Source organism: Mucilaginibacter gracilis, assembly GCF_003633615.1.
Lineage (GTDB): Bacteria > Bacteroidota > Bacteroidia > Sphingobacteriales > Sphingobacteriaceae > Mucilaginibacter > Mucilaginibacter gracilis.
The window spans coordinates 3,113,728-3,229,070 of record NZ_RBKU01000001.1 but is presented as its reverse complement, the minus strand read 5'-3'; the positions used below and the strand labels follow the sequence as shown (position 1 = coordinate 3,229,070).

Annotated in this window: 117 protein-coding genes (2 of these 117 only partly in view); 41 read left to right on the top strand and 76 right to left on the bottom strand. The window is 39.0% G+C overall.

Annotated features, from left to right (window positions below; genetic code table 11):
* The 12 genes from BDD43_RS13925 to BDD43_RS13870 form a co-directional block, all read right to left on the bottom strand.
* Nucleotides 1-345 carry the 5' portion of a phage holin family protein gene (locus tag BDD43_RS13925; RefSeq protein ID WP_121198250.1) on the bottom strand. It extends 132 nt beyond the left edge of the window, so 345 of the gene's 477 nt are visible here — the first part of the coding sequence; its start codon is at nucleotides 343-345; its stop codon lies beyond the left edge, outside the window.
* Nucleotides 326-796, bottom strand: coding sequence for a lysozyme (locus BDD43_RS13920; RefSeq protein ID WP_121198249.1), 471 nt, complete (start codon nucleotides 794-796; stop codon nucleotides 326-328). Before BDD43_RS13920 ends, BDD43_RS13925 begins: the two co-directional genes overlap by 20 nt.
* Nucleotides 797-926: 130 nt before the next feature.
* Nucleotides 927-1,688: a hypothetical protein gene (locus BDD43_RS13915; protein WP_121198248.1), complete on the bottom strand. Its 762-nt coding sequence runs from the start codon at nucleotides 1,686-1,688 to the stop codon at nucleotides 927-929.
* A 29-nt stretch (nucleotides 1,689-1,717) separates the two neighbouring features.
* Nucleotides 1,718-3,676: an SGNH/GDSL hydrolase family protein gene (locus tag BDD43_RS13910; RefSeq protein WP_121198247.1), complete on the bottom strand. Its 1,959-nt coding sequence runs from the start codon at nucleotides 3,674-3,676 to the stop codon at nucleotides 1,718-1,720.
* Nucleotides 3,677-3,712: 36 nt separating this feature from the next.
* Entirely contained in the window at nucleotides 3,713-4,156 is a 444-nt protein-coding gene (locus BDD43_RS13905; protein WP_121198246.1) for a hypothetical protein, read from the bottom strand.
* The gene (locus BDD43_RS13900) at nucleotides 4,156-4,737 is read right to left on the bottom strand and encodes a DUF6712 family protein (RefSeq protein ID WP_121198245.1); all 582 of its coding nucleotides are present in this window, start codon (nucleotides 4,735-4,737) and stop codon (nucleotides 4,156-4,158) included. Before BDD43_RS13900 ends, BDD43_RS13905 begins: the two co-directional genes overlap by 1 nt.
* On the bottom strand, nucleotides 4,730-6,670 hold the full coding sequence (locus tag BDD43_RS13895; RefSeq protein ID WP_121198244.1) for a phage portal protein: 1,941 nt from the start codon (nucleotides 6,668-6,670) through the stop codon (nucleotides 4,730-4,732). Before BDD43_RS13895 ends, BDD43_RS13900 begins: the two co-directional genes overlap by 8 nt.
* A gap of 2 nt (nucleotides 6,671-6,672) precedes the next feature.
* Nucleotides 6,673-7,053, bottom strand: coding sequence for a hypothetical protein (locus BDD43_RS13890; protein WP_121198243.1), 381 nt, complete (start codon nucleotides 7,051-7,053; stop codon nucleotides 6,673-6,675).
* A gap of 123 nt (nucleotides 7,054-7,176) precedes the next feature.
* On the bottom strand, nucleotides 7,177-7,725 hold the full coding sequence (locus BDD43_RS13885; protein ID WP_121198242.1) for a hypothetical protein: 549 nt from the start codon (nucleotides 7,723-7,725) through the stop codon (nucleotides 7,177-7,179).
* Between the two features lie 69 nt (nucleotides 7,726-7,794).
* Nucleotides 7,795-8,688 (bottom strand): hypothetical protein, encoded by an 894-nt coding sequence (locus BDD43_RS13880; RefSeq protein ID WP_121198241.1) that lies wholly within the window; start codon nucleotides 8,686-8,688, stop codon nucleotides 7,795-7,797.
* A 16-nt stretch (nucleotides 8,689-8,704) separates the two neighbouring features.
* Nucleotides 8,705-9,334 carry a hypothetical protein gene (locus BDD43_RS13875; RefSeq protein WP_121198240.1) on the bottom strand — a complete coding sequence of 210 codons (630 nt, stop codon included), beginning with the start codon at nucleotides 9,332-9,334 and terminating at the stop codon, nucleotides 8,705-8,707.
* 34 nt (nucleotides 9,335-9,368) lie between these two features.
* Nucleotides 9,369-9,992 (bottom strand): XkdF-like putative serine protease domain-containing protein, encoded by a 624-nt coding sequence (locus BDD43_RS13870; RefSeq protein ID WP_121198239.1) that lies wholly within the window; start codon nucleotides 9,990-9,992, stop codon nucleotides 9,369-9,371.
* 140 nt (nucleotides 9,993-10,132) lie between these two features.
* Here BDD43_RS13870 and BDD43_RS13865 point away from each other — a divergent pair, with 140 nt between their 5' ends.
* Nucleotides 10,133-10,624 carry a hypothetical protein gene (locus BDD43_RS13865; protein WP_121198238.1) on the top strand — a complete coding sequence of 164 codons (492 nt, stop codon included), beginning with the start codon at nucleotides 10,133-10,135 and terminating at the stop codon, nucleotides 10,622-10,624.
* Nucleotides 10,625-11,009: 385 nt separating this feature from the next.
* On the opposite strand, the gene BDD43_RS13855 is transcribed toward BDD43_RS13865, so the two are convergent.
* A complete protein-coding gene (locus tag BDD43_RS13855) occupies nucleotides 11,010-13,643 on the bottom strand; it encodes a hypothetical protein (RefSeq protein WP_121198236.1) in 2,634 nt (877 codons plus the stop codon).
* A gap of 39 nt (nucleotides 13,644-13,682) precedes the next feature.
* Nucleotides 13,683-16,733, bottom strand: a complete 3,051-nt coding sequence (locus BDD43_RS13850) for a DUF5977 domain-containing protein (protein ID WP_147425638.1) — start codon at nucleotides 16,731-16,733, stop codon at nucleotides 13,683-13,685.
* Nucleotides 16,734-16,815: 82 nt separating this feature from the next.
* Here BDD43_RS13850 and BDD43_RS13845 point away from each other — a divergent pair, with 82 nt between their 5' ends.
* A complete protein-coding gene (locus tag BDD43_RS13845; RefSeq protein ID WP_121198234.1) occupies nucleotides 16,816-17,355 on the top strand; it encodes a hypothetical protein in 540 nt (179 codons plus the stop codon).
* A 39-nt stretch (nucleotides 17,356-17,394) separates the two neighbouring features.
* Here the strand turns inward: BDD43_RS13845 and BDD43_RS13840 are convergent, their stop codons facing one another.
* Nucleotides 17,395-17,958 carry a hypothetical protein gene (locus BDD43_RS13840; RefSeq protein ID WP_121198233.1) on the bottom strand — a complete coding sequence of 188 codons (564 nt, stop codon included), beginning with the start codon at nucleotides 17,956-17,958 and terminating at the stop codon, nucleotides 17,395-17,397.
* A 34-nt stretch (nucleotides 17,959-17,992) separates the two neighbouring features.
* Nucleotides 17,993-19,237 carry a hypothetical protein gene (locus BDD43_RS13835; RefSeq protein WP_121198232.1) on the bottom strand — a complete coding sequence of 415 codons (1,245 nt, stop codon included), beginning with the start codon at nucleotides 19,235-19,237 and terminating at the stop codon, nucleotides 17,993-17,995.
* Nucleotides 19,238-19,336: 99 nt separating this feature from the next.
* Here BDD43_RS13835 and BDD43_RS13830 point away from each other — a divergent pair, with 99 nt between their 5' ends.
* Nucleotides 19,337-20,218 carry a hypothetical protein gene (locus BDD43_RS13830; protein WP_121198231.1) on the top strand — a complete coding sequence of 294 codons (882 nt, stop codon included), beginning with the start codon at nucleotides 19,337-19,339 and terminating at the stop codon, nucleotides 20,216-20,218.
* A gap of 5 nt (nucleotides 20,219-20,223) precedes the next feature.
* On the opposite strand, the gene BDD43_RS13825 is transcribed toward BDD43_RS13830, so the two are convergent.
* The 4 genes from BDD43_RS13825 to BDD43_RS13810 all read right to left on the bottom strand — a co-directional run bounded on the left by BDD43_RS13825 (nucleotide 20,224) and on the right by BDD43_RS13810 (nucleotide 23,272).
* The gene (locus tag BDD43_RS13825) at nucleotides 20,224-20,841 is read right to left on the bottom strand and encodes a hypothetical protein (protein ID WP_121198230.1); all 618 of its coding nucleotides are present in this window, start codon (nucleotides 20,839-20,841) and stop codon (nucleotides 20,224-20,226) included.
* Nucleotides 20,842-21,035: 194 nt separating this feature from the next.
* Entirely contained in the window at nucleotides 21,036-21,665 is a 630-nt protein-coding gene (locus BDD43_RS13820) for a hypothetical protein (protein ID WP_147425637.1), read from the bottom strand.
* Nucleotides 21,666-21,676: 11 nt separating this feature from the next.
* A complete protein-coding gene (locus BDD43_RS13815; protein ID WP_162847071.1) occupies nucleotides 21,677-22,861 on the bottom strand; it encodes a terminase large subunit domain-containing protein in 1,185 nt (394 codons plus the stop codon).
* Between the two features lie 78 nt (nucleotides 22,862-22,939).
* A complete protein-coding gene (locus BDD43_RS13810; protein WP_121198227.1) occupies nucleotides 22,940-23,272 on the bottom strand; it encodes a DUF5681 domain-containing protein in 333 nt (110 codons plus the stop codon).
* 44 nt (nucleotides 23,273-23,316) lie between these two features.
* Between BDD43_RS13810 and BDD43_RS13805 the strand changes: the two genes are divergently transcribed.
* Genes BDD43_RS13805 through BDD43_RS13795 form a run of 3 tightly spaced genes read left to right on the top strand, consistent with a single transcriptional unit; the run spans nucleotide 23,317 to nucleotide 25,014 of the window.
* Nucleotides 23,317-23,841 carry a hypothetical protein gene (locus BDD43_RS13805; RefSeq protein ID WP_147425636.1) on the top strand — a complete coding sequence of 175 codons (525 nt, stop codon included), beginning with the start codon at nucleotides 23,317-23,319 and terminating at the stop codon, nucleotides 23,839-23,841.
* 60 nt (nucleotides 23,842-23,901) lie between these two features.
* Nucleotides 23,902-24,678: a class I SAM-dependent methyltransferase gene (locus BDD43_RS13800; protein WP_121198225.1), complete on the top strand. Its 777-nt coding sequence runs from the start codon at nucleotides 23,902-23,904 to the stop codon at nucleotides 24,676-24,678.
* A gap of 15 nt (nucleotides 24,679-24,693) precedes the next feature.
* Nucleotides 24,694-25,014 (top strand): hypothetical protein, encoded by a 321-nt coding sequence (locus tag BDD43_RS13795; protein WP_121198224.1) that lies wholly within the window; start codon nucleotides 24,694-24,696, stop codon nucleotides 25,012-25,014.
* Between the two features lie 2 nt (nucleotides 25,015-25,016).
* Here BDD43_RS13795 and BDD43_RS13790 read toward each other — a convergent pair whose 3' ends face one another.
* The 5 genes from BDD43_RS13790 to BDD43_RS30050 all read right to left on the bottom strand — a co-directional run bounded on the left by BDD43_RS13790 (nucleotide 25,017) and on the right by BDD43_RS30050 (nucleotide 27,340).
* Complete coding sequence (locus BDD43_RS13790; RefSeq protein WP_121198223.1) at nucleotides 25,017-25,226, bottom strand: hypothetical protein; 210 nt, start codon at nucleotides 25,224-25,226, stop codon at nucleotides 25,017-25,019.
* Nucleotides 25,217-25,471, bottom strand: a complete 255-nt coding sequence (locus BDD43_RS13785) for a hypothetical protein (protein WP_121198222.1) — start codon at nucleotides 25,469-25,471, stop codon at nucleotides 25,217-25,219. The genes BDD43_RS13790 and BDD43_RS13785 overlap by 10 nt, the downstream gene beginning before the upstream one ends.
* Nucleotides 25,471-26,238 carry a hypothetical protein gene (locus BDD43_RS13780; protein ID WP_121198221.1) on the bottom strand — a complete coding sequence of 256 codons (768 nt, stop codon included), beginning with the start codon at nucleotides 26,236-26,238 and terminating at the stop codon, nucleotides 25,471-25,473. The genes BDD43_RS13785 and BDD43_RS13780 overlap by 1 nt, the downstream gene beginning before the upstream one ends.
* A 488-nt stretch (nucleotides 26,239-26,726) precedes the next feature.
* On the bottom strand, nucleotides 26,727-27,176 hold the full coding sequence (locus tag BDD43_RS13765) for a hypothetical protein (protein ID WP_121198218.1): 450 nt from the start codon (nucleotides 27,174-27,176) through the stop codon (nucleotides 26,727-26,729).
* The gene (locus BDD43_RS30050; protein WP_162847070.1) at nucleotides 27,176-27,340 is read right to left on the bottom strand and encodes a hypothetical protein; all 165 of its coding nucleotides are present in this window, start codon (nucleotides 27,338-27,340) and stop codon (nucleotides 27,176-27,178) included. Before BDD43_RS30050 ends, BDD43_RS13765 begins: the two co-directional genes overlap by 1 nt.
* Before the next feature lie 93 nt (nucleotides 27,341-27,433).
* On the opposite strand from BDD43_RS30050, the gene BDD43_RS13760 reads away from it, so the two are divergent.
* Entirely contained in the window at nucleotides 27,434-27,958 is a 525-nt protein-coding gene (locus BDD43_RS13760) for a hypothetical protein (protein ID WP_121198217.1), read from the top strand.
* 214 nt (nucleotides 27,959-28,172) lie between these two features.
* Here the strand turns inward: BDD43_RS13760 and BDD43_RS13755 are convergent, their stop codons facing one another.
* Nucleotides 28,173-29,036 carry a hypothetical protein gene (locus tag BDD43_RS13755; protein WP_121198216.1) on the bottom strand — a complete coding sequence of 288 codons (864 nt, stop codon included), beginning with the start codon at nucleotides 29,034-29,036 and terminating at the stop codon, nucleotides 28,173-28,175.
* Nucleotides 29,037-30,535: 1,499 nt separating this feature from the next.
* Between BDD43_RS13755 and BDD43_RS13750 the strand changes: the two genes are divergently transcribed.
* From BDD43_RS13750 to BDD43_RS13740, 3 genes are all read left to right on the top strand, one after another.
* The gene (locus tag BDD43_RS13750) at nucleotides 30,536-30,820 is read left to right on the top strand and encodes a hypothetical protein (RefSeq protein WP_121198215.1); all 285 of its coding nucleotides are present in this window, start codon (nucleotides 30,536-30,538) and stop codon (nucleotides 30,818-30,820) included.
* A 61-nt stretch (nucleotides 30,821-30,881) separates the two neighbouring features.
* Nucleotides 30,882-31,223, top strand: coding sequence for a hypothetical protein (locus BDD43_RS13745; protein WP_121198214.1), 342 nt, complete (start codon nucleotides 30,882-30,884; stop codon nucleotides 31,221-31,223).
* Nucleotides 31,224-31,673: 450 nt separating this feature from the next.
* Nucleotides 31,674-32,102, top strand: a complete 429-nt coding sequence (locus BDD43_RS13740; RefSeq protein ID WP_147425635.1) for a hypothetical protein — start codon at nucleotides 31,674-31,676, stop codon at nucleotides 32,100-32,102.
* Between the two features lie 374 nt (nucleotides 32,103-32,476).
* Here the strand turns inward: BDD43_RS13740 and BDD43_RS13735 are convergent, their stop codons facing one another.
* Nucleotides 32,477-32,914: a hypothetical protein gene (locus BDD43_RS13735; protein ID WP_121198212.1), complete on the bottom strand. Its 438-nt coding sequence runs from the start codon at nucleotides 32,912-32,914 to the stop codon at nucleotides 32,477-32,479.
* Nucleotides 32,915-33,010: 96 nt separating this feature from the next.
* On the opposite strand from BDD43_RS13735, the gene BDD43_RS13730 reads away from it, so the two are divergent.
* On the top strand, nucleotides 33,011-33,238 hold the full coding sequence (locus BDD43_RS13730; protein ID WP_121198211.1) for a hypothetical protein: 228 nt from the start codon (nucleotides 33,011-33,013) through the stop codon (nucleotides 33,236-33,238).
* A 65-nt stretch (nucleotides 33,239-33,303) separates the two neighbouring features.
* Here the strand turns inward: BDD43_RS13730 and BDD43_RS13725 are convergent, their stop codons facing one another.
* Nucleotides 33,304-33,510, bottom strand: a complete 207-nt coding sequence (locus tag BDD43_RS13725) for a hypothetical protein (RefSeq protein WP_121198210.1) — start codon at nucleotides 33,508-33,510, stop codon at nucleotides 33,304-33,306.
* Nucleotides 33,511-33,688: 178 nt separating this feature from the next.
* Here BDD43_RS13725 and BDD43_RS13720 point away from each other — a divergent pair, with 178 nt between their 5' ends.
* A complete protein-coding gene (locus BDD43_RS13720; RefSeq protein WP_121198209.1) occupies nucleotides 33,689-33,874 on the top strand; it encodes a hypothetical protein in 186 nt (61 codons plus the stop codon).
* Here the strand turns inward: BDD43_RS13720 and holA are convergent, their stop codons facing one another.
* On the bottom strand, nucleotides 33,875-34,897 hold the full coding sequence (gene holA, locus BDD43_RS13715) for a DNA polymerase III subunit delta (RefSeq protein WP_121198208.1): 1,023 nt from the start codon (nucleotides 34,895-34,897) through the stop codon (nucleotides 33,875-33,877).
* Between the two features lie 115 nt (nucleotides 34,898-35,012).
* Between holA and BDD43_RS13710 the strand changes: the two genes are divergently transcribed.
* A complete protein-coding gene (locus BDD43_RS13710; protein ID WP_121198207.1) occupies nucleotides 35,013-35,465 on the top strand; it encodes a type I restriction enzyme HsdR N-terminal domain-containing protein in 453 nt (150 codons plus the stop codon).
* Here BDD43_RS13710 and BDD43_RS13705 read toward each other — a convergent pair.
* Together BDD43_RS13705 and BDD43_RS13700 are read right to left on the bottom strand one after the other, a co-directional pair.
* The gene (locus BDD43_RS13705; RefSeq protein WP_121198206.1) at nucleotides 35,462-37,291 is read right to left on the bottom strand and encodes an ATP-binding protein; all 1,830 of its coding nucleotides are present in this window, start codon (nucleotides 37,289-37,291) and stop codon (nucleotides 35,462-35,464) included. The two genes, BDD43_RS13710 and BDD43_RS13705, sit on opposite strands and share 4 nt — an antisense overlap.
* A 131-nt stretch (nucleotides 37,292-37,422) precedes the next feature.
* Nucleotides 37,423-40,083: a valine--tRNA ligase gene (locus tag BDD43_RS13700; RefSeq protein ID WP_121198205.1), complete on the bottom strand. Its 2,661-nt coding sequence runs from the start codon at nucleotides 40,081-40,083 to the stop codon at nucleotides 37,423-37,425.
* A gap of 332 nt (nucleotides 40,084-40,415) precedes the next feature.
* Here BDD43_RS13700 and BDD43_RS13695 point away from each other — a divergent pair, with 332 nt between their 5' ends.
* The 7 genes from BDD43_RS13695 to BDD43_RS13665 all read left to right on the top strand — a co-directional run bounded on the left by BDD43_RS13695 (nucleotide 40,416) and on the right by BDD43_RS13665 (nucleotide 48,197).
* On the top strand, nucleotides 40,416-42,485 hold the full coding sequence (locus BDD43_RS13695) for a M13 family metallopeptidase (RefSeq protein ID WP_121198204.1): 2,070 nt from the start codon (nucleotides 40,416-40,418) through the stop codon (nucleotides 42,483-42,485).
* A gap of 202 nt (nucleotides 42,486-42,687) precedes the next feature.
* Nucleotides 42,688-44,022: an MBL fold metallo-hydrolase gene (locus BDD43_RS13690; protein ID WP_121198203.1), complete on the top strand. Its 1,335-nt coding sequence runs from the start codon at nucleotides 42,688-42,690 to the stop codon at nucleotides 44,020-44,022.
* An 85-nt stretch (nucleotides 44,023-44,107) separates the two neighbouring features.
* Nucleotides 44,108-44,806 (top strand): tRNA (5-methylaminomethyl-2-thiouridine)(34)-methyltransferase MnmD, encoded by a 699-nt coding sequence (mnmD, locus tag BDD43_RS13685; RefSeq protein WP_246001571.1) that lies wholly within the window; start codon nucleotides 44,108-44,110, stop codon nucleotides 44,804-44,806.
* A 94-nt stretch (nucleotides 44,807-44,900) separates the two neighbouring features.
* Nucleotides 44,901-45,704 (top strand): nucleoside triphosphate pyrophosphohydrolase, encoded by an 804-nt coding sequence (gene mazG / locus BDD43_RS13680; protein WP_121198202.1) that lies wholly within the window; start codon nucleotides 44,901-44,903, stop codon nucleotides 45,702-45,704.
* 58 nt (nucleotides 45,705-45,762) lie between these two features.
* Complete coding sequence (locus BDD43_RS13675; RefSeq protein WP_121198201.1) at nucleotides 45,763-46,188, top strand: hypothetical protein; 426 nt, start codon at nucleotides 45,763-45,765, stop codon at nucleotides 46,186-46,188.
* Between the two features lie 22 nt (nucleotides 46,189-46,210).
* Entirely contained in the window at nucleotides 46,211-46,771 is a 561-nt protein-coding gene (locus tag BDD43_RS13670; protein WP_121198200.1) for an RNA polymerase sigma factor, read from the top strand.
* Nucleotides 46,755-48,197, top strand: a complete 1,443-nt coding sequence (locus BDD43_RS13665) for a hypothetical protein (protein ID WP_121198199.1) — start codon at nucleotides 46,755-46,757, stop codon at nucleotides 48,195-48,197. Before BDD43_RS13670 ends, BDD43_RS13665 begins: the two co-directional genes overlap by 17 nt.
* Before the next feature lie 12 nt (nucleotides 48,198-48,209).
* On the opposite strand, the gene BDD43_RS13660 is transcribed toward BDD43_RS13665, so the two are convergent.
* Nucleotides 48,210-49,430 carry an ABC transporter permease gene (locus BDD43_RS13660; protein ID WP_121201978.1) on the bottom strand — a complete coding sequence of 407 codons (1,221 nt, stop codon included), beginning with the start codon at nucleotides 49,428-49,430 and terminating at the stop codon, nucleotides 48,210-48,212.
* A gap of 163 nt (nucleotides 49,431-49,593) precedes the next feature.
* Here BDD43_RS13660 and BDD43_RS13655 point away from each other — a divergent pair, with 163 nt between their 5' ends.
* Both BDD43_RS13655 and fmt read left to right on the top strand, forming a co-directional pair.
* Nucleotides 49,594-50,763: an exo-beta-N-acetylmuramidase NamZ family protein gene (locus BDD43_RS13655; protein ID WP_121198198.1), complete on the top strand. Its 1,170-nt coding sequence runs from the start codon at nucleotides 49,594-49,596 to the stop codon at nucleotides 50,761-50,763.
* Nucleotides 50,764-50,836: 73 nt separating this feature from the next.
* The gene (gene fmt / locus BDD43_RS13650; protein ID WP_121198197.1) at nucleotides 50,837-51,754 is read left to right on the top strand and encodes a methionyl-tRNA formyltransferase; all 918 of its coding nucleotides are present in this window, start codon (nucleotides 50,837-50,839) and stop codon (nucleotides 51,752-51,754) included.
* Here fmt and BDD43_RS13645 read toward each other — a convergent pair.
* Entirely contained in the window at nucleotides 51,749-52,369 is a 621-nt protein-coding gene (locus BDD43_RS13645; RefSeq protein ID WP_121198196.1) for a hypothetical protein, read from the bottom strand. The two genes, fmt and BDD43_RS13645, sit on opposite strands and share 6 nt — an antisense overlap.
* Nucleotides 52,370-52,518: 149 nt before the next feature.
* Between BDD43_RS13645 and BDD43_RS13640 the strand changes: the two genes are divergently transcribed.
* Nucleotides 52,519-53,313, top strand: coding sequence for a DUF3050 domain-containing protein (locus tag BDD43_RS13640; protein ID WP_121198195.1), 795 nt, complete (start codon nucleotides 52,519-52,521; stop codon nucleotides 53,311-53,313).
* An 83-nt stretch (nucleotides 53,314-53,396) separates the two neighbouring features.
* Here the strand turns inward: BDD43_RS13640 and BDD43_RS13635 are convergent, their stop codons facing one another.
* Both BDD43_RS13635 and BDD43_RS13630 read right to left on the bottom strand, forming a co-directional pair.
* Nucleotides 53,397-54,233: an aminotransferase class IV gene (locus tag BDD43_RS13635; protein WP_121198194.1), complete on the bottom strand. Its 837-nt coding sequence runs from the start codon at nucleotides 54,231-54,233 to the stop codon at nucleotides 53,397-53,399.
* A 123-nt stretch (nucleotides 54,234-54,356) separates the two neighbouring features.
* A complete protein-coding gene (locus BDD43_RS13630; protein ID WP_121198193.1) occupies nucleotides 54,357-55,400 on the bottom strand; it encodes an RluA family pseudouridine synthase in 1,044 nt (347 codons plus the stop codon).
* Nucleotides 55,401-55,486: 86 nt separating this feature from the next.
* Here BDD43_RS13630 and BDD43_RS13625 point away from each other — a divergent pair, with 86 nt between their 5' ends.
* The 4 genes from BDD43_RS13625 (at nucleotide 55,487) to BDD43_RS13610 (ending at nucleotide 59,652) form a co-directional block, all read left to right on the top strand.
* A complete protein-coding gene (locus BDD43_RS13625; protein ID WP_121198192.1) occupies nucleotides 55,487-56,563 on the top strand; it encodes a DUF6588 family protein in 1,077 nt (358 codons plus the stop codon).
* A gap of 11 nt (nucleotides 56,564-56,574) precedes the next feature.
* A complete protein-coding gene (locus BDD43_RS13620; protein ID WP_121198191.1) occupies nucleotides 56,575-57,459 on the top strand; it encodes a 1-aminocyclopropane-1-carboxylate deaminase/D-cysteine desulfhydrase in 885 nt (294 codons plus the stop codon).
* A gap of 189 nt (nucleotides 57,460-57,648) precedes the next feature.
* Nucleotides 57,649-58,974, top strand: coding sequence for an L-lysine 6-transaminase (gene lat, locus BDD43_RS13615; protein WP_121198190.1), 1,326 nt, complete (start codon nucleotides 57,649-57,651; stop codon nucleotides 58,972-58,974).
* Between the two features lie 219 nt (nucleotides 58,975-59,193).
* Entirely contained in the window at nucleotides 59,194-59,652 is a 459-nt protein-coding gene (locus tag BDD43_RS13610) for a hypothetical protein (protein WP_121198189.1), read from the top strand.
* 110 nt (nucleotides 59,653-59,762) lie between these two features.
* Here the strand turns inward: BDD43_RS13610 and BDD43_RS13605 are convergent, their stop codons facing one another.
* The 5 genes from BDD43_RS13605 to BDD43_RS13585 form a co-directional block, all read right to left on the bottom strand.
* Nucleotides 59,763-61,127: an acyl-CoA dehydrogenase family protein gene (locus BDD43_RS13605; RefSeq protein ID WP_121198188.1), complete on the bottom strand. Its 1,365-nt coding sequence runs from the start codon at nucleotides 61,125-61,127 to the stop codon at nucleotides 59,763-59,765.
* 205 nt (nucleotides 61,128-61,332) lie between these two features.
* The gene (locus tag BDD43_RS13600; RefSeq protein WP_121198187.1) at nucleotides 61,333-62,004 is read right to left on the bottom strand and encodes a DUF6624 domain-containing protein; all 672 of its coding nucleotides are present in this window, start codon (nucleotides 62,002-62,004) and stop codon (nucleotides 61,333-61,335) included.
* A gap of 199 nt (nucleotides 62,005-62,203) precedes the next feature.
* The gene (gene bshB1 / locus BDD43_RS13595) at nucleotides 62,204-62,926 is read right to left on the bottom strand and encodes a bacillithiol biosynthesis deacetylase BshB1 (RefSeq protein ID WP_121198186.1); all 723 of its coding nucleotides are present in this window, start codon (nucleotides 62,924-62,926) and stop codon (nucleotides 62,204-62,206) included.
* Between the two features lies 1 nt (nucleotide 62,927).
* Complete coding sequence (locus tag BDD43_RS13590; RefSeq protein ID WP_121198185.1) at nucleotides 62,928-63,431, bottom strand: glutathione peroxidase; 504 nt, start codon at nucleotides 63,429-63,431, stop codon at nucleotides 62,928-62,930.
* Complete coding sequence (locus BDD43_RS13585) at nucleotides 63,432-64,046, bottom strand: DUF4294 domain-containing protein (protein WP_121198184.1); 615 nt, start codon at nucleotides 64,044-64,046, stop codon at nucleotides 63,432-63,434.
* 304 nt (nucleotides 64,047-64,350) lie between these two features.
* On the opposite strand from BDD43_RS13585, the gene BDD43_RS13580 reads away from it, so the two are divergent.
* The 4 genes from BDD43_RS13580 (at nucleotide 64,351) to BDD43_RS13565 (ending at nucleotide 69,996) form a co-directional block, all read left to right on the top strand.
* Nucleotides 64,351-66,573, top strand: coding sequence for a RelA/SpoT family protein (locus tag BDD43_RS13580; protein ID WP_121198183.1), 2,223 nt, complete (start codon nucleotides 64,351-64,353; stop codon nucleotides 66,571-66,573).
* Nucleotides 66,574-66,747: 174 nt separating this feature from the next.
* On the top strand, nucleotides 66,748-67,215 hold the full coding sequence (locus BDD43_RS13575) for a Fur family transcriptional regulator (RefSeq protein WP_121198182.1): 468 nt from the start codon (nucleotides 66,748-66,750) through the stop codon (nucleotides 67,213-67,215).
* 148 nt (nucleotides 67,216-67,363) lie between these two features.
* Nucleotides 67,364-68,641: an adenylosuccinate synthase gene (locus BDD43_RS13570; RefSeq protein ID WP_121198181.1), complete on the top strand. Its 1,278-nt coding sequence runs from the start codon at nucleotides 67,364-67,366 to the stop codon at nucleotides 68,639-68,641.
* Nucleotides 68,642-68,730: 89 nt separating this feature from the next.
* The gene (locus BDD43_RS13565; RefSeq protein WP_121198180.1) at nucleotides 68,731-69,996 is read left to right on the top strand and encodes an anthranilate synthase component I family protein; all 1,266 of its coding nucleotides are present in this window, start codon (nucleotides 68,731-68,733) and stop codon (nucleotides 69,994-69,996) included.
* On the opposite strand, the gene BDD43_RS13560 is transcribed toward BDD43_RS13565, so the two are convergent.
* The 4 genes from BDD43_RS13560 to BDD43_RS13545 form a co-directional block, all read right to left on the bottom strand.
* The gene (locus tag BDD43_RS13560; protein WP_121198179.1) at nucleotides 69,968-70,711 is read right to left on the bottom strand and encodes a YqjF family protein; all 744 of its coding nucleotides are present in this window, start codon (nucleotides 70,709-70,711) and stop codon (nucleotides 69,968-69,970) included. The genes BDD43_RS13565 and BDD43_RS13560 overlap by 29 nt on opposite strands.
* 184 nt (nucleotides 70,712-70,895) lie before the next feature.
* Nucleotides 70,896-71,543, bottom strand: coding sequence for a glycerol-3-phosphate 1-O-acyltransferase PlsY (plsY, locus tag BDD43_RS13555; protein WP_121198178.1), 648 nt, complete (start codon nucleotides 71,541-71,543; stop codon nucleotides 70,896-70,898).
* A 45-nt stretch (nucleotides 71,544-71,588) separates the two neighbouring features.
* Nucleotides 71,589-72,437, bottom strand: coding sequence for a carboxylating nicotinate-nucleotide diphosphorylase (gene nadC / locus BDD43_RS13550; protein WP_121198177.1), 849 nt, complete (start codon nucleotides 72,435-72,437; stop codon nucleotides 71,589-71,591).
* A gap of 43 nt (nucleotides 72,438-72,480) precedes the next feature.
* Entirely contained in the window at nucleotides 72,481-72,873 is a 393-nt protein-coding gene (locus BDD43_RS13545) for a DUF4783 domain-containing protein (RefSeq protein WP_121198176.1), read from the bottom strand.
* A gap of 116 nt (nucleotides 72,874-72,989) precedes the next feature.
* On the opposite strand from BDD43_RS13545, the gene gpmI reads away from it, so the two are divergent.
* Nucleotides 72,990-74,516: a 2,3-bisphosphoglycerate-independent phosphoglycerate mutase gene (gene gpmI, locus BDD43_RS13540; protein ID WP_121198175.1), complete on the top strand. Its 1,527-nt coding sequence runs from the start codon at nucleotides 72,990-72,992 to the stop codon at nucleotides 74,514-74,516.
* Nucleotides 74,503-75,039, top strand: a complete 537-nt coding sequence (locus BDD43_RS13535; RefSeq protein ID WP_121198174.1) for a hypothetical protein — start codon at nucleotides 74,503-74,505, stop codon at nucleotides 75,037-75,039. Before gpmI ends, BDD43_RS13535 begins: the two co-directional genes overlap by 14 nt.
* Before the next feature lie 11 nt (nucleotides 75,040-75,050).
* Here the strand turns inward: BDD43_RS13535 and BDD43_RS13530 are convergent, their stop codons facing one another.
* Nucleotides 75,051-75,680 (bottom strand): tetratricopeptide repeat protein, encoded by a 630-nt coding sequence (locus BDD43_RS13530; protein ID WP_121198173.1) that lies wholly within the window; start codon nucleotides 75,678-75,680, stop codon nucleotides 75,051-75,053.
* Between the two features lie 233 nt (nucleotides 75,681-75,913).
* On the opposite strand from BDD43_RS13530, the gene lon reads away from it, so the two are divergent.
* Together lon and BDD43_RS13520 are read left to right on the top strand one after the other, a co-directional pair.
* Nucleotides 75,914-78,388 (top strand): endopeptidase La, encoded by a 2,475-nt coding sequence (lon, locus tag BDD43_RS13525; protein WP_121198172.1) that lies wholly within the window; start codon nucleotides 75,914-75,916, stop codon nucleotides 78,386-78,388.
* An 83-nt stretch (nucleotides 78,389-78,471) separates the two neighbouring features.
* Complete coding sequence (locus BDD43_RS13520; protein WP_121198171.1) at nucleotides 78,472-79,437, top strand: lipid A deacylase LpxR family protein; 966 nt, start codon at nucleotides 78,472-78,474, stop codon at nucleotides 79,435-79,437.
* Between the two features lie 152 nt (nucleotides 79,438-79,589).
* Here the strand turns inward: BDD43_RS13520 and arfB are convergent, their stop codons facing one another.
* Nucleotides 79,590-80,003, bottom strand: a complete 414-nt coding sequence (arfB, locus tag BDD43_RS13515) for an alternative ribosome rescue aminoacyl-tRNA hydrolase ArfB (RefSeq protein WP_121198170.1) — start codon at nucleotides 80,001-80,003, stop codon at nucleotides 79,590-79,592.
* Between the two features lie 27 nt (nucleotides 80,004-80,030).
* Here arfB and cmk point away from each other — a divergent pair, with 27 nt between their 5' ends.
* On the top strand, nucleotides 80,031-80,708 hold the full coding sequence (gene cmk, locus BDD43_RS13510; protein ID WP_121198169.1) for a (d)CMP kinase: 678 nt from the start codon (nucleotides 80,031-80,033) through the stop codon (nucleotides 80,706-80,708).
* An 18-nt stretch (nucleotides 80,709-80,726) separates the two neighbouring features.
* Entirely contained in the window at nucleotides 80,727-81,590 is an 864-nt protein-coding gene (locus BDD43_RS13505; protein ID WP_121198168.1) for a toxin-antitoxin system YwqK family antitoxin, read from the top strand.
* Here BDD43_RS13505 and BDD43_RS13500 read toward each other — a convergent pair.
* The 6 genes from BDD43_RS13500 to BDD43_RS13475 form a co-directional block, all read right to left on the bottom strand.
* Nucleotides 81,571-81,867, bottom strand: a complete 297-nt coding sequence (locus tag BDD43_RS13500) for a Dabb family protein (RefSeq protein WP_121198167.1) — start codon at nucleotides 81,865-81,867, stop codon at nucleotides 81,571-81,573. The two genes, BDD43_RS13505 and BDD43_RS13500, sit on opposite strands and share 20 nt — an antisense overlap.
* Before the next feature lie 135 nt (nucleotides 81,868-82,002).
* The gene (gene eutC, locus BDD43_RS13495) at nucleotides 82,003-82,773 is read right to left on the bottom strand and encodes an ethanolamine ammonia-lyase subunit EutC (RefSeq protein WP_121198166.1); all 771 of its coding nucleotides are present in this window, start codon (nucleotides 82,771-82,773) and stop codon (nucleotides 82,003-82,005) included.
* The gene (locus BDD43_RS13490) at nucleotides 82,761-84,149 is read right to left on the bottom strand and encodes an ethanolamine ammonia-lyase subunit EutB (protein WP_121198165.1); all 1,389 of its coding nucleotides are present in this window, start codon (nucleotides 84,147-84,149) and stop codon (nucleotides 82,761-82,763) included. The genes eutC and BDD43_RS13490 overlap by 13 nt, the downstream gene beginning before the upstream one ends.
* A 6-nt stretch (nucleotides 84,150-84,155) precedes the next feature.
* The gene (eat, locus tag BDD43_RS13485) at nucleotides 84,156-85,505 is read right to left on the bottom strand and encodes an ethanolamine permease (RefSeq protein WP_121198164.1); all 1,350 of its coding nucleotides are present in this window, start codon (nucleotides 85,503-85,505) and stop codon (nucleotides 84,156-84,158) included.
* Nucleotides 85,506-85,801: 296 nt separating this feature from the next.
* A complete protein-coding gene (locus BDD43_RS13480; protein ID WP_211339675.1) occupies nucleotides 85,802-86,248 on the bottom strand; it encodes a deoxycytidylate deaminase in 447 nt (148 codons plus the stop codon).
* A 36-nt stretch (nucleotides 86,249-86,284) separates the two neighbouring features.
* Nucleotides 86,285-87,757: an MFS transporter gene (locus BDD43_RS13475; protein WP_121198162.1), complete on the bottom strand. Its 1,473-nt coding sequence runs from the start codon at nucleotides 87,755-87,757 to the stop codon at nucleotides 86,285-86,287.
* Nucleotides 87,758-87,921: 164 nt separating this feature from the next.
* Between BDD43_RS13475 and BDD43_RS13470 the strand changes: the two genes are divergently transcribed.
* Nucleotides 87,922-88,563, top strand: coding sequence for a LysE family translocator (locus BDD43_RS13470; RefSeq protein ID WP_121198161.1), 642 nt, complete (start codon nucleotides 87,922-87,924; stop codon nucleotides 88,561-88,563).
* Nucleotides 88,564-88,677: 114 nt separating this feature from the next.
* On the opposite strand, the gene BDD43_RS13465 is transcribed toward BDD43_RS13470, so the two are convergent.
* Entirely contained in the window at nucleotides 88,678-90,585 is a 1,908-nt protein-coding gene (locus tag BDD43_RS13465; protein ID WP_121198160.1) for a class II glutamine amidotransferase, read from the bottom strand.
* Nucleotides 90,586-90,752: 167 nt separating this feature from the next.
* Here BDD43_RS13465 and BDD43_RS29705 point away from each other — a divergent pair, with 167 nt between their 5' ends.
* The gene (locus BDD43_RS29705) at nucleotides 90,753-90,965 is read left to right on the top strand and encodes a hypothetical protein (RefSeq protein ID WP_147425634.1); all 213 of its coding nucleotides are present in this window, start codon (nucleotides 90,753-90,755) and stop codon (nucleotides 90,963-90,965) included.
* 141 nt (nucleotides 90,966-91,106) lie between these two features.
* On the opposite strand, the gene BDD43_RS13460 is transcribed toward BDD43_RS29705, so the two are convergent.
* From BDD43_RS13460 to BDD43_RS13395, 14 genes are all read right to left on the bottom strand, one after another.
* Nucleotides 91,107-92,624, bottom strand: coding sequence for an NADH-quinone oxidoreductase subunit N (locus BDD43_RS13460; protein ID WP_121198159.1), 1,518 nt, complete (start codon nucleotides 92,622-92,624; stop codon nucleotides 91,107-91,109).
* 1 nt (nucleotide 92,625) lies between these two features.
* A complete protein-coding gene (locus tag BDD43_RS13455; RefSeq protein ID WP_121198158.1) occupies nucleotides 92,626-94,218 on the bottom strand; it encodes a complex I subunit 4 family protein in 1,593 nt (530 codons plus the stop codon).
* A 3-nt stretch (nucleotides 94,219-94,221) separates the two neighbouring features.
* Nucleotides 94,222-96,240, bottom strand: a complete 2,019-nt coding sequence (nuoL, locus tag BDD43_RS13450; RefSeq protein ID WP_121198157.1) for an NADH-quinone oxidoreductase subunit L — start codon at nucleotides 96,238-96,240, stop codon at nucleotides 94,222-94,224.
* Between the two features lie 222 nt (nucleotides 96,241-96,462).
* The gene (locus BDD43_RS13445) at nucleotides 96,463-96,765 is read right to left on the bottom strand and encodes a hypothetical protein (RefSeq protein ID WP_121198156.1); all 303 of its coding nucleotides are present in this window, start codon (nucleotides 96,763-96,765) and stop codon (nucleotides 96,463-96,465) included.
* A complete protein-coding gene (nuoK, locus tag BDD43_RS13440; protein ID WP_121198155.1) occupies nucleotides 96,762-97,067 on the bottom strand; it encodes an NADH-quinone oxidoreductase subunit NuoK in 306 nt (101 codons plus the stop codon). Before nuoK ends, BDD43_RS13445 begins: the two co-directional genes overlap by 4 nt.
* Complete coding sequence (locus tag BDD43_RS13435) at nucleotides 97,064-97,615, bottom strand: NADH-quinone oxidoreductase subunit J family protein (RefSeq protein WP_121198154.1); 552 nt, start codon at nucleotides 97,613-97,615, stop codon at nucleotides 97,064-97,066. The genes nuoK and BDD43_RS13435 overlap by 4 nt, the downstream gene beginning before the upstream one ends.
* Nucleotides 97,612-98,295: a NuoI/complex I 23 kDa subunit family protein gene (locus BDD43_RS13430; protein ID WP_246001569.1), complete on the bottom strand. Its 684-nt coding sequence runs from the start codon at nucleotides 98,293-98,295 to the stop codon at nucleotides 97,612-97,614. The genes BDD43_RS13435 and BDD43_RS13430 overlap by 4 nt, the downstream gene beginning before the upstream one ends.
* Nucleotides 98,253-99,323 (bottom strand): NADH-quinone oxidoreductase subunit NuoH, encoded by a 1,071-nt coding sequence (gene nuoH / locus BDD43_RS13425; protein WP_162847069.1) that lies wholly within the window; start codon nucleotides 99,321-99,323, stop codon nucleotides 98,253-98,255. The genes BDD43_RS13430 and nuoH overlap by 43 nt, the downstream gene beginning before the upstream one ends.
* A 128-nt stretch (nucleotides 99,324-99,451) precedes the next feature.
* Entirely contained in the window at nucleotides 99,452-100,282 is an 831-nt protein-coding gene (gene murI, locus BDD43_RS13420) for a glutamate racemase (protein WP_121198151.1), read from the bottom strand.
* Between the two features lie 85 nt (nucleotides 100,283-100,367).
* Nucleotides 100,368-100,883 carry an OmpH family outer membrane protein gene (locus BDD43_RS13415; protein ID WP_121198150.1) on the bottom strand — a complete coding sequence of 172 codons (516 nt, stop codon included), beginning with the start codon at nucleotides 100,881-100,883 and terminating at the stop codon, nucleotides 100,368-100,370.
* A 124-nt stretch (nucleotides 100,884-101,007) separates the two neighbouring features.
* Nucleotides 101,008-101,523 (bottom strand): OmpH family outer membrane protein, encoded by a 516-nt coding sequence (locus BDD43_RS13410; RefSeq protein ID WP_121198149.1) that lies wholly within the window; start codon nucleotides 101,521-101,523, stop codon nucleotides 101,008-101,010.
* A gap of 120 nt (nucleotides 101,524-101,643) precedes the next feature.
* Nucleotides 101,644-102,174: an OmpH family outer membrane protein gene (locus BDD43_RS13405; RefSeq protein WP_121198148.1), complete on the bottom strand. Its 531-nt coding sequence runs from the start codon at nucleotides 102,172-102,174 to the stop codon at nucleotides 101,644-101,646.
* Between the two features lie 107 nt (nucleotides 102,175-102,281).
* On the bottom strand, nucleotides 102,282-104,834 hold the full coding sequence (bamA, locus tag BDD43_RS13400) for an outer membrane protein assembly factor BamA (RefSeq protein WP_121198147.1): 2,553 nt from the start codon (nucleotides 104,832-104,834) through the stop codon (nucleotides 102,282-102,284).
* A gap of 62 nt (nucleotides 104,835-104,896) precedes the next feature.
* Nucleotides 104,897-105,637, bottom strand: a complete 741-nt coding sequence (locus BDD43_RS13395; protein WP_121198146.1) for an isoprenyl transferase — start codon at nucleotides 105,635-105,637, stop codon at nucleotides 104,897-104,899.
* Nucleotides 105,638-105,994: 357 nt separating this feature from the next.
* On the opposite strand from BDD43_RS13395, the gene BDD43_RS13390 reads away from it, so the two are divergent.
* Nucleotides 105,995-106,393, top strand: a complete 399-nt coding sequence (locus BDD43_RS13390) for a hypothetical protein (RefSeq protein ID WP_121198145.1) — start codon at nucleotides 105,995-105,997, stop codon at nucleotides 106,391-106,393.
* Nucleotides 106,394-106,424: 31 nt separating this feature from the next.
* Here the strand turns inward: BDD43_RS13390 and porG are convergent, their stop codons facing one another.
* The 9 genes from porG to BDD43_RS13345 all read right to left on the bottom strand — a co-directional run bounded on the left by porG (nucleotide 106,425) and on the right by BDD43_RS13345 (nucleotide 113,382).
* The gene (gene porG / locus BDD43_RS13385; protein WP_162847068.1) at nucleotides 106,425-107,219 is read right to left on the bottom strand and encodes a type IX secretion system protein PorG; all 795 of its coding nucleotides are present in this window, start codon (nucleotides 107,217-107,219) and stop codon (nucleotides 106,425-106,427) included.
* A gap of 18 nt (nucleotides 107,220-107,237) precedes the next feature.
* Nucleotides 107,238-108,119: an NAD kinase gene (locus BDD43_RS13380; RefSeq protein ID WP_121198143.1), complete on the bottom strand. Its 882-nt coding sequence runs from the start codon at nucleotides 108,117-108,119 to the stop codon at nucleotides 107,238-107,240.
* A 9-nt stretch (nucleotides 108,120-108,128) separates the two neighbouring features.
* Nucleotides 108,129-108,791, bottom strand: a complete 663-nt coding sequence (locus tag BDD43_RS13375; protein WP_121198142.1) for a CBS domain-containing protein — start codon at nucleotides 108,789-108,791, stop codon at nucleotides 108,129-108,131.
* 4 nt (nucleotides 108,792-108,795) lie between these two features.
* Nucleotides 108,796-109,554 carry an alpha/beta fold hydrolase gene (locus BDD43_RS13370; RefSeq protein WP_121198141.1) on the bottom strand — a complete coding sequence of 253 codons (759 nt, stop codon included), beginning with the start codon at nucleotides 109,552-109,554 and terminating at the stop codon, nucleotides 108,796-108,798.
* Nucleotides 109,555-109,675: 121 nt separating this feature from the next.
* Nucleotides 109,676-110,125 (bottom strand): GatB/YqeY domain-containing protein, encoded by a 450-nt coding sequence (locus tag BDD43_RS13365; RefSeq protein WP_121198140.1) that lies wholly within the window; start codon nucleotides 110,123-110,125, stop codon nucleotides 109,676-109,678.
* 287 nt (nucleotides 110,126-110,412) lie between these two features.
* Entirely contained in the window at nucleotides 110,413-111,171 is a 759-nt protein-coding gene (locus BDD43_RS13360) for an SDR family NAD(P)-dependent oxidoreductase (protein ID WP_121198139.1), read from the bottom strand.
* Nucleotides 111,172-111,224: 53 nt separating this feature from the next.
* Nucleotides 111,225-111,959: a type IX secretion/gliding motility protein PorT/SprT gene (gene porT / locus BDD43_RS13355; RefSeq protein WP_121198138.1), complete on the bottom strand. Its 735-nt coding sequence runs from the start codon at nucleotides 111,957-111,959 to the stop codon at nucleotides 111,225-111,227.
* A complete protein-coding gene (ubiE, locus tag BDD43_RS13350; protein ID WP_121198137.1) occupies nucleotides 111,956-112,687 on the bottom strand; it encodes a bifunctional demethylmenaquinone methyltransferase/2-methoxy-6-polyprenyl-1,4-benzoquinol methylase UbiE in 732 nt (243 codons plus the stop codon). The genes porT and ubiE overlap by 4 nt, the downstream gene beginning before the upstream one ends.
* A gap of 200 nt (nucleotides 112,688-112,887) precedes the next feature.
* Nucleotides 112,888-113,382 (bottom strand): VOC family protein, encoded by a 495-nt coding sequence (locus BDD43_RS13345; protein ID WP_121198136.1) that lies wholly within the window; start codon nucleotides 113,380-113,382, stop codon nucleotides 112,888-112,890.
* A gap of 173 nt (nucleotides 113,383-113,555) precedes the next feature.
* Between BDD43_RS13345 and BDD43_RS13340 the strand changes: the two genes are divergently transcribed.
* On the top strand, nucleotides 113,556-115,343 hold the 5' portion of the coding sequence (locus tag BDD43_RS13340) for a TonB-dependent receptor (protein ID WP_121198135.1). It continues 999 nt past the right edge of the window; the window shows 1,788 of its 2,787 coding nt (coding positions 1-1,788); its start codon is at nucleotides 113,556-113,558; its stop codon lies off the right edge, out of view.

Below are 115,343 nucleotides of genomic sequence, written 5' to 3'. Positions count from 1 at the left end.
TATCAAAATGATGTAACCGCCCACCAATCGGGCAAGGTATAAGGCGGTAGCACTAAAAAGCGTTATATCAACCTGAAACGCAATAAATACAGCTATGGAGTAGAAAACAAATTTGATGACGCTATCCCTCATTCTTTTTGAGGTAACAGCCTCTTTGATTTTAACGGCTTTGGTTATTCCGGTAATTAAATCGCATACCAAAAGGATATAAATAGTATATAATAGCGGGTGTACTGGTGTTAAAAAAACCAGAAAAAGCATAGCATATTTACCAGCGAAAGACCATAAGCCATTCAAAAAATTAGTGAGATAGTTCATTTTATATTTAGTGGTTAGGGTTTTCATTGTTAATCGCTTTAAAAAATAAATCAGCTTCCATTTTTCTACGTTTGGTTAATACATCATTGGCTATACCTTGTACTTTATTCCATTTGGCAAAGTCCAATCTTATTTCGGTTTCAGAAGCCTTACTATTGATTGCAGTTAATAATGATGAATGTTCAACACCTCCGGTACCAACATTAAATGCAAAAGATACCAGCGCATTAAATTGATTTTGATTGATAGGTACTTTAACAGCTTTGGTAACAGCCTTTTCAAAATCAGCCACAACCAAATCAAATAGCTGATAACATTCCTGCATTGTACGGCTATCCCCAATTTTAACTTTTGAACCATCACTATAATATGTGCAGCCTACACAAATGGTAGGTACACCACCAGAATCTTTATATGCTTTTAACCTGATACCTTCCTGATTGAAAATAAATTTCTTCCCGTTTTCGTCTAACTTCATCTATCCGGGGAATAGGATATTTGAATAAAAAAGCCATCAGGATTTACCCCAATGGCTTGTCATAGTTAGAACTTTAGTTATTATTAACCATACTTTGCTACACAGCTAAACTCAGTTAAGCAGCTATTTATTAGCTATACTTAGACACGTTGTTGTTATAGTCTAACAACACTTGTGCAGCAGCATTTTTACCTGATACCAATAGATTTTCACCATAAATACGGTAGGTATAACCTTTGAAATACGGCAACCTGCATAAGCCTAAGTTATCGGCGGCAACTAAGCCAACTGATGGTACAGCCGTTGCTACAGCCACCCCATTTATAAATAGCGTCAACAAGGTATTAGTAATATTAACAGCCATTTGTACGGGTACATTTACAGGTAACGTGTAACTAAAATAAGTCACGTTAGAACCGAAACGAATTGATAAGATGTTACCAGCAGCTTCAAAAGACCATTGCGCATTATTGTAGGTGTTACCTGAGTTTGTGGCTTTTCTAAAAAATACGGTTGAACCTGTATCATAACCAGTAGGTAACTTTATCCAATCAATGATTAAAGCATTGGGCGAAGCATCGGCACCAATACTATAGTTTGCACCCAATTCAATTGATGATGAACCAGCACCGCCAGTATAGCCCGGCATATAAATACCGCCGCCACCATAGGTTAAGCCGCCATTGGTACCACTAATTGTAGCACCGGATAAACCGTCAATCAAATTGACAAAAGTATCAGTAATGACGGGATTTGCCTGTTTAGGCCAACACCAACTGTTACTGAAATCGAATAAGAACTTAGAACCGCTATTTACAATAGCATCTCTGTATAATTTTGGAAGTGTAGCATCAGTAAATGCAACTCCGGGTAATTTGTGTATTAAACTCATTTTATTTGTGTTTTATATTTTTTTGAAGATTACCAATTTTTAAATAATAAGAAATCTTTTATTGCTTGCGCTACTATGCCATATCCGGCTGTATTCAAATGGACTGCATCACTTCTTAATGAAGTTGGAACTATATCGTTGGTGTGGTCAATTACATCCTGTGCTTGACTTGAATCATAGCTTCTTATCAATAATTGCCTTACATCAATAAAATTATCAGGATAGGCATCTCTAAGAGCTTGATTAGTCTGTATGATATAATTGTAACCTGTACCGCCCGAACTTCCGGCATTAGCACCAAGTACAGACATCACTAAAAACCTTTTATTAACAGCTTTGGTAAATGCTACCATTGCTGCGGTATTGGTTAAAGTATCGGTAACACCACTACTTGACCGGGGGTCGTTTTGTCCTGCCCAAAAAATCAAAGTATTGTTTTGTTGTGCCGTACCATCAGGGATAAAATATACCTGATTTTCTGTTGCTATATTTGAACCGTTTAGTGTTCTGGTAAAAGTGTATGTTCCATCACTTAAACGTGCCAATGTGCCTTTGATACGGAATAATGAACCCGTTATAGTTCTATTAATCTGCATTATATTAGCGTTGGCGGGTGTTACCACGGTAGCACCAGAAGCATTGATTGTATTTGCTGTAATGGTACAAAGTACATTGATACCGCCTTGCCTGAATGCAATTTGGGGCGAAGTATCACCACCTACACCGTTATTATAAATATTTCTACCATCAGCAAGTAAAGCGGCTAATTGAGTAGCATAAGCAACACCACCAGCACCTTGTGTTAAGCTATCACCCCAACAAGAAATATCCCTTGCTGATGTTAAAGCGGCTAACTGAGCTGATATGTTACTGTTCAATAATGATGTTAAATCTTGTCCGCTAACTAAAACGTGCCCTGCCTGATTGATACCTAACGGAATTTTTAAATTGCTATCAACGATACCCCACTGGTACCCGGATTCAGGTTGCCAAGCGAAATCATTACTTTCAATTGCTGTAATACGTGAATTGTAAGTTGATAGTGTAGAGCTAAGACTTTGACCTTTTAAAATCAAATTACCCGCCAAATCAATACCCATCGCAACTTTTAAATTAGTATCGCAAACACCCCACACATAACCACTTTCATTTTGCCAAGCGAAATCATAATTTTCAAGTGTAGAAATGGAGGTATCTAAATCGGGATGCTTCGGCGTACCAACCTTACCAGCTTTATCAATTGTAAAAGCCAAATTATTGTTACTGTCTACAACTGCATAAGCGTATGCGCTACTATCATAGCCTAATGGTCTGATTGCATCAGTTTCTGCTTTGGTATAAAAAGATAAACGTGGTGTCCATTTGGTGCTTACTCCGGGTACATCTGTTGATGTGGTTGCCGATAGGGCTACCCAATCCATCCCGTTATAATTTACCTGCGTGCCATAGGTATAGGTAGATGCTGACCAACTGGTAATTGGGGTTTGAATAACCTGTGATTGAGAAATTGACCAAGCCGTACCGTTCCAACTGATAACCGCAATTGAATTTGAATTAACAACAACGTTGCCGAAGTTGGTATAAGTACCTGCTTGTGATGCTATCCAAAAAACAGCAGTTGAACCAGTAACAGGTGTATCTGTAGGTACAGCAGTGCCTTTAAAGTTGGCATTACCGAATGCTACAATTTGTGATGTTTTTAACGGAGTCATATAGGCCGTATCATCACTACCCGCTAAAGCTTGCGCACCTGTAGCTTTTGATAGTATATCTAATTTTGTGGCTAATGATGCAGCTAAGGAATCATTATCAGAAGCAGCACCGCCCAAAGTTTTGAAAGTAACTGCACTTAAACTTTCAATTGTAGTTTTTGTAAGGTTTGCCAAATCGGTAAAAGTATTACCAACCGTAGAACCTAATATAGATTTCGGTGCAGTTTGACTTGTTATATTGTGGGTTACACCGCTTAAAAAATTTGAAATATCCATTTACCTGTTTTGCAGGTAATAGGGTATTAAGTATAATTAAATTAACGGTATGGCATCAGGGTTCATTTCCCTTGTTTGACGGATTGAGGCTATAAAAACAATACCGGATTGTCTATCCCCGGCAACCTCGCTAAAGTTTTGCATATCAACCGAATTGTAGTCAAGATAGAAATCAAAGAAATCATCATCACCAAAACAGGTTATAAAATCATCGGCTATTCTTTGGCAATCGCTCCAAATTTCATCACATAATTGAAAATTGTTCGCATCTTCAATATCGGCAATCATAATTTTAAATCGGTTTATTATCTCTTTACCTATAATGGAGGTATTGCCTACTGGTTGTATCTGTACAACCCTATACTTAATATCAGGATATGCAGCAAAATCAAAATCATCAGTATAGTAAACACTGCCAACCATATAATGACTTTTAAAGAAATCAACAATAATTGTTTTTAACTGGTTCAGGCTTTTCATTAATAACCCCTTCTTATATATCCCCTGTACAGTCCGGTTTTTGATGCTAAACTTTCAAAGAAATCTTCAACATTAATCTGATTATCGGGAATGAACCAACCAGTACTGTCACCAGTCGTATCAATTATATCACTTACATCTTCTTTTAAGTCAACTGCTAAGTGATTAACCAATCTGAGTTTATAATTATCAAATTTGGTATCGTAATTATTTTTGACATACTCCAATTCTGTACTCTGCAAAGAAGCTACGCTACTGTCCGTTAACCTGTTTATACCTTTATTGGTAATCTTATAGTGGAGTGGAATAAAACCATAAGATAGCGTACCGTATATTAAAAACGGTTTGATATAATCCGTTAACAGTTCCAAATTAGTTTCACTAATGGTATAACCTGAAATGGTTGAGGCTGATAATACTTCATTAGCAATTGATTGATATAAGTCTTTACCCAATATTGGCTTTAGTTCAAATTCCTGTACCTCCCAAATTGTATTGGATAAAATTTTAGAATCTACGTGTGCTTCAATTACGCTGTTATCTTTTAATTGCTGTTCTGATAAAAATAAAACCTTACTCACTGTCTACCTCTCCCTCTTTATTTAAAATTACACTCACAGCGTCCCAATTATGCCTACAATAAGGTGTTGTTACATTGCTATTGGGATTGTGGTAAAACCCGCCTCTATAGTCAAAAATTGAATAGCCAAAGGCCGCGCTCATTAGTTCTATATCTTCTCTGGTATAGTAATTATCAAGCTTCATCAGTTTAGCACAAAATGGTCTGTTCTTATCATCCATCGGCCCCGAATACTCATACCTTACTTCAACCCTTTTGATGTTTTCCAAACTATTTTCGTTTGGTTTAACTGTTATCTTACCATCGGTAGTTTCGTGGTTAACAACCCCGGAATCCTTTAAATCTTTTACGATGGTGCGTATTTCTTCGGCTGTAACTGTTATACCTAATTCCTTGCGGATAATCGCTTTAATCTGTGATGCTGTTTGATTTCTGATACCGTGGGTTAAAATATAATCCGCTATATCCTTATTATCATCAAAAGCTAATTCAATTGCTTTAACATCGCTAAAATTTTGAATAGAATAACTTAATTTCTTTAAAGTGGTAAACTCTGATTTACCCTTTCCCAAATGTTTAACCTTGTCAAAATCAGCATCATTCAAGTGGTGGTAAACCACATCAGAAAACTTGTTATTGGTTGAACTTACATTAGCTGGCTTAATTGCTATCGGGGCTACTGGTGAACCTGTGGGTGTTACATCAGGTATTTGTCCGGTAATGGTCGGTTCAGCCGTTGGTACAGGTTTTACCTCATCAACAAGCCTGTTACCATTTTCTATTTCCGGTAAACCTGCTTCTTTTCTTATCTCATTGATAGTATAAACCTTTTCCTTTAACTGGTCTGATAAAGTAGAAGCGAACAACGAACCGTTATCTTTAAATTCCATTGTCTCCATCCCGGCATCAGCAAATAATTTATTTAAAGCTGTTTCTAATTCATTTCTTCTACCTACTACATATAAGTTCTTAAAAATTTCATAAGCTTGTTCTAACTCAGTGGTGTTGCCTAACTGGCCTTCGGTTTTCATACCGAATAAAGCAGGGCTAACCACACTGTGAGCAAACATTATATCATCAAGTGTATCCTTTTTAAGCTGTTCGTATTGCTTGTAAAAATCAGGGCTTGTTAAATTTTTAACATCGGGTGCCGTTGAACCTTCGTTTTGAAAACCAACTATCATTTTTTGCCCATTTGAACCGGAATAAGCATCTTTAATTTTCCTATCCATTGTAGACTTAATTTCGGGCGTTGGTGTACCGCCGAAATAGGTAATGATAGTACTTACCGAAAAGCTATTTTTGATGTTGTTGATGTTGAATTTTCTGATTTCAATATCGGTTTCAATAGATTTTATGGCCGCGTTGTATTCGGGTACGGCATAAACATTATTGACTGATGGTGTATAAGCAGCATTGAAAAACAATTTATTTTTATAATCCTCATTTTTACCAGCCTTCCATACATCATAAGTAATCAGGTTATTATATTCAAAGAACCAATCATTTGAATACCAAAATTTAGATTTATCCCTATTTGCTCTTACTTTATGCGCCGGGATGTGATTCCATTGTATAGCCTTACCCAACTTGTTATAAACAACTTCTACAGTCCAATAATTGAATATGAGATAATCGTTTACTATTTTACCTATAAGTTGTTCAAATGTATCTGTAGGGTTAGGTTTAAAATCAACTTTAGTACCTGACTTGAAATAAAGCCCATCGCCAATTACATAATCTTTTTTGCTATTGATAACACCTTTATGAACGGGCGAACCATTGTATAATTCTAATAGAAAATTGGGATAAAGATTATCTAATCCATAGATAACAAATTGCCTATCGTTATGAGATTGCAATTGTTCTATAGGTAAGGGTGTGATATGTTGGCTAAAGTTATAAACTTCGGTATGTGTTGTATTACCTGTCATTATTATTTGTTAAAAACAATGAAGTCCGAATTACCAGCTTCATTAAATATTATTGTGTTATTCTGCATCCCTGCTCCTAAAACATTGGCAGTACCAGTTTCAATTAAATTGGAATCCTGTATGGAGATAAAATAGATTTCATAGGAATAGAAACCAGTTTCTAAAGTTGATATAGTAGTGGTATCAATTCTATAATGGTCGTACCTCTGTTGATTGATACTTATATTATTGGCAAGCGGTATTTCAAATACTTTATGGCTAAAAACATTTGTTAAAACCATTATATAAGTTGGATTTTCAACACCTATAAATTGAGTTGGTAAGTCGCTGGTAAGCGTTACTATTATATCCAGTTCAGGCTTGTTTAAATCAATCAGAATCATCTATTATCTTTGGGAGGTAATAGGATTAAGTAAATAAATAAAGAGGTTTACAACGCTTAGAATTAAGCAATAAAAAAGCCCTTAGATTTCTCTAAAGGGCTTACATTAACTAAGTTTTATAACTTATAATTTATCAACAATTGAAGCAATTAATGCAGGGTCTACAGTTTTTGTAAATCCGTCTTCAAATCCCATAACTTTAATTAGATAACCTACAAAGTCACCGTTTTTAGTTCCTGAATCTTCAGTAGCCTCACTAAATTCCATAGTTCCGTTCAATCCCGTTACAACATAGTTACCAGAACGTAATTTTATCAATAATGCAACTGGTGCATAAGATAATGAATCAACAAATTGCTTTGCTGTATCTGTGATATTACTAATTGAAAAACCAACTTCTATTGAATTATCAAAAGCACCTGTACTGGCATCACGCTTTGCAGTTCCTTTAAAAGAAGCATTTTCACGTAGTAAACCAATTGAAGTAAAGGTTGCACCTGATGCTAAACCAATTGCATTTATTTGAGTTGTACCTGATGCAGTTGTGTAAACTTCTGTTGAACCAGTTACGGTAGCTAAATCAGAATAAGCAATTGCCCATAATTTTTGTACACCACCGCTATAGCCTTTTCCAGCTTGTTTAGTATATGCTTTTACACTATTTAATCCCATTTATATTTTCCTCTCTATGATGAATAAAAGGGCTGAATATTTACAGCCCCCGCTCATCATCTTTTATTATTATACAGTACCTAAAGTAATTTCTGATTGATAGATTGCAGCTACACCTAAAGCATAGTAAAAATCTACATAGATATTTTTAGTCTCGATAGAATAGTTCATAGAAGCTTTATCTTCTTCACCTAATAAATCAGTTCCTAAAACTAAACTTCTTAATCTTGTTGCAACAACTTTACGTGTACCAACTAAGCCGTTAACTACAGCAAATTTTGCAGGTGTACCATAAACTGATACATCATCAACCGGACGGAAAATGTTTTTATTTGATAATGCAACTATATACTCTGCGTAAACATCAGCACCGATTACAATTCTAAAATCCGATTGTGTACGAACTTTGGCAGGTACTGATAAGTATAAGTTTTGAATCTTCTCTACCAGTGTAGCACCAGTTGGAGTAGTTGCAGTTGAACCAGACATTTGAATTAAGTAACCGTTGAATTGGTTTAGGTTAGTAGTACCAGTTATTGATACATTACCTTGCCAAATCAAAAATTCATTAGCTTCTGCAATCTTGTTAGCTCTATCAGTCATTATATCGTTCGCAAAAAGCAATTGAGTATATTCTTGACCTTTAGATAAAAATTGCGACATCCATTTGTTTTCCAATGGTTTCTGGCAAAAATTGGTCTCATCTTTTAACGGTTTCACGGTTATAAATGATTGACTGAAAGTAGTTGCACCTTGTGGGTTACGTTCGCAAGAAGCAGATGCATCTTGTAAAACAATGTCATTGTGTAATTGCTGTATGGCAGTTGTGCCTTTTATGCCTACCATAATGGTACCTGCATCCTTTAATAGTTTGGCAGTATCGGCTTCGTAGATTGACTCTACTAAAAATTTTCTTGAATTTTGGTCTACGTAATTTGGTAAACTTGAAATGTTAAAACTCATCTTCTCTTATCTCTCTTTATTTCATCAATGAAGCCAAGGCTTCTAATTTTGAAGCTTTATCATTTTTGGCCTCAATAGTGTTATTTACTTTTGAAAATTCTGCGGGGGTTTCTGCCAATACTCCAATTGCTTTATTAAGCTTTTGAATCTCATCAGTAACTGCACTCATTTCTTGTTTTGTTGGCATTGTAGGCATTACACCCTGTATCGTTTTGATGATACCTTCCAGTTCATTGATTTTATCTATCAAAGTTTGGATTGCCAACGTTGGATTTTCCGCTTCCGGGGCTACTTCTTTGGTTTCATCTTCAACTTCGGGTGCTACGGTAGCTAAATCTTCATCGGTTGAATCTTCATCATCTCCCAAATCTTCTTCCGATTTACCATCAGCTATAACCTTATCAATTTTCCCATCTTTTGCAGTGAATGATACGCCATTTGAAAGGTTGTATTCTCCATCTGGTGCTGGTTCAGAACCTGTTGAAGTAGAAATTTCCACAGCAGCACCTTTTACCAATTCCCCATAATTCACCATTGTATCTCCATCCTTTACACGCACAGCTTCAAAATCACTGGTACCTGAAATAAGATTTTCAATAGCTTTGGTTGCTTTAAAAATTGATTCTATTGCTTTTCGTCTATTCATAATTTCTCTTATAAATAGTGAATAGGCTATTGGCTTAAATAAATTTCTTTGCGGTTACTTTTTCCAATACTTTATTGAAATCGTTTAGGGCTTTGGTTAGCTCTAAATCATCATCAGCCGGGGTTATATCTTCAACTGATATATCTGTAGGCAACATTGAAAATATACCTTCTACTGAAAAACCTTTTACTTTACCTTCTTTTACCTGTTTCCACAATTCGGCGTTATCTATCTTAACTCCTATAATCCAAGTACCATCAGGCAATTCCCCTAATTGGTTTGGCGCGGATACGCCCATAGTTTCATCAGTTATGTACGATTGAAATATATAAGAATCTAAACAGGGTTGTTTAGCGTTATGGTCGATATTTAGGGACTGAATCAGCCCTTTTTTAAAGAAGATTTGTTGTATCTTTTGGATAGTATCTTTGGAAAAAATACAATAGTAATCCCCTTTGGGGCTTGTCCTGAATATCGGTTTATCAGGGGTCATAGCAGCACCGATAAGGATTTGCTTATCCTCATTCATAGCAAACTTTTCAACTTTGTTAAAAGCTAAAAAATCTGATTCAATGGCGGGGTTTTCAACTAAAGCGATAGCCGAAACAAAAGCATCGGTTGCTTCATCTACAGTAAGTTCAATTAATGGTAATTTCATCCTATGGAGGTAATAGGATGATTGAATATAATTATAATACTCACTAATATAAACTATAACTGCATTCCACGTGTTGATAAATAAAGCACATATAAAATATATGGTTGTTTTATCTTTACAAAGTTTTAATCTTTAATTAAATGCAGTTGAAATTTATACTTTTTACGTTATGCTTTTTAAAGCTAACTTTGGCTAACGCACAGAATATATATAATAACCAGATAGGAGAAGTTAAGGAGCTTAATATATACAGTAAAGATGCCAAAATAAACATCGGGAAAGTTATAATTAACAAAACCGAAAAGGTTAAAATAACACTATTGAGTTCATATCAAATAAAAGAAACTACAGGTACATTTATAACAGCCTTTTGTATTGGTAATAATGACTCGAATACGATGTTTTCATTAAAATTAAAGTTAGTTTTTAGCGCACCCGTAGATTCAGTTGATGTAAAGGGGTTACAAGTATATCTCGGTAACTTTCCAGAATTACAAGAAGACAAATTATCATTTTATTTCAGTAGCCCCTCAATACAGGCCTCATATTACAATAAATCACAATTGATTTTCATCATTAAAAGCAAGTATAAAATAGAAACTACAATTACTGGTATTGACTTTATACAATAAATTAATGTTGAATTAAAGTTTGAACATCCCTTATTTTATTATTGAAAATTTTATTGCCTTTTATATAAACAGTATCGTATTTCACTATCGTATTGTATTTAATAATGGTATCGTGTTGTATTTTATATATAGGTTTTTTATCTAAATCCCCGTCGTGTAAATTTCGCCAAGGCTTGTAAGTAAATAATGAGGAGAATAAATAAATTATTATTACTGTCCGTACGTATGGCGTAAGGTTTTTAACATATTTGGTTTTAGAAGAAAAAAAATTAAAAATAGTCAATAATGATATTCCTGTAATAGAGCATATACAAGAAATTAAATTTACAAAATCAAAAAACGTCATTTCTCATATTTTAAAGGCAGCAAGATACATTTTTTCAACTTAAATAGTTGATTGCCTGTTTAAGTAATTGGTTTTGTTTTGTGCCTCTGTTACGTCCCTGTCAACAACATAAGCTTTAACTACCGTTTGGTTATTGCTTTTAGGCTGATTCAATACGTTAACATCCTGAATACCTTGTTTAGCACTTGAAAGTATAGTACTATTAATTGTAGGTGGCGAATAACTAACCCCGCCCGTGCTACTACCTGCACCAGAAGCCGGTACATTAACCGCCAATATCTTTTTAATCTGCTCAAAACCTACCAAACCTGTGGCTACAGCCTGTACTATGGCATATCCGGGTATCGGTACACCAGCAAAAGCAGCTAATTGACCTGCAATAGCACTATAAGTTGAAATTGTGGCAGCAGCAACTGCTAAGGCTTTTCCAGCAATGGTATTTTGACCAATAATATCTGATGCAGCGTTGGCAGCGTTACCTATAGCATTATAAAGGGTTAGTTTGGCCTCTTTTTCAGACTGCGCTAAAGCAATACGGGCCTGTGTACCTTCTTCTTCTAAATCACCTACATTTTTTTCAAATTCAGCTTTTAAAGATTTTAGCTTTTGATAATTGCCTTCGGCCAATAACTGTTCTTTGTTATAATTAGCCTGTAAAGCCAATAGTTTAGCATTTCTGATAGCTTCGTCTTTAGCAAAAGAGGTCTTTAAGCTGTCTTTAGCACCTTTTCTATTGCCATTTTCAGTACCTAATACATTGTTATTGGCATCATCAGCACTATTTGAAGCAGATTCTTCCCTATCGGTTTTTGTTAATTGATAATTGCGGTCTTGTTCAATTAAACCCTTTTCTCTTTCATTAGCTTTTTTTAGGGCTTCATCAGCAACTTTGTTAATTTCTTTGCGCTTTTTATCAAACTCACTTAAACTTTCTTCATCAACCTTATCAAGATAGGCCTGTACTTCATCACTGTATTTTTTATTGATACGGGCTTTTTCTATCACAAAAGCTTCATCCAGTTTTGAATAGTCCTGATGATATTTTTTGGCTATAGCTACCAGTTTATCATATTTAAATTGAGCATCAGAAATTTCAATGTCACGTTGCGACCTAATACCTCCCAAAATAACTTTGTTAGCATCATCTATCCCGGCTTTAAGTTTGTTAAGTTCTTCTTTCTTTAAAGCGTCTGCTTTTTGTTGTGCAGCTTTATTAGCCTTATCAATGGCATCCTGACGTTCTTTGATAGCCTGATTTTGTAATACTTTTATTGCAGATTCACCATCGAGTTTAGATTTTTCATAGTCCTTAGCATCCTTATCAAGTAAACTATTTTTAAGTTGTTGGTTCTTTATCTCTAAATCAGTGGTTTTTAGGCCTAACGCACCGCGTTCTTTGATAATGCGCTCATTAGCATCAATTTCTTTTTGAACCCTAACCTTTCTTTCTTCTTCTGCCTGTTCTTTAGCCTTCTCACTTGCGCCTTCTTTATAATTGGCAACAATATCCATCCCTTGTGTTAAATCGTTCAGGGCATCTTTAAAATTGCCTTGTATCAAATCAATAAAGGCTTTTATTGGAGAAATTAAATATTGAAGTATAGCATTACCAACCCCGGTAATCACCTGCATCATTTCTTTAAAAAACCCTGTACCTTCTTTTAAGGATGGAAATAATTTATCAATATACTTTTTAAGATTATCCCAATTGCTGATTAAAGCAGCTATCAAACTGATAATTATACCAATCCCTAAAGCCCAAAGTGAAGCTTTTAACGTTACAGCACCTACCGAAGCTCCAGCCTCTGCTACCGTTACGGCCTCTGTAGAAGCAGCTAATTCAACATCGGTTTCAATTTGTGCTTTTGAGGTTGTCAATACCGCTTCTTGTAATGGTGCAAGCTCTGCCAATGCAGCAGCTTTAGCTTTAGCAGCTACCAAATAGGCAGCTTCCACTTCGGTTAATTCAGAGGTTGCCGAAATATCGGCCTCTTTAAAAGCTATAAGTGCAGCTTCTGCCTCCGCGCTTGCTGCATCAGCTTTTAATTGTGCAACAGATAGGGCTTCTTGTGCTGTTATTTGTTCTGCGGTTGCAGCAGTGTTAGCTTCTTGTGCTGCCGTTAATGTTGCTTGCGCTGTTGCTACGTCTTGTGCAGATGTACGGGTTAAACCCATAACTGCCAACAAAGCTTTGTAACCTACAGACATTTCCCTTACTGAGTTAAGGGCGTGTGAAAGAAGCATAACCGACTGCAATTTTTGCATAATGATTTCTGCCTTTTCACTTCTACCTGTAAATAAACCCATAGCCCCGGCTGCACCGCTTAAAGCACCACCGATACCTTTTGCTATAGAAGATAGTCCGGCCAACTTATTAGCAGGGTTCCAAGCATTTACCGTTTCTTTAAATTCAACCGCTTTTTGCTTTAACTCTCCTAAACGGGCTGCACCTTCTCTAAAAGCTTGTGAATTTCGCCCTTGTTGTTGCTCAATCTTCTGCAACTCATTGGTTAATTGCCTAATCTGAATTTTATATGATTGTACCGAACTGGTGCCCAAATCCTGTTTAGCAACCGCATTAACCTTTTGCCCAAGAGCCGTTAAACTCTGTTCGGCCTCACTTGTATTTAACCCAACGTTTAATAAAATCCTATCTTCGCTATTATCAGCCATTACCCAAATTGTTTAGGAGGTAATAGGCTGATAACAGTTTTAGTGTCCCGGCTTACCGTTTACTGAACTGCAACTTTCTATCAACAGGACTATACCACCGGATACTTGATAGGCAGCGTATTTATCACTATACCAACCATCGGGGCCAAAAGTTAACGTACTGGTATTTGTATAAATGTGAGTGCCCAAGCCCATAGACATACTACTGATATAAAATACCTGATTACTCTCCGGTACTGAAACAGCCCTTGAACAAGCATAATATTCATTGTCGCTGTATGATAAACTTATTGGATTATAAGTCGATGTTGACCCTGTAGAACCGCATACACCAGAAGAAATAATTGTTGAAGTATAATCGGTTTGATAATATTTACTACCATCACTGTAATAACCAAATACAGCCCTTAAAGTATGGCCGGAAACCGTATTGAATATGGTTGCACCGCTTGATAATGTACCTGTGTTGGTATAATAGGTTGCACTATCTATCGAAGAACAAGCCGCGAAAGAAGAAACATCAAAACGTAAATTGAAAGATGTACCAGTATTAACACATAAACCATAGGTATTAGCCACATAGCTACCATTCGTATTAGCATAGGCTACAGCTAAACTATTGGCATCAGCTTGACTAAGTAAAGATGTAAATTGACCAACCGGGACAACATACTTAATACTTTCTCCTGTAAAGCCTGAACCGCAACTATTGCGGGTATAGTAGTTTGAATATAAATCGCTGGTAAAACCAGAAAATGAAATATTTTCATCATTGATATAAACAGACTGAAACTTAACTTTACTCTTTTGATTTTTATTAGTGTATTCAACTGATAGCAATTTGAAATAACTGTTTCCATAGATAGAATTAAAATATATCGGTGTCTGAAAGTTTAGATTTTGAATATCACTTTCATTTAGGTGAGCATCAACGGATATTACCCTTGTATTGCTATCGATTAATTCTGTTATAAAGTTGTTATAGTAACGGTCGTATAAAGTTTTTTTACCTGAGCCATAACTTACAAAAGTTCCACCAGAAGTATAAAAACGTTCCTTTGGTATATCAAAAATCAAATCAGAAAATTCCCCATCACTGGTAACGGTATATTCATTAGCTTCTGCATAATACCCAAAAGTGTAAGCCCCTATATTGCTGGTATCAATAGAATTGAATGTATAACCTGTAGGTGTATTAATAATCTTACCTATCTCATAAGTTGATGTAGCTTGCAATCCATTATAAAATAATAAACGGGGCTGTGATACTTTAGGTTTCTTTTGAAAGTTTGAATCTAATTCCCAAAAGTTAGCATAGTTTCTGCCATATAGATTTAAAATTGGTGTTGAGGCAAAAATCAAATTAATATCCTTTTCATCCCCGGATGTTGAACCGCTTAATTGCAAATTTCCGTAGGTATCAGCCCAAGTATCAGTGTATATTTTTGATAGATAATCGGTTTCATCTTTAAACTTAAAAGTATACGTTTTAAATAATTCGGCAATTGGTGTAATGGTAAAAGAACTATTGTTATCTATCTTCTTTGTCCAATCTAAAGCACTATCCCGGATTGTACCAATGTTAAACTTTTTATAGAAATCATCATAAGGTTCAAAAATGATATTTTTAGGATTATTTGGGTCACTGTAAACATATAGGTTAAACATATTAATGATTGATTTTAGAAAATCATACTGTTTAACGGTTAACATATTTTGTGCTACCAATATGGCTTTATCTCCTAAATTTAACGTTACCTGACTGGTTTGTCTGATGGTACCTATCTGCAAATCCACATTATTAACGGTAATAACAAAGCTCTTTCTATCGTGATATTGGTCAATGTAGGCAATCAACGCAATTTGCCCACCAGCAAGAAAAGTTTGTGTTATACTTAGCTTTAAAGTTTGGTTTACATCATTAATTAGTTGAAAAGGTGTATACTCTTTAGTTGCCCCCCCAAGATTCTGAAATTCCAACGTTGGGTTATCCCTGTACATCAATTGAAATCTGATTACTGTGTTTTCAGTTGTTGACAAAGGATAATACAATGTTTTAAAATCAAATACTATTGAAGCGGTAACTGTTGTATTGATAGTATTGTTAAAATTTATGATTTGTCCGTTATCAAGTGCGGGATTTATAAACGTTTGACCAGTTGAACCAGTAACTACAGTTGTAAAGCCTAACAAATGGGTATAATCTTGCCTGTTATAAGTTGAATTATAACTTGTTTGTGCATCAGCATCGTAAGTATTTGGTATTGAATTATTTTCAACCTCAAAAATCACATAAGGTGTTAATGTAAAAGAGAAATCTAAATCATTATTTGGAACAATAGCTTTATTAAAGCTTTCCATAAAATGAGTACTTCCGGTAATTGTATAACTATAGCTACTGGTTAATGCACTTTGTGAAAATATAGCGTTGAAATATTCTTTTAAATAAATGGCAGGTCTGAAATTTCTATAATCTATCTTATTTGAAAAGCTATCATCATTAACAATACCTGCACCATAATCTACAAAACCGTATAAATAGCCGTTACCTGTTTGCCCGGTTATTGTTGAACCATTTTGAATATATTTGTAATTCCAAGAGTTAACAATGTTTGTCATATTGTATGTATGAGCAAAAGAAGAAAAATCTAAAGAAGCAATTGTTAAATCTTTTATTTGGCTAAAAAAGTCTACCATAAATCCTCTTATAGAACAAGAATAAGTTAGATTACCTAAATTATCGCGTTGTGAACTTAGAAAAGAAAGATTGCCTTTAAAGACTAATGTATTGTTTTCAAATACCATACATTCAACATCCTTAGTGATATTAAAATTAAAGAAAAATGTTGATGAAATTGTATCATCAACAACCCTATTCAGGTTTGATAAATTACCAAATACAATATTGTTATTTTTTGTTGCTTTAAAAGTTATTGTTTTTGTAATAAAATCTTTTCGGTTGTCTATATTACTTAAATCACTGACAGAAAATGTAGTATTCAAGTCTATATCTTCGCAATCTAATTGTGCATAATTAGCAGTAGTACCAGTATCAATAAGATATATTTTATAATTAGAAGTAGTTAACATTTTTACTTTGTTAATAGGAAATATAAAATAGATTAATATGTTTGTAGAATAACTGAATTTATCCCCCTTAATAAAAAACAAAATGGCAGAATCAAAAAAAGAAGAATCAACCGTAGAAAAAGTTGAAAGAGAATTAAATCATTTCAAGGAAAAGAAAACTTCTACTGAATCATTATTGAAAGAAGAATTAAAAAAAGCCCAAACCGAATATGAAGGCTTAATAAAAGACATTAATATAAAATATAACGTTAAGGATATTGACGAAGAAATAAAAAGACATAGTTATTTTTTACGTCTTTTAAAGGGTGAGATAGCTATCCCTGATGATTTAAATGCAAAAAAAGCAAAAGTAAAACCCGCTAAGGTTAAATCAAAAGCTATAGAAGTACCAGAAAAATATGAAGATGCAAAAGCGTGGAACACAAAAATACTTTTCGCTTTATCTCAAATAGAATCCGGGACTAATGAAGAAGTAATAGCTAAATTAGTTGAATTGGATAAAGCCTTTGATGTTGATAAAACAGGCACAACCATAACGCAAACCTTATCATCCTTGAAAGGTAGCGGTAGAATATCAACAAATGGTAAAAAAGGTAAGAAAGATATTTATATCTTAGCCTAAACACTAAGCACCTAATATAAGGGGGTTAAACAGCAATGGTTAGCCCTTTTTTGTTTTCTGCGGTATATAGTTTCTATTATAAGTATTGGCCACGTGCATTATTTTAGCATTTTTAAGTTCCGTTTCAGCCAGTTGAAGCTGAATTTGCAATAATCTATCCTGCGGGATTTGAATTTTGATATACCATTGACACCCTCCAACGATAGTAAAAGTAATACCTACAACAATCAAAACGCCCATAAAAAAGCTAATCAAATCAATTTTATGTTCATCTTTAATTAAGTCGAGAGCCTTCTTTTCATAGGCATCACTTAAAGAAATAAAATCAATTAAATTTTTTCTTTCATTTTCAATTTGACTTTTAAGCTCTTCGGTGGTAAAGATATGGCTATTTAAATTTCGGTCAAACCAACGGCTTTTTAAACTATCAATTTTATTTCTTGTACGAATAGTTGCCGATAAAGAATCAGCAGCTTTTCGCTTAAGCTTTATATCATCAGAAGCACGATTCATTGTAAAAAAGGAAAATAATATTAAAACAATTCCTCCTATAAACATAAATTTATACAAACTATCGGTTGGTAGGGTAGGTATATTAAACATTACTATAGGTTAATTTAACCTAAGTTACAATTATTTAATTATATTCATCTCCATATTCGTCGCCAAATATTCTTGTACCTGTTGAACCAATAACAGCATTCGCATTGAATAATAAACCATCATAACTACCTGTACCAAATTCCAGTTCCAAACGCATTAGGTTTTGATTAAACTTCTGTCTGTTTACCGTATAAATAGTATTTTTTATCTGTATTGGCAGAAACGCACCATTAGCTACTTTAATATATACTTTGGGGCTTGTCATTAACTCTTTAAGCCAAAATCCCTGAGCATCGTTTAACGGCCTTGTAATGGCTTTATAGGTACTATCATAATTTACATTAATGGTATCAACCTCCGGGTTATATACTCCGTTATTTATTTCGCTATATGTACCAGTAGAAGAATCAAAATCATACGGGTTTTTATTAATGGTTGTCGGTGTAATGTTATTGATAGCTTGTCTGATGTTGAAAAAACTGCAACTATCAAAACCACCTAATTTATTGGCAAACAACACTTCAACCCTATCCGTATTTTTAACCGCTTTAAATTTATATGATTTTAAATTACTTCTGGCTGAATTGCTATTATCTAAAAGTTGTACCGTGTAATAATCAACCAAGGTAAAATCAATATTGAATTCTCTATTTAATGCGAAAGGGCTGACATCAATCCTTAAAGCTTTCGATGTACCTGTTAGTGATTTGGTATAGCCACTTAGTAAAACTTTGTTATAAGTATTGATTTGCACTTTTGTTGCGCCACTGCTATTAATAAAAGATAAATATTCAGACGATTGATAATCTAAAATTAAATTATCTGGCTTAGTAGTTAAAAACTTTGCATTGTTGTACGGTATAGCTACATAATCAGGGTAATAGTAGCTACTAAAACTAAGCTTATCTACTCCACCCATCCAAGTATGGTACCTATCAGAAATCAGGGTTACGCCATCAACGATAGTACCACCACTATATAATTTCTCTGTTATGTTTAATTGATAAGAGGTTAAAATATTAGGCGTTGCGTCAATAAGGTTTACCGAAGGCAACAATTGGGAGTTTATTGTATTGCTTAATATATCTGAAAAATCCGCTACCGTACCATTACGGTAATTGGGGCTGGTAAATAACCTGAAATTATTGATAATAGCACCTGCACCATTTAATAGCTGTACAGCAAAATATTGAATATTGACGTTATCAGACTGTATTTGAAAAACCAGTGGATTATTTACGGGGCTGTATTTTTGTGGAGATTTTATTAATGAAACCATTGCCTATTTTGATAGGTAATAGGGGTATCTCAATATAATAACTTGCACAACTTTAAATTTGGGAGTATCTTAGTTATTTATTATAAACCTTATCATCTAATGACTAAATTAAAGAGTTATCTTTCGGTTTTCGTAAATATATCAGCCATTGTTATTATTTGTTTTAACATAAAAGTTTTTTCATTTGAGGCTATTATTCAAAATCCATCTACTACGATTTTATTTTATACCCTTTTGATAACAGTTCTAATTTATTTAATTCCATACATTTTTAATAAATTAACTATCAAAAGTGAAAAATATATGGTGAGCGGAATGGTTATAATTATCAGCCTATTTATATGTTTTATATTGCATAGCTTTACATCAATTAAAAATACAAAAGTTGCTGCGACAAAAACCAATATCAGATTGAAGGATACTTTACAGATAATTAATTTACCATCAAAAAAAAGATTTAATCACCAAACTTTAAAAAAGAAAAACGTTAATATTTCTATAAAAAAGAAACATAACTCTGTTGATTCAACCAAAACTCAATCAGTTTCAACTACAAACCAAAAAGGGAATAATGAAGTAAATCAAAACAATGGAACTAACAACGGCAACATTGGTGGGAAAAACAATTTTAATGGGGGAACCGGAAACACTTACGGTAATGTCACTGTTGGTGATAGTTATTTCTATACCGTAACTACCGATAGAAAATTATCCGAAAAATCACTTAATGTTCTATATAATTTGTTACAAAAGATTAGTAAGACTAATAATACAGAGCCTAATGCAGTTAATATTCTTACTGAACAATATTGCAATGCACCTTTGATTCCCGCGCAGATTTCAGAATATTTAAGGGAAAAGGGCTACCAATTAGGTGGTGGCATACGTATGGCAAATTATAATCAACCAATTACAAAAGGAATTAAATTAGAACCTATGCAAAAAGATGCTATTAATATAGTTATAGGCGAATTTCAGTAATTGAGTTAACCAGTAGGGTCAATTTTATTGCCGTACTTATTATAGATTTCAGTTTTCAATTTACCTATGATAAAACCTTTGGCATTGTCCTTTAAATCTTGTTTAAGCTTTTCTTTCTCTTGTTCCCATTTGATAGGTTGAGGCTTAAAGCCTTCTTTGAATACTTTAGTACTCATAGCCCAAGCTAATTTCAATTGCGCTTTGTCTAAGGTTATTTCTTTAAATGGTGAAGGTTTGCCATAATAGCGTTCATTGTGAACCAACCTAATATTTTTTGTTTTGATATAAGCCAAAAAAGGTTCAATTGGCGGCCTCTTATCAGTATAGGAATAAGGTGAATTGGGTGCTAATGCTGATGATTCTGAACCCTTAACCCCGTAATTCTGATACAATAAATGTTCTGAACCCTTTATATGGATTTCATTACCTGACGATTCTAACGTTAAATTTTCTATTGAACCAGTATTAACAAAATCGGGTATTGATTGAATATTGGCTTTAACCCTTTTAATGAATTCTGCACAAGCATTTTCGGCGGCTGATAATATAGTAGTAAATTTACTTTTATTCTCTCCTAAGCCTTCTAATAGGGCTGCATTTGCCTGTGATAAGTTCTTTGCCATCTCTGTATTCTATAATCGGTCTTTGAATCTGTTAATTAGTTTATTAGGGAGTTAGTTAGATAGTTTGCCATTACTATTCTGCAATACTGATACTTGTTCTTTTAGCATACTGGCTATTGTAAGAACTTCAATAACATTAGATTCTAAAACCTCCTGAAACTTTTGTAATGTAAACTCAGATACATTTTTGGCAATTAACCAATAACTCCATTTGCTGTTAAAGTCTTTTTCGATTGAAAAAGATTCCTGCAATATAACATCAGCATCTTCTTCAACTCCTTTAGTTTTATCTTCACCAACTGATTTAACAAAGAAACCGTCGAACTCCGCAAATACTTTTTGGTGTTCTGTTGCAGTATAAAAAAACATTGCAACGCCTCCGGGATGCTTAGATTTAAAAAGTATTCATTGGATAGCTTATCCTTACTAAATATTGATAGCATAGTATCTAAGTTATTAAACACCTCGCTTTGATTCTCCCAATATTTGGTATAGCTAATAAAATCATCATACGATAATTCATTATACTTTTTAAACTTAATCTTATTAGCTGATGGTTCTATTTCGGTATCCATAAAAGCCAACACTGATATTAAGTCTGTTAACTGAACCATCGTTAAAGCGTTTATATCATCATTAATGGCCCCGGTTAAAAGACAAATGATTTCTATATTCGTATTAATATCGGATTCTATCTTTTGGGTAAATATGATTTCATCAAATAAATCATCCTGCACTTCAATAGCAGATAGCTTTTGATAAGTAGCTAAGGTTATATCTTCCCAACATTTGGGCAATTTGTTTTTTATCTCGTTATAGTTCATTGTATTAATTTTTAATAAATCCACCCGCTATAGTTTGATAAGCTGGCTTGTTTTAAATAATGGTTTGCCATACAGAGCGACATTACTGTATCATCGTGAAAACCTGATTGTGCTTCGTACTTAATATGCCCTGATGGTTGAATCTTATATTCAAATACCATCATTTCACTTGCTGTAACCTCATTTACTTTTACTTTACCTAACTCTAAAGATTTAACCAATTCCATTACAATCTGTGGTTTACTGGTACTGGTAAACTTAAACCCGGTAATGTTGGTGCAGGTGGCTGATAATTGTTCAAACACTGCATCACCTACACCAGTGCTATCAATAACCTTTAATGTGTAATCGGGCAACGCTTTAATCTTTTCTATTGTTAAGGCCCAAGGCAATTTAAACCTATCAAAGTAACTCATTGCCCCGTGTTCGTCTAAACCTGTAATCACTGTATAATCGTTATGCTTGCCAAGGTCAATTCCTAATATCTGTGATGGTAGATAACTTAACGTAGTTATGGTATTATCTTTAATGTTATCGGTACCAAATGGGTTAGATGTGTTTTCCCCCGGCTCTGCTAAATACTCTTGTCTAAAGGCTGCATCAGGTAATTCATTCCTTGCTAAATCAATCTCACTGGCTGATATATGCGGATTATCATAACTGGTAAAGTGCCAACATTCATAACCATCTTCTTTATTCAAACCCTTGTTATAAAGGCTGTAGAAATAGTTTTTACCACGTGGTGTACTTATAAATAAACAATCACCTTGATAGTCTGTAAGCGTTGGCCTGATACTATTTAACCACGCATTTTCTAAGTCTGGTATATACGCGGCCTCATCAATGATAACCGTGTGAAACTTGCGCCCTCTAAAGTTGTCTAAGCGTTCCCCCGTTAAAAAGGATAATGCACCACCAGTAATAAGATTGATAATTAAATCTGTTTTGTTAGCAGACCTAATTAGTTTGGTAGGTATCAGCTTTAATATATCCTGAAAGAAGATTTTACCTAACTGGTACGTTGGTGTAACATACCCTATACTCTTACCCTCTAATATCCCTAATATTGATATTATTTGACTGATTAATGATTTACCCCACCTACGGCCACACAATAAAACTTTGAATCTCGCTTTAGAATCTAATACTTGTTGTTGCCCCTGATGTGGTTTTGGTAGCGTTAATTGAACGTTCAAAATAAACCTTTGTCCCTAATTTTTGTCCCCTTTTACTTTAATCAACCGGAATCAACCAATTAACTAAAACAAAGGATTTTAGTCAACCTGAAATTCATTAGTTGAACTATCATTATCCCTCATAGGGGTATCAACAAAGCTTACAGTTACTTTTACCTCTCCTAAAACATTGGTATCGTTTTCATTCTTCGCCAACGCTGGTAAGAAAAATTTTGTCAATTTCTCTACCATCATAACCCTTTGGAAGGGCGACATTGAATCTAAATCAGCCTCTAACGATTGATATTGACCATCAAGAACAAATTGGATATGCTTTCTTATTTCCTCTGTAGTACGATTTTTTGCACCTTTTGGTCTACCGTTCGGGTTGCCTGATTGCCCCGGCTTAAATAAATTTTTTTTATCTGACATTTCTGTTTTCTCCCTGTATATTTCTATGTAGTTAATAGTCTTATATGCGAGAAAAAAGAGAGGGGTTAATTACTTTTTGGCTATCTTTAGCTATGAATCAATATGCAATAGAACGTGGGGACAAGGTTGAATTAAATTCCCATACCAGTCCATATAAATTTAATAACGGCATTGTTATTGAATTTACTGAAGGTGAAGAAGAAATTAAAATTTTGGCTACTGGTTACAGCGAACTTCAAACTGTTAATGTAAAATACGTTATTGATATAGAAAAGGAATATAAAATATTAAAGATTACCGAACATCTAAACGAACAATCAAAGCCAATTGCACTTATTGAACTGTCCAAAATTGAAAAACTAATTCATTTAGATAAAAGTGAAATAAAGGTTTCAAATATATTTAGTGAAACTGACTTTGAACTTTATATGTATAATGTTAATTCACCAACATATAACGAAATAATTGAAAATCCTACAAAGAATATTTGGATTAAGAAATCTGATTTCATTATAAGATATATAACTTATAATGACAATGATATTCCAATTTACTTACATCTGGATTAATAATATTTTTAAAAAAGGAATACTTTGTAAATGTGGAGACTATTTATCTATAAACGATAAATGTCAAAACTTACTAAAGCACAAATTAAAAAACATAATATAGCGGTTGAACTTCTTAAAAAAGATTCATTAACATTTGAAGAAAAACTTATAGTATTTGAAAAATGGAATGAATCAGCCACATCATTAAATAGTGAAGCTGGTGCATTCTTTACACCTTTCGATTTAGCCCGTGATTTCTCACTAAATATTTATGATAATGCCAAGACCATTGACCTATGCGCTGGCATTGGTATGTTAGCTTTTGTTGCCTACCATTATAGAGATTGTAAAGATATTACCTGTGTGGAATTGAATCCTATATACTATGAAGTAGGTAAAAAGCTACTACCAGAAGCTAATTGGATTATCGGCAGTATTTTTGATTATCAATCCTTCGGCCATTTTGACCAGTGTATAAGTAACCCACCGTTTGGTAAAATCAAACCCGGAATAGATGAAAGTGTACGTTCTGACCTTAAATACAAAGGTTGTGAATTTGACCTAATTACGGTAGAAATAGCTTCTAAAATAGCAGATTATGGTTGTTTCATACTCCCGCAAGGTTCAACGCCTTTTAGATATTCAGGACAACCATATTTTATGGATTTAAGGCAAACAAACAAAGGTTATAACCCCCACGGCCAAAGCTTACCTGCCAAGGTGCAAAAGTTTATTAACGAAACTGGTTTTAATTATCAGTTCAATATCGGGATTGATACCAGTGTTTACCGGGATAGCTGGAAAGGTGTTAGCCCTATCTGTGAAATTGTGGATTTTGAGTTTAATAAAGAATAATTCATATCTTGCACTATGGACGATAAACTTATTGAATTTGAGCAATTAAAGGCCAAGCTTGAAAAGATTTTAATATACTCAAAGGACAATGCTTTAAAGCTTGAAATGATATTTTACGATTTCACGGATGCTGTTAATGATTTAAAAGAAACAGATATAAATCTATATGGATATGTTGGATATGCTGTTGTAGAGGTTGAACCTAAAGTTGAAATAATATCAGAAATTAAATCGAGTTTATTTTTGAAGAAAATCCATTATACTGAAACTGTTAACTACCTATTATTAGTAATTAATCGTTTGTTAAGTGCAAATATTTTTCCAACAACCAGTTGATTTTAAACTGGATTATGATAATCGTTGATGATTTTTGCTATCTCCCCAAAGCAGCTTCCGCAACCTAAATTATATCGTCTGGCTGGTAAAGTTAATTCGTTAATGATTTCTTGTATCAGTTTACGCTCATCCGGTGTTAACGTTACTTCTTTATTTTTTAGGTAGTAATCAATCTTATCAAATACTGACTCAATCTTTTCTTTCAAATCCATTTTTCAATTTTGTTTTTTAGTTTAAATAAGTCGGCACACATTACGTAATCTTCTTTTTGTTCTAACCAGCTTATTAGTAAGGTTAAGAAGTCAACATAGTGTATAACATCCCCCGATTTTATATCAACTAATAATTGCAAATACCAATCATTAATTTGGGTTTCATCATCAGGGTATCTACTAATAACAAAGGCTACTTTAGCGTTGATTATGTTGAAGATTTTGGTAAATACTTTGCCTGTCATTATTTTATATTCATTGCTTTTATTTTCTTTAGTAAAATTCTTCTTTGGCTCAGGTATTGGGCTTCAGTGAATTTTAACATTTTTATTTTTTCCCTGTATGAAAAATCTTCATCATACATTATTTCAAACATTCTGACATCCTGCATATCAAGTTTGGTTTTAATTTCTTCTAATGGCGTCATTGGTTTATTCAAGTCCATATTTTTGATTTTATTGAACACGTATGTTCTATACTCTTTAAACTCGTTGGTAGGTTTTCTTTTATAAAATTTGAACCCATCCATCAGTTTATCTATAAACTCAATTTCAGTAGTTGTAAGACGTTCTTTGATTTTATCCCACTTTTCCCCGGCTACATTCAATGTATCTACTTCAAATAAAGTGATACCGCTATAATCTCCTTCGCCCGAATCATAAGCATCCGTAACGCTTAAAAACTCTAATTGTCTATAGTTAGAACCGTGTAAGACTTTTGTTAAATAACTATTATTAGGATTGTCGGGATTTTGGGTTTTAAAACGGTATAATCTTTTGGTAATTACTACAGCGATAGCAATTAAGCTATTAGGATTTTTATCAAAAGCGGTTACCAGCTTTTCGGCATTGTATTTGGAAAGTTGAAAATACACCTCTGACATACTGTCATTTACCAATTCAGTTTTACGTGTAATTCCTAATTTAATTAGTACACCTTCTACTTTAACCTTCAACTGTCCTGAGTTAAAAAAATCAGTTAGTATTTCATTTTTTCTTTTTTCGTAATCCACTTATTATCTAAAGGTTGAAGGCAAAGAATCGTAAATTCTTTGTAGAAAAACTGCCAAAAAACTGGCAGCTAATGGTATTACTACCGATAATATATTTAGTGATGCTACAGCGTAAGTAACACCCACCCACCACGAAAGGCACAAAACACAATTGAAAGGTTTTTTTAACTTTAGTTTGTGTAACAACCATTGATAACCCGGATTAATCATTAATCCGTTTACCGCAATTGCTATTAAAAAAGATGTTGCTATCATAATTTATTTATGAAGCCATTTACTAATATTATTATGTCTCACACATAAACATTGTATGAATAAAAAGCTTCCAACAATATTTAAGAATACACGTATATTAGAAATGTGGTATTCTCTTATAATTCCTAATTGTGAAAGAAATAAATTTACTTCTAATGACAGTAAGGTACAGATGGTAATAAGTATAATCCATTTAAAAACGTTAATTTTATTTGGTTTGGTTTCTTTTGGCATTATTTTAATTTTTTAATTTGGGCTTTGTTGAACGGTAATAAAACCATCAACTTATCTATAATTTCGCTATCCTCTACGGTAGTTTTTTTAACTTTTCTTACTTCTAAAACAAGTTCACTTACTTTCAATTTCTTTAGATTGTATATGTAAGCTATGTTATCACTGAACATACTTAGATAAAAAATATCAGCATCATTATTTGCTTCTGATAGTTTTAGTAATTCTTGATATTTGTACCATTCCATAAAAATATCAGGTACACTTTTTGAAGTTATATCCCGGTCTTTTACTTCTATAAGAAATTCTTTAGTTTCCCCGGCTACATTCGTTGTACATCCTGATATATCCCAATGCGAAAACAAGTCTGGTGATTTTACCAATTGGTAGTTTGGAAATAGTTTAATGGCTTTATCCCTGCCAATTTCCTCACGTATCTCAAATGCAGTCATTACGATAAAGCTTTAATATCCTGAGTTAAAGCAATCAGGTTGCTAATTAGGTCAAAGCGGGTTTCGTCAATCGCTTTAACTACCTTTTTAGAGGTATCAATCATATAGTAGCTATCAGGTTGGCGGCTAATGAAGATGTGATTTTGTAATTGTAGTACTTCCATTGTGTGCATCTATTTATTTATAAATACTACGCTATTTTGGAAAGTGCCCGTTTTTTTTAAAATAATTACTATTTAATTCTAAATTTGGTTATTATGCTTCAAAAACCTAAAACGCCAAAAGACAAACCAATTAGTGATAATGTTAAAAAACACGTTATAGACATTATTGCGAAAGCGCAAACCGACAAAGACGAAAAACTTAAAGATGCGTTTAAACGGATTGATGACAATACCGTTAGAAGTTTGAATGCATCGGCAACATTTTACTACTATCTTTTGTCTATCAATGCCGCTTGTATTGGATTTATAATCTCATTGACCATTCATAATAAATTTAATTATTGGGATACCTTAATAATTTTGAGTTTGCTTCTCTGGATAATTTCATTCACTATAGGAATATTCAACATTAATAAAATTAGTCATTTAAGTTCCAATTTTAGTTACTATATATTGGGGGAAACTCTTAAAATTCAAGAATTAATAGATAAACATAAAAAAGAAGTCGATGATTTAGGCAATGAAAGTGTTATTAGGACTAAATCACTTTTAAATTGCTTTTTATTGGGAATACTATTTTTTATGATTTGGTATCTTATAAAGATTTTCAACAATTAATTCAATATCTGATTTCAGATAATATTTAGCCGTAATGCTGTAATACGACCCGTAGGTTATCCGATTTTCAATACAAGCAGGGCTATATTGATTCAGAAGTAATTGAAGCTTAGAACGGCTTATATTGAATACTTGTAGTATTTCAGTTAAGCTATAATATTTATCCCGTTCAAAACTCATTGTGATATTTCTATACTGGTAAAGTTAATATTTTTTAGGCAACCTGCATTAATTCTATTCCTTCAAATACTATAATTTTAACAGTAGCATTATTGAAAAATCTATAACCTACACCATCTACTTCAATTACTACGTGTCCAATTGGCTTTACCCTATAGTTGATAGGCATAAGCCTTAATAGTTCCGCTATACTATCTTCCCTCAAATCAAATGTAGCTTCAAAAAAAGCATCGAATTCGTCTAATGAATAATCTTCATCATTGAAATTATGTAATATTTTATCTATTGGTACAGCCGGGGTTGATACTGGTTTTAACTGTACCACCGGGGTAGCTTCATCCAATTGAATAATAGGTTCAGATGGTACTGGTATACCGTTTTCTATTAATAAAGCCTCTAATAGCTTTATTCTGGCTTCTGCCTTACTGTTTAAAGTTACTTTAACCTTGTTAACCTTCGGTTTAGGTTCTGGTTTAATGTAGGCTGAATGCTCTTTACCCATAGCTACCCATTTGTCAGCTTTAAGTTTTTGTAGGAAAAGGTAATCATCAACTGAATAATAAGATTTATTTGAATTTGAATTGGTATAAGGCTTAACCACTGAATAGGCATTACTATCTATCCCCGGATTACCATCTTTGGTTTTCTTGATAATGTTCAAAGAAACCAGTTTATCTAAAATAAAAGTAATTTCACCATTATTCATACATAAACTCCAAGCGTGTTTAACTATATGTACTTGATAACCTCTACCGTTATCTTTATAATTAATCTGGTTGATTAGAAATTCTATTTTCGGAATATCTTTAGAACTAAATTCAGGAAATGAATTTGCTACATTAAAATTTAAGGGGGTGTTGAAGACTATTTTCTTTTCTTCAGTTTCATTGATAATCATTTTATTAAAACTTATGCTTTTTACCAAATCTTTAATGCCCTACCAAGGCATAAGCAAGTGTAGAACAGATTTGGTAGTATCCTACACTTGCGTTGTTTTAACAATGATTGCTCATTTAATTATAAATACATCTAAATTTTCAAAAAGACTATTTTATTTATAATAATTATAATTTATATAAGCAAATATAGGTTACAAATAAAAAAAGTCAAGTTGAAGAAGAAAATAAATATTGCTAAAGCAAGTTGAAGAATCCCCCGAACTATGGTACAAAAGATGGTACAATTATATTAAATCAAAAATGTACCACATTTTGTACCATAAAGTGTACCACATTTCGTACCACATTTCGTACCACATTTCGTACCATAATATAAAGTATATAGTTAAAAGATAAAAGTAAAAAAAGATTAATAATAGTATACTGGTACTTTTTTCTTTTTAGTATTTGTACCGCAACCCCCGGAGGGAAAAAGAAGAAATAAAGGTTAAGCCCCGGCGGGGGTTGAAGAATAAAATTAAAGATTAATCCTTCAACTTCTGAAAGAATTTTCTTAAAAAAAAATAAATTATTTAGATTAGATATAAAGCATTTTATATCTTAAACAATAACTTCATCAACTTTGAAAAACAATTCAATAGCGAAACTTATTTCTTGTTCAAATAGAAGTTTAAGTTAATGAATAGAATACATAAATATTTGGGAATAGAACTTTAAATATAAATTTATCCTTCAACTATGCGAAGCATAATTTCAACTTACAGTTTTAATAGATTTAAATCAAATGATGAAAATTATTCTTCAATTATGCGAAGAATTACTTTCAATTACCTGAACATTTTATTCTATATACTTATTCAATATCTATCTTATTTAAGTTGATTTAAGCTTAGTTAACTTTCTAATGAATAATGTTATCAATTATATATTCCTTTAGTTTGTACAGGCTTAAACTTCGTTTAAATTTAAAATCTACACTCAACTGATATAAGCATTCTGAAAATTTTTCAAATAGTTTTTCCTTAAAACAAAAGCCCGGTAAAGGGCTTTAAAAATCAAATGATATTTTTAATTTTTTTCAAGTTAAATCCTTGAATAATGGTAGTAGCGTTTTGGATTTTGAATTTGAAAAATTTTCAATTAGGTATTAAAAAACCTAAACTAAATTTAGTTTACAGAATTATATACTGCAAATATTAATTTTACATAGTATTATTTATTTTAAATGAATTAATTACCATATTTAATTTGGTTAAAATTTGGAAATGTCAGTTCTTTTTTGCACTTTTGTACCGTTGAAAGTAACAACATACCCCCGGATAAGTGTAAAAGATAAGTGAATGGGGGTTAAGCGATATGAACACGATTAAAGTGTGAATTGATGGACAGGGTAACTCCTGTCCATTGTCGTTTAAGGGGGTTATTTTGTAAGATAAATTTAGCTTACGTTTTTAAAAACACCCCGGTAATGAAGCCGGTTAAATAAATAAACAACTATATGATAAACGAAAACACGAACCCGGAAGATCCAGAAAACAAAGACAGAGACTCGGAATTAATTATTCCAAAAGTTCCATTTATAGAATTAGGAATAGATGTTAAAGGTCTTTATGAAAAATTTATAAAGGCAAATCATAATTATGATTACGAATTTCATTTTGATAGTTATGAAGAAGCGATTGAATTTCTATTTAAGGTAACCAATTCTGCAACTAAACCATTCTCCTTTAATGCTTATAATATGATTCTTAACAGAATAGTACAATATAAAGATAAATTCTAATCAAAGTATTTCTACCCCGGTAATGTAGCCGGGGTTTATTAACTCTTAAATACATCTAACTATGAAGATTATGTCACAAATGGATATTGAAGCTGAAAGAATATCTGAGTTATTATTATTATCTGATATGTCATCAAGCTGTTATTCTGACGGTATCTCCCACAAGTTTCAAATAGGCTCAACTGGTGCTTATAAAGTTATTTTGGAATTTGAAAATTCAAACTTTGTAATAGCAAAAGAAAAATGTTATTTCCAAAATTCAAAAATTGAAAAAATTATCACAGATAAAGTTTTAAAAATTTTAAACAGCAAAGAGATGATTCTTAGCGACCAAGAAAACCGAAGAAAAAATACAAATAAGAAAATCGATAGAATGTTGATTAATGCAAAAAATAGAATCTAATCTTTAACTGAATAAAAAGATTAAGCCCCCGCTGCAATTTGCCGGGGTTTGTCAATCGCTATCAAAATAATAAACTATGAAACACATATCAGAAGCAGTTAAAAACTGAACACCGAACGAACTTGCACAAGCCGCATTTCTATACCAAAAAACTATCAGAGAGCGTAACCAAAACATACCAAAACCATTGCTGGTACCCGGCACGAATCGGCAGGTGAAACCGATATTTATTTAAAATCTGATTTAGCCTTAAAATAAAGAAAAATTAATGTTCAACTACCCAAAGGATTATAACTTTAGTTTCAATAAAAGTATAAAGAATTATTTATATAGTCATATTAATGATTTTAAAGAGATATAAAGAGCTTTCAAGCTCAATTGATACTGCAATCACAAAGGAAATAATCCATCAATAGCGAAGCTTATTTAGGCTTAAATTAAATGAATATAATGAAAACAGAAATAAACAACTCAATAGAATTAACAAAAAAGGAAATAATTAAATCAATATTTACCAGAAAAAAAATCCGTAGAACTTTTAATATAACTGACGAAGATTTTTTAAAAGAAATTTATCTATTTCATAATAAACAAACAGCTATTCAGGAGAAGTTTAAATTTTTCAATCCTGATGATGAGGAAATTATTTCAAAAGTGGAACTAAAGGAATTAAACGATGTAAGAGCATCAGTTAATGAATTATCAACTATTCAAAAAGAAATGGCTAAACAAATTTCTTCAATCAACGATAGTACAGATTTCATAAAAACTGTATTCACGACTGCACCGCCAAAAGATAATACTATACCAAAATCTAAACAGGAAAAAAGTCAAGATTTGATTAAAATGTGGACTATGAAAAAAATTAATAAAAAATAAGTTTGTCAATTATTGGGTTTTCGGTATTGAAAACGCAATAATCAAGGCTTTTTTAGGTGTCAAAAAAGGTGTCAAAAAGGTTAAAAAAAGCTTGAATTTTAAGTGTTTCTAACAAATAAAATTTTCGTTTTGGATTTGTAGATATAGTTTATCTATATTGGTAATTCGATTTTACCAACCCGAAATATGCGTTTTTAATGCCGTTAAGGCCATTTTCAAATTAAACAACATCAAAAAAAGTATCAAATTAAACAACATTAAAAAATAGAAAAGGAGGTAAAAAACCAACATTGTTCACTTTTTACGAGCCAATGTTGCATGTTGTGATATTATGCGCCTAAATTATGGAATTTGTTTGTGAGAAAGCATATTGGTTATTGCATTTCTAAATCTTGGGCACTATCTATTGCATAAAAATCCTCATCATCAATGTTGAATATTTGCTTCCTGTTAGGTAATTCATCATGGAAAGCAAGAAATATCTCCAACTCATTCATGCTTATAAACCCTTTAATATGTACCATTTTAAACTCTCGATTGAATTGAAAATTGCTTGAGTTTATTAAATTTCTGAAATTAATTGTAAAAAAATCATGGTGGTTAACTTTATGATATTGTACATAAAAAAGGAAGTTTAAATCATCCCGATATACAAAATTATCTGCTACGCAATTTTTTACAATCAAAATATTATCGAGATGAGCATCACCAACATATGGCCCTCCTATACTCAGGGTTTCGCCGGTATTAACCATGTATAATTCTTTTCCTGATATTTGTACAGATTTACATTTTACTGAGAAATTTTGCATGTTGTAATATACAGATCAAAATAAACTAATAAAAAGGCAATCCAATAAGTTATACGTTGTTGATAATTTTATCTTAGCTATAAATGAACTAAAACTATGAATGCTGTTTACTCATTATATCATATACACATCGACCCGGATTTACCTGGCGGAGAAGACGTTAAACTAATCGGTATATATACATCTATCGAAAAGGCAAAGGATGCACAGCGAAGGTCTGAAATGCTAAACGGATTTAAAGATTTTAAAGACGGTTTTGAAATAAGCCAAAACATTCTTGACAAAGATGAATGGACGTCCGGCTTTATCACTGAGGCAAACTAAGCCCCCAACAAAAAAAGGGACACCTCACGGCATCCCTACTCAAATCAATAGTCCCAATCTTTTGTTTAGGTAGTTGTTTTATGAGCTACCTTTTTAACGTGTTTAATTTTAGTGCCGCTATAGTGTTTGTGTTTACTAAAAACGTTATGCACCTTTTGCGGAATGGTTGAGGTTTTTTTAACCTTAACTTCGTCTTTAGTTACTTTAGTTTGGGCCATTGCTGCTGCACTCATGGCTACGGCAAGCATCATTAAAAATAATATCTTTTTCATGGTTTTTATTAAGCGTTAGGTATAGTTATTTCAATAGCTATGCCATATTGAATAACAGCCTATTAAGCAGCAAAAAGCCATGTTTTAACTTATATTGCTAAAAAATTCGCCTAAATAGTATTCAACACTATACACTTTACAAACCGGTAGCCCAAATATTTACGTATATTGTAACATAATGAAGACAACCATCACACTGGTTAAGGGTCAAAACCTGCGTTACATTGGCAGGCCCTTCCCCGGATACATAACCGATACCAATTACATGACCTTTTTAAGCGATCACAGCGTATTTGAGATAAAGGTATTATATAACGAAAAAGAAATGATTGTTAACCGTTTTGATATAAAGCCGGTTGGGTAATTAGTGCAGTATTTTAAACATCAGCTCTTTCATCAATTGGCCGGGGCTTGTGTTTGATTCTACACCTTTGCTTTTTAAATCGTACTCGCGCAGCAAGCTTATTATCTGCAAGGTTTTGCCGTAGTTAAAGCTACGGCCTGCCTGCTCATAATCCTTCACAAAATAGGGGCTAACGCCCAAATCGCGCGCTAAACCTTGTGCCGATTTATCGGCAGCGTAATGGTAGCGCAATACCTTGCTAAAGTAATTATTGAGTGTGCCCAGCACAACTACCATAGGGTTGGCCTTGGGGTTGGCCTCAAAATAGTTAATAATGCGGTTTACCTTTAAGGCATCTTTACGGCCAAGTGCTGTTTGCAATTCAAACACATTATACTCCTTGCTTATGCCAATGTTATCCTGTATCTCTTTGGGTGTAATTTCCTGACCAGAGTTTACGTTAAGCATTAGCTTTTCCAATTCGTTGGCTACTTTAGATAGGTCATTACCCAAATACTCGGCCAGCAATGCCGAAGCCTGCGGGCTAATGCGGTAGCCCTTATCGCTCACAAAGCCTTCTATCCAACCGGGAATTTTGTTATCATACAACTCTGCCGATTCAAAAACTATCCCGTTTTTATCTATAGCCTTATAGGTTTTTTTTCGCTTATCAAATTTGCCGTACTTGTAACAAAAAACCAATATGGTGCTTGGCAGCGGTTTTTCAAGATAACTCAACAGCGGGTCGATGCCTTTTTTATCATCATCCTCTTTTCCCCATTTCATATCCTGCGCCTCTTTCACCATCACAACCTGGTAATCGGCCATCATAGGGTAACGTTTTGCGGCGTTTAGCACCGTCATCATATCGGTATCCTTGCCGTAAAGTATGGTTTGGTTAAAGCCTTTCTCGGCATCGCTCAATAAGTGGTGCTCAATGTAATTGCCTATCATATCAATAAAATAGGGCTCGTCGCCGTGCAGCAGGTACAGGGGTTTGTATTTACGATTTTTTAAATCTTTTAAAATTTCGGGCGCAGTCATATTTCCGGTAAGGCAAAAGTAAAAAATCAAAAGCACAAAAACCCCGTATTGGCCGCTTATAGAAAGTTAAAAGTAAGATAGCTTTTTGATTTGCGAATTTTTACTTTTGACTAAAATGTTAGAGCCCTTAAATCTCCCTCCCTACCCTTTCAAAATAACCAACCAAAACGGCACCTTGTTTTTGTTTGATGAGATCAGGAAAAAGGATGTGGTGTTAACTCCCGAAGAATGGGTGAGGCAGCATTTTGTGCAATATTTAATTAAAGAAAAAAACTTTCCGCGCTCATTAATCAAGCTTGAAGGCGGCCTTAAACTAAACGGCAACGCCCGGCGCACGGATATTGTAATATTTAATAACAAAGGCGAAAAGGTATTACTTGTAGAATGTAAAGCACCCCAGGTAAAAGTTACCCAGCAGGTGTTTGACCAGGTTGCACGCTACAATTGGGTACACAAAATACCTTTAATTGCCGTTACCAATGGCCTGCAGCATTATTATTGCAAAATTGATTTTGCTAAACAGCGATATGATTTTATACCCAGCCTTAGCAACTACAGGGATCTTTAATCAACACCTACCAAACTCAATATTTTTTCGAGCAACTCGTTTGGTTTAAACGGCTTGGATACATAATCGTTCATTCCCGAGTTATACACCTTGTCTTTAACATCAAACAAGGCAGATGCGGTAAGGGCTATGATAGGGATATTTGCCTTTTTAGAATCGGGCATTTTACGGATAATTTTAGTAGCTTCCAATCCATCCAGGACCGGCATTTGCAAATCCATCAATATCACATCAAAATTACCGTATTGCAAAAGTTCAATAGCGCGTTCACCGTTTTCGGCAATTACCGGCGTAATACCCCATTTAGAAAACAGTTTCTTCATCAGCATTACGTTAACCGCGTTATCTTCGGCAATTAACACTTGCAAATTACTAATTTGAAAATCATTCCCGCCCCTGCTTTTTTCTTTATTTTCCGGAACGGCAAGTTTTTTTATCTTCTCTTCTGTAGCCATCACATCGGTTGATACCGGAAACTCCAACAATACCGAAAATTCCGACCCTACACCAATTTCGCTAGTTACCTCTATACTGCCTCCCTTCAAATCAAGCAAACGCTTCACAATTGATAAACCCAAACCTGTACCACCAAACTGCCTGGTGGTGGTGATAGATTCTTGGGTAAAGGGTTCAAAAATTGATACAATTTTATCCTGAGCTATGCCTATGCCCGAATCGCGGATAGCAAAACGAATGGTAGCTTCGTTATGCCTGTCTTCAACACACTCAACAGTTACCGCTACACCGCCACGTGTGGTGAACTTAATAGCATTGGTAATGAGGTTAAAAATAATTTGCGACAAACGGGTTGGATCGCCGATGAGATACCTATTTTGCACATATTCGTCAATATCAAGCTTAAAGCCGAGGCCTTTCTCATGCGCCTTCATCATTTGGCCACCGCAGATATTTTGCATCAGTTCATCAAGGTTAAACTTAATGTTCTCGAAGGTTATTTTTCCTGATTCTATTTTGTTAAAATCAAGCACATCGTTAACCAGTGTTAACAAATTACCAGCCGAGAAACGCAAAATTTCCAGATTCTCTTTCTGATCCGGACGCGGACCTTCCATTAAAAGCAAATTGCTCATGCCTATTACGGCGTTTAATGGCGTGCGAATTTCGTGCGACATGGTAGACAGAAACTCCGACTGAACCTGCGAGGATTTTTCCAGCCGTTGCATGGCATAACCCAACTTTTCGTTGAGTTGCTTTTCCGAATTGGCAAAATCTTTCAATTGCTCTATGTTCTTCAAAAAAGCACCATAAAAATGCCCCTGAATAAATATAATTAATATAAAATTGAAAAACATGACCACTGTAACGGTATAACCATCCAGTTTTTCGGGCCTAAGGTGGGTCAAAAAGTGGTTAGCATCAACCCAAACCAGGTAAATTAAAATTGGTGCTACATTAATTAACGAGTAAATGGTGCCCCATTTTAACCCCAGCATATAGTACCCAAACAGTATTATAAGTATAACTAACTGTATAACAATAATGTTAACATCCTGAAAAACTACATATACAACCGTTAAAACCAAAAATGAGCCCAACACCAGTAATGCATGCGATACAGCTTCAAAATCTGGCCGGTAGGTAAAGTATTTAAATAAACCCAACAGGCACACCAGCAACAAAACACTCAAATTGGTTTGCATGCGGGCCTGCTCACTGTATACATTGGGTATAACAGCCAATAGCCCCAAAAAAGCAAGCAATAAACCGTAATAAATTAAACGTATACGTGCCTTGTTAAGAATTGACTGATCCTCAGACAGTATTTTTTTAATCGATAAGTTAAAAAAACTTATTCTTTTGCTCATTTACTTATTGTCATGTTAAATAACCGGGGATTATCAAATATATGTATTAAAATACAATTCTGGTGCTTAACCGATTTATAAATTAGCCTTTTAGATGGCTTTACAGCCACCTATTGCAATAAGTTTGCCATTTATGCGCCTATGGCCATTAAACTCTCTTCAATAATATTAATCTTGGTTTCGGCATCGGCCTTTTTCTTCAATTCGTTATTAATTACCTCCGGCTTGGCGTTTTGCATAAAACGTTCGTTTTGCAACTTTGCTTCAATTGATTTTAAAAAGCCTTGCAAATAAACTAATTCGTCGGCCAGGCGTTTCTTTTCGGCGTCAACATCAATATTTTGCTGTAGCGCAATATAAAACTCGTCGGTACCCACCATAAAGGTAGCAGCTCCGGGTATTTTAGCCTCTGTAAAACTAATTTCTTCTAAAATGCCAAGTTTATTTATGATGGGCAAATACGCACTATAGTTAATGCCCGAATTTACCTTGATAGCCAAGGGCAACTTGTCTTTAGGTATTTGTTTAGCATTGCGCACATTTCTAATTTCCGAAATTACTTGTTTTACAGCCTCCATCTCGTTTACCAAACGAGTATCAATTTCCCCAATAACAGGCAATAAAGCAACAATGCAACAATCTTTAGCAGTTCTTGCACCAAACAACTCGTCGTGCCAAAGCTCTTCGGTAATAAAGGGTGTAAAGGGGTGCAGTATTTTTAATATGTCCTCAAAAAAGCTAATCGTAGCTTGGTAGGTTTCTCTGTTTATTTTCTGCTTTTCGAGGCCTTGCTGATACGCAGGCTTTATCATTTCAAGGTACCAGGCGCAAAAATCGTCCCATACCAGTTTATAGGTTGTCATTAACGCTTCCGACAGGCGATATTGACTAAACTGTTCGTCAATATCCCGCAACGATGAATGGAAACGGCTCTTAAACCATGCTATGGTAGTAGCATTGGTGTTAGGTAAACTATCGTCAACCTCCCAGCCTTTAATCAGGTTAAAGGCATTCCATATTTTATTTACGAAGCCCGCACCCTGCTTGCAGTGATCCTCATCAAACATTAAATCGTTACCTGCCGGAGATGATAACAACATCCCTACCCTAACACCGTCGGCACCATGTTTATCAATCAAATCCAGAGGATCGGGCGAGTTGCCTAGCGATTTCGACATTTTACGGCCCAGCTTATCGCGAACGATACCGGTTAGGTAAACGTTTTTAAACGGTATCTCTCCCCTAAACTCGTGCCCGGCCATAATCATCCTTGCTACCCAAAAAAACAAAATTTCGGGCGCGGTAACCAAATCATTGGTAGGGTAATAATAGTTTATCTCCTCGTTATTTGGGTCCTTAAAACCGTCGAATACCGATATAGGCCATAACCATGATGAAAACCAGGTATCAACAACGTCCTCGTCCTGACGCAGGTCTTGAGCCTGGAGTCCTGAGTCTTGAGTCAGTTTTTGCGCCTCTATTAATGCTTCTTCAACAGTTTTAGCAACAACATGCTGCCCGTTGGGTAAATACCAGGCTGGTATTTGCTGCCCCCACCATAACTGGCGGCTAATGCACCAATCTTTAACGTTCTCCATCCAATGGCGATACGTGTTGGTGAACTTTTCGGGAATCAATTTAATATCGCCCTTCAGCACATAATCTAAAGCAGGTTGCGCCATTTCTTCCATCTTGCAAAACCATTGCATAGATAGCTTGGGCTCAATAACCGCATTGGTACGCTCCGAATACCCAACCTGCGATTTATATTCTTCAACCTTACTCAGTGCACCTGCTTCTTCAAGCAACACAGCTATTTTTTTCCGGGCAGCAAACCTGTCTTCGCCAACTAAAATGGTGGCTTTTTCATTCAGGGTACCATCATCGTTCAAAATATCAATAACGGGCAGGTTGTGTTTAATACCTAATTCATAGTCATTCAAATCATGTGCAGGTGTAACCTTCAAACAGCCGGTACCAAAATCCATTGTCACGTACTCGTCTAAAATAACCGGTATTTCGCGGTTAATTAGCGGTATATAAACAGTTGCACCATGCAGGTGTGTATATCTTTCATCATTCGGATTCACGCATATCGCCGCATCGGCCATTATAGTTTCGGGCCTTGTGGTTGCGATAGTTAAAAAAACCTCAGTCTGGATTCCTGATTCCTGATTCTTGACTCTATAATTTATATAATATAGTTTTTGATTAACCTCTTTACGGATAACCTCCTCATCGCTAACGGCTGTTTTTCCTTGCGGGTCCCAGTTTACCATGCGTACACCACGGTATATCCAGCCTTTTTTGTAAAGGTGAATAAAGGTATCTAACACAGCCTCGCTTAAATCGGGATCCATGGTGAACCGGGTGCGCTCCCAATCGCACGATGCACCTAACTTTTTTAGCTGCTCCAGTATAATACCGCCGTATTTTTCTTTCCATTCCCAGGCGTAGCCTAAAAATTCGTCGCGGGTCAGGTCTTTTTTATTAATGCCTTTTTCTTTCAGCATGGCTACAACCTTTGCTTCGGTGGCAATGCTGGCATGGTCGGTGCCGGGAACCCAACAGGCGTTTTTGCCTTTCATGCGGGCACGGCGTATCAGCACATCCTGTATGGTATTGTTAAGCATATGGCCCATGTGCAAAACGCCGGTAACATTTGGCGGGGGTATAACAATGGTGTAGGGTTCGCGTTCGTCAGGCACCGACCTAAAAAATCCGTTTTCCATCCAGTAACTGTACCACTTATCTTCTGCTTGCTTGGGCTTATATGTTTTAGAAATACTCATAGCCCACAAAAATAAGATTTTGTGTTGATATAGCCGATTTACTTTAACTAAATATCGGGCCAAACGAGCTGCATTTTATAAGCTAAGCAATTAGCTAAAAGCCAATAGCCGTTAGCTATTTAAACACTTGAATTAGGGCATTTTTACATTGCATTAACCAAGTAAAGCAAAATATTATTTGGACTAACTAAAACGCAACCCTATATTTAGCACCTAAAACTTTTTAAAACTTTAACCAACCTTATATTTACATGCAAGCCGCAATAAGCGTTGTAAGCCTTATTGGGGGTTTGTATTGCTTTGTGAGTAATTAATAATCCTAATCAATAAAAATGAAATTAACGTTTTCCAGTTTAATGCTTGCGGGTGCCGTGTGTATTTCGGCAGGTGCTTTTGCTACCGATGGCGGCAAAAATGCTAAAAAGCCTCTCCCCGTTGCTCCGCCTAAAAAGTATATCGACCCCGCCAATATGGACCTTAATGTAAAGCCCGGCGACGATTTTTTTGAATATGCCAATGGCAACTGGCGCAAAAACAACCCCATACCAAGCGATAAAACACGTTGGGGAAGTTTCAACATTCTTGCCGACGAGAATACCAAAAATTTACTTGCCCTTTTAAAAGAAGTTAGTGCAAACACCAACGAGCCCAAAGGCACATTAAAACAACGCGTTGGCGATTTGTTTGCAAGCGGTATGGATACAGTGGCGATAGAAAAATTAGGCTACACCCCTATTAAGGCCGATTTGGAACGCATTGATAAAATAGCCACACTGCCACAAGTGGTTAATGAGTTGGTTTATCAGCGCACAAGCGGTAAAGGTGGCGCCCTGTTTGGTGTTGGCGTTGGTCAGGATTCAAAACATCCCAATAAAAATGTGGTATCGTTTAGGCAAGGCGGCATTACGCTATCCGACAGGGATTACTATTTGAAAGACGACCCGCGTACCTTAAAAATACAAGAGGCCTATAAAACGTATATGATTACGCTTTTTACCCTAACCGGGTCAAAGCAAAATGAAGCCGAAAAAAATGCGGCTACCATATACAACATTGAAAAAACATTGGCACAGGCGCAAAAAAGCCGAATTGCACTGCGCGACCCTAACGCCAGTTACAACAAATTTGCCGTAGCCGATTTTAGCAAAACTACACCCAACCTTAACTGGGTTGTTTTATTGCCGCAATTAAAAATGCCCGGCCAGGACACGGTTATTGTTGGTCAGCCCGATTTTTTTAAGGTTGCCGACGGTTTGTTAGCCTCAACGCCGGTTGAAGATTTAAAGGTTTACTTGAAATGGGAAATATTGAAAGGTTCGGCATCGTTGTTAAGTTCGCCATTTGTAAAGGCAAATTTCGCTTTCAATAGCGTAATCTCTGGTCAAAAGGTGCCAACGCCGCGCATCGAGCGGATGTCGGGTATGGTTGATGGTAGCCTGGGCGAGCTACTTGGCCAGTTATACGTTGAAAAGTATTTTACACCCGCCGCTAAAGCCTATATGGTTGACCTGGTTAACAACTTAAAGGTTACCCTGGGCGACAGGATTAAACGCCTTGACTGGATGAGTGCCGAAACTAAAGAACGCGCCCTTAAAAAGCTGGCTGCCTTTACCGTAAAAATTGGGTACCCGGATAACTGGCAAACTTATGATGGTTTGGTTATTGAGCGCGATAGCTATGCAGGCAATTTAAAAAGCATTGCCCAGTGGAGATACAATTACAGTGTTGCGCAATTAGGCAAACCTGTTGATAAAACCCGTTGGGGGATGACACCGCCTACGGTTAATGCCTACTACAATCCGGTAAGTAACGAAATTGTTTTCCCGGCAGGTATTTTGCGTTTCCCTTTCTTTGATTTTGGTGCCGATGATGCTGTAAATTACGGTGGTATTGGCGTAGTTATCGGTCATGAAATGACACATGGTTTTGACGACCAGGGCCGCCAATATGACGGCGACGGAACCCTGCGTAACTGGTGGACAAAAGATGATGCTGATAAATTTAAGGTGAGAACCAATAAATTGGTTACCGAGTTTAACGGCTTTAGCCCTATTGATACCATGCATATTAAAGGCGCACTAACCTTAGGCGAAAACCTTGCCGACCTTGGCGGGATGAATGTAGCTTACGAAGCTTTTAAGAAAACAAAACAAGGGCAATCAACCACTAAAATTGACGGCTTTACGCCCGATCAGCGTTTCTTTTTGGGATTTGCACAGGTTTGGAGAGAATCTATGCGCCCCGAAGAACAAGCCCAACGCTTAACAACCGACCCGCACTCGCCAGGCAAATACCGTACAAACGGAACGGTAATAAACCTTGATGCCTGGTACGATGCCTTTAACATACAACCCGGCGACAAAATGTACAAAGCTCCGGAAGATAGGATTAAGATTTGGTAGTCCTGAGTCTTTAGTTTAAAGTCTATATAGTCTTTTAAACCGAACAAAGCCTGGTTATGCCGGGCTTTGTTCGGTTAAGGGTTTACGTAATCCAAACATGTGCCCCCCTCATCCGCACATCCGTAAATTCGCACATTTGCACATTTTCACATCCGCACATTTGCTTTAGTCTTTTGCACAATTACTTTATCTTTGCACGCAAATGATTATTCATCAGTTTTACGATAAAGGTTTGGCGCATGGCTCGTATGCCATTATCAGCCAGGGCAAAATGGCGGTTGTTGATCCCGGGCGCGATCCGCAGCCTTATTATGATTTTTCAGCCGAGCACGGCGCAGAGCTTGTAGCTGTTATTGAAACCCACCCGCATGCCGATTTTGTAAGCTCGCACCTCGAAATACATCAACAAACCGGGGCCACCATCTACGTAAGTAAACTGGTGGGGGCTGCCTATCCGCATCAAACGTTTGATGATGGCGATACCATCGAACTTGGCGATATTGTTTTAAAAGCCATCAATACACCCGGTCATTCGCCCGATTCTATCTGCATTATTGCCGAAGACGATATGGGTTTGCACAAAGTAATTTTTACCGGCGACACCCTGTTTGTTGGCGATGTTGGCCGGCCCGATCTCCGCGAAAGCGTAGGTAACATTACCGCAAAAAAAGAAGAACTGGCCAAACAAATGTACCACAGCACCCGCGAAAAACTAATGACCTTGCCTGCGGATATGATTGTTTACCCGGCTCATGGCCCCGGCTCGTTATGCGGTAAAAACATGAGTCCCGATTTACAAAGTACCATTGGCCGCGAACTGCGCGAAAACTATGCTTTGCAATTAATGGACGAGGTGGAGTTTGTTAACTTACTTACCACCGATCAGCCCTTTGTGCCCCGCTACTTTGGTTACGATGTTGATTTAAACAAACAAGGTGCAGCACCTTTTGAGGAAAGCCTTAAAGCCATCCCACAGGTTAAACCCAACGAATTGGTTGAAGGCGTATTGCTAATTGACGCCCGCTTTGAAAAGCAATTTAAACACGCCCACATTAAAGGCTCCATCAACCTGCAAAACGGCGATAAGTTTGAAACCTGGCTGGGTTCGATAGTTAACCCCGGCGAGCCTTTTTATCTGATTGCGCATGATAACCAAACGTTGGATATTTTGGTGCGCAAAGCAGCCAAAATAGGTTACGAGCAAAATATTAAAGGTGTAATGCTCATGCCCGATAACGGTTTGCAACGCTCGGCAGACCTGGACCTTAACTATTTTAGTAGACACCCCGAAGATTATACCATTGTTGATATACGCAATTACAACGAGGTAAAAGATACACCCATATTTGCCAACTCCATTAACATCCCCCTACCCCAACTGCGCGAACGCGTAGCCGAAATACCAACCGATAAACCCATAATAGTACATTGCGCGGCAGGTTACCGCTCGGCAGCTGGCAGCAGCATAATAGCCGCCCAAACGGATGCAAATGCCGTTTACGATTTAGGAGAAGCGATAAAGGACTTTATGATTTAAGATTTGTTCATAGTTGATAGTTCATGGCTCATAGTAATAATTTCGCTATAAAGTCGTACCTACCATGATCTATGAAACATCAACTATGAACAAAAGGATGACAAATGAACCATTGAACTTCGTTACCACCGCCGATGGCTCAAAAACCATTTACAACCCGCAGGTTGGCGAAAACTACCATTCGCGGAATGGTGCTTTGCAGGAGAGCGAGCATGTGTTTTTAAATTCGGGTCTCAAGCATTTTCTGGCCGATAAAACGGTTAACGAGGTTTCGGTACTGGAGGTTGGCTTTGGCACCGGGCTCAATTTTTTGCTTACCGCAAATTATTGTACCGGGCATAATATTAAGCTAAATTATATTGGTATAGAAGCTTATCCGCTTGAGCAGGATATGATAGCCCAAACCGGCTATGGGCAATATATTAATGATGCGTTATGGCAATCGTTTGTTAGCCAATATGGCCAATCGCTACTTGGTGCTGTTCAGTTAAACGCGGAGGTGCAATTGCACACCGCACATAGCCCCTTGACGGACTTTGACACCACCCAACAATTTGACGTTATTTATTTTGATGCCTTCGCCTCGGCCAACCAACCCGAAATGTGGAGCGAAGAAGCGATACATCATACCGCTCAATATTTAAAACCAGGCGGTGTATTTGTAACTTACGCCATTACGGGCAACTTAAAAAGGCAGCTTAAAGCACTTGGGTTTAAAATTGAAAAAGCCCCCGGTGCAGCCGGAAAGCGCGAAATGTTACGGGCTACAAAACCTGCAAATTAAAAAAAGGATGTCGTTACAACGATCGGGATAAATCTCCTCTATCCTCGCCCAAATGACATAGACTTTTTGTTATTTTTACCACAAATAATCAAACATGCCACTAACTCCTCCATCGCACGCCTCAACCCCAGCAACATCTTTTGAACGTCTGCTTGCTATCATGAACGATTTGCGCGCAAACTGCCCCTGGGATATGAAACAGACAATGGAAAGCCTGCGCCACCTTACTATTGAGGAAACTTATGAACTTTCGGACTCGATATTGCAGGGCGACTTACAGGAGATAAAAAAAGAGATTGGCGATGTCATGTTGCACCTGGTTTTTTATGCAAAAATAGCTTCGGAAACTAACGCTTTTGATATTACCGACGTTTTGAACGGCATCTGCGAAAAGCTGATACACCGCCACCCTCACATTTACAGCGATACTGTGGTGCAAAACGAAGAAGATGTTAAACGCAACTGGGAACAGCTTAAACTAAAGGAAGGCAATAAGTCGGTTTTAGCGGGCGTGCCGGCTTCGTTACCGGCTTTGGTTAAGGCATCGCGCATACAAGAAAAAGCACGTGGTATTGGTTTTGACTGGGAAGAAAAAAGCCAGGTGTGGGATAAGGTTGAAGAAGAGATGCGTGAATTTAGGGATGAGTTTAACGCTGCCGACAATAAAGTTATAGACCAGGAACGAGCCGAAGGTGAGTTTGGCGATCTGTTGTTCTCGCTAATAAACTACGCCCGCTTTATTGATATTAACCCCGAAAATGCCCTCGAAAAAACTAACCGTAAATTTATTAAACGCTTTCAATACCTCGAAAGCAAGGCCCAGCAAAGCGGCAAACAATTGCGCGATATGACCCTGGCCGAAATGGATACATTTTGGGAAGAAGCAAAAAAGTTATAATTTTTAAATTTCCGCTGTAGCGTTTTAAAAGTGTTTTGCGTAATGGCTAAATAAGGCCATGAAAAAAACAACTATATTTTTATTATGCGCGCTAACGGCGGCCATTTACGGTTGCAGCAAGCAATATAACAATACACAGGTGCCCGTGCCTACAGGCACATTTACAGGTAAATTTACGCGGTTGCACCAAAAAACTGCCGGCCACGGTTTTGACACTACAACAGCTAACATAACGCTATATACAAGCAACGCGCGCTTGTTTAAGGTAAGCGGCGATACAAGCACTTTACATGCAGGCAGCCACGGCAGGTTTGCCCTAAACACTGTTTACATTCAGTTTGCCGATAGCACCTCAACCGCCGCGCCGCAAGCCAAAATACATTTAAATGGTTTATATCAATATTATTATGATGGCGCCATTTTTCAAATTGCGGCCCGTAATGATACGTTAAGCTATATTTACGATCTGAAAAAAATTAATTGATAAGTGCCAGAATAAGATATTAATGCAGCTACCCCCCGGCATTACCGAAGATGATTTGATTCGGCAATGCAAAAATGGCGATATAAAACCGTTAGAAATGTTGTACAAACGTTTCTATGGCTACGCTATGGGCATTGGTTTGCGTTATTGCGCTAACCGCGATGATGCATTGGAGGTTGTAAATGATGGCTTTATCAAATTATTTAACTCGTTAAACAGTTACGACCCGGACAAACCGTTTAAAGCATGGCTGCGCCGCATTATAGTGAATACGGCTATAGACAAAAACCGCCGCGAAAAAAAACACTTATGGAACGACGACCTGGAATTGGCAAACCAGATAAGCACCCAGGCAACGGCCATTGAACAACTAAACGCCCGCGACATTTTAAACATGCTTAACAAGCTGCCCGACCTACACCGCGTTGTTTTTAATTTATACGAGATAGATGGTTACAGCCATGATGATATAGCCGCACTGCTGGCCATATCGGCAAGCTCATCGCGGGTGTATTTAAGCCGGGGCAAAGAGAGATTGAGAGAATTGATAACCAAAGCAGAGAGCCATGAACGAAGATTTTGACGACAGCCTAAAAAGCCGCATACAGGATGTCTTCGATAATTACGAGGATGATTCGGCCCATGAGGGCTGGCTGCTTCTTCGTGAAAAATATCCCGAAAAGGAAAAACGCAGAGGTATAATTTGGCTGTGGTGGGGCGGCGTTGCGGCGGTTTTATTAATATTTTTGGGTATAGCGTTATGGTTAAATGGCAATAGTGCTTTAAAAAACAACTTTGTTAAGCACTCACATGCTACGCACACAGGCACTGATATAAAAGGTAGGCCAATCAATAAAGATACCGTTGAGCATCAAAAGTATCCCTTAGCTGCCAATAATAAGAAAACTAACATTAACGGAAACAACACAACTAACCAAACTCCGGTTGGCAAGCAGCATAATTATGCAAAGCGGATGTTAAAAACCACCACTGCCCATAGCATGGCTCATCAATATATTTCTAAAAATGGTATTGGCACGCATCAACAAAAATCAGTCGGTAGCGTTGAAGGTGATAGCCAGCAACATACTGCACAAACAGTTAAACCGGGTTCAACAAATACACCAATAGCCGAAGGGCAAAACATACCGAAAGAAACCCCGATAGTTAACGGCGTAAACGATAGCGCTAAATTTGCCGGAACTCAATCGCAACCTAAACCTGCCGAAACTGTTAAACCTCCTGCGAAGGAATTAAAACGTCTCACGTTTATAGCACAAAACCCTATCGGGCAAAAAAATAAAAACAACGCCGATAACGCGGTTAAATTTGGAGTGTATGCAGCTACTTATTTTAACTATGCCAAAGGCAGCGATAATGAGTTTAATGTGGGTGCAGGTTTATCGTCCGAAATTAAATTAGTGGGGCGTTTAAAGCTTTTAACCGGTGTAGCCATCAACCAAAACTCGTTAAACTACCAATCCGCAATACCGGCAAAGGCCGATAAATATTTGGCCTATAGCATTGCCGACCAATCCAGAGGGCTTTTGCTATATTCTACCCCTCCTCCTTCCGGAGGCATTGTAGTTACCGCTTCGGCATCGCCTATATTACAAAATTACCAGGCCAGCCTTATCGGGTTAGATATTCCGTTAAACCTTAAATATCAGTTTAACCAAAACGACACTTACGTTGCGGCGGGCTTTAGTTCGGGCACGTACATTAACGAAACTTATAATTTTGTTTACAAATACCCGTCCAACACCATTAACACGAGCAATCAAAACACTAAAACCAAAGCCTTTTTTAACACATTCGATTTTGCCCGTACCCTAAACCTTTCGTTTGGTGTGGGTTACCCGCTGGGTAAAAAGAACACTTTAATTATCGAACCCTTTTTTAAATATCCACTTGATGGCTTAGGCTCGCAAGACTTAAAATTTGGAGCCGGTGGCGTAAATTTAAAACTCAACCTTCATCCCAATAAAAAACAAAACGGCACAAATTAAATTTGAGATAAATTATTTAAACCTGATTGCCTTTACAGGCGATATGCGGCTCACCAGCATTGATGGGATAACCAATACGGCAAGGCAAATGACCAGGGTACCTACATTAAGCATCAAAATATCAAACCAATTGAGTTGTATAGGCACAAAACTCATGTAATACGAAGTTTGGTCGAGCGTAAAAAGGTGTGTTTTATACTGAATTATCCCCAAACCAATACCAAATAAATTACCCAGTAATAAGCCAAAGCCCAGCAGGTAAACAGCGTTGGTTAAAAATATTTGCTGTATATCCCAATCGGTAGCACCCATTGCCTTAAACATGCCTATCATGCTGGTACGCTCAAGTATCATAATAAGCAAGGCCGATATCATGTTTATAACCGCTACGGCCAGCATCAGTACCAATATTATTCGGGTATTAACGTCAAGTAATTTCAACCAGTCGAAAACGGTTTGGTAGCTTTCCGTAACCGTTACCGATTTTAGTTCCAAAGGTATAATATTGCCAATGTTGGAGTTAATTGCCGTAAGGTTGTCAAAATCGTTCACCCTAATTTCATAGCCGCCAATTTCGTTATCGTGCCAGCCGTTTAGTCGTTTAATTAAACCAAGGCCGCCTATCACAAAGGTTTTGTCAACTTCTTCAACGCCAATGTTAAATATACCTACAATTTTTAATTTGCGTTTAAGCAAAGGTTCCTGCACAAAATACATCAAAATATCATCGCCAAGTTTTAGTTTGAGGCGGTTTGCAGTAAACTGCGATACCATAATTTGTTTTTGTGCCGCAATCGAATCTTTAAAGTTAATTATTCGGCCCTGCTCAAGCATGGCTTGCATAAACTTCCAGTCGTAAGTTTTATCAACGCCCTTCATCACAACACCTTCTATCTCGTTGTTGGCTTTTATAATACCGCTTTTAGTAGCGTATGCCGATATATGGGTTATGCTTTTATTGGCCAGGCATTTATTTACAAAGGTATCGTTGGCTGCAAAGGGCGAGTTTTCCATCGATGCATTTAAATCAAGTTTTGAAACCTGTATATCGCCTGCAAACCCGCGTATCTTTTTCCTCACCTCATCCTGGAATCCTTTAACTATCGCTACCGAAAGTATCATTACACCCAGGCCCAGCATAATACCAACTATGGCTATGCGCACTATCATTTTTGAGAAGGTGCGCTTTGAGCGGAACGAGATACGGGAGGCTATGAATGAAGCAAAATTCAAAACAGAAAACGTTTTTTTGTACTTTAGCAAATATGAGCAAATTTTGGTTCATAGTTTATGGTTAATGGCTCATAGCGAAAATTACAAAATGTTTTTTTTGTAATGCTAACTCGCTCATAACTAAAACAAACTATCATCCATCAACCGTTAAGTACTCAGCTTCATGAAAAAAACAATCATTATAATCCTCCTCTGCTGCTCCATTAGCTATGGCTACGCACAAAAAATTATAACCGGTGCCGATCAAACCACTGCCTATCTGCCTTATTTAAAAGGCAAAAACGTTGGCATGGTTATTAACCAATCGTCGGTAATTGGCGAAAAATTAACGCCAAGTGTAGATAGCCTGCTTAAATTAGGTGTGCAAATAAAAAAGATATTTGGCCCCGAACATGGTTTCCGTGGGAATGCGAGCGACGGTGCCAAAATTGACGATACCGTTGATCCTAAAACCGGAATCCCGGCGGTATCTCTTTACGGCAAACACAACAAGCCCACACCAGCGGATTTGAAGGGTTTAGACATTGTAATTTTTGATATACAGGATGTTGGCGCGCGCTTTTACACTTATTTTGCAACGCTTCACCATGTAATGGAAGCTTGTGCCGAAAATAACATGGAGGTAATGATACTTGATCGCCCTAATCCAAACGGTTATTTTGTTGATGGACCGGTGCTTGATACCGCTTACAAATCGGGAGTGGGCATGCACCCGGTGCCCGTAACCCATGGTATGACGGTGGCCGAATATGCACAAATGATAAACGGCCAAGGTTGGTTAAAAAACAAAGTACAATGCCGTTTAAAAATTATTAAACTACTTAATTACACACACCAATCGCCCTACGTTTTGCCTGTTCACCCGTCGCCAAATTTAAGCACACAGCAATCGGTTTTGTTATACCCCAGCATATGTTTTTTTGAGGGAACCACGTTAAGCCTGGGCCGCGGCACACCGTTTCCGTTTCAGGTTATAGGTAGCCCTTTGTTAAAAAGCCAATACAGTTTTTCGTTTACGCCGGTAAGCATTCCCGGTGTAAGCGATAATCCGCCCCTTAAAGGCCAAACCTGTTACGGTATTGATCTGCAAAAGTATGATGTGCATAACCTGGCCACAGGTGGTAAATTAAATTTATCGTGGCTTTTAGATACTTATAACATATACCCCGATAAAGCCCATTTTTTTAACGCCTATTTTACTAAACTTGCCGGCACACCAACACTGCAAAAGCAAATTGAGGCCGGTAAAACCGAACAGGAAATACGCGCCAGTTGGGAACCCGGCTTAAGCAATTATAAAAAAATGCGGTTAAAATATTTGTTGTATAAATAGTGAATAAGTTATTGGGTATAAGCATAGGTAAAAACTCAATAACATATTAACTCAATAACCCAATAACTAAATTATGAAGATCATATTTATGGGCACGCCCGAATTTGCGGTGGCATCGTTAGATGCGATAATTAAGGCCGGCAATAATATAGTGGGTGTAATTACTGCGCCCGATAAACCTGCGGGCCGCGGGCAAAAAATGAACGAATCGGCGGTAAAGCAATACGCTGTTGCTAACGGACTTAAAGTTTTGCAGCCTGAAAAATTAAAGAACCCCGAATTTTTAGCGGAACTGAAAGCCCTGCAAGCAGATTTGCAGGTTGTGGTAGCCTTCCGTATGCTACCCGAAGTAGTTTGGGCAATGCCGCCTAAAGGAACTATAAACTTGCATGGCTCGCTGCTGCCTCATTACCGTGGCGCCGCACCCATTAACTGGGCCGTAATTAACGGCGAAAAAGTAAGCGGTGTTAGTACCTTTTTTTTAAAACAGGAAATTGACACCGGAGATATTTTGTTTACCGAAAGCGTGCCCATACACGAAAATGATACCGCCGGCGATTTACACGATTGTTTGATGAACGTTGGTGCCCAACTGCTTGTTAAAACGGTTAGTGCCATTGAAAGCGGAGATTACCACGAACAGCCACAACAACTTTTAGCCGAAGGCATAGAGCTAAAACATGCCCCCAAATTATTTAAAGAAACCTGCCAGATTGATTGGATACAGCCTACCGAAAAGGTTTTTAATTTAATAAGGGGTTTAAGCCCGTACCCAACCGCATTCACATCCGTCAATGGCAAGGTTTTTAAAATATTTAAGGCCGAAAAAAGCATGAACGAACCCGGAATATCGCCAGGTGGCTTTTTAACCGACAACAAAACGTTTTTAAAATTTGCCTGTACCGACGGCTTTATTATACCAAAAGATGTACAATTGGAGGGTAAAAAACGAATGGGCATTGAGGAGTTTTTAAGAGGAGTACGCTTATAAAGTTTTATTTTTAGGCGTTAAACTTTTCGTTCGGTTTATCAATTTCTGCTTTTCTGAAATTAAAACGTCCAATGCTTTATTGCCGGGTTGCTGTTGAGCTTGATACTGGTTAATAATTGGCAAGGTAATTAATAGCTTTAATATGGCATGGCTATCATTCAATGTAGAGTTTTCCTTTTCTATTTTGGTTATTAAATTAGTTTGTGCCAGCATGTGCCGTTGCTGGCCTGTTTTATTTTCATCAATTATTTTTTTCATTCCTTTCCGCACAACAGAGTCTGTAATTAGGTTGATGGTGGCATAGGCAGACGAATAGTAATTATCTATTTTGTTATTAAATTTATGATACTTTTCTAAACTATCAGTTTCTATGCCGCCATTTCTTTCAATATCATCTTCCAATTTTCTTAACTCCGGCCGCTTTTTCACCAGGTCGTAATAAATTGCGTCAACCATATTGTCACCACCTCTTTTTGTCAAAAAAGAAACATCTGCCGAATTGTCTTGCAAAGGTTTAGGTATACTATCTATTCTGTCTGTTTTTTCGGATGAGGAATGGCACGCACTGCAAATTAAACATGCCAATATAATAGTGGCTTTTAAAACAGGTTTCATATAATATTGATTTGCTTAAATATACAAAGATAAATTTCCAGCGTGAAATAGGTTTATGCAGATGTAATAATCACATCAAAGTAAAAAGGAATATCCGATTAAAACTGGTTAACTATTAATTGCGAACATTGCGATAAATACCCAGTCAAATGTATACAAATCCCCGTATTGCAAAATTAAACCACGAAATTGAACCGCTACGCGCGCAACTGATAAATCACCCCTTATACAAAAGCATTGTAAGCATTGATGCTTTACAGGTTTTTATGGAGCATCACGTTTTTGCAGTTTGGGATTTTATGAGTCTGCTTAAATCGTTGCAACAAAAGCTCACCTGTGTTACTTTGCCATGGGTGCCCGTTGGCAGTGCCAATACCCGGTACTTAATTAACGAAATTGTTGCAGGCGAAGAAAGCGATATTGACGAGCATGGAAACCGCACCAGCCATTTTGAACTTTATTTAAAAGCGATGGCACAAGCAGGTTGTAACGACACCGCCATTACTACGCTAATCGATGAGATTAAAAACGGTTTACCTGTTAGCGAAGCCCTAAAAGCCGATAACATTACCGATACAGCTTCGGCATTTGTACAGCATACTTTTGATGTGATAAACCGCACTCCCGATTACATACAAGCCGCCGTTTTTACCTTCGGGCGCGAAGATTTGATACCATCAATGTTTATCAGCATGGTGAAAGAAATCAACCAGCAATTCCCCGGCAAGGTTGATACCTTGCTGTATTACTTAGAACGCCATATTGAAGTTGACGGCGACCACCACTCCCAATTAGCCTACCAAATGACTGCCGAACTTTGCGGCGAAAACGACCAACACTGGCAACAAGCTACCCAGGCCGTTAAACAAGCCCTACAAGCACGTATTGATTTTTGGGATGGAATTTTGGAAACAATAACGGTTAAGGAAGTTGGTGTATTGTAAGTTTAGGTTTGACACCCTGTTTTGCGATAACGTTAAACAGCATTTTCATTCTGTGATGTCTATAACAATTATCGTTTTTTCACCTACAGCTTATTCAATTCGTCCATCAACACCTTACTTATCTCATTAAAGTAACGTTTTTTGCCAAAACCCATTACCCATTGTATGCCGCGGCTGGCGTTAGTAATAAAAACTTCGTCGGCCTGGTTTAGTATTTCGGGGTCAAGCTGGGCCTCGGTCATGGGTATGTTGTTGGCTATAGCCAAATCAATTACAACCTGCCTCATTACGCCGCCAATGCAACCTTCGCTTAAAGCGGGTGTATATAAATGGTTTTGATAAAGTACAAACACATTGGCACTAATGGTTTCGCACAGGTAACCGTATTGGTTTAATATAAAAGCATCATCAAGCTTGTTTTGGGTTTTAAATATACCCGCCATAATAAACAGTATCGAATTACAGGTTTTGTAGTTTGACAGTATGTTTACCGGCTTTGGCATCTCATTATACATATCCATAATGAGGCCGCGCGTGTTTAAAAAATAGCGAGGCTCGTCCACCGGTTGTAGTTCCAGGCAATAGCCTGCTTTATTTTGGGTAGGCGTGTACAAGCCTTCGGCATCGCGGTAAACGGTTAGGCGCAGGCGTGCGTGTTTTACTTTGTTACGGCTGGCCAGTTCTTCGGCTTTTTCCTTCAAAAAATAAGCATCCATTTGCGAGTATCCGTCCAAATGCAAGGCTTTCATACCTTTTTGCAAGCGGTCGGCATGTAAATCAACAAATTTAACTTTACCCTTCATCATCCGCATGCTTTCAAACAAGCCGTCACCATATTTAAAGCCACGGTTAGCAATGGTAAGCAGTTTGGTATCAGCCAGCAAAATTTCGTCGTTGTAGTTAATCAAATTTGGTTTCATATTAAATTAGATGCAAGAATACTATCAGCCATTTCCCATTGTTTCCGTCGGTTTTTTTCATGCTATGTCTTTCTCTTGATTCTTGCCTCTTTATTCTTGATTCTTATTACTACTAACAAAAAATTAATCAATTTGATCTGTAGTTGCCTGCATATATTTTTCCCACTTATCTAGCACAGCAACAAAATCGGCGGGTAAAGGTGCTTCAAAATTAATATACTTACGGGTTGTTGGGTGTATAAAGCCCAGTGTTTGTGCATGCAGGGCCTGGCGGGGCATCAGCGCAAAGCAGTTTTCAACAAACTGTTTGTACTTATTAAATAACGTTCCCTTTAAAATATGATCGCCGCCGTAAGTGGCATCGCTAAATAACGGGTGGCCAATATGTTTCATGTGGGCGCGTATCTGGTGTGTGCGGCCGGTTTCTAACTGGCACTCTATCAGCGTAACATAATTTAGGCGCTTTAAAACTTTATAGTGCGTAACACACCATTTCCCCTTTTCAGGGTCATCGTAAATACTCATTACCCGCCTGTCTTTAACACTTCGGCCAATATAGCCGGTTATGGTTCCATCGGCATCAATATCGCCCCAGGCCAGAGCAATGTATTTGCGGGTAATGGTATGCTCATAAAACTGGCGTGCAAGCCAGGTCATGGCGCGTTCGTTTTTACTAATCAGCAATAAGCCCGATGTATCCTTATCAATGCGGTGTACCAAGCCTGGGCGCCCGTCGTTACCGGGCAAAGTAGGCAATTGGTCAAAATGATAAACCAACGCATTAACCAGTGTGCCCGTATAATTGTTATAGCCGGGGTGTACCACCATACCGGCGGCCTTATTAACTATAAGCACATCGTTATCTTCGTAAACAATTTCGATAGGTAAATTTTCGGGATAAACTTCGGTATCGCGCGGCGGGTGCGGCAGCACTACCGAAATTACATCAAGCGGTTTTACCTTATAGTTTGATTTTGTTGCCTTGTCGTTAACCAGCACATTACCCAGCTCAATAGCATTTTGTATCCGGTTACGCGATGCGTTTTCAACCCGGTGCATTAAAAATTTATCAATGCGTAATAAACTTTGCCCTTTGTCAACTATTATGCGCAGATGTTCGTATAAGTCTTGTTCTTCCTGTTCAAATAGTTCGGCCTCGTGGTTCATCTTTGCAAAAATACTTATTTTTACAAGGCCAGCTACTTTAATAAAATAAATGTATTTTTAAAATCATAATTTCAAACCTTATACGAATGAATTTAAAACCCCAATTAATTAAAAAAGCGATAATTATCGTTTTTTTTGCAAGTTTCGCAACCATGCGGGCCAGTGCCCAAAGCGACGGAATATCAGCCTTATTTAAAGGCAGTCCAGACGATGTGAACAAATTACTTAACACCTACGCAGCACCACTATTTAAGGGCTTTGGCAATGGCTTAAATGGCGGCTGGGCAAACACGGCGAAAACACAAAAATTTTTACGGTTTGCTATAAGAGTAAGTGCTACCGGAAGCATTGTGCCCCAGTCCGACAAAACTTATGATGTTAGTAAAATAGGTTTATCAAGCCGGTTTTCTTTCCCTAACGGCTCTATAGAGCCTACTTTTGGAGGAAGTACCACTGCAGGCCCATCAATAAAATACACCGATCCTACTCCGGTTACGGGAGGTTCTGTTTCGTTGCCATTGCCAGCAGGTGTGGTATCAATTATACCGGCACCACAGGTGCAACTTACCATTGGCTTAATCAAAAACACCGATTTAATACTACGCGTAATACCCGATTTCCAGATTAGCAAAAAAATAGGCTCGGTTGGTATGTTTGGTGTGGGCTTTAAACATGATATAGCTCAGGATTTTGGCACAGCAAGCAATATTATACCGTTTAACCTTGCTATTGCCGTAGGTTACACACATTTAAATTATAAACTACCTTTAGATGTAAAGCCAGATGCAGGCAGTACGGTAATCGGTAGCCAGGATTTTACCAACCAACTTTTGGACGGTAGTTTTGCGGGTTGGAACACCCAGGTTATATTTTCAAAAAAACTTTTATTTTTTACGCCGTTTGTAGCCCTTGGCTATTTATCAAGCACAACCAATGTTGGTTTAAAAGGTAACTATCCTTTTGTTACAGGTGCAACCATCACCGGCAAACCGGTTTATACTTCTTATGCCGACCCGATAAATATTAGCGGTTCTACAGTAAGCGCAGGTGGTGGCCGCGCCGATATTGGTTTCCAAATGAGCCTGTCGTTTTTTAAATTGTATGGGTCGTACAGCTTCGCCCAGTATCAATCGTTTAACGCAGGTATAGGTCTTGGTTTTTAAATGGCTTATCATTGATAAATCTTCAAATTTATAGCCCTGTTCAGCAAATCCATAACCGGGTTTTTACTGAGCAGGGCTTAAATGTTTTCATCAAGCGAGATGATTTAATACATCCCCTCATATCGGGCAATAAATGGCGCAAGCTTAAATACCCGTTGAACAAGGCGCGTAGCCTGCAAAAAAATCATCTGGTAACGTTTGGAGGTGCATATTCTAACCATTTACTGGCAACTGCCGCTGCGGCAGCAGCATTTGGCTTCCAGGCTACAGGTTTTGTGCGTGGCGAGGAGGTTAGCAATACCCACCTGTTTTTATGCCGCTTACATGGTATGCAACTCATATTTACCGATAGGGAAAGCTATCGCGACAAGCGCGGCTTATTTAATAACTATTTTGGCAACAATGCCGACGCTTTTTTTATTGACGAAGGCGGTGCATCGCCCGAAGCTGCTTTGGGTTGCAGCGAATTGCTTGCAGAACTGCCTCAAACTTACAACCATATTTTTTGTGCCTGCGGAACCGGGACTACCGCAGCAGGTATTATAAACGGGATTAGCGCCAGCGGCATGGCTACTCAATTTCATGCTGTACCGGTTTTTAAGAATGGTGGCTTTATGGAAGCCGAAATTGATAAATATCTGCTAGCTCCTATTCCCTATCACTTACATACCCAGCACCACTTTGGCGGCTATGCCAAAACAACACCACAATTAATTGCTTTCATCAAGCAGTTTGTAGCAGCTACCGGGATTATGATAGAACCGGTTTACACGGGCAAAATGCTGCATTGTATTTTTGATTTGGCCAGTGCCGGATACTTTAAACCCGGCGAATCTATTTTGGCCATCCATACCGGCGGAGTATTGGGTTTATTAGGCATGACAGATAAATTTTGATTTAAACACTCCATATAGCCAAGCCCCATTGCCGGTTTTGTTACTCATCACTCATTAACTGTTTACCACATCGGTTCAAAAACCAACTTTAAACAATTTAAAGTTGGTTTTTATACACAAGCAGTTCAAAAGTGGCCTAATTTGTAAAATTTGAGGGTTTTTAGTAAATTTGGATAAACCCATACTGCTATGTACAACCTATCAGTTTCGCCTGCCGATGTCCAATCCGTATTAGAAAAGCATATCCTCGCTGATGGTTTCGACCTCACTTTTGATATGGAAAAAAGCCAGGGCGTACATATTTTCGATTCAAAGCACAACCGCACCCTGCTTGATTTTTTTACCTGCTTTGCATCAGTACCCCTGGGGTATAACCACCCAAAAATGGTTAACGACGAATCGTTTAAAAAAAACCTGATGCTGGCTGCTTTAACCAACCCGTCAAACTCTGATATTTATACCCAGCAGTATGCTCAATTTGTAAAAGTTTTCGACAAGGTTGGCATCCCCAGCTATCTGCCGCATGCTTTTTTTATATCGGGAGGCGGCCTTGCCATTGAGAATGCCCTTAAAGTAGCTATGGACTGGAAGGTACAAAAAAACTTTGCCAGGGGTTACACTGTGGCCAAAGGCTTTAAAGTAATACATTTTGACCATGCTTTTCATGGCCGGACAGGTTATACCATGAGCCTTACCAATACCTCGCCCGAAAAAACGCGTTGGTATGCGCAATTTGACTGGCCCAGAGTATCAACCCCAATCATGAATTTCCCTTATACAGACGATGGGCATCAAGATTTGCTACGCAGGGAGGCACACTCTATCGGGCAGATTAAACAAGCCTTCGCTGATTTTAAGGACGATGTTTGCGCAATAATAATAGAGCCTATACAATCCGAAGGAGGAGATAACCACATCCGTAAAGAGTTTTTGGAGCAGTTACGTATACTTGCCAACGAAAACGAAGCGATGCTAATTTACGACGAGATACAAACGGGCGTTGGCCTTACCGGTAAATTTTGGTGCCACGAGCATTTTGGCGAAAATGCCCGCCCCGATATTTTGGCCTTCGGCAAAAAAATGCAGGTTTGTGGCATATTGGCAAGCAAAAGGGTTGATGAGGTTGAAAACAATGTGTTTAACGTACCATCGCGCATTAACTCAACCTGGGGCGGCAATTTGGTTGATATGATTAGGGCCACCCGGATACTTGAAATTATTACCGAAGATGAACTTTGCGCCAATGCACAGCGCACCGGTGATTTTTTACAGGAAGAACTAAAAAAACTTTCGCTTAAAAATGATATGATACGCAACGTGCGTGGACGCGGGTTGCTCACCGCATTTGACTTTCCGGATAGAGAAACCCGGGATAAATTTATACAGAACGGACTGTTGCATAATGTGATGTTTTTAGGCTGTGGTACCAATACAATTAGGTTTAGACCGGCCCTTATCATGACCAAACAACACATTGATATAGGAATGACAATAATAGAGAAACTCTTATTATAGCTAGTATTGTATTTTTTTTTGATTGTAACAAAATTGTAACAGCATTATCTATACTTTTTTTATTATAATATATACTTTTTATGTTTTTACACGTTGTTTAGTAGTATAATTGCTTAAATATATAATTATACCCCTGGTTATATATGTACAAATAGTACGAGCAGTTTAAAGTAAGTACACACAAACTTAATACACAATGAATTAGAAAAAAAATGCACCATGAGCAAACACACTGAAAAATTAAGAAAACAGCTACTAGAAATCTCCGAAGTCGTAAACGCATTCCGTTCAGAAGCGGTCCAGGTTAAAATTATTGACCGCTTATTGGACAGCATTATGGATGGGGAAAGACATGACACCGAAGGTGATTTGTCTAAATTACAAGAACGCCGTAACAGGAAGTTCATCAGCAGCTCATCAGAAGATGATGGAGCCGACAGCAGAATTAGAGGCCGCAAAAAGCCCGGCGCCACTAAAATTTTGAACCAAATAATTCATACCGACTTTTTTGATGTCCCCAGATCAATTGCCGGTATTGCAAATTATTGCAAAGAACAATTTGATTCGGACTTTAAAACCTCCGAATTATCGGGCATCCTACTTAAGCTTTCTAACGAGCATAAGTTAAAACGCGAAAGAAACAACGAGAATAATCGTTTTGATTACGTAAAATACTAAACAAATACAGAAGCCGGTATCGCCCAATACCGGCTTCTTTTTTATTCCTCAGTCAGGAGTCTTTACTCTTCAGTTCGGGACAGGCTGAAAGTTTGACTTAAAAACACTCACTAAACAAAAGCGCTAAAACCAGTTATCGCGCGGCCCACAATCAGTGAATTAATTTCTTTGGTACCCTCGTAAGAGTATATAGCTTCAGCGTCGGCAACAAAGCGCGCTACGTTATATTCCAACAAAATACCGTTGCCACCCATTACTTCGCGTGCGTGGCTAACCACATCGCGGGTGCGTAACGAGCAAAACACCTTAGCGAGCGAGGCATGCTCGTCTTTCAGCTTTCCTTCATCCTGTAACTGCGATAGCCTGAAACAGAGGGTTTGCATAGCAGTAAGATTTGATAACATCTCAACCAAATGGTTTTGAATAAGCTGGAATGATGCTATGGGTTTACCAAACTGTTTCCGCTTGCGGGTATAATCAAGCGCGCTTTCGTAGGCACCGCGGGCACAGCCTACGGCCTGCCACGCCACACCGGCCCTGGTCATCTGTAAAACCTTAGCAGTATCTTTAAACGAGTTGGCGTTTTGCATCCTGTCGGCCTCTTGCACCACACAATTGTTTAAAGTAATCAAGCCGTTTTGCACAATACGCAGGGCCATTTTGTCCTGTATTTTTTCTACACTAAAACCGGGGTTACCCTTGCGCACTAAAAAACCCTTAACCTGGTTATCGTCCAGGTCGCGCGCCCAAATTACGGTAACATCAGCAAAGGTGGCATTGCCTATCCATTTCTTTTGTCCGTTTAGCACCCAGGTGTCTCCGTTTCTTTTAGCGGTTGTGGTTAAACCTCCGGCAGCAGCCGATCCAACTTCGGGCTCGGTTAAGCCAAAGGCACCAATGGCTTTAAATTGCTGTAATTGCGGCAACCATTCCTGCTTTTGCTCTTCAGATCCGCATAGGTAGATAGAACCCATACATAAGCCGCTTTGCACGCCGAAAAACGTGGAGATAGACGTATCAACACGGGCCATTTCCATAGCCAGTATACCTTCCATTAAAAACGTTTTATTGGGGCAGCCATAACCCTGGTAGGTTAAACCGCAAATATTAAGTTGGGCAAGCTTGGGTATTATTTGAAACGGAAACTCGGCCTTTAACCAATATTCGTTGGCTATGGGTTTAATTTCGGCTTCCATAAAGGCGCGTACCTTGAGTTGCAAAGCCCGTTCCTCATCAGTTAGGGCATGGCCGAGGTGATAAAAATCGCCTTCTATGGCAGGTAATTCTTTTTGATGATGACTACCGCCGCTCTTCAGCATTTTAACAACGCTGTTGAGTTGGTTATCATCAAGCTTACCAACGGCTGCCATAACTTCGCCCAGGTCTATTTTAGATGCAAGGGTACTTATTTGATTAATATCAATTGATTGGAACAGGTGGAAAAGCCCACGGGCCTTAGAAAATATATTTGCCATAAACTAGGTTTGGTTAACCTATAAACGGCTAAATTGAAAAGGTGTTTTATATTTTTTATGTTCCCACCCCTATTCAGGTTTTCATCACGAATAAATTTAACAAGCAAACCGCTATTACTTACGGATACAGCCCCATCAAAGTGCCTAACAAGCAATTAGTATATCCTTGTCGACCCAACTTCTTTAAACCTGCCGTTAATACAGCTTATGGTTTAAATACCCGTGTTTTCATTTCGCTCATGGTTACAACCCGGTAGGTTACGCCCAATCTAAGGGCATTTTGTTCAACAGTGGTAGTAAAGCCCGCTTTTTTACGTCGCTCGTTTACATGCTCGGCGTCCTGTATTGGCCAAACGCAGGGCTCTTTTTTACCGTTATTAAGTTCTACCGTCATGCACTGTGTGCCATAAACTTGCTCCTTGTTTTGGTTAAGCAAATAGCGGTCGTACATCATTGCATACTTATCAAAGGGTAATTGGTGAGTTTCGGCAGCCCGTTTAATGATGGGTATATACTTCGCAATATCAGGCGAATGCTGAATTATACTCCAGGCTGCCTCGTCGGTTTCTTTACCTACAAGCCTGGTTCCGGGATAACCATATTTGGCGATAACTGACCCTAAAAATACCTGATTGGCCGAATCAATGTGATTTTGCAATGCCCAAAACTTATTGGTTAACTTAGCAGGTGTCGAACCGTATTGTTTAGCTATTTTATCTGCCATAGCAGGGTTCCACAAATCAGTAAGCAATTCTCTATATTTTTGATCTAATACCAATACGCTATCTAACTGCCGCTTTAAAACCGGATTAAATTTACGTTGCGCATGTGCTGCAACGGCTACGCAAATAAGTAAAGGCAAAACAATATATTTCATACGGTAAGATAGGTAAAAACAAATTACACAATAGCATGCGGAGGCCAATGATTGATGGATTGAATTATTGAGTGATTGAATAACTTAAATATTCAATACTTATGTCAATCAATCCTTCAATCACTGGTCTAACGTTAATGATTGACTGAATTAATATCTTAAACATTCAATCCTTCAATCAATCCTTCAATCATTACTTTTATCGCAGGTTCATTAAATTATCAACACCCAAAATTCGCTTTGATAAAAATCCTTCGCCAAACCTGGCTCCAATAACTTTACCAAATTCGCGGGCGCGACCCTCAACAATGGGATAAAAATCTTGACCGGATATATAGGTTTGATGCTCTTCTTTCCACTCGGGGTTATAAAACTGCGATCCGTAAGCCCGGATGCATTCAATTTTTTTATCCCAATGCGCAGTAATATCAACTATAAAGTCGGGTTTAATGTATTGGTCTTGAATAAAGTGCAATAACAAATTTGGCCGCCATTCTTTTTGCAGTTGGCCATCTTCATAAGTTTCTATCTTGCGTAAGCCCGATAAAAAAACAGAGTCGGTAACCAATTCGCAGGCACGCCCATGATCGGGATGCCTGTCATAATAGGCATTGGTAATTACAATATCCGGCTGGTACTTACGTATAGCGGCTATTACTTTTAGTTGGTGTTCTTTGTCGTTTTTAAAAAACCCGTCTGCAAGTTGTAAGTTTTCGCGGGCCGATAATCCGAGTATCTCGGCGGCTTGAGTAGCTTCCTGCAAACGTATCTCGGCCGAGCCGCGGGAACCCAATTCGCCCTGGGTTAAATCAACCATCCCTACTTTATGGCCAAGGGCAACGTGCTTTAGTAAAGTGCCCGAGCAACCTAATTCGGCATCATCCGGGTGAACAGCTATAACAAGAATATCTAATTTTTGCATCTTATTTATCAGAAGAAAGTAAACGCTCAATACGCTTTTTTACTTTAGCAGTATTGGGCTTAGTGAAGGGATAAAAAAAGTCTACCACCTCGCCTTTTTTGTTGATGAGGTATTTGTGAAAGTTCCACTTGGGTTTTGCGCTTACATGGCCATTTTCTTTTTTATCTGCCAAAAATTTGAATAGCGGATGTGCATACTCTCCCCTAACTCTTAACTTGTTAAAAACAGAGTAATGGGTATGGTGGTTAATCTCGCAAAAAGCTTCGATGGATTGGCCTTCCAGGGGTTCCTGCCCGCCAAAATCGTTGGACGGGAAAGCCAGTATTTCAAAATCCTTACCATCCATTTCCTTGCGGAGCTCTTCTAAATCTGTTAGCTGTGGAGTAAACCCGCACTCGGATGCGGTATTTACTATTAACAAAACCTTATCCTTATACGCTGATAAGTTAACCACATCCCCGTTTAACTTTTCAACATCAAACTGGTAAATATTTTTCTCGGCCATTTAGTTTCTATGATATTGGTAACCCGCCGAATTTAATATCGCTTCGATATCGTTTTCTTCCTGCGGATCGTAAGTTTGTTTCAGGTTGTGCCCAAATATACGAGCTAACGACTGAAACATAAAAGCATTTAAACCACCCTTTAACTCTTTAACCAATTCGTAACTGGTGTTACCGCTTTCACGGTTAACCAGTTTAATCAGTATTTCGCCCTGGGTAATGCTCATATTTTTTATCTCGTGGTTAAATAAATCTTTAATTTCTTTTTCACAGGTTTTAACCATTTCTTTTTGTTTGCCCTTATCGGCAGTTGTTGCCAGGTCCCGTTCTAACTGGCGATATCTGTTACCTGCATATATAGCATAGGGTTCCACTTTAAGTACGTTATAACGCAGGCGGTAAAAGTTTGTTCTGTCTAGCGGGGTTTTAAAAGTTCTAACGTCTCTAATTTGAGCGTCGGGTGTCATAATCCAGGGTATGTACTCATTGTCAACAATGGCAGATGCAACCCTTATGGTATCGTTTTTGCCTAATTTAGGTTTAGGAGGCAAACCCTGCTGGGCACTGGCAGTACCAAAGCAGAAGCAAAACACTAATAAATACCCAATTAATTTCATATTTTTACTTGTACAAAATTAATGCTATTTTTTTGAGTTTATTATATTAAAGCTATAATTAATAGTTTGTTGCAATTAAATTACAGGTTTGTAAAAAGGTTGCGAATAGTTGATTAGGTTGAATGAGCGAGTAGTTAGTACTAACTGCTTCACCAATCAACCGGTTAACTCAATCAATTCAAAAATAGTGTTAGGTAGATTAAGCTGAGTGAGTGAGTGGTTGAATAAGAGAGTAGTGTAAGCTGCTTCACACAATCAACTTAATCAACCACTTAACTAATCAACTCGAAGATAAAAACAACGAATGAAAGACTTAGTAATTGACCTGGAAGCCGAGAAGAACGAGATACTAAAAAGATACCGTGCTTTGTTGCGTGCTTGCAAACCAACCATGCAAAAAGGCGATAAAGGCCTGATACGTAAGGCGTTTGACATGGCTTTGGAAAGCCACCAAAACATGCGCCGCAAAAGTGGCGAGCCTTACATATACCACCCCATTGCGGTAGCGCAAATAGCCGCCGAAGAAATTGGCCTGGGTACAACATCAATAGTTTGCGCTTTACTGCACGATGTTGTTGAAGATACTAACGTTACGTTGGAGGATATTGAGCGCGATTTTGGTAAAAAAGTAGCCAAAATTATCGACGGGCTCACCAAAATATCGGGCGTGTTTGATACCAACAGCTCGCTGCAGGCCGAAAACTTCCGTAAAATGCTGCTTACCCTGGCCGATGATGTTAGGGTTATTTTAATTAAACTGGCCGATAGGTTGCATAATATGCGCACGATGGAGTTTATGCCGCGAGATAAGCAGCTAAAATTATCGTCGGAAACGGTATATCTCTATGCTCCGTTGGCACACCGGTTAGGTTTATATGCCATAAAGTCAGAACTGGAAGACCTTTCGATGAAGTATACCGAGAGAGAAACATACCAGTTCATTAAATCGAAACTAAACGAAAAAAAGGCCGAGCGCGAAAAATTTATACATGATTTTATACAGCCGGTTCAAAAAAGCCTAACAGCGCAGGATATTCACGGCGATATTTTGGGCAGGCCAAAATCAATACATTCCATTTGGAATAAGATGAAAAAAAAGTCGATACCTTTTGAGGAGGTTTACGATTTATTTGCCATCCGTATTATTTTGGATAGTGCTGCCGAGCACGAAAAATCAGACTGCTGGAAGGCTTACTCTATTATTACTGATTTATACAGGCCAAATCCTGATCGCTTGCGCGACTGGATCTCGTCGCCAAAAGCAAACGGATACGAATCGTTACATACCACGGTAATGGGGCCGCGCGGCCAATGGGTTGAAGTGCAGATACGCACCAAACGCATGAACGAAATTGCCGAAAAGGGTTTTGCCGCACATTGGAAATACAAAGAATCATCAACAGACAGCGGCCTTGACCAATGGGTACAAAAAGTACGCGACCTGCTTAAAAACCCAGACTCGAACGCGCTTGACTTTTTGGATGATTTTAAAATGAACTTGTTTAGCGACGAGATTTTTATTTTCACCCCAAAAGGTGCCCTCATTCAACTACCATCAAACGCTACCGCGCTTGATTTTGCCTTCGAAATACACTCCGACGTGGGTGCAAGTTGTATTGGTGCCAAAGTGAACCACAAATTGGTACCGCTTGGCCACAAGCTGCAAAACGGCGACCAGGTGGAAGTTATCACATCGGGCAAGCAGGTGCCTAAAGAAGACTGGCTGAATATTGTGGTTACGGCCAAAGCAAAGGCCAAAATAAAATCGGCATTAAAAGAAGAAAAGCGCAAAATTGCCGAAGATGGTAAGGAAATATTGGAGCGTAAACTCAAATCGCTTAAAATAACTTACAACTCCGATAATATTTACAAGCTGAGTTACTTTTTCAAACTAACATCAACCCAGGATTTGTTTTACAATGTGGCAAAGGGCCTCATTGATATGAAGGATTTAAAGGAGTTTGTGGCTTCGGAAAAGATAATTGAGATTAAATCGCCGGAAAAAATTGAAACCGAGCAGGTGCAAAGTATGCTGCGCAGCATTAAGGCTAAAGACAGCGACATTTTGCTCATCGGCGAAGACCTGCAAAAGATAGATTACAAGCTATCTAACTGCTGCAACCCCATACCTGGCGACGACGTGTTTGGCTTTATTACCGTAAGCGAGGGCATTAAAATACACCGCACCAGTTGCCCAAATGCAACCAAGCTAATGAGTAATTATGGGTACCGAATTGTAAAGGCCCGCTGGACAAACCAGCAAGAACTTGCCTTTTTAACCGGCCTGCGCATTACCGGCATTGATGATGTTGGCCTGATAAATAAGCTAACTACAGTAATATCAAATGATTTTAAGGTAAATATCCGGTCGATAACTGTTGATAGCGATAATGGCATTTTTGAGGGATCAATAATGGTTTATGTTAATGATACTAACCATTTAGATAATTTAATTAAAAAACTAAACACGGTTAAAGGCATCACATCGGTAACCAGGTTTGATTCGGCTGTGGAGAAAGCATCGTAGATCATGGTTAATGGTTCATAGATTATGGTTCGTAGTAAATTTTGATTTTTCAATTCAGTGCCAACTATCAACACAATAAACTATGACCCATGATCTATCAACTATGATCCATCAACTATGAACACTCTCCAAATTCAAGTAAAATAGTTAACTTTGAATTGTAATTAATAATCAATGGCTGTACAGGAAACCATAGCGATGGTTAAGAAGATTTTCGAAGCCTATCTCGAAAACAAAAGTCTCAGAAAAACTCCCGAGCGTTTTGCCATACTCGAAGAGATATACTCACGCAGCGATCATTTTGATGTGGAATCGTTATACATCCACATGAAAAACAAAAAATACCGCGTTAGCCGGGCAACGGTGTATAATACACTGGAGTTACTGGTTTCGTGCGATTTGGTTACCAAACACCAGTTTGGTAAAAACATGGCCCAGTTCGAAAAATCATACGGATACAAGCAGCACGACCATATTATTTGTATCGATTGCGGTAAAGTAGTTGAATTTTGCGACCCGCGCATTCAGCAAATACAATCCATGATGGGCGAATTACTTAAATTTGAAATTAAGCACCACTCATTAAACCTTTATGGCAATTGCGCTAAATTAAAAGAGGGTGTTTGCGATAGGAGGAATTGATTTGAACCACAAATAATCCGGTTCCTGTTTAAATCTTTTTAAATTTTGCATATGCAGTTTGGTTAATGATGATACCTTTGCACAGCTTCAATGTGTTGAAGATGTCATCATTACTTAACAATTAATATAAACAAAGAATAATCATATAATGGCTGTTGACGTATTATTGGGCCTTCAATGGGGCGACGAAGGTAAGGGAAAAATTGTGGACGTTTTAAGTGCCGATTACGACCTGATAGCCCGTTTTCAAGGCGGGCCAAATGCAGGGCACACTCTGGAATTTGACGGAAAGAAGTTTGTACTGAATACCATCCCTTCGGGTATATTTTTTAACAACACTCAAAACTTAATTGGAAACGGTGTTGTGATTGATCCGATCACGCTAAAACGTGAAATTGACAAGTTGAAGGATGCCGGTCATGATTTGCTGGCTAAAAACAACTTGATGATTGCCAAAAAGGCGCACCTGATATTGCCAACCCACCAGTTGCTGGATGCTGCATCCGAAAAGAAAATGGGCGAAGGCAAAATTGGTTCAACCCTAAAAGGCATAGGCCCAACCTATATGGATAAAACCGGCCGCAATGGTTTACGCATTGGCGATATTTTATTGCCCGATTTTAAAGAGCGCTACCAAAAGCTAACCGATAAACATACCTCAATGCTGCAAGCTTTATACGGTGAGGTTGCCGATTTTAGCGAACGTGAAGCTTTGTTTTTTGAAGCCGTTGAGTTAATTAAAAAATTCCCGCTGGTTGATTCGGAACATTTGGTTAACGGTTATATTAAGCAAGGTAAAAAGGTATTAGCCGAAGGCGCCCAGGGCACCATGCTTGATATTGATTTTGGCTCATACCCTTTTGTAACATCATCAAACACAACTACTGCCGGTGCTTGTACCGGTTTAGGTATTGCCCCGCAACAAATTGGCGAGGTAATAGGTATTTTTAAGGCTTATTGCACACGTGTTGGCGGCGGCCCCTTCCCTACCGAACTGGATAACGAGGTTGGCGAAGAATTGCGCCGTATAGGCCACGAGTTTGGGGCAACAACAGGCCGCCCGCGCCGCACTGGCTGGATAGATTTGCCTGCACTAAAATATGCCATTATGCTTAACGGCGTTACCCAAATGGTAATGACAAAGGCCGATGTTTTGAGCGGTTTTGATAAAATATATGCCTGCACGCACTACAACTACCAGGGCGAAACTATTGATTACATGCCCTACGATATTTGCACCATACATCCCGAGCCGGTATTTAAGGAAATTGATGGCTGGCACGAAGACATTACCGGCATTACCGAACTGAACCAGATACCCGAAAAGCTGAAGAACTACATTGACTTTTTAGAACAAGAACTGGAAGTGCCAATTCAATATTTATCGGTTGGGCCGGATAGGGTGCAGACTTTGGAATTGCATTAGCCCCACCCAACCCTCCCCAAAGGAGAGGGCTTTAAAAGAATAGTAAAAGGCCGAAATTTCGGCCTTTTTTGATTGTAGCAAATTTAGCAATGACTTTAAAACATCAAACCGATATAAACCTGTTTAAGCAAAAAGCATTGCAATGGGCCAATGGTTTTGATGTTGCAATATGTCTTAATTCCAATAATTTTACTGATAGATACTCCAAATTTGAAATCCTGATAGCGGCTGGTGCAAAGCACGAGTTAAAGTGCGATGAGGGAAGTGCCTTTGAGCAATTAGATGCTTTTCGCGAAAAGCATAAGGACTGGGTTTTGGGTGCTTTAACTTATGATCTGAAAAATGAGATCGAAAATTTGAGTTCGGCTAATACCGATAAAATACTATTCCCTGGCTTGTATTTTTTTGTCCCACAGCATATTATAATTGTGCGGGGGGATGAGATCGAAGTCGTTTCTGACGACCAATACATACTTAATGTAATAAACGGGCAAATAATTAGCTACGATATTGCCGAAATTAACTTAAAGCTGCAATCGCGTTTTAGCCGGGATGAGTATATAGAAACTGTTAAAACTATCCAACAGCATATCATCCGTGGCGATATTTACGAAACAAACTTTTGTCAGGAATTTTATGCCGAAGAGGTGACACTTGAGCCTTTAGCCTTGTTTAACCACCTCAATAAAATTTCGCCAGCGCCTTTTGGCTGCTATTTTAAACTTTACGATAAATATATTATCTCAGCATCGCCCGAAAGATTTTTAGCCAAGCGTAACGATAAACTTATATCGCAACCCATAAAAGGAACGGCCAAACGCAGCAGCAATAAAATTGAAGACGAAGTGCTAAAACAAAGCCTAAAGGAGCACCCCAAAGAGCAGCAGGAAAACGTAATGATAGTTGACTTGGTACGTAACGATTTAACCCGGTCGGCAAAGCCGGGCACCGTTAAGGTTGACGAGCTGTTTGGTATTTACACTTTTAAACAAGTGCATCAAATGATATCAACCGTAGTTTGCCAAAAGGATGAAGCATTGAGCGACGTGCAAGTTATCAAAAACACCTTCCCGATGGGGAGTATGACGGGCGCACCCAAGTTTAGTGCCATGCAACTGATGGAAAATTACGAACGTACCAAACGCGGCCTATATTCGGGCGCGATAGGTTACTTTAGCCCCGATGGGGATTTTGATTTTAATGTGGTAATACGGACGATACTTTATAATTTGGCAAACCAATACCTATCGTTTGAAGTTGGCAGCGCGATAACGCATAATGCGGATGCTGAATATGAGTATGAGGAATGTTTGTTGAAGGCAAAAGCTATTTTGCAGGTACTGGGTCAGCACTAACCTTACCCGCAACCCGAACCGCTACATCCGACCCATCGGCAAAAAAAGCCGAATAAGGTTTAACGCTTAGATAAGGTAAGAAGGCTTCGCCGTATAGTTCCGCAATATCGGCATCAAAAACGGCACTCTTAACCTCATTTATTTGCCACGAAACATGCTCTACCGCGTACTCCAACGTATCACCATTGCGCAGTTTGTTATAGCCCCAATAATGCTCAAATATAAACTCTTCGGCACTACCGGGTTTAATTGGCAATTTGATATTGTTGATAACCGCGCCCAGTTTATTCCATTTGCCTTTTAATTTCCACTCGTAATTATATTCAGTGTGTTCAATATCAACCGTGTTAATGCTGTGGCGCATTGGTAAAGCACGGTAAGGCTCGTTATACAATGTGTTGGCAATAACGCTTATTACTGGTTTAGGCACCAGCTCGCTAATAAATACAGCTCCGCGCTTCCACTCCTTGCCATCAAAATATTTAACGTAAAAACGCAGGTTAACTTCTTCAAAGTTAATATGGAATGGCCACTTAACGCCTAAAACGCGGGTGTTTTTAAATAAAAACCCAACCATACTTACTAAAGCTTTACCTTCCCAAAGGTCGAGCACGGTGGCTGAGGGCAAATAGGGCTTTAGTATTTCGGGGTTAACCTCATAATTGAGCATTAACAGGCTTTTCCATTGCGCCGTAAGGAATTTAATTTTCGCCATAATAACTGATTAGTGTATGCCCCGAGTCCGAATGATTTGAGCCTTAATTTTAAGAGATGTAGTGTCTGTTAATCGTGTGATGACGGATAGTCTTTAGCCACAAGTCTTAAGTTCTAAGTCAAAAAATAATCAAATCTAACTTTCGACTCATGACTTAATACTATTAACTTAACAGTAGTTTACTTTAGGTTGCCTTACGCTTAAACAAATTAACTTTCGATTCTTTCCCTTTTAGCAAACGTTCTATGTTTTTTTGATGGGTAACCATAATGAGCACGCAAATACACATCCCATAAATGATAACCGAAGTTTTATAAGTGGGAAAGATAAACGTTACCCCAATTAAATAGGTAAAGCTTGCCACGATAGAACTTAACGACACGTATTTTGTAATTAACAACACGGCAATAAACACGCAAACACAAAGCAGCGATGCTTGCAAGTGAACCGCCAAAACCATCCCGAATAAGGTTGCAACACCCTTACCACCCCTAAACCCTGCAAAAACAGGGAACAGGTGGCCCATAACAGCCGTTATGCCCAGTGCTAACTGATAATTAACAAAAGCGTTAGAGTGTACCGCCCCGGTTGTTGATATGCCTATAAAATAAGCCAGGTTGGTAGCCGTCCACCCTTTTAAAATATCAATTAGCATTACGGGTACGCCGGCTTTTTTGCCTAATACCCTAAAAGTATTGGTTGCGCCGGCATTACCGCTACCGTACTCGCGTACGTCAACATTATAAAAAGCTTGCCCAATCCATACAGCCGTGGGTATTGATCCAAATAAGTAGGCCAGTATGAGCGCTGAAATCGAGTATATTGAAATCATCTCACTACAATGATACTAATTGCGGGTGTACTATTCATATTATTTTTATTCATTAACAGCTTTCAAACTCAAATCCAAACTTTTAACCGAATGCGTTAAGGCTCCTATCGAAATATAATTTACACCACACTCGGCATAAGCACGCACATTATCAATAGTTATACCGCCCGAAGCTTCTGTTTCAAACTGGTCGCCAATAATTTCAACTGCCTTCTTTAAATCTGTTGTCGAAAAATTGTCGAGCATAATACGCAGCACGCCACCGGTTTTTATGGCTTCGTTAAGTTCGTCAAAATTTCTTACTTCAATTTCAATATCCAGGCATTTGTTGTTTGTTAACAAATATTGCTTCGCATTGTTGATGGCATTGCTAATTCCACCCGAATAATCAACGTGGTTATCTTTAATCAACACCATATCATACAAGCCAAACCTGTGGTTAACGCCACCACCAATTTTAACTGCAAGTTTTTCAAAATACCTAAAGCCCGGCGTTGTTTTGCGGGTATCCAGTATTTTGGTACCGGTGCCTTTTATAAGCTCAACAATGCTATGAGTTTGCGTTGCTATGGCCGACATCCGTTGCATTATATTAAGTACCAGCCGCTCGGCTTTTAAAATACTGTGTACGCTACCGGTTACATTTAAGGCAACATCGCCTTTTTTAATGGCTGCCCCATCGTGTAAAAAAACGTCAACCATAAGGTTGCTATCTACCACATCAAATACCTGGAGGGCTATATCAACACCGGCTAAAATACCGTTTTCTTTAACCAATAGTTTTGCTTTACCCTGGGTACCGGCCGGTATAGTGGCTAATGAGGTATGGTCGCCGTCGCCAACGTCTTCATTTAGGTAGTCGGCAATAAATTTGCGGATTGCAGGTATATCCAATTTAGTTTATTTAGAGGCTCAAAAGTAAAAAAATACTTTCAAGCTATTTTATTTTTTCGGCCTCAATGTGTAACTCGTTGATTTGGAAGGTGCCGTTATTATTTCGTAAGGATATTGATGTTCTATAACTGCCGCTTTTGCCGCTGAGGGTAAAAACAGCAAACTTTAAATCAGCGTTGGAGTTTACCTGATGTACCAGCTTTACCGTAAAAGGCTGATTTTTGCCAAAAAAATTATTCAGCATGGTTTCGGCCTGGTCTTTGGCGTAAATATCGCTCACGTCTAAAATAGCAAGGTCAATACTTGGTGCAAAAGTTTTATATAATTCCGTCCAGTTGCTTTGTTTTAGTAAAAGCATGGTGCGGTCAACCGGATCAGCAGACTTGGGCTGGACTATTACCGATGAAAATACAAACAAAAAGCAAAATAATTTCATTAGAATATAATATCAGGTTGAAAATTGCCGCAGTGGCAATAAAATTAGTTGACAAATTAACGGCTGTTAAACTTATTTAAATATACAAAAATTAACAAATCAATTATATTTGCGGCGTGGAAAATTCAAATAAAAAAGTTGCCTTAATTATCCTGGATGGATGGGGTTATGGCCGAAACGATAAATCGAATGCTATTTTAGCAGCTAAAACTCCGTACTTTGATTCGTTACTGGAGCATTATCCACACTCAAAGCTTCAGGCTTCGGGTACATCGGTAGGTTTACCTGCCGGGCAAATGGGCAACAGCGAAGTTGGCCACATGAACCTTGGCGCGGGCCGCGTGGTTTACCAGGAACTTGGCCGCATACACAAGGCCGTTGAAGAGCAGGAGTTTGACGAGAACCCGGTTGTTAAGCAAGCCTTTAATTACGCTAAAGAAAACAACAAGGACGTTCACTTTATTGGTTTAGTATCCGATGGTGGCGTACACTCACATATTAAACATTTAAAGGGTTTATGCGATGTTGCAGGCAGGTATCAGTTACCGCACGTTTACATCCACGCGTTTTTAGATGGCCGCGATACCGACCCCAATGGTGGTATCAAATACATTACCGACCTGGAAAACCACATTCAAAACACCAATGTTAAACTGGCATCGGCCATTGGCAGGTATTATGCCATGGATAGGGATAACCGCTGGGAACGTGTTAGAAAAGCTTATGATGTGATGGTGAACGGCGAAGGTGCTGCTACACATGATATTTTAAAATCGATAGCACAATCATACGCCGATGGGGTTAGCGACGAATTTATATTACCGATAGTAAAAACCGATGACGAAGGTAAACCAATTGCCGTTATTAAAAACGGCGATGTGGTGATATGCTTTAATTTCCGTACCGACCGTGGCCGCGAAATTACCCAGGCACTTACGCAAAAACCGTTCCCGGAGCAAAACATGCATCCGCTTGATTTGCATTATATTACCATGACCACCTACGACGAAACCTTTAAAAAGGTACAGGTGATTTTTACTAAAGACGACCTTACACATACCCTGGGCGAAACTTTGCAGAACGCCGGCAAAACCCAGATACGTATTGCCGAAACAGAAAAATATCCGCACGTAACTTTCTTCTTTTCTGGTGGCCGCGAAAAGGAATTTGATAACGAAAAACGTTTATTAATACCATCGCCAAAAGTTGCCACTTATGATTTGCAACCCGAAATGAGTGCCGAAGGCATACGCGATGCCATTTTGCCGGAACTGAAAAGCCGCTGGGCCGATTTTATTTGCCTAAACTTTGCCAATACCGATATGGTTGGCCATACAGGTGTTTTTGAAGCCGTTGTTAAAGCTGCCGAAACTGTTGATGCCTGTACCAAAGAAGTTGTTGAAACAGGTATTGCAAACGGTTATTCGTTTATTATTATTGCCGACCACGGTAATGCCGAGTTTATGATAAACGATGATGGCACTCCAAACACTGCACATACTACCAACCTTGTACCCTGCATTTTAATTGATAAAGATTATAAAGAGGTTAAAGACGGTAAACTTGGCGATATTGCCCCTACTGTTTTAAAACTATTGGGCGTACCTATCCCCAAAGAAATGAGCGAAAATGTATTGGTGTAAACAAAAACCAATTTTTGCAATTAGTTTTTGCCTGCTGTTTTTTGTAGCCTGCAGGCCCGATGAGCAACAAACCACGCCTCAGTACTTCGGCCTTGAACCATATTTCAAGGCCGAAGCCGAGAGGCTCAATAAGCTGCATCCTACCATTAATAAATCGGTTATTTATAATAGCCACGCCGAAACAAAACTGGTAGCCATTAAAAACTGGAAGCAGGAACTGGGCTTATTCATCGAGTCGGACATTAATAAACCGGCTTGGCGAAATGATTATAAGGTTACCGTTAAGGCCGATTCGGTATTTTACAACGCCATTGATACCAATTTACGCACGCGCAGTATTGTTATTGTAAACCGGGCACACAAAATAAAATTAATTGCCATAACTAATTTCACCAAAAATTCACTCTATCAAACTACTGATAATTTAAGCTATTATCCCGATTCGGTTTACCGGATAGAGAAACGCCAATCGGTTAAAATACTTGGGGCAAATAATTACCAAATAACCGGGAGGTTTAAATAAAATTAAATTTTTTAATTGTGCACCGCCGCCGTGGCAACGGTTAGTTGTTGTTTTGACATATCAAGCTGTGTGCTGATATCTTTGCGGTCGGGGTTGTCGGCCAGTACTTTTTCCAAATCGGTAACCGAGGCCTTTAATGAATTTAAGCCGCGGGTACGGTCGTAAAATTTATTGGCTTTCTGCAATTTAAAAGCTGCATATTCCCTGTAAAAAATACCCCTGTTTTGGTAAAACTTAATATCGTTGGGGTTTATGTTGATGGCTTTACTGAGGTCTAAAATAGCACCCAGCAAGTTTTTTTCTTTATCAGCAGCCGAGGTTTGCACATCGCGCGCGTAATAGCTTTTAGCCATAGCGCGGTAATAGTAAGCAGAGCAATCAGTTGGTTTTATTTCGATAACCTTGCAGTAAGTAGCAATTGCTTTTTTATAGTTTTCGCTGTGGTAGTACGAATAGCCCAGCATCCACAACGCATTGGCATTGGTAGAATCAACCACACAAGCTTTTTCAAGGTGTGATACAGCTTGCTTAAAGTCGCCGTCCATCAACGCTTGCTGCCCAAGTTTCACGTATGCATTTTGTGCCTGTACAACTTCAACAGAAGCAACAATTAGGAAAGACAGTATAACTGAAAGTTTCATTAGAAACGAAAATACATTTTGAGATTAATATTATAAACTACAATTGTAACATTTTATTATACAAACACCATAAATAATTAATTACAATTTAATTGCACCTTTGTGAAAAGCTTGGCATAGCTCTTGAAACATAAGGCAACTAAGCATTGATTAATTAAAAACTGCTTATATTAACCTGTTTTTGTAAAACAGGCTGACAACTTGACGTTATTTACATTTATAAAGGACACTCCATGAGTTTTGATCCATTTGATTTTAAGAATACCTTACCAATTATAAACGAAGATTCTGAGTTTTTCCCCCTCATGTCCAGTGAAGATGAGGAAGAAATGAATAATGAGCAACTGCCCGAGGTACTGCCAATATTGCCGTTGCGTAATACAGTTTTATTTCCGGGTGTTGTAATACCTATTACCGTTGGCCGCGATAAATCAATTAAACTGATACGCGATGCCAACAAAGGCGACCGCATGATTGGGGTAGTTGCGCAACAAGATGTGGGTATTGAAGACCCCACTTTTAGTCAGCTTAACCAGGTTGGTACTATAGCACTAATAATAAAAATGCTGCAAATGCCCGATGGTAACACCACCGTAATTTTGCAAGGCAAAAAACGCTTTATGCTGAATGAAGAAATACAGAGCGAGCCGTATATAAAGGCCACCGTTCAACCTTTCCAGGAAGCAAAATCAAAAGAAGATAAAGAGTTTAAGGCTACCATATCATCAATAAAAGATATGGCCATGAGCATTGTTCAGCTTTCGCCAAACATACCAAGCGAGGCCGGCATTGCTATCCGCAATATTGAAAGCACAACGTTTTTAATCAACTTCATATCGTCAAATATGAATGCTGATATGGGTGCCAAGCAAAAATTGTTGGAGATAAATAACGTGCGCGACCGCGCCCGCGTAATTTTGGAGCACCTTACCGTTGAAATACAAATGCTGGAACTAAAAAACCAGATACAAAGTAAGGTACGCACCGATTTGGATAAGCAACAACGCGATTATTTTTTAAACCAGCAATTAAAAACCATTCAGGAAGAATTGGGCGGTAACTCTCCCGATCTGGAAATTGAGGATCTGCGTAAGCGGGCAACCAAAAAGAAATGGGCAAAAGAGGTTGGCGACCATTTTAAAAAAGAACTCGAAAAACTGGCCCGTACCAATCCTGCGGCGGCAGATTATTCGGTACAGATCAATTATCTTGAATTACTGCTCGACCTCCCCTGGAACGAGTTTACCAAAGATAACTTTGATTTAAAACGCGCCCAAAAAGTATTAGATAAAGACCATTTTGGCCTTGATAAGGTTAAACAACGCATTATAGAATACCTTGCGGTATTAAAGTTAAAGCATGATATGAAGGCACCAATATTATGTTTGGTTGGCCCTCCGGGTGTTGGTAAAACATCGTTAGGTAAATCTATCGCCAAAGCTTTGGGGCGCAAATATGTGCGTATGGCGTTGGGCGGCATCCGCGATGAAGCTGAGATACGCGGCCACCGTAAAACTTACATCGGCGCTATGCCGGGCCGTATTATATCGTCGCTTAAAAAGGCGGGCGCTGCAAACCCGGTATTCATTTTAGATGAGATAGACAAAGTTGGTAACGATTTCCGCGGCGACCCATCGTCGGCATTGTTAGAAGTGCTTGATCCTGAGCAAAACAGCACTTTTTACGATCATTATGTAGAGATGGATTTCGACCTATCCAACGTAATGTTTATCGCTACAGCAAACTCGTTAAGCAACATTCAGCCGGCCTTGCTTGATAGGATGGAGATTATTGAAGTTAACGGCTATACCATTGAAGAAAAAATTGAAATAGCCAAACAACACTTGGTACCCAAACAACGCGAAGCGCACGGCTTAAAGCTGAAAGACGTTACCTTGAAAAACAATGTACTGGAAAAGGTTGTGGAAGAGTACACGCGCGAATCGGGCGTGAGGGCGTTAGAGAAAAAAATTGGCTCGTTAGTACGTGGCATTGCCAAAAACATTGCCATGGAAGAAGCTTATAACCCAACCGTGAGCAAAGATGATGTTGAGCGGATATTAGGGGCTCCTATTTTTGATAAAGATCAGTACGAAAACAATGAAGTTGCCGGCGTAGTAACCGGCCTGGCCTGGACACAGGTTGGCGGCGATATTTTATTTATTGAAGCAAGCCTAAGCCCCGGCAGAGGAAAACTAACCTTAACAGGTAGCTTGGGCGATGTAATGAAGGAATCGGCAGTTATTGCTTTGGCTTATTTAAGGGCACATGCTAGCTACTTTAAAATTGACCCTAAGTTATTTGAGCAATGGGATGTGCATGTACACGTACCGGCAGGCGCTACACCTAAAGACGGGCCTTCGGCTGGTATTACTATGCTTACGGCCTTAACTTCGGCATTTACGCAACGCAAAGTAAAATCGCACCTGGCCATGACCGGCGAAATTACCTTACGCGGGAAGGTTTTACCCGTAGGTGGTATTAAAGAAAAAATACTGGCTGCTAAACGTGCAAATATTAAAGAGATTATACTGTGCAAAGCAAACGAAAAAGACATTTTAGAGATCAAAGAAGATTACATTAAAGACCTCCAGTTTTACTACGTAAGAGAAATGCGCGAGGTGATTGACATGGCCCTGCTAAAACAACAGGTGAAAGACCCTTTAGATTTAACCGTAAAAGAAGATTTGAAGCCGGTTTTAAATTAACACCGTTTTATCATTTTTTTTTTCAAAAACCATACAAAAGCCGGATAATTAACCGGCTTTTGTACTTTTGTACACCAATTATAATGATGAAATTTATACTTTTCCTGGTTATATCTCCTTTTGTGCTGTTAAGCACAACTTTTGCACAAAGCAACTTTTATAAAAATGAGGTTGGCATCCAAAGCGATAATGATGGCTTTTTGGCGCAACGATCCGACAGGTATTATACGGCGGGTAACTTTGGCTACTTTCGCCATGCGCTAAAAGTTGCCGATAGCTCATCATTGCAAAATAAGGTACTGGGTTTTGAACTAGGGCAAAAAATTTATACCCCTCAAACCGGAGCCATCCCGGCAGCCATATTTGTCGACAGGCCTTTTGCCGGCTATCTTTATATTGGCACAAACTTAAATTTGCTTTACAAAAACGAAAGTAACCTTAAACTACAGGTACGTGCTGGCATTATTGGCCCCAACGCTTATGCCGAGCAAATACAAAATTTAATACACAACACATTCGGCTTTTACCACCCTACGGGTTGGGAGTACCAAATACAAAATGCTGTTCAGTTAAATTTGGCCGCCGAATACAACCGCCTTTTAACCCGTGGCACCAGTGCCGACCTTTTGTTTAACAGTTACCTTAATGCAGGCACAGGCATAACGGGCGCAGGGCTTGGGTTTACGGCCCGTTTAGGTAGGTTTAATCAGCTTTTTAATTCTATCAGCACAACAAGCACAGTAACCCAAAACACCAACATAAAACCTTTACACAACAGCGAATTATTTTTTTATTATAAACCAATGCTTAACCTGGTAGCTTATGATGCAACCATACAAGGCGGCCTGTTTGAAAAAACGCATGGCGACGAAGAGGTAACACTAACACCTAACCCCGTAGTATTTAGCCAGCAGGTTGGCGGTTCGTTTGTAAAAAAACATTGGGTGTTTGACCTTTCGGTGATATTTGAAACACGGGAAGATAAAGAGATGGTGGAAAAACATTCGGGCCACCAGTGGGGGTCAGTAAGTGGCATGTACCGTTTTTGACCGTTGATTTTTTTATTGATTGGTTTGATTTCGCTGATTACGTTTATTTTAAGCGGTAAGGGCTCTTTTACTTTGGTTTATTTTGACCGTTGATTTTTTATTGATTGGTTTGATTTCGCTGATTGGTTACTGATAATAACCAATTATGAGCTTCAATCATTAAAGTCTCTTTTACCTCGGTTTATCTTCTTCAATGCTGCGCGCCTTTTATCGTCTAACCGGGCAAGTTTTGAGGCTTTTGAAGGCTTGCTGGCTTTGCGCTTTTTGGGCTGATGCAGGGCCTTTACTAATATATCCACCAGTTTATCCAGGGCTATTTCTTTGTTAAGGTATTGGCTGCGTTCCTCGTCGCAAACTACTTGCAAAAAGCCATCCTTGTTTAAGCGCGATTGTAGGCGGGTGTTGAGTAATAGCTTTTCATCATCGTTAAAAAGCTGCGAATCGGCAATGGAGAACAGCAATTCTACCTTGCTCGAAACCTTGTTTACATTTTGGCCGCCCTTACCTCCACTGCGCGAAGTTTTATAATGAACGTTAGTTTGCAGGTCGGTTTTAGTGAAAGTCATCTCAAAAATTGTAAATTTGTTTCCTGTATGAGTAAAAACATTGTTGTTGCCATTGACGGATATTCAAGTTGCGGAAAAAGCACTTTAGCTAAAGCATTAGCCAAAAAACTTCACTTTATTTATATTGATAGCGGTGCAATGTACCGTGCAGTTACTTTGTATTTTTTGCGCAATGATATTGATTTAAAAGATGAAAGCCAAATAACCACAGCTTTGCAGGCTATACACCTTAACTTTCACTCGCGCGATTACGAAACCCATATTATGCTTAACGACGAAGAAGTATCTGACGAGATACGCCAGATGCATGTGGCCGATAAGGTGAGTGCAGTAGCCGCCATTCACGCCGTTCGTGTTGAAATGGTAAAACAGCAGCAACGCATGGCCAAATCAAAAAACATTGTAATGGATGGCCGCGACATAGGCACCGTGGTTTTCCCCGATGCCCAACTCAAACTATTTATGACTGCCGACCCACTCGTTCGCGCCCAGCGCCGCTTTAAAGAACTCACAGCCAAAAACCCCGGCTTAAGTTTAGAAGACGTTTTTGATAACCTTGCCCACCGCGATTACCAGGATACTACCCGCGCCGAAAGCCCACTAACCCGCGCCCATGATGCTATCATTTTAGATAATACCGATCTGACACCTGAGGAGCAACTGACTTTTGCCGTGAAACGGTTGGAGCCTTTTTTGTCGGCCTGATTAACTTATAGTCATGTTATGAAAACCACGGCATTTATAATATGCTTACTAACAACCTGCTTTGCAATCCACGCGCAGCAAAAGATAGTTAAATATTATCCAAGTGGTAAGGTTAAATATGAAGGTTTTGTAAAAGATGGTGTTTTAGATAGCACCTATATCGAATATTACGAAAACGGTAATAAATGGATGGAGGGTACCTATAAAAAACAGTACTACAAAACAAGTTCAGTTTATATTATTAAAAGCACTTGTGGTTTTCGAGCAGATACCAGCAAACCATCTGCTGGAATTATGAATGGTTTGTGGAAGTGGTATGACAAGAACGGCAAACTTAGTGAAACTGCAAACTATTTTGGCAACATTCAAGTAGGTCAATATCTTTCATACGACACTACCGGCAAAATCGAGGAAAACAAATTTTATAACGCGGGTAACCTGATACAAAGACAGGAATACAATAATGGAATTTTAGAGTCGTTTTTGATGCGCACTTACATCACCATTAAAGACAAGGATGGGTCGGCCGGTCTTATTTATGCCGATGTTGTTCACGAATATTACAAAACCGGCGAATTAAAATGCGTTAAACACCTTAATAACCATAACGACTTAGATGGCTCTTACATAGAATATTGGCCCAACGGCTTTTTCAAATATGTAGGCGAATATAAGGTTAACAGAAAAGATGGCATGTTTCATGATTACTATGAAAACGGCAACTTTAAATTTGAAGGCGTGTTCAAAAATGATTATGCAGAAGGCAAGCATTACTATTGCAACGAGCAGGGCAAGATCATCAAAATAGAAACCTGGAAACACGATAAGCTAATTGCTACCGAACTAAAAACGGGTAACGAACCTACTCCGCATCATAAATAACAACCTTATCAAAAAACACCCTGAACTCATCTAAAAATGCTTTGTGTAAGGGATGTACCTGGTAAACATCGTGCTCGGCTAAATCTTCAAAAAACAAGATCAAACTAAAGGTATATGTAGTATCTACAACAGACCGCTCAATAGGTGCAGGTGTGCCAATGTGAATATTTTTAACAGTTTCTACGCCTTTTAAAGTTTCTAAGCTGCTGCGGAATGCTGCTTTTTGTTCGTCGGTGGTATCGGCTTTAAGCCAAAATAATACGTGGTGTGCTATCATTCGGCAAATATAGTAGTCTTGAGCCAGAAGTCTTGAGCCTTGAGTCAAAAGTTAGATTATGGTCTTTTTCAGACATTCTTTTTTGACTTAGAACTTAAGACTTGGGGCTAAAGACCATTAACATGACAGTAGTTATTACTCGCCAAGCAAACCGTGATTATCTTTCAGGTCGACACCGGTTAGCTTCCTTTTCAGTGCTTCGTTAATCAGGTAAAATATTTTATCTGCCGCTGCTGCGGGAGCCAGTCCGTCGGGCCGGATGTTAGAGATGCAATTTCGGCTCTCATCGGTTAGTCCATGCTGAGGTTTGTAGGTTAGGTAAGCACCCATGCTATCCGGCGAACTCAGGCCGGGGCGCTCCCCTATCAATATCAACGATAGGTTGGTGTTAAACGCAAAGCCAATCTCGTCGGCTATGGCTACACGGCCTTGCTCAACCAGGCTTATGGGGGCAAGTTTAAGCCCTGCACCAGTTAATTTGGGTACAAGGTATTGTAGTAGCTCAACCGCAAACTGGTTAACCGCCATAGCCGATAAGCCATCGGCAATAACTATTGCTACATCTGTTTCAAGACCGTTGTAAGTGGTTAGCTCTTCAATCGATTCATCATTAAGCGTGCGGCCATAATCGGGCCGTGTTAAATACTTAGCGCGGCTTGCTGCCCTGCTATGCAGCGTAAATACAGGCAACTTAAATTGCTGAATATTTTTTGCAATTCCCTCCACATCTAAAGTAGAATATACGGCATCGCGGGCGTGGGCATGAGCCAGTTTAAAATCGAGCAGTTCGCTCAAGGGGATGCTGTTCCCGGTACGGCCAATGGCAATTCGCGCAGCGGTAAACTCGCGTAACGAAAACCACATATCGTCGTTACCTGCTCTGTCCGGTTTTTCTATTTCAGCCATGACGAACTATTGTGAAGCAAATTTTTTAACGAAGTGTGCTGATGCAGCAATCCGTCTTTATCAAAAATACCCTGGCCAATAAGCCAATCTTCAAACTCGGGTGCTGGCCTTAAACCCAATACCTTGCGCAGGTACAAAGCATCGTGAAACGAGGTTGACTGGTAATTAAGCATAATATCATCCGACCCGGGAATGCCCATTACAAAATTGCAACCCGCAACACCTAATAAGGTGAGCAGGTTATCCATATCATCCTGGTCGGCCTCGGCGTGGTTGGTATAACACACATCAACACCCATAGGCAGGCCCATCAGTTTACCACAAAAATGATCTTCGAGCGCGGCGCGGATAATTTGCTTACCATCGTACAAATATTCGGGGCCAATAAAACCAACAACGGTATTTACCAATAGCGGGTTAAATTTACGGGCCACGGCATAAGCGCGCGTTTCGCAGGTTTGCTGGTCGGCCCCGTGATGTGCATTCGCGGAAAGCGAACTACCTTGTCCGGTTTCAAAATACATTACATTATGGCCAACTGTTCCCCTTTGCAGGGATAAAGTTGCCTGGTAAGCCTCCTCAATCAGCGACAAGCTAATGCCAAAACTGGTATTGGTTTTTTCGGTACCGCCAATAGATTGAAAAGTAAGATCAACCGGCGCACCCTGATTAATAATTTGCAAAGTAGTAGTAAGGTGGCACAACACGCATGATTGTGTTGGGATACTAAACTGCTGCCTTAACGTATCAATTAAATTAAGCAGCCTTATAACCGCGCTGGGGCTATCGGTAGCCGGGTTAATGCCTATTACGGCATCACCACTGCCATACAGCAAACCGTCTATCATACTGGCTGCAATGCCCTTAACATCATCGGTAGGGTGATTTGGTTGCAGGCGGGTTGAAAAATGCCCGTGCAAACCTATAGTATTGCGAAATCTGGTAACCACCTCGCACTTTTTGGCAACAGCAATTAAATCCTGATTGCGCATTAGCTTAGATACGGCGGCGGCCATTTCGGGCGTAATGCCTGGCGCAAGGCTATGTAAAACCTGGGTAGTAGTTTCTTCGGCCAAAAGCCAATCGCGCAATTGGCCCACTGTTAAATGGCTTATCGGGGTAAACGAAGGTAAACTGTGGGTATCTATGATGAGCCGCGTAACTTCGTCGGTTTCGTAGGGAATAATAACCTCATTTAAAAAAACTTTGAGCGGTACATCGGCCAACGTAATCTGGGCCGCAACCCGCTCCTCATAGCTATCAGCATTCACTCCCGCCAGTGCATCGCCGGAGCGATATGGCGATGCTTTTGCTAATAAGGTTTTAAGGTTTTGAAACTTATAAACCCTATTTTTTATGGTGTGCTGATAAGCCATAGTTAATCAGTCCTCCGTTAATAATTCGGACTTTTGCAATAGGTGTTCGCCGGTTATTTTTACCTTGTGCTTACCCATCACTACGAATATAGCTACTACAACAAGCATACCGGCAAAAAACACTAAACTTAGTATTGGGTTATTAACAACTATTGCATACATGCACACCAAAGTTATTATTAATGCAATTGCCGGGAAAACCGGATAAAACGGTGCCTTAAAGGGTCGTTCAAGCAGGGGTTCTTTAACCCGTAAAACAAACAGGCTTACCATACTCATCACATACATTACAATAGCACCTAAGGCCGATATGATGATAATTTGATCGGTTTTACAGTAGTACAGGGCTACGCTGCCAATAATAGTACCAGCAATAATGGCCCAATGTGGTGTTTTAAATTTGGGGCTAACTACTGCCAAAAACCCGGGCAAATACCCGCTACGCGCCATTGCAAATACCTGCCTGGAGTAAGCCAATATTGTACCGTGGAAAGATGCTATTAAGCCGAACAGACCAATGCCCGCAAAAATTTTGGTTAGTCCGTTTGTTTTGCCCAATACGGTGCCTATTGCTTCGGGTAGAGGATAATCAATATTGCTAAGTTTATGCCAGTTGGTAATGCCTCCCGTTAATATCATAATGCCGAAGGCCAGTAAAACCAATGTGGCTATGCCCGATATGTAGCCTTTCGGGATGTCTTTTTTAGGATCTTTAACCTCTTCGGCAACCATAGCAACACCCTCGATGGCTAAATAAAACCATATTGCAAAAGGTAACGCTGCAAATATGCCATTCCAACCGAAGGGCATACCATCGTGAACGAAGTTTTCTGTTTTAAATGATGGTGCTATGATGCCCATAAAGAGCAATAATTCGGCTACGGCTAAAATTGATATGATTAACGAAAATATAGCCGATTCTTTAACTCCCGCAATATTGATGCACATAAACAGCACATAGAAAACCATTGCCGATGGCAATATACCAACCGATGGATATAAAAAATGCATATAACTACCCAAACCAGAGGCTATAGCAGGAGTAACAAATATAAAATCGACCAGGGTAGCGTAGCCTGCAATAAGCCCCGCTATTGGCCCCATAGCGCGGTATGCATAGGCAAAAGCACCACCGGCGTGGGGTATAGATGTAGTTAGCTCGGTATAACTAAACACAAAGGTAACGTACATGAGCGTGATAATAACGGTGGCTATTAAAAAGCCAATGGTACCGGCTACTCCCCAGCCGTAGTTCCAACCAAAATATTCGCCGGATATGACCAGGCCAACCGCTATGGCCCACAAATGCACAGGGCGTAAAACCTTTTTTAATTGTTGTGCTTGCTTGGCAACCATTTGCTGCGTCCTTTTTTTTTGATATGGGTTAAGATACTGAAAAGGGTGAAGAAAACAAAACCGGATCAGAATTTACAGGGTTAGAGAATTAACAGGATGGTTGTTTGAAAAGAAATTTTATGAATTTGAATAGACCAAAATCGCTAGTTGTCTGAAACCGGAATTTATAGAATTTAAGAATTACCAGAATGCGCCAAATTTTAAGAATTATGGTAACTTATAATCATCATAATTTCGGTGTGGACAATAATTCTGCTAATTCCTAAATTCTATAAATTCCGGTTCAGACAATTCTGTTAATCCTCTAATCCTGAAAATTCTGATTCTAACTTCACGGTGGGTACTCCAAAGCGATTAAGAAACTCAACGCCTTCGTCAAACGGTAACCCTTTATAGGCAGCGTATGATTTTTGGAAGTAAACCTGTTTGATACCTGCCGAATAAATTAGCCGCGCACAAGCCAGGCATGGAGATAAGGTGGTATATAAAGTAGCACCTTCTAAACGGGCCCCGTTTTTTACGGCGAACAATATGGCATTTTCCTCAGCGTGCAGGGCAAGCGAGCAACTGCCTTTGGCATCGCGGGCGCAACCTGTTTCGGCCCATTCCTCGTCGCAATTATGCGTGCCGGATGGCGGCCCGTTATAACCGATGGAAATAATGCGGGTGTCTTTAGCTAAAACAGCCCCAACCTGGGCCTTAACGCAATGTGAGCGTTGTGCCAGGTCGAGGGCTAAATTCATAAATATACTATTGAAACTGGGTCTCATGCATTGGGATTAATGACCGCCTTTAAGGGCAACGCTATCAAAATCAATACCCTGAGCCTTAAGCGCGCTTTTAGCTTTTATAGCATAAAATGCCAAATAAACAAAGCAGCCTACACCTACAAGGTACGACCATTGTATACCTAAACGACCCGGATCACCAAGGTAACCTTGCAATAAGCTAATGAAACCGCCACCCATAATCATCATAATAAGGAAACTTGAGCCTTCGTTGGTATGTTTGCCTAAGCCGGTTACCGCCAGGGTATAAATACATGGCCACAAAGTTGAACAGAACAAGCCCACACTGATGAATGCAAATACGCTGACCATTCCGCTTGATAACATACCAATAAATAAAGCGGTGATAGCGCAGCCAGAGAAAATTAACAACTGGCGTGCGGGGTTACCTTTACTTAGGTAATCGGCTATAATTAATACAACAATTACAAATGCGTAAATATAAAAAGGGGTAACATCATGCTGGGCTATCCGGTTAACGGCTAAAAACACAGCAAATGCGATATAAGGAGTAACAACACCTAATATTTTTTTAGCACTTGCAGATAGGTTAAAGGCACCTACTGAGGCTGTCCAGCGGCCTATCATTAAGCTTGCCCAATATAGGGATATAAAAGGTGCTATATTGGCAGTTGGGGTATTTAACTTCTCTTTCATAAATGCAGGTAAGTTACTTGCGGTTGATACTTCTACACCTACATACACAAATATCGCTATCATACCCAAAGCCAATTGGGTATAGCTTAAAGCACTTTTTCTTTCTTTAGCTAAACTTACTGTTGTCGATTCGTTTTCCGACTCTACTACGTCGTCTGTTACAGAGTGGATTTTATCGGGTACTGATGAAAACTTGAATACTACCGCTACTATTAAAAACAATGCTCCTAATATTAAGTAGGGAAATTTTACCGCGCTGATACTTGCTTGTTGCGTATTGGCTGATACCGAACCAAAAATGGCTAAACTTACCAGCAATGGGCCTATTGTTGTACCAAAGTTATTTACACCACCGGTTAAACTTAAACGCTGCGCACCCGTTTTAGGGTCGCCCAAGGCAACAACTAAGGCGTTGGCTGCTATTTGTTGTAATGAGAAGCCTAGGCCTACCACAAACAAGCCGGTTATCATTAAATAAAAGGAAGCTGTTTCGGCTGCCGGGTAAAACAATAAGGTTCCTAATGCCGAAAGAATTAAACCTGCCGCAATACCGTTTTTATAACCGTATTTATTTAATATATCGCCGCCACCTGCTTTGGATACAAAAAAGTAAATAATTGAACCTACGGTATAGGCTACGTAAAATGCAAACGAGATCATTTGTGATTGCCATTGCTCAAGGTTTAGTTTTTCTTTAAAAACGGGAATCAAAATATCGTTGCTTGCTGCAACAAAGCCCCAAAAGAAAAAAACTGTTACCAGGGTTAGCAAGGCACCTCCGTAATTTTTAGAATTATTTTGCTCCATGAATTTAATGTTGTGTAGGTTTGTGTGCTTTATAGGCTATAAACATAAATTTATTTTTTAATAAAATCTAACTTTAAATTTAAATCCTTTAATGCAATTTTTCGTTGTAGTTTGATATAAAGTTGCATATTCGCATTACTTGATTTACAAAAGGCTATAAATTAATGATAGAAGCCATTATTGCAGGAATTGGAGCCGGGCTGGTTTTGGCTTTATTAACCGGGCCCGTTTTTTTTGCTTTGATAAAAACCAGTATCGAAAAAGGTTTCCACGCAGGCGTAGCTATGGCCTTAGGTGTGGTAACCAGCGATGTAGTTTTTGTGGGTGCAATTTTGTTTGGTTCGCAGTTTTTCGATTTCACTATCGACCCGCGCATATTAGGTTATGTAGGTAGTGGTATTTTGGTTACCATTGGCCTGTACTACATTTTTAAAAAGGCCGACATCAAGTACAAAAACAGTCCAAAAAAAATAAAGCGCGCGGGCTTCTTCTTCAAAGGTTTTTTGATGTGCATTTTTAACCCTTCGCTCCTATTCCATTGGATAACCGTTATTGGTGCTGCCAGCACCTTATTTCACCGGGGCGTACCGGGCAGCGTTGGCAAAACAGCGGTTATGTTTTTAACCATATTGATAGTACAGTTTGGCTTAGATGTAACAAAAGCCTTTTATGCTAACAAACTCAGAGATCGCATTTCCGAAAAAATGGTACACCGCCTTAACCAGGTAGCCGGCCTCGCGCTAATCATAGCCGCATTTGTTATTATAGACAGGCTTATTACCCACTTTATCTTTTCGCCGCAGTAGTGGGAAAGGATAAAGCTAAAAGGTAGAAAGGATAAAGGTTTGCACATCATTTGTAAGCAAACACCTAATACCCTTTCACCTTTCTACCTCCCACCTTTATCCTTTCACCTTCAATTACATATAAGCTCTCTGGTTCTTTCCTTCCATCCAGTTTACATAGGCACGGTTAACTACTTTGTTACCGCCTGGGGTTGGATAATCGCCGCTGAAGTACCAATCGCCTAAATGGTCGGGGCAGGCTACATGCAGGTTATCCAGGGTTTGGTAAATTACTTTTATCTCGGCAACGGTATCTTTAGGTGTAATTATTTTAGCTATCCTGTCGGATATTTGCTGATCGGTAAAGGGCGCGTAAATAGCCTTTACGTAATTTTGTACTTCTTCTTTCGGCAGCTTAGAGCTTTCTTTACATAACTGATAAACATCGGCTATTATTTGGTATTGGCCGCTTTCTTTAAGCAAGCTAACAGCAGCCTCAAAGGCCACAAACTCGCCCATGCGACTCATATCAATACCGTAACAATCCGGGTAGCGTATTTGCGGAGCAGATGATACTACAATGATTTGTTTGGGTTTTAACCTGTCGAGTATTTTAAGGATGCTTTGTTTAAGCGTAGTGCCGCGCACAATAGAATCGTCTAAGGCCACCAGCGTATCTACTCCATTTTTTACAATGCCATAGGTAGTATCGTAAACGTGTGCCACCATTTCGCTACGATCGGCATCCTGGGTAATAAATGTGCGCAGCTTAACATCTTTAATGGCAATCTTTTCCACACGTGGAGCCATCGCCAAAACTTCAGTTAGCTCTTCGTCGGTTATTTTATCTTCGCGGTTTAGCAGTATTTCGCGCTGGCGCTGTTTAATATGTTTGTGCATACCCTCAACCAAACCATAAAATGCTACTTCGGCTGTGTTAGGGATATACGAAAATACAGTATTCTTGATGTCATTATCAATGGCATTTAGTATTTGCGGGCATAACAACCTGCCTAATTGCTTACGCTCGCGGTAAATAGAGGCATCGCTTCCGCGCGAAAAATAAATACGCTCAAACGAGCATGCCTTCTTTTCTTTCGGTTCGCTAAACATTTCCTCGCTTATCTTGCCATCTTTTTTAATGATGAGCGCATAGCCGGGTCTTACTTCGCGAATATCGTCGATATGGATATTGAAAGCTGTTTGAATAGCAGGGCGTTCCGAAGCGGCAACAACAATTTCATCATTATAGTAATAAAATGCGGGGCGTATACCGGCGGGGTCGCGCATTACAAATGCATCACCATGTCCAAATATACCCGATATGGTATAGCCACCATCCCAGTTCTTGGCCGATTTTTTTAATATCTTTGCTACGTCAAGGTCCTTTGCTATCAGCTTGGTTATCTCCACGTTATCGTCCAAACCTTCGCGTTTGTATTGGTCAAATAATCCCTGTACTTCGCTATCCAAAAAATGACCTATTTTTTCGAGTACCGTTACGGTGTCGGCCTGTTCTTTAGGATGCTGGCCGAGTTCGTACAATTGCTGTAAAAGCTCGTCAACATTAGTCATGTTAAAGTTACCCGCAATTACCAGGTTACGTGTCATCCAGTTATTTTGGCGCAGAAAAGGGTGGCAGTTCTCCACACTATTTTTACCATGTGTGCCATAGCGCAAATGGCCCAAAAGTACTTCGCCGGTAAAGCTTACGTTACTTTTGAGCCATTCGGTATCAGCCATTTTTTCGGGCTGTTCCTTCTGTATCTCTGCAAATTTTTTCTGGATATATTCAAATATATCTGCCACGGCATTTGTGGCTAACGATCGGTGCCTGCTAATGTAGCGTTGCCCGGGAGCAATGTCCAGTTTTATGGTTGCAACCCCTGCGCCGTCCTGGCCGCGGTTATGCTGCTTCTCCATCAGGAGGTAGAGCTTATTTAAACCATAAAGTGCCGTACCGTACTTTTTTTGGTAGAATGACAGCGGCTTTAGTAATCTGATAAATGCTATTCCGCATTCATGTTTTATCGATTCGCTCATGGTATCTAATAAGCGCGCAAAGATACGGTTTTATATGAAAGTTAGAAAAGCTTTGCCGGAATTTGGATGTTTTGTGGAGAGATGACGGTACAGTGAAAAAAACAACCTGTATCTGTTGTGGAGAGATATGCTATCTTTACTACAAGTACTACTTTACCCGCAAGCTAATGAATAAAACAATAATACTCGGAATCTTAACTATTTTACTCGGTATAGGAATGCTTATTTTTGTAGCAACCATGTTTAGCTATCAAGGTTCTGAACTTAATCCACTTGTGAGTAAACTTGGTATGTATTCTTTTTTATTTTGGTTGCCTATTATCTTGCTCGGTATTGGCATAACATTGTTTGGCATATTAAAAAAAAGTAATGTGCTATAAATTCGTAATTGGATAGTTACATTAGCTTTAGACGTTGCCTTCGGCCCGCGCTATCCGTTACAAGTCCTCGCCGCTGATAGAAGCGGCTCCGGGCTCTCCACTACTATCGCTAACGCAAAACCATAGCGCATTGTTAAATACCTAACTCTGCAAAATACCTAACAATTGCGGAAATACCCCTACCGACAATACAAACGCACTGATGATGCAGATAAAAATCAGCAGGTATTGATGGGTAGCCAATTGGTCTTCCACGTGATGCTCGTTTTTTTTGAGGAAGAGGTACAGGGGTATCTTAATATAATAAAACAGAGATACAACAGTGGTAGCAGCACCTGTTATCATCAAGGCTAAAAGCCAAACGTTATGGCTTTGCTGGTAAACCTGGTAAACCGATGAAAACACCATCAGCTTTCCGTTAAACCCCACCGACACAGGCAAGCCAGCCAACGACACCAGGATGATAACAAAACAAACCGAAGGTAATGGATAACGAAGACCCACTCCTTTATAACTATCCAGATCGTGAGCACCAATTTTATTTACGTAGTGCGTTGTAAGCATAAGCGCACCTATGTTTGCTATGGCGTAAACAGTTAGGTAAAACAACAACGAAGAAATGCCCTGTGCCGAAAAAGTGGCAAGTGCCATCAATGCGAACCCTGTATGCCCTATGCTTGAATATGCCAGTAACCTTTTTATGTTGGTTTGCCATATGGCAGCCAGGTTACCAACTATCATAGTAACAATTCCTGCTATGGATAAGAACAAGCGAAAATCAAAGGCCGCCCATTTTGCGGAGAAGAAGATGAAAGGGGTAAGGAAATTGCAAAAGAGTGCAAAGCCTGCAATTTTGGGCAAAGTTGATAAATACGCCGTAACGGGTGTGGCCGCACCCTGGTAAACATCGGGCACCCAAAAATGCATGGGCACAAACGATAGTTTAAAACCTATACCTACCATAACCAACGTTATAGCCAAGCCGACTGCGGTAGGGTTGGCGGCGCTTAATCCGTTAATGAACATGGCGCTAAAAAGATCGAGCGAACCGCTGAAACCGTAAAGCAATGATATGCCATAAAGCATAATTGCAGATGATACTGCGCCAAACAAAACATATTTAAGGCCTGCCTCGGTACTTATTGAGGTATCCGACCGGTAGGCTACCATGAGGTATGATGCTATGGACACCATCTCGATAGAAATGTAGATACTGAGCAGGTTTACCGCCATTACCATTAAATGCAGGCCCAAAACCGATGCTATGATAATGGAATACAAATCGTTAAGGCCTTTAAAATGAGCTCGAAGGGCCTTATCCCACGGGATATAAAGCAGTATTAAAATGGCTACAACATCAATAACCAGCTTAAAAAGAATAGCTGTGTGATGCAGCATCAGCATACCATCAAAAATAAACACGGTTGATTGTTTGGCACTTACAAGTAATACAAACTGCCAAAGACACTGGTATATTACAACCAGTAAACCTGCCACGCTAAGGGCACGGCAAAGCCAGGTTGATGTTTTGCCCGAAAACAGATCGGTTACCAATACCAGGATGAAAAGTGCGCCCAGGCATAGTTCGGGCATAAAATAGGGTAAGCCTGCACGGATGTTGCTTAACTGTTGCGGTATATAGGGTAACAAATCGTGCATTTTACCGGGGTTGAATCAATTGTATTAATGCCAATACCGAATCGTTAATTTTATCGAAAACCAGCGATGGCATAATACCCAAAGCCAGGGTAAGCAGCGAAAGCGGCACCAATGCCAGTAGTTCGCGTTTGCCCAGGTCGGTTAAGGCAAGTTTCCAAATTTCGCCTCCTTTTAGCCGGGTTTCGCCAAAAAACATCCGCTGTAGCGTCCATAAAAAATAAGCAGCACTTAATAATATACCCAACGAGCCGCAAACGGCCATCCAGTTAGGTATGGTTGTGGAGTTAAAAGCACCAACCAAGCTAAATGCTTCGGCAATAAAAGCCGAAAAACCTGGCAAGCCGAGAGAAGCAAAAAAGGCTATCATGATAAACACCGTATAGCGCGGCAATAGGGTGCCTAGTCCGCGGAAACTGTAAATATCCCTGTCGTGTACGCGGATATAAATAACACCCACCAAATAAAACAGCATGGTTGATAAAAAGCCGTGACTTATCATTTGCATAACGGCACCGCTTACACCTTCGGCAGTATTTGAGGCGATACCGAGGAGTACAAAACCCATGTGCGAGATGGACGAAAAAGCAATGAGGCGTTTTAAATCGCGCTGGGCAAGGGCATTTAACGCGCCGTATAATATAGATACTACACCTAAAAGTCCGAGCCAAAAAGCCCCGTTCAGGGCAACTTCCGGGAAGATACCTAAGCAGATGCGTATAATACCATAGCCACCTACCTTGAGCAACACGCCGGCCAATATAATTGATACAGGCGTAGGTGCTTCCACGTGCGCATCCGGCAGCCAGGTGTGGAAGGGTACAACCGGCACCTTAATAGCAAAGGCTACAAACAATACAATAAAGCCAACAGTGCGTGCCGGCAAGCCAAATAACAGGTGCTTACCAAGTACACTAAATACCGACCCCGCATCGTAATTTGCAGGGTTCATCATTTGTATCATGTTAAAGGTGTGGTTGCCCGTTGCCGGATCTTTTACCGAAAAGTACAACCCTACCATAACCAACAGCATAAAAACCGAACCGAACAGCGTATATAAAAAGAATTTGATGGCCGCATATTCGCGCCGAACGCCGCCCCATATCCCGATAAGGAAATACAGGGGCAAAAGCATCAGTTCGTAAAAGATATAAAACAGGAAGAAATCAAGCGAGCAGAATACGCCTGTTATGGCAACATCCAACAATAAAAACAACGCAAAATAACCTTTATGATTTTTATTGATCTCCCACGAAGACAGAGCCGCAATTACCATCACAACCGACGACATAACGAGCAGCAAAACAGAAATGCCATCAATGCCAACAAAATAATCTATCTGCATACGGCCCATGCCGCCAAGGTTAAGGCCTATCCAGTGCAGTTTTTCAACAAACTGGTATTGCCCTTCGTTGGCTATTCCGGCGAAAGCCGCACCTGTTTTAAAGTTAAAATACAGCCATATGCTAATGCCCAACTGTACCAATGTAGCCAGCAAAGTTAAGTACCTAAATATGTTACGATACTCGGTTGGGATAAGTAAAATGATGAACCCAAAGAGTAAAGGTGAAAAAATAAGGAGCGTTAATATATTCATTATTTAAATAAACGTCTTTAAAACATATACAACCAAAATGATGAGCAGCATAGTTAGCAAATAATTTTGTACCCTGCCTGTTTGAAAGCCACGGATAAAGTTACCCGTTTGTTTTACTACGTAAGCTATTAAATGCAGCAGTCCATCAATAATATATTGATCAAACAGAGCCGAAATTTTGCCGAGCAGTATACCCGTTGCGGCCAGCAAATTGATAAAGCCATCTAAAACGTGCTTATCAAACCAGTACAGCGTTTTGCCTAAGCCCAACACCAGTTTAACTATTACCTGGTTATAAAAACTATCAATGTACCATTGGTTGTATGATAGGTTAAAAAGCACGCCTTTTTGTTTAAACCAATGTATACTTTGCTTTGCGTAAATGAGGTAGGCCATATATATAATTGCTAAACCCGCTACGTTTATCATAACCGGAACCCATAAACGGAAGCTATTTTCGGCTTCGGCGGTGGCAGCAAAGCCATGCAGCAACCATGCTTGTTTTAAACCGAACGGGTTAAACGAGAACAATGGAAACAAACTGCAAGCCGCCAGCAACATCATGGGTACCGATAACAGCCAGTTGCCTTCATGAGCTTTTGGTTCAATTTCCGGATCAATTTGTTTTAAGCGCGATTCGCCAAAAAACACTTTGAATATGAGCCTCGCAATATAAAACGTAGTTAGCAAACTGGTAAGCATGGCCCCTATCGGGATAATATAATATGCCCAGCCTTTATCCTGCGCCCAGTTGAAGGATTGGATAAGGATGCCGTCTTTTGATAAATAGCCGGATGTTAACGGGAAACCTATTAGTGCTAACGAGGCTATGCAACACGTAATAAAGGTTACGGGCATCAACTTACGCAGGCCACCCATGTGCAGTATATTTTGAGGGTCAATATCTAAATGATGCTCATGCTTGAGGTGATTCATTTGGTGAATGATAACCCCTGCGCCCAAAAAAAGCAAGCATTTAAAAAATGCATGTGTGGCTAAATGAAACAATGATGATGAGTAAGCCCCAACACCCATACCTAGCATCATAAAACCTAATTGCGATATGGTAGAATAAGCCAAAATGCGCTTTAAATCGGTTTGAGTAAGTGCTATGGTGGCGGCCATAAAAGCCGTAAAGCATCCAATAATGGCTATAATAATTAAAACATGCTGGTTAAATACCGGGTAAACGCGCCCTAATAAAAATATACCTGCGGCAACCATTGTTGCGGCATGAATTAATGCAGAAACCGAGGTTGGCCCTTCCATAGCATCAGGCAGCCAGGTATGCAGCGGGAACTGTGCTGATTTGGCTATAGCACCGCATAACAGGCATAGGCCTGCAAGGGTTATCCATGGCGTACCAATACTTGCGCCAGCCACAAGGGGGTTACCGCCATCAAACAAGGTAACCATATCAAACGTGTGATAGTGCGAATAGATAATGAGGATGCCGATAAGAAGCCCAACATCGCCAATGCGGTTCATAATGAATGCTTTTTTGTTGGCCTGTACTGCTTTTTCCCGGGTAAACCAAAAGCCGATGAGCAGGTACGATGCAAAGCCTACCAGTTCCCAAAAGGCATATAACAAAAGCAGGTTATCCATAATAACCAGAGCCAACATGGCAAAACAGAAAAAGCTAAGGTAGGCAAAGTAAGTACTGTAACGTTCGTCGCCATCCATGTAGGCCATGCTGTATATATGTACCGGCAGGGCTATTGCCGAAACCAGTAACAGCATTAAAACAGATAAATTATTGAGCCAAACGCCAACATAAACCTGGCTATCGCCAATGGAAAACCAAAGATGCCTAACATGTATTGGCGACTGATCCCATATCTGGAAAAACACATAGGCCGAAAGTGCAAACGTTAGCAATATGGCCACAGCAGACACTCCGCCCGATAGTTTGCTTTGTTTTGGAACAAACAAATAGTTAACCAAAAATGCAACAAAAGGCAACACAACCGCTAAAATTGCGAGCTGGGTAACAAGAGCCTGATGTTGAGTTAGTTCCAAATTTTAATTTTTTGTTGTGACGTGAACAGATCCTATTGCCTTTTTTAACCCATTCTTTGGATCTTTTTTTCCGATGGCGACAAACTGAGTGGTAACACTTTCTATATTCTCCGATTTAAGGCTGTAAAGTTTGTTTATAGTTTCCCTATCTGCCGATAGGTGAATTTTTTTATTGATATAATAAGTTATATACTCGTCGTTATTGTTGTATGCTGCTAAATATTACTTGTAGCTGTTTGAAAACAAGCTTAACCTTTTTTGATATTCGCTAATTTCAAAGCTAAGCGTGTTAATTATAACAACCCCATTACGGGCTTCGTTGCCAAATTGTTTAAGGGCTTCGTCGTGGTCTTTGTAAACCATTATTTCGGCAATAAAATTAGTGTCTATTTTAGGCACACCCCTATGCTTTACACCGTCAACAACACACAACACACTATCTTCGTATGCATTCTTTTTTGTTTGTGCCGAAACCGATGTAATACCGGTTAGTACGAAAAGCAGTATAAACAGTGTTTTTTTCATCCTTTTAAACTCTCTACTTCAGCCGGGTTAATGGTTTTGTACTGGCGGTACACGTTTAATATAATAGCAAGTGCCACAGCTACTGCCGCCGCCGCTAATACTATCGCAAACAGCGCAAATGATTGCCCTGCATTGTTAACCTTATCATACCTGCCAAAAGCTACCAAATTTAATATGGCCGAATTGATAATAAGCTCAATCCCTATCAATACCTGTATTGCGTTACGTTTGGATAGCACCATGTAAATACCTATGCAAAATAAGCCTGCACCTATGAGCAAAAAATTGCTTAACGTTATCATAATTTATGCTCCTCCTTGCGGGCCAGGTGGGCAGCACCAATTAAAGTCATCATTAATAAAACAGATACTACTTCAAACGGCAGTAAATAGCGCGTCATCAGGTTAATGCCTATATTATTTACCATGTTATCAGTAGGTTTTATAATGTTGTTGCTTTGCGCAGATGCCTTTATCCAGGGTAAGCTATCAGGCTGCACTTTTAAAATGGCGTTTGCCAGTACAATTAAAAACAGCAAAGCCACTAAAACTGCGGGCACCTTACCAAGCGAAATAAAACGGCTATTGCTTTGCTTCAGGTTATTGAGGGTTTCTTTTCCCGAAAGCATAAACGCAAAAAGCATGAGTACTAAAACGCCGCCAACGTAAATTACAATTTGGGTAACAGCAACAAAATCTGCAAGGGCAAAAACATATAGGCCGGCTATGGCAAACAGTGTCACAAAAAACATAAATAATGAGCGCACCAGGTTATTGCTTGCCGCCACCAGCAACGCCGATGCCAATGCAACAAAACCCATTACGCCAAATAAAACATCACCTATGTTCATAGTACAACGCCGGCCTCCCCGCCTTCGTTATCTTTTTTTCTTTTATCATCGTCTTCTTTCTTTTTTTGTGCCGCCAGTTTTGCGGCTTGCTTTTCGGCCAGTTGGGCATCTAATTCCCGTTGCTTTTCGCGGGCAAACTCGGGCGACATGTCCGAGAATTTGTAATTCAACAAATCAATACTTGGCACACTTACGTCGTATTCATTAGTCATCACAATGCACTCCGTTGGGCAAACCACGGTACAAAGGCCGCAATACATACATTTCGCCATGTCAATATCAAACTTAGCTGCATGGATGCGTTTGGGGCTACCGTCGGATGTTAAACCAATCAGTTCGGTAGCTTTGATAGATTCAATGGTAATACAATCCACCGGACAAATTTTGGCACACAAATCGCAAACAATACAGTCGTCAATTTCAACATCCAACTGGTAACGGCCAACTTCGGGTACTGGTAACTGTTGCGAAGGGTATTGAATAGTGTTGGTGCCGTGGCCGTTTTGCTGCTCAAAGTAATTATCGGATTTTACAGACTCCACCACCCTTTGCTTATTAGAAGCAAACATGTGTTTTATGGTGAGGAACAAGCCTACCCATGCAGTTTTAAATCCGTTTATTACACCTCTTAACATATTTACATCAACAATATACGCCAAATGCCCGATATGAGCATACATATAAAGGCCAGTGGTGTTAGCACTTTCCAGCACAAATTCATCAATTGATCTATGCGGAAACGTGGCAATGTCCACCTTATCCACATTTGTATAAAAACAAGGGCCAGCGTTTTTAAGGTTACCCATAAAATGCCAAAGCCTAAACCTGTAGTCCAGTCGGCCAAACGTAAGGCATCAAAGTTAGGAAATGGTGTGTTCCAGGCCCCTAAAAACAACATCACTGCTATCATAGATACCAAAAACATCATGGCATATTCGGCCAAAAAAACAAAGGCGAAACCCATACCCGTATATTCGGTATGGAAACCTGCCACCAGTTCCGATTCAGCTTCCGGAATATCAAAAGGTGCCCGGTTTGATTCGGCCAACGATGCAATAAAGTAAATTACGAATGCTATGATGAGATGCGGTGCGCGAAATATATTCCACGACAATATACCACCTATATGGCTCACATCCCAAAAACCAAAAAACTTGGTCTGTACGGTTGACAAAATACCTTGTTGCGCGGCAATTTCTTGCAGGTCTAAAGTCTGGGCAATCATCACTACAGATATAATGGCGAAGCCGGCAGGTATTTCATACGAGATAATTTGCGATACCGAACGCATGGCCCCCAACAGCGAATATTTGTTGTTTGAACCCCAGCCTGCCATTAATATGCCAAGTGTTTCTACCGAAACAATGGCAAAAACGTAAAACAACCCAATATTAAGGCTTACGGGAACAATGCCCGGCCCCCAGGGCATGGCTGCAAAACCCAAAAAAACCGAAACAAATATGATGGCCGGAGCCAACACAAACAAAAGCGGATCGGCGGCGGCGGGGGTAATAAACTCTTTTTGGATGAGTTTAAGCATATCGGCCAGGGTTTGGAGCGAGCCAAACTTGCCTACCTCAACAGGGCCCAGCCTATCTTGTATAAAAGCCGACACTTTACGCTCGGCATACACGCCAATAAGGGTAAACAACCCTGCGAAAGCGAATAGCCCTAAAGCAATAATAATATATGTAATAATAAAGTTCAAATTGAAATTGCCTTTGGGCTGCAAACTTACTTAATTGTAAATAAAATATAGCTTTTTAGTATACATTAATTGGATGTCCCAATTGTAAATATTGCTATCCCATGTTAATAGGATACTTTGTCTGGCACTTATTTAACCTGTAGATAAGATGATTTTACCGGTTCGGAATAAAATATGGAGGCATGATGGTCAAAATCACTCGTATCATCGGTAGTGGTAAAAAATTGTTGCTGGCCGTTTTTGGTGAGGCGTTGCTCCATTTCGGGATGCCGGTGCAGGTAATCGGCAAGGCTTTGGGCAACTATATCGCCTTGAGCAACCACCTTGATGCTAGCGGGAAGATAAGCCTTTATTTTTTGCTCTAACACCGGGTAATGGGTACAGGCCAGTAAAAGGGTATCAATACCGGCACATTGCGCCATTACCTGGTCCAGGTATTGTTTTACAAAATAATCGGCACCGGGTTTATCATATTCGCCGTTCTCGATAAGCGGAACCCAAAGCGGACAAGCCTGCTGGTACACTTTTACATCAGGAAAAAACTTTTCAATTTCGAGCAGGTATGATCCGGATTGTACTGTGCCTTTGGTACCTAAAACGCCTATTTGTTTGGTTTGGGTACAGTTACCTATAACCTCGGCAGTGGGCCGGATAACACCTAATACCCGTTTACCCGGATGCTGATGCTGTAAATCTTGCTGTTGAATAGTGCGCAGTGCTTTGGCGGAAGCTGTATTACAAGCCAGTATTACCAAGGGGCAACCCATATCAAACATTAACTGCACACATTCCCAGGTATATTGGTGGATGGTTTTAAACGAGCGGTTGCCATATGGTGCGCGCATGTTATCGCCCAGGTACACATAATCGTATTGCGGAAGCAACCGGGCTATCGATTTAAAAACGGTTAAACCGCCATAACCAGAATCAAAAACACCGATGGGTTGGGTTGATAACATGGGTACTAAAGTAACAAATAAAAAAACCTGTAAAACTAAAAAGGGAAAACCGAAGTTTTCCCTTTAATCTCAATTATTGAAAATTTTACTTGATGCCTAATTTCAATTTCACGGCAGGGGTTAAATCGTCAGCATCAGGAGCAACTACTAATATTTGTGATGTTGCATCTAATACAAAACCATAACCTTTTTCTTTAGCTACTGCGTTTACTGCCAGTTTTACTTTATCAAACAATGGTTTTGCCAATTCGCTTTGTTTAGCTTCCATTTTTTGTTGGGCATCGGCAGAAAATTTTTGTATACGGCCTTGAATATCGGTCAACTCGCTTTCTTTTACAGCACGCACGGCATCAGTCATGGTAGCGCGGTTTTTTTCGTAATCGGCACCTTTAGTTTGATATTCGGTTTGCATTAACTGATATTGATCGGCAAATGTTTTTTGATAATCCTGTAATGTTTTTTGCAATGTTGCTTTCTCGGGCATAACATCAATTATGGCACTAAAATAAACATAGCCTTGTTTACTTTGCGCTTTAGCAACAAAACTTGCTGTAAATGATATACATGCGGCAAGCAGGGCAACTTTAAATAACTTTTTCATTCCTGTTTTTGGGGTTGTTTTTAGAGTATTATATTAAGACGTTTTTTGTTTTTACTACTTTATAGCGTTACAATAAAAAAGGAAAGCGTAAGCCTTCCCTCCTTTTACTTGTTACCTTTTGAGGTTATTTTAAACCCAATTTCAATTTCACGGCTGCCATTAAATCGTCGCCATCCGGAGCTACCAAAAGCTCATTTTGCGACGAATCGATAACGTAACCGTAACCTTTTTCTTTAGCTACTGCCGATATTGCCAATCTAACTTTGTCAAAAAGTGGTTTACCAAGTTCTTCTTTTTTGGCATCAACTTTTTGGCCTGCAGTTGTTTGATAATCCTGCATACGTTTTTGAATGTCTTGCAATTCACCTTCTTTTAACTGGCGCACAGCATCAGTCATGGTAGCTTTTTGAGTATCGTAAGCATTAGCTTTAACTTGAAGCTCCGATTGCATAACAGTTAACTGATCGATAAACGTTTTTTGATAAGCTTGTAACTGGGCCGAAATTACCTTGGTATCGGGCATTTGGTCAATTATAGCGTTAAAGTTAACATGGCCAATTTTTGATTGTGCATTAGCTATCATGTTCCCCGTAAACAACATACACCCCGCAACTAATACAACTTTTAATAATTTTTTCATCTGAACTTTTTCCTGATTTTTTATGGTGCTATTTTAAACAAATTATTTGATTTGAGCGGCACTATTTTAACGCTTCGGCAAAGTTTAATATGTATTTAACTTACTAAACATAATTTATTATTACTTGGCAAAAACTCCGGGTTTAAGCCCAAGGCGCGTAATTACATCGGCGCTTTTATCGTAACGTGGGTTTGCATACAGCATTACAACTTCGCTGTTCTTATCAAATATCATATCAATATTTTCGCTTTCGGCTAAACCTTGTACTGCTTTGGCAATTCTATCCTGTATGGGTTTAACCAGGGTATTGCTGCGTTGGGTAAGCTCGCCGTCCGGGCCAAACTTTTGGCGCTGAAAATCTTTAGCGGCTTTTTCCTTATCAACAATTTCGTTTTCCCTGCGCTTTTTCATATCAGCGGTCATCAATACCTGGTCGGCCTGGTAGGCTTTATACATACGGTCAATCTCCTGGAAACGGGCATCAACTTCTTTTTGCCACTGGGCCGAAAGCGAGTTAAGTTCTTTTTGAGACGACACATAATCGGGTATATGTTTTAAAATATAATCCGAATCAATGTAAGCAAAGCGCTGTGCAAATGCACAAACGCTCGTTAAAAATACAAAACCAAAGGTCAAAAATATCTTTCTCATTGCTCTATTATCTATTAGTGTGCTGTGCCGTTAACAAACGCAATATATTGCTTTTATTACTTATTTACCAAGCAAATTAAACATTAGTAAAAGCACCACTAAGCGTATTAATTAAACCCGCCGGTTAAACTTTGCGATATTGAGAAGTGGAACTGGCCTTTATTAGCATCGGGCTGACCCGGGATAGTATCAAAACCATAACCATAATCCAAACCAAGCAAACCAAATATAGGCAAAAATATACGCGCACCTACACCCGCCGAACGCCTTACGTTAAACGGTGCAAAATCGCTGAACGAGTTCCATACGTTACCGCCTTCGGCAAATGCCAACACAAATATTGTGGCACTTTGGCTGGCAATAACCGGGTGACGTAGCTCAAGCATATACTTGTTAAATATAGGGCTACCAGGATTATTTTGATCGGTATAGGTTGAGCCAACCGGCACTATAGAGAAGTTTTTGTAACCTCTTAAGCCTATAATTTCGCTACCCTGTAAATACTGATAGCTCTGCATACCGTCGCCACCTAACTTAAAGCGCTCAAACGGTGCCTGGCCCACATCCTTATTGTAGTAGCCCATAAAGCCAAACTGCGCCTGACTTTTTAATACCAGTTTACCATATATTTTTTGGAACCACTGCGATTCGAATTTCCATTTGTGGTATTCAACAAACTGGTAACGCTCTTGTGCGGTTGCAATTTTATAGTTAGTGTTGTTAAACAACGAGTACGGCGGTGTAACTTGTACCGTGAATTTTAAGTTTGAACCCGATGTTGGATAGATAGGCGCATCCAGCGAGTTACGGCTAAATTCTTGCGTTAACTTGATGTTCCATGAAGTACCGTTCTTAAACAAATAACCAGGGTAATTTTGCAGCGAGTAATGATCTACGTTAAACGAATAGTTTAACTGAAAAGCATCATCAGGCCATTTTAATTGCCTACCCAGTGTAACACCGGCTCCGTTTATTTTAAGGTGATAATAGTTAGGATCTGTTGAGGCGTAAGAAGAAACATTTGAACTTAACTGTGTATAAGCTGTTAATGCAAAATAAATTGGTTTTTTACCACCCAGCCATGGCTCGGAGAAGGTAAACGAATAATTTTGATAATCCTGACCGTTAGACTGGCCCCTTAAACTTAATTTTTGACCATCACCTTTTGGTAACGGGCGATAAGCCTTACCATTAAATAAGTTACGTAACGAGAAGTTGTTAAAGGTTAAGCCTAATGTACCTACCAATTGGCCACCACCAAAACCACCAGATAGTTCGATCTGATCTGAAGGTTTTTCAACTACGTTGTAAACAATATCAACAGTACCATCCTGAGGGTTAATATTGGTTGGCTTTGGATCTGTTTTTTGCTCATCAAAGTTACCCAGTTGTGTAATATCCCGTGTACTGCGCACAATAGCTTCTTTTGAGAAACGCTGACCTGGTTTAGTGTGCAGCCCACGCAAAATAACCTTATCGTTAGTTACGTCGTTACCTTTTATCAATACGCGGTTAATGGTGTATTGAGGGCCTTCGTACATCCGAACGTCTACGTCGATGGTATCATTGTATATGCGGGTTTGAACCGGATCTGCCTGGTAAGTTAAATAACCATCGTTAAGGTATAACGATGAAATATCGTCACTATTTGCGGTTGGGCCGCTTAAACGTTTGTTAAGGTTTTCTTCGCTAAATATATCGCCTTTTTTTATACGTAACAATGTATTTAAAAATGCAGTTGGATATTTTGCGTTGCCCGAAAAGGTAACCTTACCAAAGTAATATTTAGGACCTTCGTATATTTTAATTTTAATGTCAACCGTTTTATCATCGTGGCGGTAAACAGAATCACTTACAATTTCTGCATCGCGGTAACCTTTTGCTTGCAGTTTATCGGTAAAGTCTTGCTTATCCTCATCGTACTTATCGCGCATAAACTTTTTAGAACCAAATAAATGGTACCATTTCCGTTCGCGTGTTTTACCTAAGTAACCTTTTAACTTTTTAGGTGTAAAAGCTACATTGCCTTCAAAGGTTATTTTATTGATTTTAACTTTCTGCTTTTTATCAATTGCAACATCTAAAATAACGCTGTTTGCGTCGGCAGGGTCTTTACGTTGTTTAATAATAACGGTTGTGTTTAAAAAACCTTTTTCGTTAAAATGCTTTTTAATGATGTTGGTTGTGGTATTAAGTAAGTTTTCGTTTACAATTTTACCACCCTTATCGTTCAGCATTTTCTGGATATCTTCTATCTCTCCTTTGCGGATACCGGTTAGGTGTATCCTTGATAAACGAGGACGCTCGGTGATCTGGATATCAAAGTAAACCGAATCGAGCGTTAAGCGGGTGATGTTTAACTGTACATCGTCAAACAATCCCTGGTCCCAAAGGGCTTTAATCACATTTGATGAAGCTTCACCAGGAATGGTTATTTTATCGCCTTTGTTAAGTTTAGATATTTGTATCAATACATCCTTATCCAGAAACTTGGTGCCACTAACTGTTATGCCACCAATAATATACTCTCGTGGATTTAAATAGCTTAAACTGTCTGGAGGGATTTGTTTGCTCAACGCAGCCCGCGGCTGGTTTGATACCTGAGCCCACACGCCTGAACAGATCATAGAAAAAAGAATTGCAAAAAGGAATTTATTCATTCGAATATTTTGGTGGCTAAAATAATTTATACAGTTGTTAAAAAGTGTTAAAAGAAAAAATATTAGTTAATCTGCTCGCTTATGAGGCCAAAACGCCTTTCGCGTTTCTGATAATCAAGTATGGCCTCAAACAAATCCTCACGCCTAAAATCGGGCCATAGCTTATCGGTAAAATAAAGCTCGGCGTAGGCTATTTGCCAAAGCAAATAATTACTTATCCGGTACTCGCCGCTTGTTCTGATCAATAATTCCGGGTCGGGCAAATCAGAAGTGTGCAGGTGCTGCGAAAATAACTCTTCTGTAATATCTGCCGCTTTAAGCTCCCCGCTTTCAACCTTGGCAGCAATGGCCCGGGTTGCGTGTATAATTTCGCGGCGCGAACTGTAACTTAATGCCAGCGTAAGCACAAGGCCTGTATTACCGGCAGTTTTTTTAATTGCGTTTTCTAATTCGTCGCTACATTTTTTTGGTAGCATATCAATATCGCCTATGGTGTTGAGGCGAACGTTGTTCTGCATTAATTTTTTTATTTCTTTATTGATGGTTGATATCAATAACTCCATAATGGCGGTAACCTCGTATTTTGGGCGATTCCAGTTTTCTGACGAGAATGTGTAAAGCGTTAAATACTTTACCCCCAACTCGCCTGCTCCTTCTACAACATCGCGCACGGATAGCACGCCATTGTGATGGCCAAATACACGCAGTTTGCCCTTCTCTTTAGCCCAACGCCCGTTTCCATCCATAATCACGGCTATGTGCTGCGGCAACCTGGTTCTGTCTATCTGCTCTAGGAATCCCATTGTTAAGTTACTTGCCATTAGGCCGCAAATACTGAATTATAAAAACTAAAAAGCGGGTAACGCATTGGTATGTTATATTATTGTTTTATAATTCGTTTTAACGATTGTTTTTTCTTAATCAATTGCATTTTTTGCTTATTCAATTACGTAGCTAACACGCTGTTTAAATTGAATATATTAAAAAATTTCAGGGGACAAAGGTAAAACTTAGTTTGTATATTTTTATTATATGACCGAAAAGAAAAACCCACTTAACAGTTTTTAACAGTTATGCCCGCAAAACGCAATAAATTATTGCCTGTTATAGCACGGTTTTGTATAATTGTTACTATTTTGTGTACATAACAACCAGTAACAATGGTATCGTCTTTCAGTATATTTTTCCTTGCCGCATTCTATTTTTATTTTAAACAATATTATAGAAAACTTATTGCTGCTAAAACTGCAGGCACCAACGATGGCCCGGCTTTAACCGTGTTGCTGGAAAGAAAACTGATGATATTCCCGGCGGGTATTATTGCCATTGCTTTGCTCTATTTATTTTCGTTTACACTGATGAACTTATATCCGGATGTTGATAACGTAAAATCGTCAAGACGGGTGGTTGATATCGCAGCCATAATACTTTGCACAGTTATATTTTTTATGGATAAACGCGAACTGGACAAAAAACTAAGCGTAAAAAAGCCGCCTGTTAAGCCACAAGATATTAATGAGCCCGGGATTGATATACCTGAAAAAGATGAAATAATTTAAACCGCTTGTTGGCATATCAGCAAAAGATACCTTACCTAAAGCTATAACACTTTGAACTTAAAAAAGTGTAGGATACGGTAAAGCCTAAAAACATGTAAGTATCGTTACGGTAATTACCACGTTGTGAGCCCGCCGAACCGATGTAATTACCATTTATTTCGCCAGAACGATCAGACAATATACGTGCGATATCTGTTGTGAGAACGGTTTTGTTTGGATATGCGCCATAAACATCATCAAGATAGCCCGTATTGGTATACCGATAACCCAGATCCAAAATAATGTTCCACTGCCCGGTAATGTTGTACTTAACCCCTACACCAAACGGAACAGCAATAGCCGACTCTTTATAGGGCTTTTGCTGGCCCTCGGTCATTAAGGCGCGCAAATCATAATCCTCACCATTGTAGGTTGTTTGGGGGGTGTATGATACGGTGCCTATGCCGGCAAAAATGTAAGGTGTAAATATATTTTTGCCAACCAAAGGTATGTATGAAAAGAAATTTAATTCGCCGATGAGGCTTGTTTCGTCCAGATTAGTAAAAAAACTAAGGTTGCGGTTTTGCATTTGCTGATTTGACGACTGGCTATCGTACCCGCTTATGGTACCATGAGATACACCAAGTTTTAAGGAGAAATAGGGATCAAAATTGCGTTTCAAAAATAGGCCGTAAACGGGGTCGGTAAATTTAAGCGGGTTATTGGGGTTAAAATCGCCTATGTAGCCCGATGCACCTACGGTTGCACCTACTTCCCAGCTTTGAGCGTTTACCGTGTAAGTAAGCACAAACAAGCCTGCAAATAGCAACAATAAAATTTTAGACATAGCCAAACGTAAGTGCATTTAATAGTTACGGGCATCAATACCCCACAATAGTTTGTTACGTAACGTAGTTAAGTAGGTTTCATTATTAAGGCGCACCAAATTAAGTTGGAATGCAGCCTTACGAATGCTGAATTTAATAGAATTATCTATAACAACGGTTCGCGAATCGCACGATACCAGGTAATTGGCACTGCGGCATTCTACCTCAAAAGTAAGCACGCTATCATCGCCAAGTACAATGGGGCGCACGTTAAGGTTATGCGGCGCAACAGGCGTAATTACGATATTGCCCGATTGTGGTAATACGATTGGCCCGCCACAACTTAATGCATATGCTGTTGAACCTGTGGGTGTTGATATAATGATGCCATCGGCCCAGTACGAGTTAAGTAATTCGCCATCAAGGTAAGCGTGTATGGTTATCATGGCCGAATCATCGCGCTTATGAAACGTAATATCGTTAAGCGCAAAGTTATCGCCATCAAACACCTGGTTTTCCGATTCGATGGTGAGCAATACGCGGCTATCCAGCGTAAATTCGTTATTTACAACAGCGTGTATGGCGGCTGTAATATCATCCTTATTAATGCTGGCCAAAAAACCAAGCCTGCCAAAGTTGATACCGATAACAGGAATGCCCGAGTCGCGGATGAAAGATACCGTATCCAGCAAGGTACCATCGCCGCCAAGGGTTAGCAAAACATCAATAACACCGTTTAAGGGCTGCTGTTTATTAAAGGTTTTATAAGCGCCGGATATATTTATTTTTCCTGAAAGAAATTGATCCAGATCCTGAAAAACGTAAATTTCGACCTCGTGCTGTACCAGTACATTAAAAACCTGTTGTACATAGGGTAATACCGTGTCGTTAAATTGCCTGCTGTAAATACCTATCTTCATGCAGTGGCCTTATAAATTAAGGTAGTTCATCAATGAGTCGTAGCGGTTCATTGAATTATCATCAACCGGGGTAAAATTGAAAGTGGCTTGTACGGTATAGTTGTAACGCAAAAAAGAAGCTACAATGCCCGATATATCTTGCTTGTTTACCTTTAAGGTAACTTCCAGCCGGGTTGAATCGGGAAAGGAGCGGATGTATGAACTGAGCACCTGCGCATTGTCCGACTCAACTATTTGCGCCATGTGGGCCAACGAATTGTTACGGTTTGTTATTTCGAGTACAATAATGCCGCCCGGCTCGGATACTGAAGTTAGCCTGGCAAAATACTCGTTCATGGTATTGATAGAGATAAGGCCGAGGTAGTTTTTACGGATGTCTAACACAGGCACAACACTTAATTGCTGCTCGTTAAACAAGCGTATCACATCGTAAATATGCTGGTTTTCTACCACATAAGGGTTAACCAGGGGCAAAAACAAATCGCCTACGGGTGTGCTGTAATCGGTTTGCTCTATCAGGTCGTCTTCGGCAACCAGGCCTAAAAACACATCGTCGTTAACAATGGGTAAATGGCTTACCTTAAACTCCGTCATACGGTCAATAACCTTCTGTATCGTATCGGAAGAACGAACAGGGGGCATTGCGTTTGACAAGAGTTCGGATGCTAACATATTGTTATTTAAGTTTTTCCAGAAAACCTTTCAGTAAGCTGTTAAATTCTTCGGGGCGTTCCATCATAGGTGCATGGCCACATTTATCAATCCAATGCAACTCCGAGTTTGGTATCAGTTTGTTAAACTCTTCGGCTACGTCGGGCGGTGTAATTTTATCGTTCCTTCCCCATATTAACGCTACGGGGATAGTTATCTTATGTACATCTTTAGCCATATTATGCCTGATGGCCGATTTTGCCATAGCCAGTATACGGATAACCTTATGCCTATCATTAACCATACCAAAAACTTCGTCAACGAGTTCTTTGGTAGCAGTTTGAGGATCGTAGAAAGTGTATTCAACCTTTTCCTTAACAAAATCATAGCTTTCGCGGCGCGGAAAAGAACCGCCAAAAGCGTTTTCGTACAAGCCCGAGCTACCCGTTAGTACCAAAGCACGCACATACTCCGGATGCGAAAGGGAATATATTAAAGCTACATGCCCACCAAGCGAGTTACCTATTAATACAAAATTATTGAGATCTTTAAACTTAACAAAACGGTGTACATACTTAGATAAGGTTTTAACACCTGTAGTAAGCAAGGGTAAATCGTAAATTGGCAACATGGGGATGATAACCTTGTACTTTTTGCTGTACTCCTCAATAACCTGCTCCCAATTACTTAACGCGCCCATTAGGCCATGCAGCAATAGCAAAACATCACCTTCGCCTTTTTCAATGTAACTAAAACCGTCTTCTTCCTTAAGCACGAAATCCATATATTCTATAAGTCTTTTTTTTGTATGTAGATTTTAATGCTTTACACAGGTACTATAAAAAATAATTATCCGCCATAAAAATAGTTTATTGAAATGGAGTTACAACAATTTAAGCAATAATTTAACTTAATAATTGCTTTACCACTTCGGATATTGTTTTTCCGTCGGCTTTGCCGGCAAGTTCTTTATTGGCGGCGCCTATAACTTTACCCATTTCTTTTACCGATGTTACACCCAAATTTGCAATCAGTTGTTTAATGGTTGCTTGTATCTCTTCGGCACTTAATTGCTTTGGCAGGTAAGTTTCTATCACCTGTAACTCTTCCATTTCTATCTGGTACAAATCGTTGCGGTTTTGAGTTTGGTAAATATCTACCGATTCTTTACGTTGCTTTGCCAGTTTTTGCAAAACCTTTATTTCGCCTTCTTCGCTTATTACATCGCTTGCCCCTTTTTCGGTACGGGCAACCAATAAGGCTGCCTTAATTGCCCTTAAAGCACGCAAAGCTTCGGCTTGTTTAGCCAGCATGGCCTTTTTAATATCCTGATCGATTGTTTCTATTAAGCTCATTGTTTAATGATTGAATGACTGAGTGATTGAAGGACTGAATGTGTTGTAATAATACATTTAAAAATCATTTGCACATTTTGCACACCTGCACATTTACACATTAATTCATTGAAGGACTGAATGTGTTGTAATAATAAATTTAAAAATCATTTGCACATTTACATATTTGCACATTTACACATTAATTTATTGAAGGATTGAATGTGTTGTAATAATACATTTAAAAATCATTTGCACATTTACATATTTGCACACTTGCACATTTACAAATCTGCACATCTAATAAATTATTTCCTAAAAAACGTGGTAGCGTTGGCCTGGGCCGTTGGTACCATTATAATTTCGTTAATGTTTACGTGTGCCGGGCGCGATGCGGCAAACCATATAGTTTCGGCAACATCTGCGGCTACTAATGGGGTTAAACCATCGTAAACTTTTTTTGCCCTTTCTTTATCTCCGTGAAAACGCACTTCCGAAAACTCGGTTTCAACAGCACCCGGGTGTATGGCGGTAACCTTTATCCCGTATGGGAGCAAATCTATCCGCATACCTTTATTTAAAAAATCAACCGCTGCCTTGGTGGCGCAATAAACATTGCCGTTGGCGTAAATTTCTTTCCCGGCAATTGAGCCCAGGTTAATAATATGGCCGCTACCATTGGCTATCATCCAGTTTGATACTATTTTGGTAACATATAAAAAGCCTTTAACATTGGTATCTATCATAGTTTCCCAATCGCTTATCAGGCCGTTTTGTATGGGTTCCAACCCCTGGCTTAAACCTGCGTTGTTAACAAGCACATCAACTTTTCTCCATCCCGCGGGTAGGTTTTCAAGGTTGGCAGTTACAGCTTCTTTGTCTTGCACATCAAACGCGCAGGTGGCTATGCCAATATTATAAAGCTCGTTTAGTGTTTTAGCAAGCTCGTCAAGCCTGTTTTGGCGGCGGCCTGTTAGTATCAGGTTATATCCCTCGCGGGCAAAGGTATGGGCGCAGGCTTCGCCAATCCCGGAAGTTGCACCTGTAATTAAAGCAATTTTAGACATAGGTGTTATAACAATAAAGCACGAAGTTATGCTTTTTTGGCTAACCGCCGCTATTATTCGAAGTAGATTGAAAAAACCAGGGTTTGCAGAAAAAGTTTATCCAATGGTTTTGAGTAAGGGTTATTGCCACTGGTAAGTATACTTTTAAATGAATTGGAAAGCTTTAACTCGGGCGAAAATTTAAAGTAATTAAAATAAATATCGCAACCTACGCCTGCTTCGTAAGAGGCATAGCTACGCTGGTTTGCCACCAGCTTATCAAGCGGCGACATATTTGGGTCGTCCTTTTTGGGAGCCGTAATACTATATGAATATTTAACGCCTCCAAGCAGGTATGCACGAACATTGCCTAACCTGTCTGACTTTAATTTGAGCGACAACGGAATTTCAACCAAAGCAGCGTTCACCGTTTTTTCTACATTTTGCGATGCCGTTTTGTATTGGTAGGATATAGTACGATCTGAAAAAGCCAACGACGGCGTGGTGCGGACTTCGAGGTTATCGGTAATGCGCAAGCGTGCTATAAAGCCAACCCCAAAACCCGCCGACGAACTTGATGTGATGCTGTTTAACGAATCGGTTATAATTTTGCCGGCGTTATTATCAAAAAACGGGGTGCGCCAGTCGCTTTTTTTTAACACCGTATAACTGTTGCTAATGTACGAGAAATGGAAACCAAAACCATAGTCGGTATAATCGGCTCCCCCACCCCATGCGGCTACCTGCGCCCATAGTTTGGCAGACAAAATTAACAGCAAACATAAGGTAAGGTAAAACTTTTTAATCATTTAACGCCGGTGTAAATAGAACAAATACCAAACGCCAGCGGCGTTTGTTTGGTATTTTTAAAACCTACTTTATCCATTAACGATACAAATGCCTGTCCATCCGGAAAGGCTGCCACCGATTCGGGAAGGTAAGAATACGCACGCGCGTCTTTAGAAAACACTTTACCTATACCCGGCGTAATGTAGTTAAAGTAAAAATTATAAAGTTGTTTGATAGGGAAAGCTTTTGGCTTTGAAAACTCAAGTACCACTGCCCTGCCGCCAGGTTTTAACACGCGGTGAATATCGGCTAAACCAGCTTGCAAATTTTCAAAATTACGCACGCCATAGGCTACGGTAACAGCATCAAAGGTATCGGCATCAAACAACAACCGTTCAGAATCGCCCAGGTGTACCTCAAACTGATCGCCCAAACCGCGTTTGGCTATCTTTTGATCGGCAACATCCAACATCCCACGCGAAATATCAACGCCTATTATTTTTTTTGGCTTTAATATTTTTAACGCTTCGAAGGCAAAATCGCCGGTGCCTGTGGCAACATCCAGTATTAACTGGGGTTTATCGGCCTTTAATTTATTGATAGCCTTTTTTCGCCAAATAATATCAATACCAAGCGACATGAAGTGATTTAAAAAATCGTAAGTTTTAGATATGTTATTAAACATATCGGCCACCTGTTCTTTTTTGGTAGCCTGTTCGTTTTGGTAAGGTGTTACGGTGTTGCTCATTTGTGATGGCAAATGTAGAGTTTTTTAGTTTAAAGTCTTGAGTCTTGAATGGAAAGTCATTAGCGTCATTTTGTCTAAAGTCTTTAGTCTAAAATCAAAGTCCTTGATAATAACTATCACATGGTAGGGTTAACTTCGGGTCAAGACCAACGACTCCTGACTCAAGATCAATTCCTGACTCATGGCTAGCGACTTCGAACTTAAGCCTTCCTTAACTCTGCCAACAAACCATCAACATCCAGGTATTCTGTAAACATGGTAAGTTCGCCGTTTTCGTTTTTGGGCCATAGTTCGCGGGGTCTGTCCCAGTATAACTCAACGCCGTTTTGGTCGGGATCATTCAGGTATATGGCTTCTGATACACCATGGTCAGACATTCCCGTTAAGGGGTATTTTACATCGATGAGCCTTTGCAGTATGGCCGCCAAATCTTTTCGTTCGGGGAAAAGTATGGCCGTGTGGTATAAGCCTGCCGCCCTAACCGGTGCCGGGCCCATGCCTTTGCTGTGCCAGGTATTTAAGCCGATGTGGTGATGGTAACCACCTGCCGATATAAAAGCGGCTTGATCGCCATACATCATCACTAATTCGAAACCCAAAACGCCGCAATAAAAATCCAGCGAACGCTGCAAATCGCTCACCTTTAAATGCACATGGCCTATGCGGGTTGCAGCGGGTATTTTATAGTTATCCATTATTATATGTTTAAACATCTAAAATACGATTGATTATTCATAATCGTGTTAGATGATTGTAATATTATCAGGTTTAAGGTTTGTTAAAAATACTTAATTAATGTTAACAGATGTAGATTATAAAAACTATATATATAGTTTTATGGAAATATCACGTAACCACATCACATTTTATGTATAAAACATTACTTACGGCACTTATTACTTTTTTTATTTTATCGGCGTATGCACAAAACCGGGCCATTGTAAAAGGCACCGTGCTCGATTCGGTAACCAGGCAACCACTCGAATTAGCAACCGTAGCTGTATTAGATGCTAAAGACACCACAGCAGCTTTAATACTTTATATGGTGAGCGACAAAAAGGGTGCCTTTTTAATGCACAATTTGCCAACCGGCACGCCTGTTAAAATTTTAATTTCGTTTGTTTCTTACAGGCCCTTCCGTAAAACGATTACACTGAAGAAGGGCGAAACTTTGGACTTGGGTGGTATTATGATGAGCCCTAAACTACTCAACGAGGTATCAATTACAGGTGAGCGGCCGCCCATAATGGTAAAAAAAGACACTATTGAGTTTGCCGCGGAGGCCTTTAAAACCCGCCCCAACGCGGTGGTGGAAGAATTGCTAAAAAAGCTACCCGGTATTGAGGTGGATAACTATGGTAACATTGTATTTCAGGGGAAAAAAGTAAACAAGGTTTTGGTTGATGGGCGCGAATTTTTTGCCAGCGATATTAGGATTGCCACCAAAAACCTGGATGCCGAATTGATAGATAAAGTACAGGTATATGACGACCGCGAAAACGACCCTAACCATTTAATTGAAGATGCCAGGGTAGAAAAAATTATTAATTTAAAGTTTAAAAAGAAACTGAGGAAAAGCACCTTTGGCAAGGTGTATGCTGGTGGCGGCACAGAGGGCCGCTATGAATCGGGCGGATTGTTTAATATTTTTAGAGATACTTTGCAGATAAGCTTACTGGGTTTAAGCAATAATTTAAGCAATACCGGTTTCGATTTTAATGATTTGTACACCTCAGGTGGGCTTAACCGCGGCGGCGATGCGATAAGCCGGGGCGGAGGCGGCATGGGCTTTGGCCGGGCTGGCATTAGCGGTATACAAAAAACAACATCGGGAGGCGTTAATATCAATACCGATTATGGCAAAAAATTTAAGCTAAACATTGCTTATTACCACAGCCACGACAACAACGATTATAATGGCAAAAACACCCGCGACCAACTAACCCAAGATACAGACTTTACAACCAGCACCACTACCAATCGCTTTAGGATTGATGATAAACATAACCTCAGCATCACTGTTAAGGCCCAACCTAATACCGCAACCCAAATTAGCTATACGCCATTTTTTACCTATTACAGCAACCAAACAGGCAGCAAGGCAACTACAAACAGCTACAGTAATTTTTTTCCGCAGGTAAACCAATCGGTTAGCAGCAGTAACGGCAGCGGCAACAACATGCAGTTTCAGCAATCTTTCAATTACAATCACCAGTTAAAAACCGAGGGTGCCTCTATAACTATCGATCACAACTTTTCTGTAAATCCCGATCGTAGCAACAATTACGATAAAAGTGCGCTTACCTCGTACCTCAGCAGCTTTCCTTCTTACTCGTTAGATAGGTATAGCAATAACCTTAACAACAATATCAGCGCAAATTTAGCGGTCAGCTATCGTTATCCGCTCACTAAAAAGCTTACTGCTGATGTTAACGTAGGCACGGATTATAACAAAGGCATTAACAGGGTTTCTACCTATGATTTTAACCCCGCAACCGGCTTGTATGATTTATTTTTATTGAATACCAGCAGCGATTTAACACGCAATTTGTGGAAAGAACACGTTTCGCCGGGCATAACTTACGCGTTGCGCCAACACATGAGCCTGGTTATGGGCGTGGCCGCGCAATGGCAGCAAATAAACAACCAGTTTAAC

What these genes read in the sequence shown, in the direction of transcription:
- BDD43_RS13920 (WP_121198249.1), bottom strand. Translation starts at nt 796, where the DNA reads ATGAAGTTAGACGAAAACGGGAAGAAATTTATTTTCAATCAGGAAGGT.
- BDD43_RS13915 (WP_121198248.1), bottom strand. Translation starts at nt 1,688, where the DNA reads ATGAGTTTAATACACAAATTACCCGGAGTTGCATTTACTGATGCTACA.
- BDD43_RS13910 (WP_121198247.1), bottom strand. Translation starts at nt 3,676, where the DNA reads ATGGATATTTCAAATTTTTTAAGCGGTGTAACCCACAATATAACAAGT.
- BDD43_RS13905 (WP_121198246.1), bottom strand. Translation starts at nt 4,156, where the DNA reads ATGAAAAGCCTGAACCAGTTAAAAACAATTATTGTTGATTTCTTTAAA.
- BDD43_RS13895 (WP_121198244.1), bottom strand. Translation starts at nt 6,670, where the DNA reads ATGACAGGTAATACAACACATACCGAAGTTTATAACTTTAGCCAACAT.
- BDD43_RS13890 (WP_121198243.1), bottom strand. Translation starts at nt 7,053, where the DNA reads ATGATTCTGATTGATTTAAACAAGCCTGAACTGGATATAATAGTAACG.
- BDD43_RS13885 (WP_121198242.1), bottom strand. Translation starts at nt 7,725, where the DNA reads ATGGGATTAAATAGTGTAAAAGCATATACTAAACAAGCTGGAAAAGGC.
- BDD43_RS13880 (WP_121198241.1), bottom strand. Translation starts at nt 8,688, where the DNA reads ATGAGTTTTAACATTTCAAGTTTACCAAATTACGTAGACCAAAATTCA.
- BDD43_RS13875 (WP_121198240.1), bottom strand. Translation starts at nt 9,334, where the DNA reads ATGAATAGACGAAAAGCAATAGAATCAATTTTTAAAGCAACCAAAGCT.
- BDD43_RS13870 (WP_121198239.1), bottom strand. Translation starts at nt 9,992, where the DNA reads ATGAAATTACCATTAATTGAACTTACTGTAGATGAAGCAACCGATGCT.
- BDD43_RS13865 (WP_121198238.1), top strand. Translation starts at nt 10,133, where the DNA reads ATGCAGTTGAAATTTATACTTTTTACGTTATGCTTTTTAAAGCTAACT.
- BDD43_RS13855 (WP_121198236.1), bottom strand. Translation starts at nt 13,643, where the DNA reads ATGGCTGATAATAGCGAAGATAGGATTTTATTAAACGTTGGGTTAAAT.
- BDD43_RS13850 (WP_147425638.1), bottom strand. Translation starts at nt 16,733, where the DNA reads ATGTTAACTACTTCTAATTATAAAATATATCTTATTGATACTGGTACT.
- BDD43_RS13845 (WP_121198234.1), top strand. Translation starts at nt 16,816, where the DNA reads ATGGCAGAATCAAAAAAAGAAGAATCAACCGTAGAAAAAGTTGAAAGA.
- BDD43_RS13840 (WP_121198233.1), bottom strand. Translation starts at nt 17,958, where the DNA reads ATGTTTAATATACCTACCCTACCAACCGATAGTTTGTATAAATTTATG.
- BDD43_RS13835 (WP_121198232.1), bottom strand. Translation starts at nt 19,237, where the DNA reads ATGGTTTCATTAATAAAATCTCCACAAAAATACAGCCCCGTAAATAAT.
- BDD43_RS13830 (WP_121198231.1), top strand. Translation starts at nt 19,337, where the DNA reads ATGACTAAATTAAAGAGTTATCTTTCGGTTTTCGTAAATATATCAGCC.
- BDD43_RS13825 (WP_121198230.1), bottom strand. Translation starts at nt 20,841, where the DNA reads ATGGCAAAGAACTTATCACAGGCAAATGCAGCCCTATTAGAAGGCTTA.
- BDD43_RS13820 (WP_147425637.1), bottom strand. Translation starts at nt 21,665, where the DNA reads ATGAACTATAACGAGATAAAAAACAAATTGCCCAAATGTTGGGAAGAT.
- BDD43_RS13810 (WP_121198227.1), bottom strand. Translation starts at nt 23,272, where the DNA reads ATGTCAGATAAAAAAAATTTATTTAAGCCGGGGCAATCAGGCAACCCG.
- BDD43_RS13805 (WP_147425636.1), top strand. Translation starts at nt 23,317, where the DNA reads ATGCGAGAAAAAAGAGAGGGGTTAATTACTTTTTGGCTATCTTTAGCT.
- BDD43_RS13800 (WP_121198225.1), top strand. Translation starts at nt 23,902, where the DNA reads ATGTCAAAACTTACTAAAGCACAAATTAAAAAACATAATATAGCGGTT.
- BDD43_RS13795 (WP_121198224.1), top strand. Translation starts at nt 24,694, where the DNA reads ATGGACGATAAACTTATTGAATTTGAGCAATTAAAGGCCAAGCTTGAA.
- BDD43_RS13790 (WP_121198223.1), bottom strand. Translation starts at nt 25,226, where the DNA reads ATGGATTTGAAAGAAAAGATTGAGTCAGTATTTGATAAGATTGATTAC.
- BDD43_RS13785 (WP_121198222.1), bottom strand. Translation starts at nt 25,471, where the DNA reads ATGACAGGCAAAGTATTTACCAAAATCTTCAACATAATCAACGCTAAA.
- BDD43_RS13765 (WP_121198218.1), bottom strand. Translation starts at nt 27,176, where the DNA reads ATGACTGCATTTGAGATACGTGAGGAAATTGGCAGGGATAAAGCCATT.
- BDD43_RS30050 (WP_162847070.1), bottom strand. Translation starts at nt 27,340, where the DNA reads ATGGAAGTACTACAATTACAAAATCACATCTTCATTAGCCGCCAACCT.
- BDD43_RS13760 (WP_121198217.1), top strand. Translation starts at nt 27,434, where the DNA reads ATGCTTCAAAAACCTAAAACGCCAAAAGACAAACCAATTAGTGATAAT.
- BDD43_RS13755 (WP_121198216.1), bottom strand. Translation starts at nt 29,036, where the DNA reads ATGATTATCAATGAAACTGAAGAAAAGAAAATAGTCTTCAACACCCCC.
- BDD43_RS13750 (WP_121198215.1), top strand. Translation starts at nt 30,536, where the DNA reads ATGATAAACGAAAACACGAACCCGGAAGATCCAGAAAACAAAGACAGA.
- BDD43_RS13745 (WP_121198214.1), top strand. Translation starts at nt 30,882, where the DNA reads ATGAAGATTATGTCACAAATGGATATTGAAGCTGAAAGAATATCTGAG.
- BDD43_RS13740 (WP_147425635.1), top strand. Translation starts at nt 31,674, where the DNA reads ATGAAAACAGAAATAAACAACTCAATAGAATTAACAAAAAAGGAAATA.
- BDD43_RS13735 (WP_121198212.1), bottom strand. Translation starts at nt 32,914, where the DNA reads ATGCAAAATTTCTCAGTAAAATGTAAATCTGTACAAATATCAGGAAAA.
- BDD43_RS13730 (WP_121198211.1), top strand. Translation starts at nt 33,011, where the DNA reads ATGAATGCTGTTTACTCATTATATCATATACACATCGACCCGGATTTA.
- BDD43_RS13725 (WP_121198210.1), bottom strand. Translation starts at nt 33,510, where the DNA reads ATGAAAAAGATATTATTTTTAATGATGCTTGCCGTAGCCATGAGTGCA.
- BDD43_RS13720 (WP_121198209.1), top strand. Translation starts at nt 33,689, where the DNA reads ATGAAGACAACCATCACACTGGTTAAGGGTCAAAACCTGCGTTACATT.
- holA (WP_121198208.1), bottom strand. Translation starts at nt 34,897, where the DNA reads ATGACTGCGCCCGAAATTTTAAAAGATTTAAAAAATCGTAAATACAAA.
- BDD43_RS13710 (WP_121198207.1), top strand. Translation starts at nt 35,013, where the DNA reads ATGTTAGAGCCCTTAAATCTCCCTCCCTACCCTTTCAAAATAACCAAC.
- BDD43_RS13705 (WP_121198206.1), bottom strand. Translation starts at nt 37,291, where the DNA reads ATGAGCAAAAGAATAAGTTTTTTTAACTTATCGATTAAAAAAATACTG.
- BDD43_RS13700 (WP_121198205.1), bottom strand. Translation starts at nt 40,083, where the DNA reads ATGAGTATTTCTAAAACATATAAGCCCAAGCAAGCAGAAGATAAGTGG.
- BDD43_RS13695 (WP_121198204.1), top strand. Translation starts at nt 40,416, where the DNA reads ATGAAATTAACGTTTTCCAGTTTAATGCTTGCGGGTGCCGTGTGTATT.
- BDD43_RS13690 (WP_121198203.1), top strand. Translation starts at nt 42,688, where the DNA reads ATGATTATTCATCAGTTTTACGATAAAGGTTTGGCGCATGGCTCGTAT.
- mnmD (WP_246001571.1), top strand. Translation starts at nt 44,108, where the DNA reads ATGAACAAAAGGATGACAAATGAACCATTGAACTTCGTTACCACCGCC.
- mazG (WP_121198202.1), top strand. Translation starts at nt 44,901, where the DNA reads ATGCCACTAACTCCTCCATCGCACGCCTCAACCCCAGCAACATCTTTT.
- BDD43_RS13675 (WP_121198201.1), top strand. Translation starts at nt 45,763, where the DNA reads ATGAAAAAAACAACTATATTTTTATTATGCGCGCTAACGGCGGCCATT.
- BDD43_RS13670 (WP_121198200.1), top strand. Translation starts at nt 46,211, where the DNA reads ATGCAGCTACCCCCCGGCATTACCGAAGATGATTTGATTCGGCAATGC.
- BDD43_RS13665 (WP_121198199.1), top strand. Translation starts at nt 46,755, where the DNA reads ATGAACGAAGATTTTGACGACAGCCTAAAAAGCCGCATACAGGATGTC.
- BDD43_RS13655 (WP_121198198.1), top strand. Translation starts at nt 49,594, where the DNA reads ATGAAAAAAACAATCATTATAATCCTCCTCTGCTGCTCCATTAGCTAT.
- fmt (WP_121198197.1), top strand. Translation starts at nt 50,837, where the DNA reads ATGAAGATCATATTTATGGGCACGCCCGAATTTGCGGTGGCATCGTTA.
- BDD43_RS13645 (WP_121198196.1), bottom strand. Translation starts at nt 52,369, where the DNA reads ATGAAACCTGTTTTAAAAGCCACTATTATATTGGCATGTTTAATTTGC.
- BDD43_RS13640 (WP_121198195.1), top strand. Translation starts at nt 52,519, where the DNA reads ATGTATACAAATCCCCGTATTGCAAAATTAAACCACGAAATTGAACCG.
- BDD43_RS13635 (WP_121198194.1), bottom strand. Translation starts at nt 54,233, where the DNA reads ATGAAACCAAATTTGATTAACTACAACGACGAAATTTTGCTGGCTGAT.
- BDD43_RS13630 (WP_121198193.1), bottom strand. Translation starts at nt 55,400, where the DNA reads ATGAACCACGAGGCCGAACTATTTGAACAGGAAGAACAAGACTTATAC.
- BDD43_RS13625 (WP_121198192.1), top strand. Translation starts at nt 55,487, where the DNA reads ATGAATTTAAAACCCCAATTAATTAAAAAAGCGATAATTATCGTTTTT.
- lat (WP_121198190.1), top strand. Translation starts at nt 57,649, where the DNA reads ATGTACAACCTATCAGTTTCGCCTGCCGATGTCCAATCCGTATTAGAA.
- BDD43_RS13610 (WP_121198189.1), top strand. Translation starts at nt 59,194, where the DNA reads ATGAGCAAACACACTGAAAAATTAAGAAAACAGCTACTAGAAATCTCC.
- BDD43_RS13605 (WP_121198188.1), bottom strand. Translation starts at nt 61,127, where the DNA reads ATGGCAAATATATTTTCTAAGGCCCGTGGGCTTTTCCACCTGTTCCAA.
- BDD43_RS13600 (WP_121198187.1), bottom strand. Translation starts at nt 62,004, where the DNA reads ATGAAATATATTGTTTTGCCTTTACTTATTTGCGTAGCCGTTGCAGCA.
- bshB1 (WP_121198186.1), bottom strand. Translation starts at nt 62,926, where the DNA reads ATGCAAAAATTAGATATTCTTGTTATAGCTGTTCACCCGGATGATGCC.
- BDD43_RS13590 (WP_121198185.1), bottom strand. Translation starts at nt 63,431, where the DNA reads ATGGCCGAGAAAAATATTTACCAGTTTGATGTTGAAAAGTTAAACGGG.
- BDD43_RS13585 (WP_121198184.1), bottom strand. Translation starts at nt 64,046, where the DNA reads ATGAAATTAATTGGGTATTTATTAGTGTTTTGCTTCTGCTTTGGTACT.
- BDD43_RS13580 (WP_121198183.1), top strand. Translation starts at nt 64,351, where the DNA reads ATGAAAGACTTAGTAATTGACCTGGAAGCCGAGAAGAACGAGATACTA.
- BDD43_RS13575 (WP_121198182.1), top strand. Translation starts at nt 66,748, where the DNA reads ATGGCTGTACAGGAAACCATAGCGATGGTTAAGAAGATTTTCGAAGCC.
- BDD43_RS13570 (WP_121198181.1), top strand. Translation starts at nt 67,364, where the DNA reads ATGGCTGTTGACGTATTATTGGGCCTTCAATGGGGCGACGAAGGTAAG.
- BDD43_RS13565 (WP_121198180.1), top strand. Translation starts at nt 68,731, where the DNA reads ATGACTTTAAAACATCAAACCGATATAAACCTGTTTAAGCAAAAAGCA.
- BDD43_RS13560 (WP_121198179.1), bottom strand. Translation starts at nt 70,711, where the DNA reads ATGGCGAAAATTAAATTCCTTACGGCGCAATGGAAAAGCCTGTTAATG.
- plsY (WP_121198178.1), bottom strand. Translation starts at nt 71,543, where the DNA reads ATGATTTCAATATACTCGATTTCAGCGCTCATACTGGCCTACTTATTT.
- BDD43_RS13545 (WP_121198176.1), bottom strand. Translation starts at nt 72,873, where the DNA reads ATGAAATTATTTTGCTTTTTGTTTGTATTTTCATCGGTAATAGTCCAG.
- BDD43_RS13535 (WP_121198174.1), top strand. Translation starts at nt 74,503, where the DNA reads ATGTATTGGTGTAAACAAAAACCAATTTTTGCAATTAGTTTTTGCCTG.
- BDD43_RS13530 (WP_121198173.1), bottom strand. Translation starts at nt 75,680, where the DNA reads ATGAAACTTTCAGTTATACTGTCTTTCCTAATTGTTGCTTCTGTTGAA.
- lon (WP_121198172.1), top strand. Translation starts at nt 75,914, where the DNA reads ATGAGTTTTGATCCATTTGATTTTAAGAATACCTTACCAATTATAAAC.
- BDD43_RS13520 (WP_121198171.1), top strand. Translation starts at nt 78,472, where the DNA reads ATGATGAAATTTATACTTTTCCTGGTTATATCTCCTTTTGTGCTGTTA.
- arfB (WP_121198170.1), bottom strand. Translation starts at nt 80,003, where the DNA reads ATGACTTTCACTAAAACCGACCTGCAAACTAACGTTCATTATAAAACT.
- cmk (WP_121198169.1), top strand. Translation starts at nt 80,031, where the DNA reads ATGAGTAAAAACATTGTTGTTGCCATTGACGGATATTCAAGTTGCGGA.
- BDD43_RS13505 (WP_121198168.1), top strand. Translation starts at nt 80,727, where the DNA reads ATGAAAACCACGGCATTTATAATATGCTTACTAACAACCTGCTTTGCA.
- BDD43_RS13500 (WP_121198167.1), bottom strand. Translation starts at nt 81,867, where the DNA reads ATGATAGCACACCACGTATTATTTTGGCTTAAAGCCGATACCACCGAC.
- eutC (WP_121198166.1), bottom strand. Translation starts at nt 82,773, where the DNA reads ATGGCTGAAATAGAAAAACCGGACAGAGCAGGTAACGACGATATGTGG.
- BDD43_RS13490 (WP_121198165.1), bottom strand. Translation starts at nt 84,149, where the DNA reads ATGGCTTATCAGCACACCATAAAAAATAGGGTTTATAAGTTTCAAAAC.
- eat (WP_121198164.1), bottom strand. Translation starts at nt 85,505, where the DNA reads ATGGTTGCCAAGCAAGCACAACAATTAAAAAAGGTTTTACGCCCTGTG.
- BDD43_RS13480 (WP_211339675.1), bottom strand. Translation starts at nt 86,248, where the DNA reads ATGAATTTAGCCCTCGACCTGGCACAACGCTCACATTGCGTTAAGGCC.
- BDD43_RS13475 (WP_121198162.1), bottom strand. Translation starts at nt 87,757, where the DNA reads ATGGAGCAAAATAATTCTAAAAATTACGGAGGTGCCTTGCTAACCCTG.
- BDD43_RS13470 (WP_121198161.1), top strand. Translation starts at nt 87,922, where the DNA reads ATGATAGAAGCCATTATTGCAGGAATTGGAGCCGGGCTGGTTTTGGCT.
- BDD43_RS13465 (WP_121198160.1), bottom strand. Translation starts at nt 90,585, where the DNA reads ATGAGCGAATCGATAAAACATGAATGCGGAATAGCATTTATCAGATTA.
- BDD43_RS29705 (WP_147425634.1), top strand. Translation starts at nt 90,753, where the DNA reads ATGAATAAAACAATAATACTCGGAATCTTAACTATTTTACTCGGTATA.
- BDD43_RS13460 (WP_121198159.1), bottom strand. Translation starts at nt 92,624, where the DNA reads ATGCACGATTTGTTACCCTATATACCGCAACAGTTAAGCAACATCCGT.
- BDD43_RS13455 (WP_121198158.1), bottom strand. Translation starts at nt 94,218, where the DNA reads ATGAATATATTAACGCTCCTTATTTTTTCACCTTTACTCTTTGGGTTC.
- BDD43_RS13445 (WP_121198156.1), bottom strand. Translation starts at nt 96,765, where the DNA reads ATGAAAAAAACACTGTTTATACTGCTTTTCGTACTAACCGGTATTACA.
- nuoK (WP_121198155.1), bottom strand. Translation starts at nt 97,067, where the DNA reads ATGATAACGTTAAGCAATTTTTTGCTCATAGGTGCAGGCTTATTTTGC.
- BDD43_RS13435 (WP_121198154.1), bottom strand. Translation starts at nt 97,615, where the DNA reads ATGAACATAGGTGATGTTTTATTTGGCGTAATGGGTTTTGTTGCATTG.
- BDD43_RS13430 (WP_246001569.1), bottom strand. Translation starts at nt 98,295, where the DNA reads ATGTATGCTCATATCGGGCATTTGGCGTATATTGTTGATGTAAATATG.
- murI (WP_121198151.1), bottom strand. Translation starts at nt 100,282, where the DNA reads ATGTTATCAACCCAACCCATCGGTGTTTTTGATTCTGGTTATGGCGGT.
- BDD43_RS13415 (WP_121198150.1), bottom strand. Translation starts at nt 100,883, where the DNA reads ATGAAAAAGTTATTTAAAGTTGCCCTGCTTGCCGCATGTATATCATTT.
- BDD43_RS13410 (WP_121198149.1), bottom strand. Translation starts at nt 101,523, where the DNA reads ATGAAAAAATTATTAAAAGTTGTATTAGTTGCGGGGTGTATGTTGTTT.
- BDD43_RS13405 (WP_121198148.1), bottom strand. Translation starts at nt 102,174, where the DNA reads ATGAGAAAGATATTTTTGACCTTTGGTTTTGTATTTTTAACGAGCGTT.
- bamA (WP_121198147.1), bottom strand. Translation starts at nt 104,834, where the DNA reads ATGAATAAATTCCTTTTTGCAATTCTTTTTTCTATGATCTGTTCAGGC.
- BDD43_RS13395 (WP_121198146.1), bottom strand. Translation starts at nt 105,637, where the DNA reads ATGGGATTCCTAGAGCAGATAGACAGAACCAGGTTGCCGCAGCACATA.
- BDD43_RS13390 (WP_121198145.1), top strand. Translation starts at nt 105,995, where the DNA reads ATGGTATCGTCTTTCAGTATATTTTTCCTTGCCGCATTCTATTTTTAT.
- porG (WP_162847068.1), bottom strand. Translation starts at nt 107,219, where the DNA reads ATGTCTAAAATTTTATTGTTGCTATTTGCAGGCTTGTTTGTGCTTACT.
- BDD43_RS13380 (WP_121198143.1), bottom strand. Translation starts at nt 108,119, where the DNA reads ATGAAGATAGGTATTTACAGCAGGCAATTTAACGACACGGTATTACCC.
- BDD43_RS13375 (WP_121198142.1), bottom strand. Translation starts at nt 108,791, where the DNA reads ATGTTAGCATCCGAACTCTTGTCAAACGCAATGCCCCCTGTTCGTTCT.
- BDD43_RS13370 (WP_121198141.1), bottom strand. Translation starts at nt 109,554, where the DNA reads ATGGATTTCGTGCTTAAGGAAGAAGACGGTTTTAGTTACATTGAAAAA.
- BDD43_RS13365 (WP_121198140.1), bottom strand. Translation starts at nt 110,125, where the DNA reads ATGAGCTTAATAGAAACAATCGATCAGGATATTAAAAAGGCCATGCTG.
- BDD43_RS13360 (WP_121198139.1), bottom strand. Translation starts at nt 111,171, where the DNA reads ATGTCTAAAATTGCTTTAATTACAGGTGCAACTTCCGGGATTGGCGAA.
- porT (WP_121198138.1), bottom strand. Translation starts at nt 111,959, where the DNA reads ATGATTAAAAAGTTTTACCTTACCTTATGTTTGCTGTTAATTTTGTCT.
- ubiE (WP_121198137.1), bottom strand. Translation starts at nt 112,687, where the DNA reads ATGAGCAACACCGTAACACCTTACCAAAACGAACAGGCTACCAAAAAA.
- BDD43_RS13345 (WP_121198136.1), bottom strand. Translation starts at nt 113,382, where the DNA reads ATGGATAACTATAAAATACCCGCTGCAACCCGCATAGGCCATGTGCAT.